The organism is Planomonospora sp. ID82291 (assembly GCF_015711645.1).
Classification (GTDB): domain Bacteria; phylum Actinomycetota; class Actinomycetes; order Streptosporangiales; family Streptosporangiaceae; genus Planomonospora.
In genome coordinates this window covers 1-108,896 of the sequence record NZ_JABTEX010000006.1, presented here as the reverse complement: position 1 = coordinate 108,896, position 108,896 = coordinate 1, and the positions used below count along the sequence as shown (strand labels likewise).

The 108,896-nt window shown below is 70.4% G+C and carries 136 protein-coding genes and 2 pseudogenes (1 of these 138 running past the window's edge); 65 read left to right on the top strand and 73 right to left on the bottom strand.

Going from position 1 to position 108,896, the window contains the following annotated elements:
* From HS045_RS36470 to HS045_RS29950, 7 genes and pseudogenes are all read right to left on the bottom strand, one after another.
* A pseudogene (locus HS045_RS36470) lies at positions 1-657 on the bottom strand (alanine racemase) (its annotated part extends 348 nt beyond the left edge of the window); the annotation flags it as partial.
* Positions 658-815: 158 nt separating this feature from the next.
* Positions 816-962 (bottom strand): hypothetical protein, encoded by a 147-nt coding sequence (locus HS045_RS36465; protein WP_374191427.1) that lies wholly within the window; start codon positions 960-962, stop codon positions 816-818.
* A 64-nt stretch (positions 963-1,026) separates the two neighbouring features.
* Positions 1,027-1,554 (bottom strand): annotated as a pseudogene (locus tag HS045_RS36460) (methyltransferase domain-containing protein); the annotation flags it as partial.
* A gap of 190 nt (positions 1,555-1,744) precedes the next feature.
* Complete coding sequence (locus tag HS045_RS29965; protein WP_196454971.1) at positions 1,745-2,647, bottom strand: hypothetical protein; 903 nt, start codon at positions 2,645-2,647, stop codon at positions 1,745-1,747.
* An 18-nt stretch (positions 2,648-2,665) separates the two neighbouring features.
* On the bottom strand, positions 2,666-3,136 hold the full coding sequence (locus HS045_RS29960) for a pyridoxamine 5'-phosphate oxidase family protein (protein ID WP_196454970.1): 471 nt from the start codon (positions 3,134-3,136) through the stop codon (positions 2,666-2,668).
* 111 nt (positions 3,137-3,247) lie between these two features.
* Positions 3,248-3,820: a GNAT family N-acetyltransferase gene (locus HS045_RS29955; RefSeq protein ID WP_196454969.1), complete on the bottom strand. Its 573-nt coding sequence runs from the start codon at positions 3,818-3,820 to the stop codon at positions 3,248-3,250.
* 31 nt (positions 3,821-3,851) lie between these two features.
* Entirely contained in the window at positions 3,852-5,204 is a 1,353-nt protein-coding gene (locus HS045_RS29950; RefSeq protein WP_196454968.1) for a hypothetical protein, read from the bottom strand.
* Between the two features lie 445 nt (positions 5,205-5,649).
* Here HS045_RS29950 and HS045_RS29945 point away from each other — a divergent pair, with 445 nt between their 5' ends.
* The 6 genes from HS045_RS29945 to HS045_RS29920 all read left to right on the top strand — a co-directional run bounded on the left by HS045_RS29945 (position 5,650) and on the right by HS045_RS29920 (position 10,696).
* On the top strand, positions 5,650-6,498 hold the full coding sequence (locus tag HS045_RS29945; protein WP_196454967.1) for an SAM-dependent methyltransferase: 849 nt from the start codon (positions 5,650-5,652) through the stop codon (positions 6,496-6,498).
* Positions 6,499-6,548: 50 nt separating this feature from the next.
* Entirely contained in the window at positions 6,549-6,875 is a 327-nt protein-coding gene (locus tag HS045_RS29940) for a hypothetical protein (protein ID WP_196454966.1), read from the top strand.
* Between the two features lie 29 nt (positions 6,876-6,904).
* Entirely contained in the window at positions 6,905-7,099 is a 195-nt protein-coding gene (locus HS045_RS29935) for a hypothetical protein (protein ID WP_196454965.1), read from the top strand.
* A gap of 414 nt (positions 7,100-7,513) precedes the next feature.
* Positions 7,514-8,269: an SAM-dependent methyltransferase gene (locus HS045_RS29930; RefSeq protein ID WP_196454964.1), complete on the top strand. Its 756-nt coding sequence runs from the start codon at positions 7,514-7,516 to the stop codon at positions 8,267-8,269.
* A 337-nt stretch (positions 8,270-8,606) separates the two neighbouring features.
* Positions 8,607-9,599: an ABC transporter substrate-binding protein gene (locus tag HS045_RS29925; RefSeq protein WP_374191425.1), complete on the top strand. Its 993-nt coding sequence runs from the start codon at positions 8,607-8,609 to the stop codon at positions 9,597-9,599.
* Positions 9,596-10,696: a methyltransferase gene (locus HS045_RS29920; protein WP_196454962.1), complete on the top strand. Its 1,101-nt coding sequence runs from the start codon at positions 9,596-9,598 to the stop codon at positions 10,694-10,696. The genes HS045_RS29925 and HS045_RS29920 overlap by 4 nt, the downstream gene beginning before the upstream one ends.
* Positions 10,697-10,742: 46 nt before the next feature.
* Here HS045_RS29920 and HS045_RS29915 read toward each other — a convergent pair whose 3' ends face one another.
* Entirely contained in the window at positions 10,743-11,591 is an 849-nt protein-coding gene (locus HS045_RS29915) for a helix-turn-helix transcriptional regulator (RefSeq protein ID WP_196454961.1), read from the bottom strand.
* A 574-nt stretch (positions 11,592-12,165) separates the two neighbouring features.
* Here HS045_RS29915 and HS045_RS29910 point away from each other — a divergent pair.
* The 6 genes from HS045_RS29910 to HS045_RS29885 all read left to right on the top strand — a co-directional run bounded on the left by HS045_RS29910 (position 12,166) and on the right by HS045_RS29885 (position 17,482).
* Entirely contained in the window at positions 12,166-12,972 is an 807-nt protein-coding gene (locus HS045_RS29910) for an SAM-dependent methyltransferase (protein ID WP_196454960.1), read from the top strand.
* 16 nt (positions 12,973-12,988) lie between these two features.
* A complete protein-coding gene (locus HS045_RS29905) occupies positions 12,989-13,741 on the top strand; it encodes a hypothetical protein (protein ID WP_196454959.1) in 753 nt (250 codons plus the stop codon).
* 369 nt (positions 13,742-14,110) lie between these two features.
* Positions 14,111-14,995 (top strand): radical SAM protein, encoded by an 885-nt coding sequence (locus HS045_RS29900; protein WP_307827796.1) that lies wholly within the window; start codon positions 14,111-14,113, stop codon positions 14,993-14,995.
* A gap of 14 nt (positions 14,996-15,009) precedes the next feature.
* Entirely contained in the window at positions 15,010-16,215 is a 1,206-nt protein-coding gene (locus tag HS045_RS29895; protein WP_196454957.1) for a methyltransferase domain-containing protein, read from the top strand.
* 275 nt (positions 16,216-16,490) lie between these two features.
* Positions 16,491-17,186, top strand: coding sequence for an HNH endonuclease family protein (locus HS045_RS29890; protein WP_196454956.1), 696 nt, complete (start codon positions 16,491-16,493; stop codon positions 17,184-17,186).
* A 59-nt stretch (positions 17,187-17,245) separates the two neighbouring features.
* Complete coding sequence (locus HS045_RS29885; protein WP_230885097.1) at positions 17,246-17,482, top strand: hypothetical protein; 237 nt, start codon at positions 17,246-17,248, stop codon at positions 17,480-17,482.
* 180 nt (positions 17,483-17,662) lie between these two features.
* On the opposite strand, the gene HS045_RS29880 is transcribed toward HS045_RS29885, so the two are convergent.
* From HS045_RS29880 to HS045_RS29860, 5 genes are all read right to left on the bottom strand, one after another.
* Entirely contained in the window at positions 17,663-18,133 is a 471-nt protein-coding gene (locus tag HS045_RS29880) for an NUDIX hydrolase (protein ID WP_196454954.1), read from the bottom strand.
* Between the two features lie 157 nt (positions 18,134-18,290).
* The gene (locus HS045_RS29875) at positions 18,291-18,803 is read right to left on the bottom strand and encodes an NUDIX hydrolase (RefSeq protein WP_230885096.1); all 513 of its coding nucleotides are present in this window, start codon (positions 18,801-18,803) and stop codon (positions 18,291-18,293) included.
* Between the two features lie 96 nt (positions 18,804-18,899).
* Positions 18,900-19,808 (bottom strand): DnaB-like helicase C-terminal domain-containing protein, encoded by a 909-nt coding sequence (locus HS045_RS29870; RefSeq protein WP_196454952.1) that lies wholly within the window; start codon positions 19,806-19,808, stop codon positions 18,900-18,902.
* A 353-nt stretch (positions 19,809-20,161) separates the two neighbouring features.
* Entirely contained in the window at positions 20,162-21,664 is a 1,503-nt protein-coding gene (locus HS045_RS29865) for a hypothetical protein (protein ID WP_196454951.1), read from the bottom strand.
* Positions 21,665-21,861: 197 nt separating this feature from the next.
* Positions 21,862-22,545 (bottom strand): hypothetical protein, encoded by a 684-nt coding sequence (locus tag HS045_RS29860; protein ID WP_196454950.1) that lies wholly within the window; start codon positions 22,543-22,545, stop codon positions 21,862-21,864.
* 178 nt (positions 22,546-22,723) lie between these two features.
* Here HS045_RS29860 and HS045_RS29855 point away from each other — a divergent pair, with 178 nt between their 5' ends.
* The 3 genes from HS045_RS29855 to HS045_RS29845 are packed head-to-tail and all read left to right on the top strand — an operon-like array spanning position 22,724 to position 24,820.
* Positions 22,724-23,215, top strand: coding sequence for an SPASM domain-containing protein (locus tag HS045_RS29855; RefSeq protein WP_196454949.1), 492 nt, complete (start codon positions 22,724-22,726; stop codon positions 23,213-23,215).
* An 11-nt stretch (positions 23,216-23,226) separates the two neighbouring features.
* On the top strand, positions 23,227-24,078 hold the full coding sequence (locus tag HS045_RS29850) for an aminoglycoside phosphotransferase (RefSeq protein ID WP_196454948.1): 852 nt from the start codon (positions 23,227-23,229) through the stop codon (positions 24,076-24,078).
* A 4-nt stretch (positions 24,079-24,082) separates the two neighbouring features.
* A complete protein-coding gene (locus tag HS045_RS29845) occupies positions 24,083-24,820 on the top strand; it encodes an AAA family ATPase (RefSeq protein ID WP_196454947.1) in 738 nt (245 codons plus the stop codon).
* Positions 24,821-24,857: 37 nt separating this feature from the next.
* Here the strand turns inward: HS045_RS29845 and HS045_RS29840 are convergent, their stop codons facing one another.
* Complete coding sequence (locus HS045_RS29840) at positions 24,858-25,793, bottom strand: hypothetical protein (protein ID WP_196454946.1); 936 nt, start codon at positions 25,791-25,793, stop codon at positions 24,858-24,860.
* A gap of 300 nt (positions 25,794-26,093) precedes the next feature.
* Positions 26,094-26,717 carry a helix-turn-helix domain-containing protein gene (locus tag HS045_RS29835; RefSeq protein ID WP_307827795.1) on the bottom strand — a complete coding sequence of 208 codons (624 nt, stop codon included), beginning with the start codon at positions 26,715-26,717 and terminating at the stop codon, positions 26,094-26,096.
* A gap of 180 nt (positions 26,718-26,897) precedes the next feature.
* Here HS045_RS29835 and HS045_RS29830 point away from each other — a divergent pair, with 180 nt between their 5' ends.
* Positions 26,898-27,287: a hypothetical protein gene (locus tag HS045_RS29830; protein ID WP_196454945.1), complete on the top strand. Its 390-nt coding sequence runs from the start codon at positions 26,898-26,900 to the stop codon at positions 27,285-27,287.
* A gap of 63 nt (positions 27,288-27,350) precedes the next feature.
* Here the strand turns inward: HS045_RS29830 and HS045_RS29825 are convergent, their stop codons facing one another.
* From HS045_RS29825 to HS045_RS29780, 10 genes are all read right to left on the bottom strand, one after another.
* Positions 27,351-28,181, bottom strand: a complete 831-nt coding sequence (locus tag HS045_RS29825; protein WP_196454944.1) for a hypothetical protein — start codon at positions 28,179-28,181, stop codon at positions 27,351-27,353.
* 219 nt (positions 28,182-28,400) lie between these two features.
* Positions 28,401-29,336: a hypothetical protein gene (locus HS045_RS29820; protein ID WP_196454943.1), complete on the bottom strand. Its 936-nt coding sequence runs from the start codon at positions 29,334-29,336 to the stop codon at positions 28,401-28,403.
* Positions 29,333-29,695 carry a hypothetical protein gene (locus HS045_RS29815; RefSeq protein ID WP_196454942.1) on the bottom strand — a complete coding sequence of 121 codons (363 nt, stop codon included), beginning with the start codon at positions 29,693-29,695 and terminating at the stop codon, positions 29,333-29,335. The genes HS045_RS29820 and HS045_RS29815 overlap by 4 nt, the downstream gene beginning before the upstream one ends.
* Before the next feature lie 45 nt (positions 29,696-29,740).
* On the bottom strand, positions 29,741-30,280 hold the full coding sequence (locus HS045_RS29810) for a hypothetical protein (RefSeq protein WP_196454941.1): 540 nt from the start codon (positions 30,278-30,280) through the stop codon (positions 29,741-29,743).
* Positions 30,277-30,567, bottom strand: a complete 291-nt coding sequence (locus HS045_RS29805) for a hypothetical protein (RefSeq protein WP_196454940.1) — start codon at positions 30,565-30,567, stop codon at positions 30,277-30,279. Before HS045_RS29805 ends, HS045_RS29810 begins: the two co-directional genes overlap by 4 nt.
* Positions 30,568-30,701: 134 nt before the next feature.
* Positions 30,702-31,016 (bottom strand): hypothetical protein, encoded by a 315-nt coding sequence (locus HS045_RS29800; RefSeq protein ID WP_196454939.1) that lies wholly within the window; start codon positions 31,014-31,016, stop codon positions 30,702-30,704.
* The gene (locus HS045_RS29795; RefSeq protein ID WP_196454938.1) at positions 31,013-31,285 is read right to left on the bottom strand and encodes a hypothetical protein; all 273 of its coding nucleotides are present in this window, start codon (positions 31,283-31,285) and stop codon (positions 31,013-31,015) included. Before HS045_RS29795 ends, HS045_RS29800 begins: the two co-directional genes overlap by 4 nt.
* A gap of 1 nt (position 31,286) precedes the next feature.
* Positions 31,287-32,027, bottom strand: a complete 741-nt coding sequence (locus tag HS045_RS29790) for a hypothetical protein (RefSeq protein ID WP_196454937.1) — start codon at positions 32,025-32,027, stop codon at positions 31,287-31,289.
* A complete protein-coding gene (locus HS045_RS29785) occupies positions 32,024-32,308 on the bottom strand; it encodes a hypothetical protein (protein WP_196454936.1) in 285 nt (94 codons plus the stop codon). The genes HS045_RS29790 and HS045_RS29785 overlap by 4 nt, the downstream gene beginning before the upstream one ends.
* Positions 32,309-32,429: 121 nt before the next feature.
* Complete coding sequence (locus HS045_RS29780) at positions 32,430-33,167, bottom strand: Sir2 family NAD-dependent protein deacetylase (RefSeq protein WP_307827794.1); 738 nt, start codon at positions 33,165-33,167, stop codon at positions 32,430-32,432.
* A 192-nt stretch (positions 33,168-33,359) separates the two neighbouring features.
* On the opposite strand from HS045_RS29780, the gene ligA reads away from it, so the two are divergent.
* Positions 33,360-35,438 carry an NAD-dependent DNA ligase LigA gene (gene ligA, locus HS045_RS29775; protein ID WP_196454935.1) on the top strand — a complete coding sequence of 693 codons (2,079 nt, stop codon included), beginning with the start codon at positions 33,360-33,362 and terminating at the stop codon, positions 35,436-35,438.
* A 304-nt stretch (positions 35,439-35,742) separates the two neighbouring features.
* Complete coding sequence (locus HS045_RS29770; protein ID WP_196454934.1) at positions 35,743-36,711, top strand: hypothetical protein; 969 nt, start codon at positions 35,743-35,745, stop codon at positions 36,709-36,711.
* A gap of 28 nt (positions 36,712-36,739) precedes the next feature.
* On the opposite strand, the gene HS045_RS29765 is transcribed toward HS045_RS29770, so the two are convergent.
* Entirely contained in the window at positions 36,740-37,423 is a 684-nt protein-coding gene (locus HS045_RS29765) for a hypothetical protein (protein ID WP_196454933.1), read from the bottom strand.
* A gap of 497 nt (positions 37,424-37,920) precedes the next feature.
* Here HS045_RS29765 and HS045_RS29760 point away from each other — a divergent pair, with 497 nt between their 5' ends.
* The 7 genes from HS045_RS29760 (at position 37,921) to HS045_RS29730 (ending at position 41,791) form a co-directional block, all read left to right on the top strand.
* Positions 37,921-39,342 carry a helix-turn-helix domain-containing protein gene (locus HS045_RS29760; protein ID WP_196454932.1) on the top strand — a complete coding sequence of 474 codons (1,422 nt, stop codon included), beginning with the start codon at positions 37,921-37,923 and terminating at the stop codon, positions 39,340-39,342.
* A 9-nt stretch (positions 39,343-39,351) separates the two neighbouring features.
* Positions 39,352-39,618, top strand: a complete 267-nt coding sequence (locus tag HS045_RS29755; protein ID WP_196454931.1) for a hypothetical protein — start codon at positions 39,352-39,354, stop codon at positions 39,616-39,618.
* A 414-nt stretch (positions 39,619-40,032) separates the two neighbouring features.
* Positions 40,033-40,299 (top strand): hypothetical protein, encoded by a 267-nt coding sequence (locus tag HS045_RS29750; RefSeq protein ID WP_196454930.1) that lies wholly within the window; start codon positions 40,033-40,035, stop codon positions 40,297-40,299.
* Between the two features lie 34 nt (positions 40,300-40,333).
* A complete protein-coding gene (locus tag HS045_RS29745) occupies positions 40,334-40,663 on the top strand; it encodes a hypothetical protein (protein WP_196454929.1) in 330 nt (109 codons plus the stop codon).
* A 17-nt stretch (positions 40,664-40,680) separates the two neighbouring features.
* Complete coding sequence (locus HS045_RS29740) at positions 40,681-40,998, top strand: hypothetical protein (RefSeq protein ID WP_196454928.1); 318 nt, start codon at positions 40,681-40,683, stop codon at positions 40,996-40,998.
* A 64-nt stretch (positions 40,999-41,062) separates the two neighbouring features.
* Positions 41,063-41,368 (top strand): hypothetical protein, encoded by a 306-nt coding sequence (locus tag HS045_RS29735; protein ID WP_196454927.1) that lies wholly within the window; start codon positions 41,063-41,065, stop codon positions 41,366-41,368.
* 15 nt (positions 41,369-41,383) lie between these two features.
* Positions 41,384-41,791 carry a DUF6283 family protein gene (locus tag HS045_RS29730; RefSeq protein ID WP_196454926.1) on the top strand — a complete coding sequence of 136 codons (408 nt, stop codon included), beginning with the start codon at positions 41,384-41,386 and terminating at the stop codon, positions 41,789-41,791.
* A 219-nt stretch (positions 41,792-42,010) separates the two neighbouring features.
* Here the strand turns inward: HS045_RS29730 and HS045_RS29725 are convergent, their stop codons facing one another.
* Positions 42,011-43,153, bottom strand: a complete 1,143-nt coding sequence (locus HS045_RS29725) for a hypothetical protein (RefSeq protein WP_196454925.1) — start codon at positions 43,151-43,153, stop codon at positions 42,011-42,013.
* Between the two features lie 238 nt (positions 43,154-43,391).
* Here HS045_RS29725 and HS045_RS29720 point away from each other — a divergent pair, with 238 nt between their 5' ends.
* The 5 genes from HS045_RS29720 (at position 43,392) to HS045_RS29700 (ending at position 46,757) form a co-directional block, all read left to right on the top strand.
* The gene (locus HS045_RS29720) at positions 43,392-43,682 is read left to right on the top strand and encodes a hypothetical protein (RefSeq protein ID WP_196454924.1); all 291 of its coding nucleotides are present in this window, start codon (positions 43,392-43,394) and stop codon (positions 43,680-43,682) included.
* Positions 43,683-43,781: 99 nt separating this feature from the next.
* A complete protein-coding gene (locus tag HS045_RS29715) occupies positions 43,782-44,906 on the top strand; it encodes a tyrosine-type recombinase/integrase (RefSeq protein WP_196454923.1) in 1,125 nt (374 codons plus the stop codon).
* Between the two features lie 158 nt (positions 44,907-45,064).
* Positions 45,065-45,547, top strand: coding sequence for a hypothetical protein (locus tag HS045_RS29710; RefSeq protein ID WP_196454922.1), 483 nt, complete (start codon positions 45,065-45,067; stop codon positions 45,545-45,547).
* Positions 45,548-45,666: 119 nt separating this feature from the next.
* Positions 45,667-46,236 (top strand): HAD domain-containing protein, encoded by a 570-nt coding sequence (locus HS045_RS29705; RefSeq protein WP_196454921.1) that lies wholly within the window; start codon positions 45,667-45,669, stop codon positions 46,234-46,236.
* A 230-nt stretch (positions 46,237-46,466) separates the two neighbouring features.
* The gene (locus HS045_RS29700; RefSeq protein WP_196454920.1) at positions 46,467-46,757 is read left to right on the top strand and encodes a hypothetical protein; all 291 of its coding nucleotides are present in this window, start codon (positions 46,467-46,469) and stop codon (positions 46,755-46,757) included.
* A gap of 95 nt (positions 46,758-46,852) precedes the next feature.
* On the opposite strand, the gene HS045_RS29695 is transcribed toward HS045_RS29700, so the two are convergent.
* Positions 46,853-48,523: a hypothetical protein gene (locus HS045_RS29695; RefSeq protein ID WP_196454919.1), complete on the bottom strand. Its 1,671-nt coding sequence runs from the start codon at positions 48,521-48,523 to the stop codon at positions 46,853-46,855.
* Between the two features lie 221 nt (positions 48,524-48,744).
* Between HS045_RS29695 and HS045_RS29690 the strand changes: the two genes are divergently transcribed.
* The 10 genes from HS045_RS29690 (at position 48,745) to HS045_RS35655 (ending at position 54,664) form a co-directional block, all read left to right on the top strand.
* A complete protein-coding gene (locus HS045_RS29690) occupies positions 48,745-49,203 on the top strand; it encodes a hypothetical protein (protein ID WP_196454918.1) in 459 nt (152 codons plus the stop codon).
* A gap of 54 nt (positions 49,204-49,257) precedes the next feature.
* Positions 49,258-49,773, top strand: a complete 516-nt coding sequence (locus tag HS045_RS29685; protein WP_196454917.1) for a hypothetical protein — start codon at positions 49,258-49,260, stop codon at positions 49,771-49,773.
* Entirely contained in the window at positions 49,773-50,834 is a 1,062-nt protein-coding gene (locus tag HS045_RS29680; RefSeq protein ID WP_196454916.1) for a DUF6545 domain-containing protein, read from the top strand. The genes HS045_RS29685 and HS045_RS29680 overlap by 1 nt, the downstream gene beginning before the upstream one ends.
* A 167-nt stretch (positions 50,835-51,001) precedes the next feature.
* The gene (locus HS045_RS29675; protein WP_196454915.1) at positions 51,002-51,409 is read left to right on the top strand and encodes a phosphatase PAP2 family protein; all 408 of its coding nucleotides are present in this window, start codon (positions 51,002-51,004) and stop codon (positions 51,407-51,409) included.
* Positions 51,410-51,420: 11 nt separating this feature from the next.
* On the top strand, positions 51,421-51,849 hold the full coding sequence (locus HS045_RS29670) for a hypothetical protein (RefSeq protein WP_196454914.1): 429 nt from the start codon (positions 51,421-51,423) through the stop codon (positions 51,847-51,849).
* A 101-nt stretch (positions 51,850-51,950) separates the two neighbouring features.
* Complete coding sequence (locus HS045_RS29665) at positions 51,951-52,481, top strand: hypothetical protein (protein ID WP_196454913.1); 531 nt, start codon at positions 51,951-51,953, stop codon at positions 52,479-52,481.
* Positions 52,474-53,535, top strand: coding sequence for an MAB_1171c family putative transporter (locus HS045_RS29660; protein WP_196454912.1), 1,062 nt, complete (start codon positions 52,474-52,476; stop codon positions 53,533-53,535). Before HS045_RS29665 ends, HS045_RS29660 begins: the two co-directional genes overlap by 8 nt.
* On the top strand, positions 53,532-54,143 hold the full coding sequence (locus tag HS045_RS29655) for a phosphatase PAP2 family protein (protein ID WP_196454911.1): 612 nt from the start codon (positions 53,532-53,534) through the stop codon (positions 54,141-54,143). The genes HS045_RS29660 and HS045_RS29655 overlap by 4 nt, the downstream gene beginning before the upstream one ends.
* A 140-nt stretch (positions 54,144-54,283) precedes the next feature.
* Positions 54,284-54,475, top strand: a complete 192-nt coding sequence (locus HS045_RS29650) for a Scr1 family TA system antitoxin-like transcriptional regulator (RefSeq protein ID WP_196454910.1) — start codon at positions 54,284-54,286, stop codon at positions 54,473-54,475.
* 54 nt (positions 54,476-54,529) lie between these two features.
* A complete protein-coding gene (locus HS045_RS35655; RefSeq protein WP_255531970.1) occupies positions 54,530-54,664 on the top strand; it encodes a hypothetical protein in 135 nt (44 codons plus the stop codon).
* A gap of 145 nt (positions 54,665-54,809) precedes the next feature.
* On the opposite strand, the gene HS045_RS29645 is transcribed toward HS045_RS35655, so the two are convergent.
* The 22 genes from HS045_RS29645 to HS045_RS29540 form a co-directional block, all read right to left on the bottom strand.
* A complete protein-coding gene (locus tag HS045_RS29645; RefSeq protein ID WP_196454909.1) occupies positions 54,810-55,583 on the bottom strand; it encodes an N-acetylmuramoyl-L-alanine amidase in 774 nt (257 codons plus the stop codon).
* A gap of 96 nt (positions 55,584-55,679) precedes the next feature.
* Positions 55,680-56,138 carry a hypothetical protein gene (locus HS045_RS29640; RefSeq protein WP_196454908.1) on the bottom strand — a complete coding sequence of 153 codons (459 nt, stop codon included), beginning with the start codon at positions 56,136-56,138 and terminating at the stop codon, positions 55,680-55,682.
* A 69-nt stretch (positions 56,139-56,207) separates the two neighbouring features.
* Complete coding sequence (locus tag HS045_RS29635) at positions 56,208-56,816, bottom strand: hypothetical protein (protein ID WP_196454907.1); 609 nt, start codon at positions 56,814-56,816, stop codon at positions 56,208-56,210.
* A gap of 122 nt (positions 56,817-56,938) precedes the next feature.
* Complete coding sequence (locus tag HS045_RS29630; RefSeq protein WP_196454906.1) at positions 56,939-57,226, bottom strand: hypothetical protein; 288 nt, start codon at positions 57,224-57,226, stop codon at positions 56,939-56,941.
* 537 nt (positions 57,227-57,763) lie between these two features.
* Positions 57,764-58,159, bottom strand: coding sequence for a hypothetical protein (locus HS045_RS29625; protein ID WP_196454905.1), 396 nt, complete (start codon positions 58,157-58,159; stop codon positions 57,764-57,766).
* Positions 58,160-58,475: 316 nt separating this feature from the next.
* Positions 58,476-59,102 carry a 3'-5' exoribonuclease domain-containing protein gene (locus HS045_RS29620; protein WP_196454904.1) on the bottom strand — a complete coding sequence of 209 codons (627 nt, stop codon included), beginning with the start codon at positions 59,100-59,102 and terminating at the stop codon, positions 58,476-58,478.
* Positions 59,103-59,164: 62 nt separating this feature from the next.
* The gene (locus HS045_RS29615) at positions 59,165-60,292 is read right to left on the bottom strand and encodes a hypothetical protein (RefSeq protein ID WP_196454903.1); all 1,128 of its coding nucleotides are present in this window, start codon (positions 60,290-60,292) and stop codon (positions 59,165-59,167) included.
* A gap of 75 nt (positions 60,293-60,367) precedes the next feature.
* A complete protein-coding gene (locus HS045_RS29610) occupies positions 60,368-60,601 on the bottom strand; it encodes a hypothetical protein (RefSeq protein ID WP_196454902.1) in 234 nt (77 codons plus the stop codon).
* A 65-nt stretch (positions 60,602-60,666) separates the two neighbouring features.
* Entirely contained in the window at positions 60,667-60,975 is a 309-nt protein-coding gene (locus HS045_RS29605) for a hypothetical protein (protein ID WP_196454901.1), read from the bottom strand.
* 142 nt (positions 60,976-61,117) lie between these two features.
* Positions 61,118-61,459 carry a hypothetical protein gene (locus HS045_RS29600; RefSeq protein ID WP_196454900.1) on the bottom strand — a complete coding sequence of 114 codons (342 nt, stop codon included), beginning with the start codon at positions 61,457-61,459 and terminating at the stop codon, positions 61,118-61,120.
* A 197-nt stretch (positions 61,460-61,656) separates the two neighbouring features.
* A complete protein-coding gene (locus tag HS045_RS29595) occupies positions 61,657-62,148 on the bottom strand; it encodes a hypothetical protein (RefSeq protein WP_196454899.1) in 492 nt (163 codons plus the stop codon).
* Positions 62,149-62,280: 132 nt separating this feature from the next.
* Entirely contained in the window at positions 62,281-63,054 is a 774-nt protein-coding gene (locus HS045_RS29590) for a hypothetical protein (RefSeq protein ID WP_196454898.1), read from the bottom strand.
* Between the two features lie 76 nt (positions 63,055-63,130).
* On the bottom strand, positions 63,131-63,382 hold the full coding sequence (locus HS045_RS29585; RefSeq protein ID WP_196454897.1) for a hypothetical protein: 252 nt from the start codon (positions 63,380-63,382) through the stop codon (positions 63,131-63,133).
* A gap of 82 nt (positions 63,383-63,464) precedes the next feature.
* Positions 63,465-63,665, bottom strand: coding sequence for a hypothetical protein (locus tag HS045_RS29580; RefSeq protein WP_196454896.1), 201 nt, complete (start codon positions 63,663-63,665; stop codon positions 63,465-63,467).
* Between the two features lie 127 nt (positions 63,666-63,792).
* The gene (locus tag HS045_RS29575) at positions 63,793-64,902 is read right to left on the bottom strand and encodes a hypothetical protein (protein ID WP_196454895.1); all 1,110 of its coding nucleotides are present in this window, start codon (positions 64,900-64,902) and stop codon (positions 63,793-63,795) included.
* A gap of 56 nt (positions 64,903-64,958) precedes the next feature.
* A complete protein-coding gene (locus HS045_RS29570) occupies positions 64,959-65,291 on the bottom strand; it encodes a hypothetical protein (protein ID WP_196454894.1) in 333 nt (110 codons plus the stop codon).
* 76 nt (positions 65,292-65,367) lie between these two features.
* Positions 65,368-65,685 carry a hypothetical protein gene (locus tag HS045_RS29565; protein WP_196454893.1) on the bottom strand — a complete coding sequence of 106 codons (318 nt, stop codon included), beginning with the start codon at positions 65,683-65,685 and terminating at the stop codon, positions 65,368-65,370.
* A 105-nt stretch (positions 65,686-65,790) separates the two neighbouring features.
* Positions 65,791-66,264 (bottom strand): hypothetical protein, encoded by a 474-nt coding sequence (locus HS045_RS29560; protein WP_196454892.1) that lies wholly within the window; start codon positions 66,262-66,264, stop codon positions 65,791-65,793.
* A 100-nt stretch (positions 66,265-66,364) separates the two neighbouring features.
* Positions 66,365-66,784: a hypothetical protein gene (locus tag HS045_RS29555; protein ID WP_196454891.1), complete on the bottom strand. Its 420-nt coding sequence runs from the start codon at positions 66,782-66,784 to the stop codon at positions 66,365-66,367.
* A gap of 63 nt (positions 66,785-66,847) precedes the next feature.
* Positions 66,848-67,084 carry a hypothetical protein gene (locus tag HS045_RS29550; RefSeq protein WP_196454890.1) on the bottom strand — a complete coding sequence of 79 codons (237 nt, stop codon included), beginning with the start codon at positions 67,082-67,084 and terminating at the stop codon, positions 66,848-66,850.
* A 168-nt stretch (positions 67,085-67,252) separates the two neighbouring features.
* The gene (locus HS045_RS29545) at positions 67,253-67,723 is read right to left on the bottom strand and encodes a hypothetical protein (protein WP_196454889.1); all 471 of its coding nucleotides are present in this window, start codon (positions 67,721-67,723) and stop codon (positions 67,253-67,255) included.
* 225 nt (positions 67,724-67,948) lie between these two features.
* Positions 67,949-68,245 (bottom strand): hypothetical protein, encoded by a 297-nt coding sequence (locus HS045_RS29540; protein WP_196454888.1) that lies wholly within the window; start codon positions 68,243-68,245, stop codon positions 67,949-67,951.
* 209 nt (positions 68,246-68,454) lie between these two features.
* Here HS045_RS29540 and HS045_RS29535 point away from each other — a divergent pair, with 209 nt between their 5' ends.
* The 7 genes from HS045_RS29535 to HS045_RS29505 all read left to right on the top strand — a co-directional run bounded on the left by HS045_RS29535 (position 68,455) and on the right by HS045_RS29505 (position 72,512).
* Positions 68,455-68,829, top strand: a complete 375-nt coding sequence (locus HS045_RS29535; RefSeq protein ID WP_196454887.1) for a hypothetical protein — start codon at positions 68,455-68,457, stop codon at positions 68,827-68,829.
* A 74-nt stretch (positions 68,830-68,903) separates the two neighbouring features.
* Positions 68,904-69,653 carry a hypothetical protein gene (locus tag HS045_RS29530; RefSeq protein WP_196454886.1) on the top strand — a complete coding sequence of 250 codons (750 nt, stop codon included), beginning with the start codon at positions 68,904-68,906 and terminating at the stop codon, positions 69,651-69,653.
* Between the two features lie 311 nt (positions 69,654-69,964).
* A complete protein-coding gene (locus HS045_RS29525; protein WP_196454885.1) occupies positions 69,965-70,330 on the top strand; it encodes a hypothetical protein in 366 nt (121 codons plus the stop codon).
* Positions 70,331-70,398: 68 nt separating this feature from the next.
* Positions 70,399-70,851 carry a hypothetical protein gene (locus HS045_RS29520; RefSeq protein WP_196454884.1) on the top strand — a complete coding sequence of 151 codons (453 nt, stop codon included), beginning with the start codon at positions 70,399-70,401 and terminating at the stop codon, positions 70,849-70,851.
* 71 nt (positions 70,852-70,922) lie between these two features.
* On the top strand, positions 70,923-71,270 hold the full coding sequence (locus HS045_RS29515) for a hypothetical protein (RefSeq protein WP_196454883.1): 348 nt from the start codon (positions 70,923-70,925) through the stop codon (positions 71,268-71,270).
* A 216-nt stretch (positions 71,271-71,486) separates the two neighbouring features.
* Positions 71,487-71,645 (top strand): hypothetical protein, encoded by a 159-nt coding sequence (locus HS045_RS29510; protein ID WP_196454882.1) that lies wholly within the window; start codon positions 71,487-71,489, stop codon positions 71,643-71,645.
* A 231-nt stretch (positions 71,646-71,876) separates the two neighbouring features.
* On the top strand, positions 71,877-72,512 hold the full coding sequence (locus HS045_RS29505) for a hypothetical protein (protein ID WP_196454881.1): 636 nt from the start codon (positions 71,877-71,879) through the stop codon (positions 72,510-72,512).
* A 68-nt stretch (positions 72,513-72,580) separates the two neighbouring features.
* Here HS045_RS29505 and HS045_RS29500 read toward each other — a convergent pair whose 3' ends face one another.
* Both HS045_RS29500 and HS045_RS29495 read right to left on the bottom strand, forming a co-directional pair.
* The gene (locus tag HS045_RS29500; protein ID WP_196454880.1) at positions 72,581-73,480 is read right to left on the bottom strand and encodes a hypothetical protein; all 900 of its coding nucleotides are present in this window, start codon (positions 73,478-73,480) and stop codon (positions 72,581-72,583) included.
* Positions 73,477-73,833, bottom strand: a complete 357-nt coding sequence (locus HS045_RS29495; RefSeq protein ID WP_196454879.1) for a PadR family transcriptional regulator — start codon at positions 73,831-73,833, stop codon at positions 73,477-73,479. The genes HS045_RS29500 and HS045_RS29495 overlap by 4 nt, the downstream gene beginning before the upstream one ends.
* A 149-nt stretch (positions 73,834-73,982) precedes the next feature.
* Between HS045_RS29495 and HS045_RS29490 the strand changes: the two genes are divergently transcribed.
* Positions 73,983-74,399 carry a hypothetical protein gene (locus tag HS045_RS29490; protein WP_196454878.1) on the top strand — a complete coding sequence of 139 codons (417 nt, stop codon included), beginning with the start codon at positions 73,983-73,985 and terminating at the stop codon, positions 74,397-74,399.
* A gap of 70 nt (positions 74,400-74,469) precedes the next feature.
* Here the strand turns inward: HS045_RS29490 and HS045_RS29485 are convergent, their stop codons facing one another.
* Positions 74,470-76,797: a hypothetical protein gene (locus HS045_RS29485; protein ID WP_196454877.1), complete on the bottom strand. Its 2,328-nt coding sequence runs from the start codon at positions 76,795-76,797 to the stop codon at positions 74,470-74,472.
* Positions 76,798-77,014: 217 nt separating this feature from the next.
* Between HS045_RS29485 and HS045_RS29480 the strand changes: the two genes are divergently transcribed.
* The 7 genes from HS045_RS29480 (at position 77,015) to HS045_RS29450 (ending at position 81,638) form a co-directional block, all read left to right on the top strand.
* On the top strand, positions 77,015-77,227 hold the full coding sequence (locus HS045_RS29480; RefSeq protein ID WP_196454876.1) for a hypothetical protein: 213 nt from the start codon (positions 77,015-77,017) through the stop codon (positions 77,225-77,227).
* 225 nt (positions 77,228-77,452) lie between these two features.
* Positions 77,453-78,412 (top strand): hypothetical protein, encoded by a 960-nt coding sequence (locus HS045_RS29475; RefSeq protein ID WP_196454875.1) that lies wholly within the window; start codon positions 77,453-77,455, stop codon positions 78,410-78,412.
* A 918-nt stretch (positions 78,413-79,330) separates the two neighbouring features.
* Positions 79,331-79,615, top strand: coding sequence for a hypothetical protein (locus HS045_RS29470; protein WP_196454874.1), 285 nt, complete (start codon positions 79,331-79,333; stop codon positions 79,613-79,615).
* Positions 79,616-79,741: 126 nt separating this feature from the next.
* The gene (locus HS045_RS29465) at positions 79,742-80,056 is read left to right on the top strand and encodes a hypothetical protein (RefSeq protein ID WP_196454873.1); all 315 of its coding nucleotides are present in this window, start codon (positions 79,742-79,744) and stop codon (positions 80,054-80,056) included.
* Positions 80,057-80,131: 75 nt separating this feature from the next.
* Positions 80,132-80,311, top strand: a complete 180-nt coding sequence (locus HS045_RS29460) for a hypothetical protein (protein ID WP_196454872.1) — start codon at positions 80,132-80,134, stop codon at positions 80,309-80,311.
* 69 nt (positions 80,312-80,380) lie between these two features.
* Positions 80,381-81,097: a hypothetical protein gene (locus HS045_RS29455; protein WP_196454871.1), complete on the top strand. Its 717-nt coding sequence runs from the start codon at positions 80,381-80,383 to the stop codon at positions 81,095-81,097.
* Between the two features lie 154 nt (positions 81,098-81,251).
* Positions 81,252-81,638, top strand: coding sequence for a hypothetical protein (locus tag HS045_RS29450; RefSeq protein ID WP_196454870.1), 387 nt, complete (start codon positions 81,252-81,254; stop codon positions 81,636-81,638).
* A 134-nt stretch (positions 81,639-81,772) separates the two neighbouring features.
* Here the strand turns inward: HS045_RS29450 and HS045_RS29445 are convergent, their stop codons facing one another.
* The 18 genes from HS045_RS29445 to HS045_RS29360 all read right to left on the bottom strand — a co-directional run bounded on the left by HS045_RS29445 (position 81,773) and on the right by HS045_RS29360 (position 93,013).
* A complete protein-coding gene (locus tag HS045_RS29445; protein WP_230885094.1) occupies positions 81,773-82,186 on the bottom strand; it encodes a hypothetical protein in 414 nt (137 codons plus the stop codon).
* A gap of 24 nt (positions 82,187-82,210) precedes the next feature.
* Positions 82,211-82,801, bottom strand: a complete 591-nt coding sequence (locus HS045_RS29440) for a helix-turn-helix domain-containing protein (RefSeq protein ID WP_196454868.1) — start codon at positions 82,799-82,801, stop codon at positions 82,211-82,213.
* Positions 82,798-83,415: a helix-turn-helix domain-containing protein gene (locus HS045_RS29435; RefSeq protein WP_196454867.1), complete on the bottom strand. Its 618-nt coding sequence runs from the start codon at positions 83,413-83,415 to the stop codon at positions 82,798-82,800. Before HS045_RS29435 ends, HS045_RS29440 begins: the two co-directional genes overlap by 4 nt.
* A gap of 30 nt (positions 83,416-83,445) precedes the next feature.
* Positions 83,446-83,946, bottom strand: a complete 501-nt coding sequence (locus tag HS045_RS29430) for a 6-carboxytetrahydropterin synthase (protein WP_196454866.1) — start codon at positions 83,944-83,946, stop codon at positions 83,446-83,448.
* Between the two features lie 171 nt (positions 83,947-84,117).
* Positions 84,118-84,813 (bottom strand): DNA methyltransferase, encoded by a 696-nt coding sequence (locus tag HS045_RS29425; protein ID WP_196454865.1) that lies wholly within the window; start codon positions 84,811-84,813, stop codon positions 84,118-84,120.
* Positions 84,810-85,751, bottom strand: a complete 942-nt coding sequence (locus HS045_RS29420) for a site-specific DNA-methyltransferase (protein WP_196454864.1) — start codon at positions 85,749-85,751, stop codon at positions 84,810-84,812. Before HS045_RS29420 ends, HS045_RS29425 begins: the two co-directional genes overlap by 4 nt.
* The gene (locus tag HS045_RS29415; RefSeq protein ID WP_196454863.1) at positions 85,748-85,957 is read right to left on the bottom strand and encodes a hypothetical protein; all 210 of its coding nucleotides are present in this window, start codon (positions 85,955-85,957) and stop codon (positions 85,748-85,750) included. Before HS045_RS29415 ends, HS045_RS29420 begins: the two co-directional genes overlap by 4 nt.
* Entirely contained in the window at positions 85,954-86,151 is a 198-nt protein-coding gene (locus HS045_RS29410; protein ID WP_196454862.1) for a hypothetical protein, read from the bottom strand. The genes HS045_RS29415 and HS045_RS29410 overlap by 4 nt, the downstream gene beginning before the upstream one ends.
* Before the next feature lie 27 nt (positions 86,152-86,178).
* Positions 86,179-86,439: a hypothetical protein gene (locus HS045_RS29405; RefSeq protein ID WP_196454861.1), complete on the bottom strand. Its 261-nt coding sequence runs from the start codon at positions 86,437-86,439 to the stop codon at positions 86,179-86,181.
* Between the two features lie 105 nt (positions 86,440-86,544).
* Entirely contained in the window at positions 86,545-87,111 is a 567-nt protein-coding gene (locus HS045_RS29400) for a hypothetical protein (RefSeq protein ID WP_196454860.1), read from the bottom strand.
* A gap of 492 nt (positions 87,112-87,603) precedes the next feature.
* The gene (locus tag HS045_RS29395; RefSeq protein ID WP_196454859.1) at positions 87,604-88,443 is read right to left on the bottom strand and encodes a tRNA(His) guanylyltransferase Thg1 family protein; all 840 of its coding nucleotides are present in this window, start codon (positions 88,441-88,443) and stop codon (positions 87,604-87,606) included.
* Positions 88,444-88,527: 84 nt separating this feature from the next.
* Positions 88,528-89,331: an RNA ligase family protein gene (locus HS045_RS29390; RefSeq protein WP_196454858.1), complete on the bottom strand. Its 804-nt coding sequence runs from the start codon at positions 89,329-89,331 to the stop codon at positions 88,528-88,530.
* A 67-nt stretch (positions 89,332-89,398) separates the two neighbouring features.
* Entirely contained in the window at positions 89,399-90,337 is a 939-nt protein-coding gene (locus tag HS045_RS29385; RefSeq protein WP_196454857.1) for an SPFH domain-containing protein, read from the bottom strand.
* On the bottom strand, positions 90,334-90,585 hold the full coding sequence (locus tag HS045_RS29380; protein WP_196454856.1) for a hypothetical protein: 252 nt from the start codon (positions 90,583-90,585) through the stop codon (positions 90,334-90,336). Before HS045_RS29380 ends, HS045_RS29385 begins: the two co-directional genes overlap by 4 nt.
* 259 nt (positions 90,586-90,844) lie before the next feature.
* On the bottom strand, positions 90,845-91,489 hold the full coding sequence (locus HS045_RS29375) for a hypothetical protein (protein ID WP_196454855.1): 645 nt from the start codon (positions 91,487-91,489) through the stop codon (positions 90,845-90,847).
* Positions 91,490-91,540: 51 nt separating this feature from the next.
* On the bottom strand, positions 91,541-92,119 hold the full coding sequence (locus HS045_RS29370) for a hypothetical protein (RefSeq protein WP_196454854.1): 579 nt from the start codon (positions 92,117-92,119) through the stop codon (positions 91,541-91,543).
* Positions 92,120-92,200: 81 nt separating this feature from the next.
* Entirely contained in the window at positions 92,201-92,566 is a 366-nt protein-coding gene (locus HS045_RS29365) for a hypothetical protein (RefSeq protein WP_196454853.1), read from the bottom strand.
* Positions 92,567-92,653: 87 nt separating this feature from the next.
* Positions 92,654-93,013: a hypothetical protein gene (locus tag HS045_RS29360; protein WP_196454852.1), complete on the bottom strand. Its 360-nt coding sequence runs from the start codon at positions 93,011-93,013 to the stop codon at positions 92,654-92,656.
* Positions 93,014-93,389: 376 nt separating this feature from the next.
* Here HS045_RS29360 and HS045_RS29355 point away from each other — a divergent pair, with 376 nt between their 5' ends.
* From HS045_RS29355 to HS045_RS29345, 3 genes are all read left to right on the top strand, one after another.
* Positions 93,390-93,974 carry a hypothetical protein gene (locus tag HS045_RS29355; RefSeq protein WP_196454851.1) on the top strand — a complete coding sequence of 195 codons (585 nt, stop codon included), beginning with the start codon at positions 93,390-93,392 and terminating at the stop codon, positions 93,972-93,974.
* Positions 93,975-94,111: 137 nt separating this feature from the next.
* Positions 94,112-94,660: a hypothetical protein gene (locus HS045_RS29350; RefSeq protein WP_196454850.1), complete on the top strand. Its 549-nt coding sequence runs from the start codon at positions 94,112-94,114 to the stop codon at positions 94,658-94,660.
* A gap of 92 nt (positions 94,661-94,752) precedes the next feature.
* The gene (locus HS045_RS29345; protein ID WP_196454849.1) at positions 94,753-94,920 is read left to right on the top strand and encodes a hypothetical protein; all 168 of its coding nucleotides are present in this window, start codon (positions 94,753-94,755) and stop codon (positions 94,918-94,920) included.
* A 187-nt stretch (positions 94,921-95,107) separates the two neighbouring features.
* Here HS045_RS29345 and HS045_RS29340 read toward each other — a convergent pair whose 3' ends face one another.
* Positions 95,108-96,337: a glycosyltransferase gene (locus HS045_RS29340; RefSeq protein ID WP_196454848.1), complete on the bottom strand. Its 1,230-nt coding sequence runs from the start codon at positions 96,335-96,337 to the stop codon at positions 95,108-95,110.
* A complete protein-coding gene (locus HS045_RS29335) occupies positions 96,330-96,479 on the bottom strand; it encodes a hypothetical protein (RefSeq protein WP_196454847.1) in 150 nt (49 codons plus the stop codon). The genes HS045_RS29340 and HS045_RS29335 overlap by 8 nt, the downstream gene beginning before the upstream one ends.
* A gap of 173 nt (positions 96,480-96,652) precedes the next feature.
* Between HS045_RS29335 and HS045_RS29330 the strand changes: the two genes are divergently transcribed.
* The 7 genes from HS045_RS29330 (at position 96,653) to HS045_RS29300 (ending at position 108,831) form a co-directional block, all read left to right on the top strand.
* Complete coding sequence (locus tag HS045_RS29330; protein ID WP_196454846.1) at positions 96,653-101,365, top strand: hypothetical protein; 4,713 nt, start codon at positions 96,653-96,655, stop codon at positions 101,363-101,365.
* A gap of 16 nt (positions 101,366-101,381) precedes the next feature.
* Complete coding sequence (locus tag HS045_RS29325) at positions 101,382-104,180, top strand: fibronectin type III domain-containing protein (protein ID WP_196454845.1); 2,799 nt, start codon at positions 101,382-101,384, stop codon at positions 104,178-104,180.
* Between the two features lie 109 nt (positions 104,181-104,289).
* Positions 104,290-104,772, top strand: coding sequence for a hypothetical protein (locus tag HS045_RS29320; RefSeq protein ID WP_196454844.1), 483 nt, complete (start codon positions 104,290-104,292; stop codon positions 104,770-104,772).
* A 140-nt stretch (positions 104,773-104,912) separates the two neighbouring features.
* Positions 104,913-105,611, top strand: a complete 699-nt coding sequence (locus HS045_RS29315) for a hypothetical protein (protein ID WP_196454843.1) — start codon at positions 104,913-104,915, stop codon at positions 105,609-105,611.
* An 8-nt stretch (positions 105,612-105,619) separates the two neighbouring features.
* Positions 105,620-106,081: a hypothetical protein gene (locus HS045_RS29310; RefSeq protein ID WP_196454842.1), complete on the top strand. Its 462-nt coding sequence runs from the start codon at positions 105,620-105,622 to the stop codon at positions 106,079-106,081.
* A gap of 55 nt (positions 106,082-106,136) precedes the next feature.
* Positions 106,137-108,149: a fibronectin type III domain-containing protein gene (locus HS045_RS29305; RefSeq protein WP_196454841.1), complete on the top strand. Its 2,013-nt coding sequence runs from the start codon at positions 106,137-106,139 to the stop codon at positions 108,147-108,149.
* Positions 108,150-108,222: 73 nt separating this feature from the next.
* Positions 108,223-108,831, top strand: coding sequence for a hypothetical protein (locus HS045_RS29300; RefSeq protein WP_196454840.1), 609 nt, complete (start codon positions 108,223-108,225; stop codon positions 108,829-108,831).
* Positions 108,832-108,896 lie beyond the last annotated feature (65 nt).

Here is a 108,896-nt window from a genome sequence, read left to right as displayed (position 1 = left end):
CTCGATGCGCAGGGTCTCCCCATCGCGGCGGAGCTTGGCCAGGCCCTGGCCGTAGGCGACCCAGTCGAAGCGGGCCTCGGGGTCGGCGTAGGAGACGGCCATGCCGCCGCCCAGGTTGATCTCGCTCAGGCCCAGGCCGCGGGCATAGTCCACAACGGCGGAGGCCAGCTGCAGGAGCTGCTCGGCGTGCAGGCCGCTGGCCAGGTGGGCGTGGATGCCGTGGACCCGCACCCGGTCTTGGCCCTGCACCAGGGCCAGGCATTCGGTGACGCCGTCGGGGTCCATGCCGAACGGGGTGGCGCCGCCGCCCATGGCCAGTGCCGCCCCGGTGATGGGGATGTCCAGGTTGACCCGCAGCAGGACATCGGCCGTGCGGCCGGAGGCCAGCAGGCGCCGCATCTCGCCGGGGCTTTCCACGTGCAGGCGGTAGACGTCGGAGGTGAGTTCGGCGTCGGTCTTGCCTGGACCGCCCAGCGCGATCGGTATGTCGGGGAACAGCGCCTGCACGTGCGCGAGCTCGCCGCCGGAGGCGACCTCGAAGCCGTCGACGTAGCGGGCCAGCACGCGCAGCAACTCGGGGTCGGGGTTGGCCTTGACCGCGTAGTGGAATTCGATGTCGCCCAGCGCTTCGCGGATCGCCGCGACGTGGGCGTCCAGCGCGTTCAGGTCGTAGACGAAGGCGGGCAGTTGCCCGGCGGCCGCGAGCTCGCACGCCTTGGCGGTCATGGCGTCGGTCATGACAGAGGTCATGGCGTCTCCGGTTCTCGGGGGTGCGGCCGGGCCCGGGGCAGGCCCGGCCGATCGACGGGGGCGGCTCAGGTCAGGGCAAGCGTGGATTCGATGACGAGGTAGTGAGCAGGCGTCACCGTGACGGTGACTTCCACGACCCGCCCGGCGCCGGTACGGCCGACACGGTGGATGTCGACGACGGTGCGCTCGGAGCTGATCTCCAGTGCCTCCACCTCCTGCGGGGTCGGCAGCCGCACCAGGGACCGCTCGATCGCCGCGGTCTGCCTTCCCTTCGGCGCTGCCGTCGCCGGTCGCGGTCGCTGTCAGCAGCAGGTTGGTGCCGGAGATGACAGTGACGAGCCGGCCGCCGGGCCGCAGCGCGGCCAGCCAGCTCGGCGGGATCGGCCGGACCGCGGTCATGGAGACGATCCGGTCGTAGGTGCCAGGCAGCGGGCCGGTGCCGTCAGCGCACAGCATCTGGACGTGCAGGCCGATCGCGGCCAGGCGCTCGGTGGCGGCATCGGTCAGGTAGGGGTCGACGTCGCTGCTGGTGACGCGAGTGTCGCCCAGCAGCCGGGCCGCCAGGGCGGTGCTGTAGCCGGAACCGGTGGCGACCAGCAGCAGGTCGTCACCCGGGTAGACCTGGCCGTGGCGCAGCATCCGCACCGCCAGGCTCGGCATCGCCGACGACGACGTCGGTGTCCCTGCCGTGATCGTGCCGGGTGGGGCGTGGTCGGCGTGGCGGCGGTTGACCTGGGTGACGAGGGAGGCGTTGCGGTAGGCCGCGGCCAGCCATGCCGCTTCATCGTCAGCGCCGACGCGCACCTGCCAGCGGCCCCAGGCGGCTCCGCCGGGGGTGGCCCACCAGCGCGGGATGAACCGGTGGCGCGCCACGGTGGCGAGGGGCTCGTGCCACCGGGATCCGGTGGGCACGATCTTCACTGCCAGACGTTCGGCATGCTGCTGCCACACCACAGGGTTTCCTCCTCCATCTGGGGGTCGCCGTCTGGGCAGGTCAGGTCATCTCCGCTACGGGTTCATCAGCGCCGGTGACGATCGGTAGCCGCGCGGCCGGGACGGCGAGCCCGTGAAGGGCGACCCGGACATACGTGCGGTCATCGAAACTGGACGCGCCGGGTGCGACCGGCTTGGTCGAGGGGTGATCACCGATCCGCAGCGGGTCCGCGGCCAGGGACTGGGCGAGCTGGTGTTCGGCGGCGGCCAGGTCCGGGGCGGCCGACAGGTAGCCGTCGGAGGCCAAGACGACCTCGGTGACCTCCTCCAAGGAGAACGTCTCGATGAAGGCGTCCGGTACCGGTCGGCCGTCCAGGACTCCGTACCCGTAGGGGCCCTCGCGCAGCGCCAGCCGGCTCTGCTTCGTCAGCAGCGGCAGCAGCATGTGCCGTCCGGGATCGTGCGCGGCCAGCTCGGCGGGGGAGTGCCCTTCGGCCAGCAGGCACTGCAGGTACGCCGCCCGCACGCCGGCCATCACCCGATCCAGCGGGGAATCGCCGGGGTGGTGCTCCCAGCCGCCGGAGCGTTTCACGGCCACGTGAACGTCACCGACCCGCCAAGCCAGGTTGTGCCGGGGCCACAGGACCGCCGTCACAGCCGCCGGCGCCACGGGGTCGTCATCGGCGACCCCCCACCTACGGCGCAGCCGCACCAGGTCCGAGGTGACCGCCGCCACGGCCCCGGCGGGAGCCCCGCCGGGGCCGAGCCGCTCCAGAGTCGCCGCGACGCATTCCGCGGCCTGGGCTCCTCCGGTCATCCCGTCGTAGCTGCGCCCCGACTTGTCGGTGACGCCGTCGATGACCGCGATGGTGTGGACGCCGTCCCGGTCTTCGACGACCAGGAGCCGGTCTTCGCCGTCACCGGCACCTTTGGGGGTGAACGCGTGTTCGATGACGATGCCCAAGGTCTCTCCTTCGAAAGGTCAGAGGGGGATTTCCTGGCGCGGCTGATCAGGGAAGTTCTCCTCGTCGAACAGCACCCACCCGGTGATCGTCACCTCATACAGGCGGGTCGGACTCTGGCGGGCTGCGAGCCTGGCCGGGTCCAGTGCGCCCGCCGCAGCCGGCCAGCGGGCGATGAACGCGCTGATCTGCTCCTCGATGCCGACCGCGGGAAGCTCACGCGCCCGGCCGGTGAACGACACGCCTCGCACCGTCTGCCCGAGCCCGTCCAGGTCGATGGCGACGATGGCTCCGGCAACGCGCGAGTCGGCGGCCAGGTTGCGGCTGTGGGCGCGGTCATGGCGGGAGATCCACCGCAGCATGTCAGGGGCGAAGTGCGGATGGTACCAGAGGCTGCACGCCAGCGGGGCCCCGTCAGCGCCCAATGTCGCCAGCTGCATCAGCGTCCCGCCGGTGACGTAGTCCTCCAGCAGGGCCCGCGGGGTGGTCATCGGTTCAGCTCCCGGAGACGGGAGGAGGCCGCAGGTGCGATCGCATCCGGGGTGGGGAGCGCACCGTACCGGTGAAGCCGAGCCGCTACGTCCCCCGCTCTGCCGTCCCTTTCAGGAACCATCGCTGCCCGGAGAAGCAACTGGTTCGCGGAGCATGACGCTGTAGCGCGGCGACTCCGGAGCGTGCTTGATCTCACCCAAGACCACGTATCCCCAGCGTAGGTAGGCACTGTGCGCAGGTTCGTTGCCGATGATGCACGTCAGCGCCGTCCACGACTCGGTCCTGCCGGCGAGGATCTCATCGTGCAAGCGGCGTCCGAGGCCTTGCCCGGCGTGGGCGTGCCGGACCATCAGCTCCCGCAGCCAGAAGATGTCCCCGGACGCGGCCGCAGCACGCGCCGTGAGCGGCTGGGCGTCCAGGACGGCCGCCCACCAGGCCCGCTCAGGGGTCAGGGTCGAGCCGTGAACGCATCCGAGGAGCTCCTCACCGCGGCGCGCGGTGACGCACTCGAAACCCGGCAGTTCCAGCGACTCACGGAGCCGGTCAGAGTAGGTCGCAGCGGAGAAGAACGGATCCCCTCCGTACGGGGGGACGCTGTAGACCTCAGCGTAGATGTCGACGAGTTCGTCGATGAACTCCTTGGCGGCGTGGGCATCGTGTCGGCGGAACTGAATCTGCGTCATAGGGGGATCGCCCTTTCCTCGGCTCCAGGCTTCAGGCACTGTAGCGGGCGAGTTGATCAGTGATCTCGCGTACGGGGGGGCTCGTCTGGTGGGCGGCGAGACCTTGGCGAACCAACCGCAGCCGCTGATGGATGCGGGTGGAGGAGATCCCGTCCTCGGCCAGCGCCAGTGACTCCCGGGTCGCGGCGACGCAGCGATCCAGGTCACCCCCGTCCAAGGCGGCGCCCGCCAGCCGGGCCAGGGACATGCCCCGGTTACGGGAGTACTCCACCGGCTGCAGCTCGGCCGCCCGCTCCAACAGCACAACCGAACGGCCGTGCTGGCCCAGATCGGCACGGCAGATGCCCTCCAGGCAGCGCAGTTCCGCCTCGTTGAGGAACGCGGTCCACTCCGGATCCCGATCGGTGACGCCATGGTCGAAAGCCGCCCACGCCTGGGAGAGCGCTGCCTCGAACGCGCGGACGTCCCCGGCTACGGCATGGCCGTGCGCTTCCCGGATCGCCAGCAGCGCCCATACGCGAGGCGGCGCATCCCATTGGCTTGCGTGGCCACGCGCCAGCTGAGCAAACCGGACGGCTTCCCGTGGTCTGCCGAGGTCCACTGCCTGGCGGGCCATGTTGGCCAATGTGCGCGCGGCGAGGACATCGTCGCCGTTGAGCATGGCGGTGTTGAGCGCTTCGGAGAAATGCGCGCGCGCTTCGGTTTGCTGGCCGGCGTCGTAGCAGAACCAGCCGATGGACGTTGTCAACTGCCCCGCGATCCCGTGCAACTGGTGGCCGATGGAATCGCTGTAGGTGCCCTGCTCGATCAGGTGCTGCACGAGCAGCAGTTGCACCCGGGCCGAACGCCACAGCCGGTCACCGCCGAACCGCTGGTCGATGATGTCCAGGTCCAGCGCGGTGGCCTGCAAGAGCGCCACCTCTTCGCTGCCGACCCGCGGGCCGTGCTTGTCGTGGGAGGAGGCGAACGCCGGCGCCATCCACGGCAGGGCCCCGACCGCTCCCATACCCAGCGCGGCGGCCCCGGCGATGACCTGCCGTCGATCAGGTACGCCCATGCTGTTCACCGGTTCGTCCTGCGTTTCGTCGCACGTGGCTCTGCGAGCAGACGATAACCCCTGTTTCGGTCGAAAGCCTAGGTCGTGGACGCTACGGCCGAAAAACCGCTCCAGCACACGGCGGTGATCGGTGTGCGGCCATGGCGGATCCGGGCTCTCCCAGCGCCGGTACTGCCGCGGGCTCACCGTCGCGGGCTGGGTGATCTCATGCTTTTGGAGCATCTTCCACGACAGCGCGCTGAGCTGCTCGGCGGCTTCTTCCTGGGTGAGGTTGGCCGCCTGGCGCACGCGCATCAAAGGCCGGTCTGCGGGCCGGCTCTCGTCCATGCGGTCCTCCTGGCCATGGGATCTGCTGTTTCACCGTAATGGAGCGGGTGGCGATGTCCAGGGTCGGCTGATGCGAAATCGGAAAACGGCCGGAAGATGACCGGTCAATGGCCGGTGGGCGTCCGCTTTTCGGCCGCGCAACGACCTGGAAAGGCCTGTCATCGAACCGCTTGACTTAAGGGCCTTGTTAAGCGACTTCATCCCCGACATGTGTCAATGAGGAGTTTCTCCCCTTACATGCTGACCATCCGGAAAGAAGCACCACCATTCTCCGCTGACAGCACCGGCCGGTAGCCCACCCCGTTCACCGGTCCGCCGCTGACAGCCCTCCCGTCCGGAGTCCCGGGATCACGCCTCGCCGGCCCCTCGCAGCACAGGCCGGCCGCGGAAGATCTCCCGGGGCTCCGGCCCACCCTCTGCCCGACCCGGCCCGAAGGTTTCCCAGATGAGCACCGGCGAGTCCACCCCGGCAGCACCCGCCGCGATCGACCACCCCCCTCTCATGCCCTACGACCCGAGCATCCCGAACGTCGCCCGCGTCTACGACTTCCTGCTGGGCGGCAAGAACAACTTCGCCGTCGACCGGACCGCGGCGGCCCGGCTGACCCAGCTCGTCCCTGGCCTGCAACGGCATGCCCTCTACAACCGAATGTTCCTGCAGCGCGTTGTCCACGACCTCGCCCTGGCCGGTGTCCGCCAGTTCGTCGACCTCGGCTCCGGCCTGCCCACGCAGGACAACGTCCATGAGGTCGTGCACCGGGTGGCCCCCGACGCCCGGATCGTCTACATCGACATCGATCAGATGGCCGCCGTCCATGCCCGGGCGCTGCTGGCCAGGCACCCCGACGGGCTGGTGCGGTTCGTCGAGGCCGACGTCCGCGAGATCACCGACCTGCTCGCCCGGCCCGAGCTGGCCGCGCTGGACAGGAGCCGGCCGATCGCCGTGACCGCGGTGGCCCTGTTCCACTTCATGCCTTCCACCCAGCCGAAGCAGATCGTCACCGCGCTGCGGGAATGGCTGCCGCGCGGCAGCTACCTGGCGATCAGCCACGCCACGCCCGGGACGATGAGCCCTCAGGACGTGAAGACGGCGCTGGCCGAATACCAGCGGGCGAACCTGCAGTTGCACCTGCGCTCCCCGCAGCAGGTCAGGGACTTGTTCAACGGCTTCCAGCTCCAAGACGACATCGCTCCGGTCCAGCTGTGGCGGCCGGAGTTCGCCGATGACGCGCAGGCCCCCGAAGGAGGCCACTTCATCGGAGGACTCGGCTGGCTGAAAGGCGACCGGCCGTGACGCCCCCCGCCGGACCATGCCCCGCGCCTACCGTGGCCGCGCTCCGGCGCTTGCGCATCGCGTTGCGCTCCCACCACCTGAGCGCGTACCTCCTCGAGGGCGACCTGCTGCCCCGCCTGCTGATCAACGACCTGCTGGTGGTCTTCACCGACCCGGACGGCACGCGCTACCGGTGGCCCATCGGCCACTCGGCCGGCCACCGGCCCGGGCACGAGCCGATCACCTACTGGCCGGCGGGTGATGTCAACGGCGCCGCCCAGCGGATCTGCGAGCAGATGACCCGGCTGTGCCTGGCCCGTCTGAACGCGCTGGCCACCGGCCTGCCGCCCCGCACGAGGCGCACCCTCACGGCTGCCGCAGCCTGCACGCTTCCCTGACCCGGTTTTCCTCCTCGCAAGGAGACGACATGAGCACGTGTTCCACCGGCCCGCTCCCGGCGGCACGGTCCGCCCCGGCCGCTGAGACCGCTCCCGCGCCCGAGCGCCCGCGGCGGTGGCCGGACGGATCCCCGGTCGCTGATGCGACCGAGGCGGCGCTCATCCGGATCAGCGACACCGTCAGACGGGTCCAGGCCAAGCACCGCGACGACCCGGCGCTGTGACAGCGCCCCTCACGCGCCGGTCCTTCCTCGGCCGCCTCCTGCCCGCCCGGGCCCGCCAGGCCGCGGCGCGATACGCGGCGGCCCTGCTCGACCGCTCCCGGCACCCTGAACCGGTGCGCGATGACCGCACGCCCGCCGGGTGCCCGTCGCGCTCCGGCCCGCCCCGCGCTTCCCGCACCAGCGCCTCCCGCTGAGGAGCCCGCTGCCCCCGGGCCTGCCTCGCACGCCGGCCCGCCCGGCAAGCGGCGGCACGAGAGCAGCGCGACGGTAGGCAGCCGCATGGCGCCTGGTGCGGCCGTCGCGCCACCCCTGCCCGCACGCTCGGCTTACCGGCTCTCCCGGGCGTGCGCCGCGGACCGGCCGGTCGCTTCCCACGGGGATCGGCCGGTCCGCTCCACTTGACGAAGGAGAACGATGATCAGCGGTGAGGCGCCTGCACCCACCCCGCCGCGCGGCGCCGTCCATTCCACCGATGGGCAGCGCCTTCGGCCGGTCTCCCGGCTGGCCACGCTGGTGGCCGCCAACAAGCGATTCCTGATGGCCGCCGCCGTCCACCTGGCCGGACTCGGCGTCGAGCAGTTCCTGCAGGTGCCCTCCGGCCTGCTGGCCAGCGGGGGCGTGCACGAGGCCGTGCAGCGCCGCCGGCCCGCCGCCCGGGTGGCCTACCTCGACGACGACCCGGTGGTTCTGAGCAAGGGCCGCGGCCGCCTGGACCCGGCGCAGGTGTCGTATGCGCTGCTGCTGGAAGGCCGGCTGAGCGACCCGCACGCGATGCTGGACCACGCCGGGGTGCGGACCCTGCTGGATCGGCGGCGGCCGATCGCGGTCGTGGTGAACGACGCGCTGCCGCAGGAGCGCCATCCGCAGGAGATCAGCGCGGTGCTGCGCGAACGGCTCGCGCCCGGCAGCTACCTGGTGGCCACGCGGCTGCACGCACCCGGTGCGCGGACCGTCGAGCCGGTCGCCTCCTCGGTCATCTCCCTTCCCGGCCGCCGCGCGCCCACCGCGGACGGCCTGTCGCATCTTCGGGCGCTGCTGGAGGGATGGACGCTGCTGGAGCCGGGCCTGTTCGACACCCGCCGCTGGCGGCCCGGCACCGTGCCCGCGCGCCTGACCGCCAGCGATGCGTCCCGCATCATCGGCGGCATCGGCCGCCTGGAGCGGTCATGACCCGCCTCCGCCGGCCGCCCTCCAGGGCCGCGGAGGCCTCCACAAGCTCGCGCGGTGCCCCGGCGGGGTGCCGGGGCCCGCGCGATGCGGTGCCAGCGGTGCTCCGGCGTACTCCATCCGCCGGAGCACCGGGCGCCGCCGCGTGCCGGCAGGCGCGCATCCGGCCGGGAAACCGGGTTCCCGGCCGGGCGGTGGGCGGGGCGGTCACCCGCCCTGCCCACCTGCTGCCGACGGCTGGGCGGTGATCGCCGCCCAGCCGCCCCACGCTTTCCCCAAGCGGCCCCGCGGTGACGGGACCGCCTGCCCCATCCGACCCCCTCCCTGGAAGGAACCCACCATGCCGCGATTACTGAAAGTGATGATCGCCATACTTGTTGTCGTTGCCGCTGGGTGCGGGCAATCACCTCCCTCCGCGCCGAAGGCCCACCCGGGCACTGATGCGCTGGAGAAGCCCCATCTCGTGGTCGGCTCGATGCTGATCCCCGACGCCGCGCCCCTGCACATCGCCCAGCGCAGCGGACTCTTCGCCGCCGAAGGGCTGACGGTCGAGATCGAGACCGTCCAGGGCGGCGGATACGCCATTCCGAAGCTCGTCGGCGGCAGCATGGACGTGGCGATCCTCAACTACATCACCGCGATCAAAGCCCACAGCCAGGACGTGAAGCTCGCGCTGATCGCTGACGGCTACCAGGCCGCCCCCGAGACGTTCCTGCTGATGGTCGCCAAGGACTCACCCGTCCGATCGCCGGCGGACCTGCGCGGCAAGACCATCGCGGTCGCCACCCTCCGCAGCATCGGCACCCTCACCGTCGAGGTCGCCCTGAAGGCCCACGGCCTGACCGCCGAGGACGTGACGATGGTGGAGATCCCGCTGCCGAACATGCCCGCGGCACTGAAGGCCGGCACCGTGGACGCGCTGTGGATGACCGAGCCGTTCATCACCGCCGCGGGAACCAGCCTCGGCGCCCGCAAGATCTACGACGTGATGAGCGGCCCGACCGCCGACTTCCCCATCGCGGGCTGGGGCACCAGCGCGACGTTCGCCGCCAAGAACCCCAAAACCGTCGCGGCCTTCCAGCGCGCCATGGCCAGAGCCCAGCACCTGGCGGCCTCCAACCGCGAAGCGGTCACCGCGATCCTGCCGACCTACACGAAGATCAACGAAGAGACCGCCAAGATCATCACCCTCGGCCGGTTCCCGACCACCTTGGAGCGACAGCGGCTGCAGCGCGTCGCCGACACCATGACCGAATACCGCTACCTGGACAAGCCCGTCGACGTGAGCGAAATGCTCGCGCCCGCCGCGACCACGACCGGAGGAACACCATGACCGACACCGCGACCACCACCGGGCCCGAGCTGCCGCAGCGCACCCGGACCGTCCCGAGCCAGATCGCCTCAGCGGTGCTCAGAATCGACCCCGCCGACGTCGTCCAGAAGATCCTGGACGGCGAGATGCTGCTGGCCGCGCTCGAGGTCTTCACCGACCTGGAGATCGCCGACCACCTCGCCCAGGGCCCGCTGCCGCTGAGCGAGCTCGCCGAGCGCTGCCAGGCCGAGGCCGCCGCGCTGGAGCGCATCCTGCGCACCCTCATCCCCGAGGGATTCATCCGCCGCGCCTCCACCGACGGCCGCTACCACCTGGCGGCCGTCGGGCAGACCCTGCGCAAGGACGCGCCCCGGTCGATGCGGCCCGCGGTCCTGACCCGCGGCATCCCCCTGTGGCGGGAGGCTGCCCGGACCCTGACCGCCACCGTGCGCACCGGCCGGCCCGCCATCACCACCAAACACGGCACGCCGTACGCGTACCTCGCCGAGCGGCCGGAGCGCCAGCAGGTGTTCCAGGAGTTCATGACGGCCCGCTCGACGGCCATGGGCGAGGCGCTCGCCGAAGAAGACCTGTCGGAGGTGCGGCAGGTCGTGGACGTCGGCGGCGGCCGGGGCACCATTCTGGCCGCGCTGCTGGAGCAGCATCCGCACTGCACCGGCGTGCTGCTGGAGCGCGAGACCGTCACCGAGCAGGCCCGCGCGTTCCTCACCGAACGGGACGTGAGCGACCGGTGCGAGATCGTGGCCGGGGACTTCTTCACCGGCGTCCCGGACGGCGGTGACCTGTACCTGCTGGCCAGCATCCTGCACAACTGGCCGGACGAGCAGGCGCACGCCATCTTGGTCAACGTCCGCGCCGCGATGAAGGCCACCTCTGGCAGCCACCTGTGGTGCGTGGACTGGCTCCTGCCCGACAGCGACATGGCCGACCCCGGGCTCGCCGCCGACATCAAGATGCTGAGCCTGTTCCCCGGCGGCCGCGAGCGCACCCTCAGCGCCTACACCGAACTGCTGAACGGCGCCGGATTCACCATCAGCGCGACCGTGCCGCTGTCCGCCGGCCCGAGCCTGGTCATGGCGGAACCCGCGCAGCAGTGACCGGGGTGCGGGCCGGGGCGCGGGCGGAGCGCCCAAGCCCGCACCCTCAGGTGTCCAGCGCGGCGATGGCCGCCGTGATCAGCGTCCGGGCCGCCGCGCCGTACACCGCCAGCTGCGCCAGCTCGGCGAACGCCTTGGCGTACAGGGCGATCTCCTGCGGCGGCGTGATCGTCAGCTCCGCCGAGAGCGTCTCGACCAGGACCCGCTCCTCGTCGAAGATCCAAAACCCGTTGGTCGGCCACATGACGCGGTCCCCGAGCGCCGGGATGACGCCGAGGCTGACGTTGGAGCGCGAGGCCGCGGCCAGCAGGTGGCCGAGCTGACCGGCCATCGTCTCCACCCCGCCGATCCGGGCGCGCAGCGCCGCCTCCTCTACGATGACCGCACACCGGCGCCCACCGGCGTGGAAGATCGCCTGCCGGTGCAGCCGCGCCTCCACCGCCTGGGCGCTGTCGTCGGGGATACCGCGGAAGGCCACCACCGCCTGCATCAGCGCCAGCGCGTACTCGCGGGTCTGAAACAGGCCCGGGACCAGCGACGGCTCGTAGATGCGCAGGTAGCTGGTGCGCTCATACAGCGGGATCGCGGCCTTTTGCAGGCGTTGCAGGCCGGTGCGCTGCAGGCGCCGCCACTCCACGTACATCTCGTCGATGGTGCGCAGCGACGCCACCAGGTCGGCGGCCTGCTCGCTCGCGCCGCAGTGGAAGCACCAGGCGGTGATGTCGGCCTCGGACGGCAGCTGGCGGCCGTGCTCGATCCGGGAGACCTTCGACGAATGCCAGCCCGCCCGGGCCGCGAGGTCCCGCCCGGTCAGGCCCGCGGCCTCACGGATGGCGCGCAGGCGGGCGCCGAGGGCCTGCTTGGCCTGGCTGACGGCGGGGGAGGGCGAGGACACCGAAGCACTCTTACTGGACGAGGCGGACGGGCGGGGGTCAGGCGGGCGTGTAGGCGTCGTGGTCGATTCCGGCCGCCCACACCGCCTCGAACGCCGCCGCGGTGTGCAGGTACGGTAGGCCCGGGTCGTCTCCGAGCCGGTGATGAGCGGCCCGCGCAGAAGAGGTAGGACGCGGCGCGCTCCATCACCATCGGGCCGCCGACCGGGACGCGGGTGCCGGGCGGCAGGAACGCCATCAGCTCCTTGGGCACCTCCACCAGCGTGTTGCCGACCGACAGGTCGAGCTGAGCGAGCACGACGGGACACCTCTACAGGACGTAGCGGTCACCGTCGTCGAACAGCATGAGGAGCCGCCGTCGACGGTGTCCTTGCCAAGGAAACGCAGCACCAGGAGCTTCTCCGATCGAGGGGAGCGGATGACTACCCGGCCGAGTTTGCGCGGTGTGTGCCACCGCCTCAAGGAGTTTGCGCGACTTTGCGCGAAGAAAACGGCGCGTTGCCACTGGCGAGCGGCGGCATGCAAAGCCGCGCAAACTCCTTGAGGCGCAGGTCAGCGCTCTCCTACCGTCACCGCATGCGCTCATCCTCCCCGGCGCACCCGGGTGCTTTGCACTGTCGAGCCCTCAACGGCCCGCGCATCTACGACGTCCTGCTCGGCGGCAAGGACAACGCGCTGCTGGACAAGGAAGCGGCCCTTCGCCTCGGGCGCGTGAGCCCCCGCATCGGCGAGGAGATGCGCGCCAACCGCGCCTTCCTGCGCATAGCCGTCCCCCATTTCGCCGCCGGCGGGATCGATCAGATCATCGAGCTCGGCTGCGGGTTCCCTGATGCCCCGCACGTCCACGAGGTCGTCCGCCAGGCCAGCCCGGGTGCGCGCGTCGTCTACATGGACATCGACGAGGTTGTCGCCCTGCACGCCCGCACGCACCTGCACGGCCCTGGCGTGCACGTCATCAGCGCCGACGTCGCCGACATCGGCGAGGTCCTGGAGCGCCTGGCCTTCGGCGGTGTGCTGGACCTGCGGCGCCGGACCGGGATCCTCGCCGCCCACGTGCTGGACTTCGTCCCTGACGGCACCGCGTGTGAGATCACCCAGGTCCTGGGGCGGATGCTCACCGCAGGCAGCGGCTTGGCCCTCTCCCACATCTGCACCAGCGACCTGCCGCCCGCCGCTATCAAGGCGCTGGTCCAGGCCTACGACGCGACTCCCACGCCGCTCCACCTGCGTGACCGCGCCGCCATCGAGGCGTTCTTCACCGGTTTCCGGCTCGACCGCTACGGCCTGGTCCCGGTCGCCGGCTGGGGCCCGGTCCCGCGCGCATTCCCGCCGTCCGGTGGCGTCCTGCTCGGCGGCGTCGGCTTCCTTCAGGAGCGGCCATGACCGCAGGAGCACTCCGGTGAGCGCCCCATCCCCGTCCTCGTTGCCGGGCCGGTCCCTGGCCGTCGGAGACACCGTCCTCATCCGCGGCCTGGAGCGCAGCCGCGTGGACAGCCGCCACTCCACCTGGCTGATCGGGCGCACCGGCCGGGTGAGCGCGCTGCTGGCCGCCGGCGGCCACGCCGAGATCACCATCGACGTGACCAGCCTGCCCGCGGCCGCCAGGCGCCGCACCACCTGGACACTGCACACCGGTGACCTGGAACGCACCGCATCACTGGCGGCCGCGCCCCGGACCGAACCCCGGCCCGGTGATCGCGTCACGGTCGCCCAGCTGCTGCTCAGCCACAGCGACACCTGCGCTCACCACAGTCTCGTCGGTCAAAGCGGCGTGATCGCCGCGGTTCACCGCGACGGCACCCACGCCCTGGTGCGCATGGACGAAGAGATCTACCTCCCCGGCGCCGGTCCGGTGCACCGGCTGGTTTTCCACCTGGGAGACCTGAAGATCCTCTGCGCTCCATGCGCTCCACGTCCTTCGGGCCGCCACGGCACCGGCCTGGACTCCGGCCGGCTTCGCCACGCCGTCGCCCTCACCGGCGAGGTGCGGCGCCGGCCCGTGCCCGCGGTGTGCGGGACCACCGCGACACCGGTTGTGATCGGCGACTGGACCGTGCCGTTCGAGCCTGATCTGGAGCGCACCTGCCCGGCCTGCGCCGCCACCGCCGCGGCCGTACCCCGCGACGGCGAACTCGCCGGGACCGCCGCGTGAGAACGGCCGAGCCGCTCGCCGCCATCGCCGCGGTGGTCGTCGACGAACGGGAAGCGGTTCACCGGTGCGTGAGGCCGGCCCGCAGCGCGGTGCCGGTCATGCGACCGGCCCGGTTCTCCGGGCCGCCGCGCCGTACACCGCCAGCTCGACACCGTGGGGCCACTCACCTGACTGCACGCATGCACCACCTCGACCGGCATTCCCGCGCGGAGATCTCGGCGATCACGTTGACGGACCCGAGCACCGTGGCGGATCGTCGCCGGTAGACGATGCTCGGGCTTCATCGGGAGAAAAGGACGAACGTTGACCGCCCTACAGCACGAACCTTCCCCCGCCGGCCACACTGAACTGCGGTTTCTGTGGCTAGAAGTGACAGAACGTTGCCAAGCGTCCTGTATGCACTGCTATGCCGGTTCTGGTCCGGACGGCACCGACGGCACCATGCGCCCCGACGACTGGATCGACGTCCTGGACCAGGCCGCCGACCTCGGCGTGACCATGGTCCAATTCATCGGCGGCGAGCCCACCCTGTACGCGGCGCTGCCCGACCTGATCGCGCACGCGATCGGGCGGGAGATGCAGGTGGAGGTGTACTCCAACCTCGTCCACGTCACCCCGGCCATGTGGGACGTACTCGCCCAGCCCGGCGTGCGGCTCGCGACGTCGTTCTACAGCGACGATCCCGCTCAGCACCGGCAGATCACCGGCCGCGGCACCCTGGCGCGCATCCAGGCCAACATCACCCATGCCCTTCGCCGGGACATCCCGCTGCGCGTGGGAGTCATCGACCTGGGCGGCGGCCAGCGCGTCGAAGCCGCCCGCGCCCTGCTGTCCGACCTCGGCGTGACGAGCATCGGCCTGGACCGGATGCGGCTGCTCGGCCGCCCCGCCACGATCCCCTGCGATGCCTCCCAGCTGTGCGGCCGCTGCGGCGACGGCATCGCCGCGGTGCTTCCCGACGGGACCCTCACCCCGTGCCCGATGGCCCGATGGCTGTCGGCCGGCAGCGTCCGCACCGATGCGCTGGCCGACCTGGCCACCGCCGCCCGGCGCATCGCCGAAACGCACATCACGCCCGCGCTCCCGCACTCCTGCCGGCCGCCGTGCGAACCGCAGTGCAATCCGGGCTGCAACCCCGGCGTCGACCAGCCCGGTGGCGGCGACGGCTGCCAGCCGAAGATGAACTGCAACCCCAACAGCGCGTGCAAGCCCCAAGAGCCATGTCGGCCGGACGTCTCCTGCAAGCCCCGGTAGCAGGACGCGAGCCGATGAGCGTCGATCTCTACCCGCCCCGTCACCGCGACGGCGTGCGCGCGCTGGCCGACTACCTCACCGCATCCGGGGTGCTCGGCCCTTGCACGCCGTCGGGCCGCGTCTGGGTACGCGCCCTGCAGGACGTGCCGCGGCACCTGTTCGTCCCCGCCCGGGCGTGGGCCCAGCCGATGGACGAACGGCCCGAACACCTCATCGACCACACCGCCGACCCCGCTGCCTGGTGGGAGGCGATCTACTCCAACACCTCGATCATCACCCAGCGGGGCGACGGCACCGCCGATGTCGCCGACCTCACCGCACCGGCCACCTCCTCCCTGTCGTGCCCGCACGTCGCCGCCGAGATGCTCTGCCTGCTCGACCTCGACAACCACCATCGGGTGCTGGAGATCGGCACCGGCACCGGCTGGAGCGCCGCGATGCTGTCCTGGCGGCTGCGCGATGACCAGGTGGTCACCGTCGAAATCGATCAGCAGGTCGCCGAACAGGCCGCGGCCAACCTCGCCGCCGCTGGGTGCAAGCCGACGCTGATCGTCGGCGATGGCGCTCTCGGCCACCCGGGTGCGGCACCCTACGATCGCGTTCACGTCACCTGCGGGGTACGCGACATCCCGCCGGCGTGGATCGAGCAGACCCGCCCGGGCGGGGTGATCGTCGCCCCGTGGATGCCCGCCCACGGCCAATGGGGAGAGCAGGTCCGCCTCGACGTCCTCGGCGACGGCCACGCCATCGGCCGCTTCCGCGGGGGCGCCACCTTCATGATGCTGCGCGCCCAGCGGCCCCCGCACCGCTGGCCCACCTACCCCGCCGACGGCGCCGTCCTCACCGACCGGCTCGACCCGCGCACCATCGCCGCATCCTGGGGGCAAGGTTTCGGCCTGTACCTAGCCGGAGCTGCCCCGCACCTGCTGATCACCTCAACCGGGTGGGAGCAACTTCCCGACTGGGGTTGGGCGTGGATCATGCGGCTGCGCGACCTGCACGGCAGCGGATGGGCGATTGCGACAACCGGCCCCAGTCAGGACGACATCGAGATCACCCAAGACTCAGAGCAGCCGTTGTGGTCGCAATTGCGGGCGGCCTTCCTGGCCTGGCTGCGCGCCGGCAGACCCGGCCGAGACCGAATCGGTCTCACGATCACCCCTGAAGGCCGCCGCATGTGGCTTGATGTACCCGGTCAGCAGGTGCCGCTGCTCGCCTGAACACCGCACTGCAAGCCCGCCGCGGAAGCGACCGCCCCCATCGGGAGACCCGCCGCCCGGCGAGCAGCTTCGTACCGAACTACGCGTGCGCGCCCAAGGCCAAAGATTCTGACCGCTGAAGCCAACCGGCTGGGTACGGATCTGCGGCTGCTGAAGCTACGTACCGGGACCGGGCGGCTTCCCGCAGTCCTGCCCCACGCTTTCACCGGGATCGACACCGTCGAGATTAGTGACTTTCCGTAGTCAGCGATGGGCGGAGAGGGTACAGCTGGAGCATGCTCATCCTGCTGCGGCGGCACACCGCCGTCCTACTCACCCTGCCTATGGTCGCGCTGGCCTCGACCGCCCTGCCGGCCACCGCGACCACGGCACTGCCACAGACCCAGCCAGTACCGGCCGATCTGCCGGAGCCGTCACCAGTGAACGTCGCACGCACCGAACTGGCCGGCCTGGTCGTGACCCCTGCGCGCCCGATGACCGGCTACAGCCGGGCGAAGTTCCCGCACTGGGCCGCTCAAGGTGACGGCTGCGACACCCGCGAGGTGGTTCTGGAGCGCGACGGCCAGGCGGTGCAGCGCGACGCCGACTGCCGCGCCACCTCCGGCACCTGGACCTCCCTGTACGATGACCGCATCCTGACCGTCGCCTCCCAGGTCGATATCGACCATGTTGTCCCACTGGCTGAGGGGTGGCGCTCGGGTGCCAGTGCCTGGACCACGACCCGGCGCAAGGCCTTCGCCAACGACCTGGCCCGCCCGCAGCTGATCGCGGTCTCGGCCGCCTCCAACCGAGCCAAGGGCGACCAGCCGCCGAACCTGTGGAAACCGCCGTCCCGCGCCTCATGGTGCATCTACGCCCGCGCCTGGGTAGACGTCAAACACCACTACGCGTTGACCGTCACCAGCCAGGAGAAGACCGCGTTGACCGAGATGCTCGACACCTGCCGCGCTCCGGCCCGGTCCCGTCCATGAGCACCCCTACCGGCACCGAACGGTACGTCGACCAAGTGGTTGCGGGGCCCGGCGGAGTGATGACCGACGAGGTCGGCGTCATCACTGGCGACCTCACGGTTGCCACCGAACTCGGCCCTCGCCAGGTGCGGGTATGGGTGCAGTACACCGGCGCCGAGGAATGGTACGAGGTCACTGGCAGCCCTCTGCCCGTCCCCGATGCCGCCGACACCGGCATGCGCTTACACCAGGCGATCGTGGCCGCCGCGGCCACAGGTCTGCCCACCGGCTTGACCTCGGCCGCCCTGCCGATCTGACCACCATCGAACGAGACCAGTTCCTGAAGGGCGCGCGTGACCGATATGGTTGCTTCCCCTTTCCCCATATCGGGAAAGCAGGGAGCCGCTCTTTGCTGTGCCGGGCGGGCGCTCTCGTGCTTGCACCGTCCACTCGAACAGATCGTGCGTCACGGTGGGTACCGCTGGCGGCCGACAGGTTCAGCCGGTGAGTTCGACCGGGCGGGCTGGGGCGCCGTCGGTGAGATACCCGGACACAAGGGCGGCGAGACCGATCGGGTAGACCTTCTGGTCGCTGGCGTGCACTTCGGCCAGCGTCCACCAGCGCCAGGCGCGAATCTCATCTGGCTGGGTCGCCGCCTCGGGCCGGACCTGCTCGGTGCGTACCCGGGCGATGTAGTACCGCTCGACCTGGCGCACCGGCTGGCCGGCGATTGAGTGATCCTTACGCCGGACGGCAAGGTGCGGGCCGAGCTTGACGTCGCTGACGCCGAGTTCTTCCCGCATCTCCCGGACGGCGGCGGCGGTGTGGTCTTCGCCGGGCTCCAGACAGCCGCCGGGGGTGGCCCAGAAGGAGGATCCGCTGTCTTCGTCGTAGCGCAACAGCAGGATGCGGTCGTGCTCATCGAGGGTGATGACGCGGGCGGCCTGGCGTAAGGTCGGTGCGGACATGGAGCCGATCGTCTCAGACTCACCTGCTGGGCGTGCGGTGATGATCGATGCGCAGCTCCACCCCCAGACATGACCAGCGGCACGAAAAGACCTCATCGGCCGCCACGTGCCCGCACCGGCAACCGCCCGCCCGCAGATACGCATGCAGGGTCGCCGGTCAGATCCAGGTGTAGGTGGCGTCCGTGATCGGTGCCACCCACGGGTTCCCAGCAGATGCCTCCGGGTGAGCCAGCGCCGACAGCACTCCACCGACCAGCGGGAACAGCGGCAGCTCGGCGGTCGTGCGGTAGTTGACCCATTCGATGGCACCAGGTTCGTGGCCACCGGGCACCTCGTCGTACTCGATGGTAGCGAGCGTGGCCCGTACGCCCAGGGAAAGGTGGCATCGGAAGATCAGGTGGATTTTCCGGGGCGGTGGGGTGGGGCCAGGCCGGGTGACCATCTGGTCCTGGATCCAGCACAGCTCGGGTTCGGTGGCCTGGCCCGCCTCCAGGTGCAGTTCTTCGGCGAGCTCACGCCGCAGCGCACCGAGCATGTCCTCCCCAGTCTCGACGTTGCCGCCGGGCAAGGTGTAGTGCGAACCGCTTGGCCGGTCGCGGCGGATCAGGGCGACGTCACCGCCGCAGAAGACCACGGCGCCGACGCGGGCCTTCACTCGGGAGAAGGGCATGAGGTCGCTCATGGTCGAGAGTCTTCCCCCACGCCATGGTGCGGCACCCAGGAGACAGAGGTTTCCCGAAAGTGCCGCACAAATGGCCGGACATGATCATGCCAGGTCGCGTACAGGTGTCCGGTAGGCCGGGGCCATGTCCACGAATCGGCCGTAGTGGCCCTGGAACGCCACGACCGCGGTGGCGGCTGGCCCGTGCCGGTGCTTGGCAACGATCAGGTCGGCCTCACCGGCACGGGGCGACTCCGGGTCGTAGACATCCTCGCGATGCAGCAGGATCACCAGGTCGGCGATATGCGCCACCGCGCCGGAGTCACGCAGATCGGTATACAGGCTAGGAATCTTATCGGGGCGGCTTTCCAGTTGGCGGTTGAACCGTGCCGCCACCACGACGGCGATTCCCAGGCGCATGGCGACCGCCTTCAACTCCTGGGCGATCTCGGTGACCTCCCGTTCACGGGTATCGGATCGGATGTCCGGCCGTACGGCGTGCAGGCCATCGACCGTCACCAGCCGTGTCCGGTACTCGGCGTGCATCCGGGTGATCTGCTCGCACAGCTGCGCGACGGTCCAGTCGGCCGGGGTCGCGATGTGCAGCGGCGCTTCCGCGGTCTTCTCCATGGCCTTCGCCACACGAGCCCATTCCTCGTCCGTCATCGCGCCGCGCCGCATGGCGTGCAGAGCGACACGCGCTTCCGCCGACGTCACCCGCAGGGTGATGTCGGCAAGCAGGGACTCGTAGCTGACCATGAAGGTCGGCAGGTTGTTCCGCAGGGCCGCGCTGCGGCAGAAGTCGTTGAGCAGCGTGGTCGTGCCGACCGCGGGCCGCGACGCCACCACGGTCAAGGTTCCCGGAGACAGTCCGCCGCCCAGCAGGACGTCGAGATCCTCAAATCCGGTAGGAATGCGCAGTGACCTGTCCTGGCGAGCGTTGAGGGCCTCCAGCAGATCCAGTCCTTTGCTCAACGCCTCATTCATTGACGTCGGCTCATCCACGTTGGGCATGCTCGTCATCGGGTACTGACTCCCTACCGGCTCCGGAGAAGTTCTTCTCGGGTAACTATGCGCGGTGGCTACGACAATTGACCTGTGAGACCTTCGCTCAGAGCTCCGTGGCCCGCCCAACGTGCTTCAAGAGCTTGCCGTGGGTTCGTGTGGATTCCGGCGAAGATGGGCGAGCCGATCAGGGCAAGGAGCCGAAGCCGGCTAGATCGGCCAGGAGGTCGTCGCCCGTGGTGAGGTCGGTCAGGGCGTGCACGCCGCTCGGTGGTGTAGAATCCAGAACGCGCCAGATTACCTGGGATCGCGGGCCAGGTGGCCACCTGAAGCATGGCGGGCTTCCCCTTGCGAGAAATCGGTCAGCTGGACTCGAGATACGGGCGGCCGTCCTGGGCTGCTTCCAACTGCGCCCGGGTCAAGACCGTGCCCTTGGCCCATGAGCGTTGCGCGAGTTCCAACAGGCCCTTGGGAACGGCAGCGGTGAGGCGGCCGGGGGCGGCGGCGTTGATGTCGTCCAGGAGCCGATTGACCAGCAACGCCAGCGTGGACGGACCCGCCCCGCGGTATCCCCACGCCGGCCCATACGGGGAGGTCTGAGGGGCCGGGTAGAGGGTCCCGTCACCAGTGCGCACCCAGACCGGCTCGTCGAGGATCAGCTCGGTCAGCGGGCTGGTGGCTGGCAGCCGCTGCGGAATGGCCGCCAGGAGTTCAATCCGCCGTCGGCGCTTCACGCGGATAGCCGGGGCGTCGGTCACCGGATCGAACAGCAGATCAGCCGCTTCCTGGCGCGGATCCAGCAGTTCGAAGACGGCACTTCGGGACGCCGGGACCAACCGCTGCGCCCACTGTCCGCCCAACGAGGTGGCCGGGTCGATAGCCTCGATCATGCTAAAGGGAAAGTCCTGCCCCCCGTTCCACCGCAGCACCTGGCGGACGCAGGCGATGGCCAAGGCATCAGTGCGGGCCAGGATCTCCAGCCACCCGGCCCGGCGGACGTCATCGGGCAAGTCGTCATGCTCAACTGCGGGAACCGCAAGCGGAGTGGCGGCCACCACCGTGGTGGCGGGCGTGGTCCACTCCCCGATGAGCTTCAGGTGGGATTCGGCGTGCTCGGCGACGCGATAATGCCAGGTCTGCACCAGGTTCATCAGCGTTTGCTGAGCCGGACCCCCATGATCGACGATGACGGCCAGACGGAGCAGCGGCGCCGGATCCAGGTCGGGGACGGCCGCGGCCACCACCGGCACGCTGCCCGGATGCCAGGAGGTCAGCAGCTCGCCGATGCGCAGCCCCGGAGGCCAAAACGGCATCGGCATACCGAGCACCTGCGACAGCGTCGACCACGCCACCTCATAGGTCTGCTCGAGATCGGCGGGAACGACACCGTAAACAGACGGGCCGTCAGCGCCGTAATCGCCGCCCACCATGACGATCGCGGCCGCATCCGCAAGATGCTCGGCTGCGCCGACCAGCTCGGCCGGATAGGTGAGGGCGTCGAAGAGCTCCGGCCACAGCACCCACACCGTCCCGGCACCGGTGTCCCAGCCCAGCGCCGTCACACCGCCCGGGATCGTCTCGGCGCCCAGGTAGTGGGCGGGGCGGGTGGCCTGAGGCCAGTACCTCACCGGGACCCGGTCTCGCAGGCCCGGATCGACGGCCGCCCAGGCGTACACCTGTGCCCGATGCCAGTACGGCCGGTTGCGGCTGTCCCGGCCGACCGGTGGTGTGAAAGCACCGCTTCTAATCGCGCGCCGTACCTGCCACGATGACCGGTGTAGCAGCCGCGCGCAGGCTGCCACGTCCATTGACTGGGGGTCGGTTTCACCGGCACCGCTCATGACATCAACGGTAAATCCGGTCATCGGCAAATCTCACCTCTGTGGCCAATACCGGTCACTCCGGCGGATGCTCTTTCCTGGTTCTCGCCCCGGCGTGATCAGCCGTCGCCGCCCAGTGGGCCCGCTGGCCGTTGCACCGTCCCCCAGGCGACTTCGATCTGCGACACGTGAAAGTGGCCGCTTTCCGAAGCCGGCACACCGCTGGGCGGCCCTGAAGGCTTTCAGACGCCCATGATGGGCATGCGCCACTGGACATCGGCGGCCAGCGCGTCGCGCACAGCCGTCTCGGAGATGTCGAGCCGCCGGGCGAGCTCGGCCGGGGCCCCGCTGCCGGAGGCGGCGTCACGGATCGTCCTCAGGTGCAGGGCGAGCATCATCTCCAGCCGGGTCACCCGGACGCGCGCTGCTCCCAGTTCCCAGGCGGCGGCGTGGTACACCTCACCGTCGAGGTCATCGGGGTCGTCCTCTTCGCCGCCTGCGCGCCCACGGGCGACCTCGGCGTGCAGCTGCGCCAGGCGGATCTGGTTGTATTCGTCGATCACAGCCAGGTCGTCGACGAAGGTCCGACTCGGCCGGGCCGGATCTCCCACAGGACCGAGCGGCAGGTAGCCGGACGGGTCGCACACCTTGATCAGCACAGCCTCCACCGTAGAGGAGAGCCGTTGCAGCATCTCCTCGGCCTCCATGGGGAAGCACATGTACGACGCGCCGTCACCGCCGTATGCGGGTCGCAACTCGAAGACTGTCGCAGTTATCGGGTTGAGGTACAGGGTGGCCTGCTCGCCGTCGCCCGTGCCGGTGGGCAGGTGCGGCAGCGGACGCAGCTGGGGGAACCGCCCCAGCAAGCCAGTACGGGCCGCATCGAGCGTCGGCCAGGTGTCAGGGCAGGAAGAGGTCTGGGTCACCTGCGCATGGTAGAAGCCCCGTCCCTGGCGGCAGGGGTGATATGCGGTATTCAGTGCGGCCAGGCGGAGGGGAGAAGTCACTGAACCATAGGGCCGGTTCATAGCTAAGGGCGGTAACCGTCCCGGGTAGGCCCGGAGGGACGGCCACCGCGGTCAGAGCATCCGGCTCCGCGCCGGCGTGATCGGGGTCCTGGAGCACCAGCGCGCCCAGCAGGGCATCACCGTCCTGGAACGGCTCGGCGTTCCCGAGATCGGCTACGACGACCTTCGAGAAGTCGGCCGCGGCGTCCGCGACAACGGCCCCGGTATCGACCAGCTGTGCGGCCACTGCGGGGATCAGCAGATCGCCATCTCCCCGACGGGCGAGGTGTGGCCGTGCGTGTTCTCCCGCTGGCTTCCGGCGGGGAACGTCCACCAGAAACCCCTGGCCGACATCCTCACCAGCCAGAGGTTCACCCAGATCACCGGTCAGCTCCGTGAGGAGTTCGGCGCCCGGGCCGCCAGACCGTGCCGGCCCGACCCGTGCAGCCCGTCCTGCCGTCCGGCGAACAACTGCCGTCCGGCGAACAGCTGCGCACCGAACTACGCGTGCGGGCTGTGCGCGCCCAGGGACAAAAACTGCAACCCTGGAATGAGCTGCAATCTCGACAAGTGCCGCCCCACCAGGTAAGGGACCGACACATGACCCGCCGACACCGCCATCCCGAGACCGGGCAGCGAGCCTTCCTGCGCCGCATCCTCACCGAAGGCGCCACCCGCCTCGGTGCGACCCTGACCGGGCAGGCGGTGTTCGGCTGGCGCGACCGCACGATCGGCTCAGCCGCCCTCCAGGGGAACAGCCGATTCTGGATGCGCGCGACCGCCGAGCACCACGACTGGGCGCACGGCGAAGCATGGACCGGCAACCGCGACGCCTGCGTGATCACCGGCGTGCCCAAGCCCGCACTGATCGACCGAACCGACTGGGACGAGCCACCCGTCGCCGTCTACGCCGAGCTGCTCACCTACGTGCCCGATCCCGCCTGCTCGGCCACCCCCGAACTGACCGCGCCCCTGCCCCTTCCTGCCTCCTGGTGGGATGACCTGCGCGCCGCACTCGCCGCTCTGGCCGTCCAGCCCACCCGGCGCGGGGAGCACGACGCGGCCGCTTTGGTCGGCCGCGTCGAAGCCTTCTACGGCCGGCCCCTCGACCTGCCCGGCACGCTGGTGCTGCGCACCGAGCACACCGACCTGCACTGGGCCAACCTCACCCGCCCCGGCCTGTGGCTGCTGGACTGGGAATACTGGGGTCGCACCCCGGCCGGCTACGGCGCGGCCATGCTGTACCTGCACAGCCTCCTGGTCCCCGCCACGGCGGCACACGTCCACGAGGTGTTCGCCGACGTGCTCGATGCACCCACCGGCCGTCTGGCCCAGTTGTCGGCCGCCGCTCACATCCTCGACCGCGCCCACCGCCTGGGCGACTATCCCGACCTGCAGCACCCCGTCTACGCTCACGCCATGAGGCTGCTTGAGCCCGCCCGGAGACCGTGACCCGATGCTGATCACCCGTCTTGCCATCCCCGGCCAGTCTTCCGGGGAATGGCCCTTCACCCTGCCCGCCGTCCGCGCCCTCACCGGCGGCGTCACCCTGACGGCACCGGTGACGTTCCTCGTCGGGGAGAACGGCTCCGGCAAGTCCACGATCATCGAAGCGATCGCCGACGTGTGCGGGATCAACTCCGCCGGCGGCAAAGCCGGCACCCGCTACGCCAGCACCGGCCCCGCAACCCCGCTCGGAGAAGTGCTCGACGCCGAGATGACCGCGGCTGGCCTGCGGCTGATTCGAGGACCCCGTCTCAAGCGGAGCGCGTTCTTCCTCCGCGCTGAAACCCTGTTCAACCTAGGGCAGAACGTCTCCGGCCGGTATGGCTTCTGGGATCAGGACCTCACCGAGCAATCCCACGGTGAGGGATTCTTCACCGTGCTGGACCGCATGGTGGCCGGGCCGGGCCTCTACCTGATGGACGAACCGGAAGCCGCCTTGTCGTTTCACTCCTGCCTGCGGCTGGTCGGTCTGATGGACCGGGTCGCCCGTGAGGGCGGGCAGATCATCTGCGCCACGCATTCACCGATCCTCACCAGTCTCCCCGGTGCGCACATCCTCGAACTCGGCGACGACGGCATCTGCGCCACCGAGTGGGACAAACTCCAGGTCGTCGACCACTGGCGCCGGTTCCTGGCCAAGCCGGACTTCTACCTGCGGTATCTCCTGGACGAGTCATCCAGCACCTGAATGCCGCTGGCACCACCCGCCAGCGTGAGGACTCCGGTCAGGCAGGGCAGCGTTTAGCGGCTGCGGCCAGGGCCGTGACGAGTTCGGCGATGCGCGGCGTCTCATCCAGGGCAAGCGGAATGCCCGGAATCTCGTCGAGCAGCATGACGGCTGGGCCGTCGGCGAGCGCGACGAGTGTCCAGTCAGCACCGCTGGCACGGACCACGGGAGTATCGCGCGGCCAGCTCTTGCGGACGCGGATGCGGCCGGGCCCCGGGGCCGGGTCCTCGCTCAAGGTCCAGGCCGTGGCCAGCGCCGCCTGCAGGGACGCGTAGGCGGGGTGGTCGTCGTCCATGAGCACGCGCATGTCGATGAGCCGCGGCGGCACTTCCAGTGGGTGATCACCCATGTTGTAGGCGTCGAACAGGATGTCGTCCTTGTACTCGCGTCTGCTGCGGCGGCCGCTCGTCGCAAGCTCCTCAGAGAGGATGTCGGCCAGGCTCCGCCTCCGGGCGGCGGGCAAGTCGTCGGCGGGCGGCGGGCGCAGCAGGTCCTGCGGCGCGACACCCGGCAGGTCGTGCGGTGCGGCCCGGTCGGCGAAGCCGTATCTGCACTCCAGCGGCCAGCCGGGGCGCACGGCGATCACGGTACCGGATGGCGGAACGTATCCCGTCTGAATGCCTGTCTGTTCGAGGGACAGGACTCCGGCGAAACCGGCCGTGTCCGTGGTGATCTGGCTCCAGCGGGCACCGTCTCCGTCCTGGCAGAGCAGAACCGCATAACCTGCGCTCTCCGGCCGGACCCGCAGCAGGGCGCAGACGGCCGAGTAGCTATCGCTGAGCTCACCGGGAAAGTCCTGCGGGGTCAGCAGGAATCCGGTCACCATGTCCAGGTCACGTCCGGCCTGGACGTCGACAGGCTGCCGCTGCTGACGCTGAGAAGAAGATGAAGATCCGCCTGTCGGCTTGCCCTGCTTGCCGCTTCGTCTGCTCATAACTCGCCAGCGTGGCACCGGCCCCAGGCCGCCGTCGCCTCCTGCCGTGGTGACACACCTGTGCCATCGAGGCGGCGTAGCGCCATCGGCGAATCCGCTTCAAGACAGGTTGATCACCGGCGGGCATCAGCGTCCGGATCGCGCCGGCTACGAACCGCTCGGTGGGCAGCGCGTCCGAGCTGCCGAACACGGCCTGGATCTCTTCTCGGCGGGTCACGGCGTGTGGTTCCTCGCGGTGCCGGAGCGCGACAAAGGCGGGCGGGGGTGCTGCCGCGCCGGCGCGGCAGCACCCTGGAGGCGTCACCGCGCAGGCGGGGCAGCGAGCTCCTCGCGTACGGTTTCCACCAGTTGCCGCCAGGGGCCGGGCAGGCTGTTGAGCAGCCGCTCGTTGGGCGCGCTGAACTCACGCTCGACCGTGCCGTCCGGCCGTACGGTCTCCTTGATCAGGGCACCGCCCAGGGCGTCTTCCACCACGGCCCAGATCAAGTCCGCCTCGGTTTCGGGTACGGCCTTGGCTGCGGCGACCGCGTCGTAGATCCTCCGGTAGTCCGGGGGAGCAGCATCGGCCTGGCCCTCAGCCAGGCAATGGTGGACGGTGGACTCGGCGACGCTGCTCGCCGCAGCGGCGGATCGCGGGGAAGTGTCGCCGCGGAGGTGGTCGTCCAGCCCGTCGCGGAGTTCGGGCGTCAGCTCCACTGGCTTCTCCTCGGAGACGGGGGAGGGGGCGGGGTCGGCGGCCGCCGGGACCGGTAACCCCAGCAGAGCGGCGAGCGCCGCGGTGGGCACCCGGATGAGCCGGCCGATGCGGATGTGCGGAATCTCGCCACGATGGACGGCGGCGTAGGCGGCGTCGCGATGCACGCCCAGGACGGCGGCAGCCTCCGCGACGCTCATGGTGGCCCGGTCGGGCAGGCAGAAAGTCACGGGGCGATGTCTACTCCGCGGCGGCGCTTAGGTCATCTTTGCCGTGCCGCGTCCATCTCCTCTCATCTGGCCTGGTGCGCTGGCGGATGCCGGGCAAGATCAACACCCCTTGCCTTATTAACTCTCCTATACTAAACTATAAGCATATAAGGGAATTTTGGCGACTGCAGATGGGGACCCATGTTGAACATCACCGACGACACCGGCACCACGACGTGCGACTTCGCCTCCACCAGCTCGACCTTCACCATCAGCCCGAGCCCGAAGGGCCGAGGCGTCTTCCTCGACCTCGGCGACTGGGGCGTCACCCTCAAGGGTCACAGGATGAAGCACCTCAAGCTCCTGCTGAGCAGCCCGCCCAGCACCGACGTCAACATGTACGTCGGCCTCGGGTTCGCCCTCACCGTCGGGCCCGACGGTGACGGCATCGCCATCGACCTGCAGAAGGTCTTCCTCTTCAACAACACCGCCAAGGTGCGCCCCGTCGGCTGCGGCATCACCATCCCCGCCGACGGCATCCCGCTCGTGATCGACGCATTAGACGCCGCGCTCGCCGCCGCCTCCCAGTGAGCCCCAGCACGGCGAAGGGCCCGCTCCCCACGGCACTCGGGGAGCGGGCCCTTCGCCGTGCTGTCAGCTCTTGGCCGTCGCGCCCTTCGCCTTCTTCCCCTGCTTCTTTTCCTTCTGCCGCCGCACAGGCACGAGGTGCTCAGGGGAGGGGAGCCCCATGTCCTTGGCCGCCTTCTCCAGCAGCGACCTCATCGGATCACCCTCAACCATCCGCGACAGGGCATGCCCCGCCTGGATGAGCGAGGCTGTCGTCCAGATGGCATCGACCGCCCCCAGCGAGCGGGCCATGTCGGTCAGGACGAACTTGCCGTCCCCCGTCGGCTTGGCGTACCTGCCCGCAGTGACCGCCCCGGCATGGGTGTAGTCCGACAGATGCCGGTAAACCACGTACATGTCCTCCGCCTTGAACGCGGTCGTGAGGTTCACGAACGTGGTGATCTCCCCCTTGAGCTTCCGGTACCGCTTGCGCTCGGCCGGGTCGGACGGCTCCACCGGGACCGGCGGCAGATCCGTCTCCGGCGGAGTCGTCCAGCCCGCCTTCTTGGCCTCCTCGTAGATGTGCCAGATCCCCTCAGCGCGGGCGTCCTCCAGGGCCACCAGCCCTTCCTCGCCGACGTCGGCCAGCCACACCATGGAGTACGTGTGGTCGACGATGTTGCGCATCAGCGCCGACACCTCAGCCGAGAAGCCGCTCTCGGTCGCCTGCCACAGCAGGCGCGCGCTGTGATTGATGAAGCGCCACCAGCCGTACATCGTGGGGAAGATCACCTGGTACGGCTCAAGCACCGTCACCCCTCCGGACGCGACGATCGCATCCCCGGCGGCGAGCAGTTCCTCACCGAAGACCTTGGCGCGGCGGTAAGCGGCCCGCGTGTTGCTCAGCGAGTACGCCATGAAGCTCTCCTGAAGTCGTAGGGCGCGGGCCGTCCAAGCTCCGGGTGAACTCCTTATGAGGCAGGACCGCAGAGGCCACGCGGCCTCTGTGATCAACGGTACGGGCTCAGCGTCCCGCGTTTGTAACCCGCAGTTCGACGCCGGGAAGGGCAGCCCGGGCAAGCGTGCGGCACGCCCCCTCGGAGCGCTTCCGCCGCCGCCGGCAGCGGGCACCGGCGCTCACAAGACGACTGGCACATCCAGCGCGGACGCCAGCCGCTCCCGCCAGTCGTCGGCCCCCAGGTCCAGCACCGACAGCCGGTGTCCGTAGCGGAAGGCATCCCATCCGTCCGGTGCCAGCTCCAGCACCTCGCGCTGCGAGCGGCGCCGCAGCCCGTCCATGGCGACCCGCCACTTCTCCACAGGATCAAGGTCGCCGAACAGCTCCTCGACGGTCGCCTCTCGATACTCCTCGCGGGCGACCTCGCCGAGGTTCTCCCACTCCGAGCTGCCGCGCCAGGACGGCGGCGTCAGGTCCGCACCGGCCAGCGGCCGCCAGCCGACCGCTGCGGCGGACGGGAAGAAGGTATCGCCCAACGTGGACGACAGCACGACGGGCTCGTCGTCCCGGGCGCGCAGCAGCTCCGTCACCGCCGCCCACCCGGTCTCCACCCACGCAGCAACGGGGCCGCGATCGATCCCGCTGCCGGGGCGGAAACCGCGCCGCAGCACCCCTTCGGCCAGGCCCTGGTCGATCACACCGGCCAGCCAGGCCCGGTTGGGGCCTTCGACGAAGGCGTGGATCTCGGCCTGGCCGTAGACGCGCGCCGCCAACTTCACCCCCGCCGAGCCGACCTGCAGCGCGGTGTTGAGCGCCAGCTCGAACGTGGACACCTTGCAGCCGCCGAACACGATGAGCCCTTCGGCATCGGTGAAGAACGACGACCGGTAGGCCGACGCCCACCCGTTCAGCCAGCCGGGCTCGCCGGTGCGGTAGCGGCGCGCGGTGTGGTTGGCCGGAGTCAGGTCCCACAGCCGATCACGGACCGGGCTACCGATCCCGTGCAGGTCGAGCAGGCCCAGCGCGATGCGCCGGCACAGCAGGCCCAGGTGGGCGTACTCGCTGCCGAGCAACTCCGCCTGCCCGCTGGGGGAGGTGAAGCGGATCCGGCTCACGGCCCGGCCACCATGATGTTGTCGATCACAGTCAGCGCAGCCGGTTTCGGTGCGCTCTCCACCCGCTGACGGCTACCGTCCGGCCCTTCGACGTAGGCGTCGCTGGCGCGGAAGAAGCCACGGCTTCCCCTGCCGGTCGGCGCCGCCCTCACCCGCCACTCCAGGTCGTTCTCGGTGATCGGGCCGACGGCGGCGGCCGCCGCGGCGTCGTAGCGTTTCCACGTCCACGTGTCCCGGTCACGGTAGGTCCGCCAGATGTCGCAGGTAACCGCCTCCTGCAGTTCGCAGGAGCGGCCCGACATGCGCGCGTACACGATGGTCGTGCCGACGGTGTAGGGGTTGCCGCGAAAGTCGGTCAACGATCGGCGTATCGTTCACGGTTCCTCGTTTTGCCGCGGCGGCGCTCATGCGGGCCGCCGCACTTCGTACACCTCGGCCACTCGGCCGTCGTGAATCTCGACTTCACCGGTGGGTTCGCCGACGCCGTGCTTAACGGGCGCGTCGGCTGCGGCGCCTGGCCGGCGTGCGGGCAGGATGGTCAGCGGCACCACCACTGGCCCGGCCGGCAGATCGGCGCGGGCGATGACCTTGCCCTCGGTGCCGGGCGGCATCCACCCGGGTGCAACGGCCGGACTTGAGCGCAGCACGACGAAGTCGGTCTGCCCGGGCACCGCCCGGTAGGTGAAGCCGAACACCACCTGCCAGTGGCCCAGGTCGTCGTCGGGAATGCCCAGCCGGGTCAGCTCTCGAGGCCGCTCGTCCACGGCCAGCGTGTCGGCCTGCACCGCGACGATCACGAACGCCTCTCCCAGGTCCTGGGCGAGACGGGTGCGCACGTCGCTGATCGACCGGCTCAGCAGTCCTGAGCGGATGACGATGGCGGCGAAGCGGTGCGGCCGGGTGCCTCGAGGCATCTGCGGCTGCGCCAACTCGATCAGGCTCATCGCGTCACCTCCGCCAGCCTCCACGCCAGCGGCGGCCCGACCGGCCCCCGTCCGCCGGTCCGGTCCGCGCCCAGCGTCACCACCAGCGCCTCGGGTGGCGCGAGCAGGCCAAGGCGCACCAGCAGCCGCGCCACGCTCATCTCCCAGGCGATGATCTCCCGCGCCTGCTGCCGGTGCGCGGCCGGATCGACGCCCCCTGGCGCCGACCGCAGCAGGTTCGCCGCCGGCGCGCTGACGTGCCCGCACCGGTACGTCGCGCGGCTCGGCGCGTTCAGCCGCCGGCGCACCTCGGCCAGCGTCCCGGCGCCGCAGCGCGGGCACCGTCGGGCAAAACCGCTGGCGTGCACACCGGACCGTCGCGGGTGCCCTGCCTCCGTGATCATCTCGGTCGTCGATGTATGCTCCCCCAGCACAGCTTCCTTCACCGTCTGCCGTTCCCCTCCTCGGTCAAAGGCCGCCGCGTGGAAACGACCACGCGGCCGTCCACCAGCCGGGCGTGGAAGGTGACCCACCCTCGGCCGTACGGCGTTTCCGATCCCAGATCCATCTGTCCGCCGTAACTGACCCACAGCTCGGTGACCGCCTTCTCCCAGGAGGGACGCGGCGGCGCGACCTGGCCGCGACGCCACTGGTCGGCCAGGCACTCCAGCCACTGCCGTACCTCATCCTCGGTGGGCCCCGCCGGGCGGTGAGCCTCCGCCGGCCGGACGAGTTCGGCCATCTCGGTGCCCGTCACGATCGGCCTCCCATCAGCGTCGGCAGCGACACCGACCGCGCGCTGGTGGCCACCTGACTGCCGTCCACCAGCCGGGCATGGAAGGTGACCGCCAGTTCACCCACGTGGCGGGCACGCTCACCTTCCGGCAGGTACACGCCCGCGGTGTAACTGATCCACAGATCATCAACATCGGGCCGTGCCGGGCACAGCGGTGCCGGGGTGCTCGCGTGCCAGTGCTCGGCGACCTGCTCCAGCCAGGCCATCACCGTCTCGCGTGAAGCGGCCACCTCACTCCTTTCTCATAACGGCAGTCTGGTCGGCGTCCCGGGCCGCGTGATACGGTTGTCCGCCCACCAGCCACAGCGACCCGATCGAGCCGCCGTCAGCGATCACCTGCCGCGCCGCGGCCTCCCGGTAGCCCTGCTCGCGCACCAGGTGGTCGACGAGCCCGTCGGCGGTGGCGAACACCGGCGTGGTCGGCGTCGGGTCACCCGAGGTCGACCACAACTGCCAGCCCGGCCCTTCCGGCGGCGGCACCGGCTGCCAGGCGGCCAACTGTGCGGCTTGCCCCGGGCATGCCTCGATGCGTCCCTCGCCGCTGCACCGGGCGCACACTCCCCAGGTCTGCGGGTCCAAGCCGGCGGCCGTGATGATCGCCTTGGTTGCGTTCCACCGGTCCAGCCCGTCGTGCATACCGTCGCGCGGCGGCCGCCCGGCCAGGCCGACGGTCAGCTCCTCGATGTCGTCACCCGGCCGGGTCGGCGGCTGGTCCAGCAGGTGCTGGAAGTAGGGGTGCATCGTCGTCGCCTGGCCGCGGGCGCGCTTGCGCCGCACTGCGGCCGTCGTCTCGTCGGCCAGCATCAGCAGCAGGTGGGTGAACGTCTCCAGCCATTCCCGGGCGGCGGTGTGGCCGTACCGGCAGGCCGGGCAAAGCGGCATCCGCAGCTCGGCCGGCGCCACATACCCCTGCCACACCTGGCCGAGCGGGGCGTCGAAGTCGAGCGGCACCCGCCGCACCTCGACGCTCACCGCGACCTCAGCATGAACAGCGCATCGCCCAGCGCCCCGCCGGTGCGGCGGGTGAACACCGCCGCGGCGTCACCGGACCCGCTCGCCGTGACGACGTGCATCCGATGCCACCTGCCGCCGTCATGGCCGTGCTCGACCGCCAGGCCGAGCAGGCGACCGAACAGCAGGATGCGGCGCAACTGACGGCGGGTGAGCGGTGTCGTCACCATCGCGCATGCCGCGCTCGTCACCGCCGCGCGGTCGATGAAGCTGATGCGGTGCGGCGCAACGGCGTTGATCATGAGCCTCTCCAGGATGGGGAGGCGAAGTAGAACATAATTTGGAGTTAACGTCGCCTCGGGGGCTGGCCGTCCCGGACGGGGATGTTTCCTTCCCCGCACCCGGGACGCCCCCCCCGGCTGGTCACCCGCTGATGAGCCGCTCGATCAGGAGGGGGACCGCGGTCCCGATCGGCTCGCGGATCACCTCCGCGGCGACTCCGTCGTACGGCGTCGACCCGCCGTTGACGATGATGAGGCGGGATCCGGACTCCAGCGCGATCTGCGCCAGCGAGGCGGCCGGCTGCACCTGCAACGAGGTACCGATGACGACGAACGTCTCGCAGCGCTCGGCCGCCTCGATCGCCTGCAGCCGCGTCTGCTCGTCGAGGTTCTCGCCGAACATGACGGTGGCCGTCTTCAGGATGGCGCCGCAGGCCTGGCACGCCGGGTCGGGGTCGCCGGCCTCGATGCGCTCGCGTGCCGCGGCCAGGGTGGAGCGGGCCGCGCACCCGGTGCACACGACGCCGAACATGTTGCCGTGCAACTCCAGCACGCGCGCCGGGTCCGAGCCCGCCTTCTGGTGCAGGCCGTCGACGTTCTGGGTGATCAGCCAGGCGAGCCTGCCGGAGCGCTCCAGCTTCACCAGCGCCGCGTGCGCGGGGTTCGGCTCGGCTGTCCAGGCGGGGCTGTCCATGCGGAAGCGCCAGGAGCGGCGGCGAATGTCGGCGTCGGCGAGGTAGTAGTCGATGGTGACGAGCTTTTGGTACTCGGGGTCGGTCCGCCACAGCCCGGCGGGCCCGCGATAGTCGGGGATGCCGGACTCGGTGGAGATGCCGGCGCCGGTCATGACGACGACCGGCGCGATGGAGGTGGGGTTCACCAGCGGTGGTTTCCGTTTCTTGCAGGGAAGGACATGAAGGGCTCCACATCATCACCCTTCATTACGTATAAAATAATACATGACTATTAGTTGCTAGGTCAAAGAATCACCCGTCGCCCTGCCTCACCAGCGGCAATAACGCCTCACCGTCACGAGTATCCGTTTGTCGGTCCGCCCCGGCACGATAACCCCATGACCGACGCACCCCACACCCACCTCGACGACCAGGTCGCCTACGTCGCCGCCGTGCAAACGGCCCTCGACGCCACCACCGCGTACTACGGAGCGGGTGACTCCAGCCTGGACGACGACGCCTATGACCGCCTGGTGCGCGGCATCGAGGCCTACGAGCGTGCCCACCCCGACCAGGTGCTACCCGACTCGCCCACCGGCAAGGTGGCCGGCGGCGCCGTCGAAGGCGACGTCCCGCACACCGTGCCGATGCTCAGCCTCGACAACGTCTTCTCCGCACCCGACCTGACCAAGTGGATCGCCGGACTGGAGCGCCGCCTGGCCCGCCCCGTCACCGCCTGGAGCGTGGAGCCGAAGCTCGACGGGCTGGCGATCGCGGCCCGCTACCGAGATGGCCGCTTGGTCCAGCTCGTCACCCGCGGAGACGGCACCCAGGGCGAGGACGTCACCCGAGCGACCGGCACCATCGTCGGCCTGCCCGACACCCTCACCGAACCCGTCACGATCGAAATTCGGGGGGAGGTGCTGATGACCAACGCCCAGTTCGAGGCAGCCTGCGAAAAGCGCCTCGCTCACGACGGCACCACGTTCGCCAACGCCCGCAACGCCGCCGCCGGCACCCTGCGGGCCAAAGACAGAAAGTACGTCTGCGAGCTGACCTTCTTCGGCTACAGCGCGATGCCGCTGCCAGCGAACGACCCCTCCGGCCTGGCCGAGCAGCTGCGCACACTGCCGCACAGCCAGATCATGGACCTGGTCGCCAAGCTCGGTGTGGCCACCACTGCCGGCACCACGGTCGCCGGCATCGTCGCCGGCACCGCCGAGGAGATCCAGGCCCGCATCGAGCAGATCGCCACGCTACGGTCGGAGTTGCCCTTTGCCATCGATGGAATCGTCATAAAGGCCGACCTGGCTACTGACCAAGCCGAGGCCGGGTTCGGCAGCCGGGTGCCGCGCTGGGCGATCGCCTACAAGCTGCCCGCCACCGAGAAGATCACCAAGCTGAAAGCGGTGACATGGGCGGTGGGCCGTACCGGTATCATCGCCCCGCGCGCCGAACTGGAGCCAGTCGAGATCGACGGAAGCACCATCACATTCGCCACCTTGCACAACCCGAGCGATATCACCCGCCGCGACCTGAAGATCGGTGATCATGTCACCGTTTACAAGGCCGGTGACGTGATCCCGAGGGTCCAGGCCCCGGTAGCCCACCTGCGGACCGGCGACGAACAAGACATCGTCTTCCCCACGGCGTGCCCCAATTGCCGCGGCGAGATCGACACCAGCCAGGAACGCTGGCGGTGCCTGCGCGGCCGGGCATGCCGCGCCATCACCTCCATCACCTACGCGACGGGCCGCGACCAGCTCGACATCGAGGGCATGGGGGAGACCCGCGTCGTCCAGCTCTTGAACGCGGGATACATCGCCGACTTCGGCGACCTGTTCACCCTCACCCGCGAGCAGCTCCTCAGCCTGGACCGCATGGGCGAGACCAACACCGACAAGCTGCTCGCCGCGATTGAGGCGGCCAAGTCCCAGCCCTTGAGCCGGGTCTTCGCCGCGCTCGGCGTCCGAGGGACCGGCCGCGCCATGAGTCGACGCATCGCCCGGCACTTCGGCACGATGGAGGCCATCCTCGCCGCCGACGCCGAGGCCATCCAGGCGGTGGAAGGCATGGGCATCGAGAAGGCCACGCTCATGCTGGCTGAGCTGACCGAACTGCGTCCGCTCATCGCCAAGTTGATCGCGGCCGGCGTGAATATGACCGAGCCCGGCGCCACCACGGCCACCGACGGCCAGAGCCAGAGCGACACCCCGGCGGCCGAACTGCCTCTGACGGGCAAGTCCGTGGTCGCCACGGGTTCGATGACCGGCCGGCTGGAAGCGCTGACGCGCAACCAGGTCAACGAGCTGATCGAGCGCGCGGGTGGCAGGTCGTCCTCGTCGGTCTCCGCCAGGACCGCCCTGCTCGTCGCGGGCGACAACGCGGGCTCCAAGCGGGCCAAGGCCGAGTCCCTCGGAGTGCCCATCGTCACCCCTGAGGAGTTCGCGGACCTGGTCAGCGACTTTCTGCTGTAACACCCTCACGCTTCTGGTGGGCAGCCCGCTCTGTGTCGCGGGCTGCCCACTCGGGCGCCCGCAGGGTCCTGGCGTGAGCAAGCTCTCCTACCGGATCGGCGACCTCACTCCACGCGAAGGCGAGCCGAAGGCCGTCGGACCCGTGTGAACAACACTGGCAGGTGGGCAGGCCTCGCCACGGCGATCCTCAGGAAGCCGGGCAGCACCCCGATTCCGGCCCCATCGGCGCACCTCGCCGATAGCCTTCCCCTGGCGGCCAGCAGGACCACAGCACAACCGACTGTTTCCGAACGAGGAGGCTGCGGTGACAACGCGCGACGTCCCAACACCCCCGGCCACAGCGGCGCAGGCGATGAGCGACGCGGAAATCGACCACATTCTGCAGGCACTCGCCGACGCCTGTGACTACCTGCTCGCCGCCCACGCCGAGGCCGAACGGTCGCTCGCGGCTCTCTCCGCTGAAGACGACCAGAGCCCCATGCACAGCTCACCGACCGGCACGGTGCGGCCCGACCCGTTGAGCTCGCTGCATAACCAACGGACGATATTCGCCGAGAACGCAGAAGAGGACTACCAGGCGGCGACCCAGAAGTTCACCGCGTGGTGGGCCGACGTCGCGACCTGCGCCGTGATGGCCGCACTCACCAGAACCCCGCTGACCCACGCCCGGGCCGCGGCCGCCGACCCAGGCGGCCGCATGGACAGCGAAGAACTCGCCCTGATCGCTCCCATCCCTGAGGCACAGCGCCAGCTTGCCGAACTCGCCGTGCGAATGGACCACGGGCTGTCGTTCACGCCAGAAAGCGGCTCGGGCCTGCCCTCGGTTAGCGGCCAGGAGTTCGCCGAACGACTCGGACTCGCCATCAAGGTCACCCCTGACGGCCAGCCGGTTCTGGTTGATGACGACACACCCGAAGCACGCCGTCGGCGTCTATGGGGAGAAGCCTGGCTCAGCCACAAGGCACCGCTGCTGCCCACCACCGAGGAGTTCGTACACGTCCTGACCTCAGCCGAAGCACCGTCTGAGACGGTGGATGCGATCACGGAAGCATCTCGCGCCGTGGAGGCGGCCGTGGCGGCCCACGTACGCGCCAACGAACTCACCGACCAACTGGAGCAGGAAGAAACTGGGACAGCCGAAGACGCGCAGGCCTGGGCGGAGGTCAACGCTCTGTGGCAGCGGTTCGACGCCCTCCCGCAGGTGCTTGCGGCCTACGCCCGTGTCCTGACCACGCAGTTGCCCGCCCTGCGCCGTAAACGACAGGCGAACTGAAACGCAGGCCTCACTTGGCCGCCCACGGCTACTGCGGCGCCACCGGCCAGTAGTGAGGGTGAGCAGTGATCATGGCCACCACGGCCGCGTGGCCGGCCGCCGCCTGCAACCCGTCGTTCCACCGGGCCGCCTCATCGACGCGGCCGTCGGCATGCTGGACGATCGTCTCGTACGGCTGCGGCTCCTCCCACGGATAGAGCGGCAGCAACACGGTGGACACCGCCGCGCCCCCGCACTCCTGGCAGCCCACCTCTTCTGCGGCCACCACCCGCTCGGGTGACCTCACCAGCGCCTCGGCCTGCGACCAGAGAATTGGCCGGTCCCCGGGGCCGACGCACAACCTCTCGCCCGGCCAGCCGGACACACGATCGGCGGGCGCCCGATGAGCCGGAATGTGCTCCAGCACCGAGACCGCCTGCGCCATCCATGCCGGCGGCTCCTGGGCCGGGCATCCGCACGACACCGCGGCGACGTACCGGAAGGCCTCACCCGTCCGGGAGGAGTGGACGTAGGCGAAGTCGACGACGATCGAGTCGCCGCATACGGGACAGCCGTCGGCCGGCAGATGCAGCAGCGGCGAGCCCGCCGCCGGCGCACTCGTCTCCTGCTCGGCTTGCTGCATGAGGTGGCGGCGAGCTACCACGTACGGCTCGCCGGTCTTCTGCATGCGCGCCCGGATCACCCGGCGCCGCTGCCGGTCTTCCCTGCTCACCGCTGACTCGCTTCCGCGCGAGGTCCCACGCTCTCGCGCACGACGAAGAACGGCACGAAGAAAGGTGCGCGAGTCGCAGACTCTTGTCCGTAGCTCCGATGACGGCGTGGGCGTCGGTCGGCCGGATGCTCAGGCAGGCGCATCTGCCGTCGCCACCCTACAAGGCGACCCAGCCCACCCAGTACGCGCGTCAGCTCTGCGAAGACATACAAGGCAGTTACCGACAAGCTCCAGGATGGCCGCAGCGGGCCGAACTCCGCCTACTGGGCAAGGCCCGTCGATCCCGGGAGCGGAAGACGCTCAGGCGCCCTCAGGGCTTTTGATCTTGCCGATAGAGGTTCCGCCCCCCGCGACGGCAGTCTGGACGGTCACGGCGGGGGAGGGGCGAGCCCGTCCGCCCCACACGACGAAAACGACCGGTTTCTCCAGAGAGACGACGCTGAGCCCATAGGCTGCTGACCGGTGGCGATACCGGCACCCATCCTGGAGGCATCGGCATGGTCTTCCGCTCGGCCCGGCTCAACGCGATCTTCGGAGCGCCTCCGGAGAAGGTCACCTACGAGCAGTTGTGCGCGCTCATCGGCAACCCCGCCGCTGCCGAGGCCGAGGACCTCGACTACAAGCGCCTGTATGAGCAGGGGGACAAGGGCAACGAAGACATCGCGACGGACATCGCCGCTTTCGCCAACCACCGCGGCGGCGTCATCGTCGTCGGCATGGACGAGGTCAGAGCCACGGCTGTACCGTCCAGGGCACCCGGGGTGGACCTGGGTGACCCGATCAAGCGTCGCATCCGGCAAGTGGCCGCCGACCGCATCTTCCCCACTCCGCTTTTCGAGCTGCGCGAGCTGCCCGACCCGAACAGCCCCGCCACCGCCCCCCGCGGGCTGCTGCTCATCATCGTGCCGCCCAGCACTTCTGCCCCCCACGCGCTGGTCAAGCCCGGCAGCAAGAACTCGGTGCTGTGCTACCCGCGGCGGCACGGCTCACAGAAGATCTACCTGTCGGAAAGCGAGATCGCCGCCGCCTACCGGCGCCGGTTCGTCGCCGCCGTTGACCAGACGACCCGGCTGGCGCAGGTCGAAACCGACATCGTCACCGGGCTCACCCGGGCGAACGGCGCCATCTCTCCATCAGGGCCGTTTCTGATCGTGTCCCTGGCGCCCGACGTTCCGGGGGACTTCCTGCTGGACCGCACCAGCTTCCGCGCTTTCCAGCAAGACATCCAGTGCGACGAAGTCCTCCTGGGCAGCGGCGAGCCGGGCCTGCTGAGCGCGGCCGCTGTCGGCCAGGGCCGCCTGATCTGTTCCGACCGGCGCAATGAACTGGAAGACGCTCGAGCCGAGTTGCACACCGACGGCGCCGGCGCCCTGGTCGTCGATGTCGGCGGATCCCGCGCTGACAGGATCACGCTCCAGCCCGAAGTCGGGACGGTTCACACCCTCCACGTTCACGACAGCGTGATCGTCTTGTGGATCGCTTCGGCGCTGCGCTACCTGGCCCGACACGCCCGGGACCGCACCGGTGCCGGCGGCCTGGCCGCCACGGCGGTGACCCTGCTCGCCGATGCGGCGTTGCACCCCTGCAACACCGCGCTACCTCAGCCGAACGCCACCGTGCGCATCACCACCGTCAGCCCGCACGGCGTCCCCGACCGCCCGTACGGGAGCAACGCCCAAGCCCACGCGACCGGCCACGCGGACTTCCTGCTCGACGACCTGGCCGACGACGGCCAAGAGCTGGCGGCCGCCGCCGCGCAGCTGGCCGGCGACCTGTTCCACGCCTACAACGCAATCGAGGCCCGGCAGATCACCCGTGACGGCATCCTGCGCCAGCAGACGTGGGGGCCGGAATGGGCCTACGCCCGCCGGTGGGCCGCGGCCGCCGCCATCCCCACTGACCCGCCCTTGGCCGATTAGAGTTCGGACATGGCATTTCAAGAGCGGACGGACCCGTCGTACTGGGCGAGTGCCTATGCGTTCGTCTCCGAGGGGTTCTGCCCCGACTGCGGTCAACCCCTCAGCGTCCGCGCTCAGGAGATCCGCCGCGACGGGCGCACCGAGCAGGCTGAGATTCCCGAGTGCGTTCCCTGCCAGGCCGAATGGCAGCCGCGCCGGCTGCTCGGTGTCGGCGAGGGGTGGATCCGCTTCCAGCGCACCGAGGACGTCCTGCGCCGGTTTCATGACGGAAAGTAATCTATCGCCCAGAAAGTCCCATACCAGACAGAATAAACTTTCTGTCTGGTATGGGACTTAAAGTCGCTGTCGAAGGAGATGTGCCGTGCCGTCCTCCCACCAGGTCACCATGCGGCTCAGCGACGTCCGCCTCGTCGAGGCCCCGCCACTGACGCCCTGACCACCGCCAAGGACCGACTGGACATGTGCCAGACGATCGGCTGCCGGACGGTCGGCCCCTGCTCCGAGCACCATCCCTACGCCTGACCATCCCACCCGGTCCTGCAGGATCAACCACAGGTCGGCCCCCGCGAAGGAGCCACCGATGCCCACCGACCGTTTACCCGACGCCTTCCCCGCCCCGGGGTACCGGAGTATCCGCGACGACCTTCTGTATCACCAGCCTTGACGACCCTCGAAGGAGAGGACGACCCGATGGATCTCCTGTTCCGCCTGCCGGACGATCCGGCGCCGCCCGCTGCGATCGGCACCCACCCGACCGGAGTCGTCCTGTACGCCGGCCAGCGGGTGCGCTTCACCTTCCCCGACCGGATCGGCGGAAGCGGCGTCGGCACCCTGACCGGGTCCGGCCCCGACAGCACCATGATCGTCGACTTCTACGGGAGCCGCTCCCTCATCGGCCCGACCGCGATCCGCGCGATCTGCATCGAGCACCCCGACGCCCCGGACGGCCCGCGATGACCGGCGCCCCCCTTCCCCGGGAAGGGATCCGCCCATGAGCGTCAACTACTACGCGATCACTCTCGGCACCGACCCTGCAGCCGAGGGCCTGCACATCGGCAAACACACCGGTGGCTGGGAGTTCCTGTTCCGCGCCCACCCCGACCTGGGTCTGACCACGGTCGCGGCATGGACGGCGTTCCTGACCGCGCCCGGCGTCGTCATCCGCGCCGAGCACGGCTGCACCATGAGCGCCGAGGAGTTCCTGGCCTGGGCCACCCGGCGGCCCGCCACCAGCCCCGAGCCGGTGCGCGCCCACGCCAGGCACCACATCTCCTTCCGCGCCGAGGGCGGCGTACCGTTCCTCGACCACGCATTCTGCTGACGGAAAGGCACCCGACCATGCCCCGTACCCGGCCTCCGCGCATCACCCGCACCCACGCCTGCGCCCTGCTCATGTTCGACGACACGCAGCTGTCCGCCGCCCACCGCAGCGTTCTGGCCGTCGACATCCACGGACGTGTCCGCCCAGTGGTCCCCGACGACGTCTTCACCGGCGACGTCCGGCATGTTGTGCTGACTCGCGGCGAACTGCTGGACGCGGGCGTGCGCGTGGTCGCCGACGCCGGCGGGCGGCTCAGCCCCGGTTCTGGCCCGCGCTTGGACGCGGTGCTGATCGGCGTCAACGAGCACCTGTCCGAGATATGGAATACGGCATGACCGTCTGGGAGGTTCCGCTCAGTGGGGGCGCGCTTCCCGCGTCCGTCCTTTCCTGGAGAAATCCGTGAATAAGCGGAAACACGCGTCGATGTACGCGCGGCACGTCGTTGCGGTGTTGGCCCCGCACTTCACCGATCTGCAGCAGGAGGCAACCGCGATGGTCGTCACCGCGGCGATAGAACGGCATCTGGCCGATCCCGATCCGGCGTGGGAGGTCATCCTCGACAGCGGATACACCGCCAACTGGCGGCTGCGACCTGCGGTCGCGCCCGGGCAGGTGCACGTCGCCTGCTACCGGCAGCCGTATACCAGCACCGACCGGGAACGCGAGGCCCAGCTCACTGCGCTGCTCCACCTGAAGACCTCGTGAGTGCCGGTGGTGGACGTGCCGACCTTTGATCACGGAGCTGATGCGATCCCCTACCGGCGGAGTCCGTGCCGGAGCTGCCCCTGGGCGGTGCGCAACGCCGAGCTCTACCGCTACGGCGCGATCAGCGCCTACCTGATTGGGATCGGCGAGCACACCGTGCTGGGCGCCGATGCGGTCGGCTGTCACGCCGGCGAGCGCACGCCGGTGGAGCTGTGCGCGGGCTGGTTGCAGGTCGAAGGCGCCGAGCACTCCAGCGTGCGAGAGGCCTTGGCCGACGGGCGGCTTCCGGCGGGTGCGCTGCGGCCGCGCGCCAGCGGGCCGCAGCTGTTTTCCTCCCGTCTGGAGATGCTCGACGCCCACGCCGCCACCAACCGGCGCGCGCTCGCCAACGAGGACGACCCCCGCGGGGAGGACGAGGATTGATGGGCGGCGGATGGAACGGCGGGCGGGCGCAGGCACCTTGGGTTGCTTGCCCTTGAGCTTGCCGTTCTTCTTCGCCAGGGCCATGCCCTTGCGGGTGCACCAAGGGCGGACGTCACTACCACCGCTGTGCTCCCACGCCATGACCAGCTCTCCATCAATGGCAGCGGCTCCCCGCCTCCGCCGAATGGTGACACCAAGAGCAGCGGAGCCGTGGCGAGCTTATGAGGTGCCGGCGTCGCCGTCTTCGGACAGGCGGCGCTCGAGCCGCTCTGTGCGTGCTTCGGTAGCGGCCAGCCGTATCTTCGCCTCATCGAGCTGTTCGCGCAGGCTCGCGGCCTGGGCTTCGGCGACCGCCGTCCGGGTCTGCGCCTGGGATGCCTCCCTCGTTGCGGCGGCGGCCCGCTCGCTGGCCTGATCCAGTTGGCCGCGCAGCTGGCCGAGCTCCTCGGCGTGGGTGCGGCGGAGCGAGGCGAGCTCTTCTCTCGCGGTCCCGGCCTCGGTGCGCGCCTGGAGGCTGTCGGCGTAGGCATGGTCGGCACGTGCGTCGGCGGCCGCCGTACGCTCGCGCTCTTGGCGGAGTTGCTCACGCAGATGGGCGGCGTCGGCCAGGGCTAGGGCCAGCGCCTGCTCGCGTTCGGTCAGGCGCTGGTCCTGCTGCATGGTGGTGAGCGTCAGCCGCTGTACCTCTTCTGCAGCGACCGCCGCGCGCTCTTCGGCTCGGAGGCGGGAGGCTTCGGCTGCGCGGGCCTCCGCCTCGGCCTGGCCGCGGGCGGCCTCATGCTCGGCGACCTTGCGCCAGGCCTCCCGCTCAGCCGCGTCGGCTTCGTGGGCGCGCCGCTTGGCAGTGCGCTCGGCTTCCTGCCGGGCCTCGCGTGCCGTCCGGGCTTCGGCCAGTGCCTCCCGGCGTGCGGCCTCGGCAGCTTCGGCGCGTTCTTCGGCCGCTGCGGCGGCGGCGAGTGCCTCGGTCGCGTCGGTGTCGGCGTCGGCCAGGCGCTGGGTTCCGGTGGTGGCGATGACCTCGAGTTGCTCGTTCAGCGTGGCCAGCAGGCTCGTCCAGCGTTCGGCGTGCGGGCCGATCTGCTCCTGCAGGGAGGTCGCGCGGCGGGTCGCTTCGGCCAGGGCGGCGTTCTGGACGGCTTGGCGGGCGGAACGGTACCTGCTGCGGCAGGTGGCCGAGCAGTACTTCGCGGTGCGGCCGCCGTGCCGGGTGCCGTCGGTACGGCGGGCGGGCGGCGGCAGTGGGTTGCCGCACGGGCACGCGCGTTGCGCGGCGGTCTCGGTGCTCGCCTCGTCGGTGTCGGTGGCGACCGCGTCGGAGGACGCGGTCCGGGTGAGCGATTGATCGTCTCGGCTGTCGGTCACGCGAGCACGCTAGCACTAACGTGCAGTGATGACACTAAATACGTTCGTGCCATGCAAGCACGTTTGAGGAAGCCATGCTCATTGGCTTCGCTTCCGATAACCTGCCTTATCGGCAGCGATGTCAAGATCATTTTTAGAGGAGCCGCAGCACGATCGAATGTCCTGTCTCCCCGGATCTGAGGCATCCTGCCGTCCGTCTCATTGACCTGATGCATGATCGTCCAACGGAAGGCCTCCCATGACATTCCGCGCCCACGAGTTCATGATCCTCACCCCCCAGCATCTCGGGGACAACTACCGGACGGCGTGCGCCGCACTGGGGCTCGACGCCCATGAGGACGGGTGGGGACTACTGCTCGCCGAAGACAGTGACGGCAACCCCGTCACTCTGCTCACAGCTGACGTGGCCTACACACAGATGTTGGCGGACGCTCCAGCGGAGACCCGAAGCGGCCTGACCGTCCCCGAAGGGCTCTTTCCGCTCATGCGGCCAGGTTGGCCAACGGTGAACGTGTCTCGTGATCAGTGAGACGGCTTCTGACCTGCGCGCCTCATCCAATCTGAGGCACCCAGGTCAAGTCCTTCCCGTACCTCAAGTTCAATGAGACAGGACATCGGAGATCCACCTATGACCGTCGACGGCCATGAATCCAGCCCGCCGCAGGCGTCCGGCGCCGAACCCGACGCTGCCGCACCCCCAGGCCTCCCGCACCCGCTGGCGGTGCCCGTGGTCCCGAACCCGGCCGACCGGCGGCTCACGCCCGAGACCATCGCCGCCATCCAGCGTGGCGTCCCGGAATCCACCCGCAACGCCTACTCCGGCGACTGGCAGCGCTTCACCACCTGGTGCGGCCGCGAGGGCCGCACCGCACTGCCGGCCACACCCGAGACCGTCGCCGAGTACGCCACTCACCTGACTTGGAAGGAGGGCAAGGCGATCTCCACCGTTGACAGGGCGCTGTCGTCCATCCGAGTCCGGCACGCCGCCGCCGGCCTGGCCAAGCCCGACCTGACCGGCGCCCGCAAAGTCCTCACCGGCTACGCCGACCACCTGGCCCGCATCGGTGACCCTCGGGCCCAACCGCGCCGCGCCGCCGCCGCCGACTTGCCGTCGCTGCGCGCCATGCTCACCGCGATGGACCGCACCACCCTGGTCGGCAAACGCAACGCCGCCCTGCTGCTGCTCGGCTTCATCACCGCCGCCCGCGAATCCGAGCTCATCGCCGTGGACCTGGAGCACATCACCATGCACCCCAAGGGCATGGAGGTGCGGCTGTACCGCGGCAAGAAGAAGCAACTGCAGCAGCTCGCCGTGAAGTCCGGCACACAGGGGACCGAGACTTGCCCCGTGCATGCCTACCGGGAGTGGGTACAGGCGCTGGCCGCCCACGGGCGCACCAGCGGGCCCGTCTTCGTGCGCATCGACCAGCACGGCAACCTCGGCGTCACCATGACCCGCCACGGCCGCCCCATCGGCGACCCCGCCGGGCGGCTGTCGGTGCGGGCCGTCGACGGCATCATCGCCGGCGCCGCCCGCGCCGCCGGCCTGACCCCGAAGGAGACCGAAGTCCTGCTCCCCCGCTGGTCGGGCCACTCCCTGCGGCGCGGTTTCGCCACCTCCGCCAGGCGCGCCGGCGGTGACCTACTGAAAATCGGGCGCACGGGCGGATGGGCTGACGGCTCCAAGTCCCTGCTCGGCTACATCGAGGAGGCCGACCGGTGGGACGACTCGCCGCTCGACCGCATGCTCTAACGCCCGTACCTTCCTTCGGAAGGGCGGAGATTGCCGGCCGGACGACAGCCAACCTCCTGCCGCACTCCTCGAATCTGCCTTCACCCAGGTGGCTTGCGCTGTGCGGCCTATGCCCAGCATCCCGCCGGAACCCAGTCAGAACTCAGGAAATAGTGATCATGAGCCGATACCTTGACCCCGACGCGCGGTTCCTGATGAGTCGGACCGTCGTCCGCATGCCGTACTTGCCTGACAGCCTCAACTCCCGGGACCCGTGGCCCCACGTCACCAATCGGTCTCCGATCCGCATGAGGCGCATCGCTGAACAACTCTGCGCCCAGTTCGACCGCGAAACCGACATGCAGGTCGGTTATCGTGCGGCTACGCCGCCAGGCGGCCATGTGACCGTGGTTCTCCTTCCCTCCACCTGGTACCTCATCGGCCGTGCCCGGCTCATCGCCGGTGCCGTTGGCGTCTCCACCAACTTCACCGAAGGGCCTGGCGCGACGTGGGTATACGTCCACCCGAACGAACGCGGCCGGGGTCTCATCCAGCAAGCATGGCCACACATCGCCGGAACCTGGCCGGGGGTGCAGCTAGTCGGGCCGTTCACGAAAGCCGGTGCTGCCCTACGTGATCGCCTGGCCGGCAACGCCTCGTGACCAGCGCGATGAGCTCCACCCCGCTTGACTGACATTAACCACCCTATACTATTTTATATAGAAATTAGGGTTGCCGTTGTGTCCCAGCACAGCGCTCTCACTCCCCGAAAGGCCCCCTCATGGCTTCCACTACCGGCACGCGCCCCATCCTCGCGCTGGACGTCGACGACGTCCTGAACCCCCGCAACACCCACGTCGCCTCCCGCGCCGAGGCGGCTGGCCTGCCGCCGTACAAGCACCACCTTTACACCGGCCCCACCCCCACGGGCGATGTCGTCAACGGCGAGGTGCTGCTCAACCCCGCCCACGGCGCCTGGCTGCGCGATGTCGCCGACGCCGGTGTGGAAATCGTATGGGCCACGTCCTGGGGGGCGACCGCGAACGCCTGCATCTGTCCCGTCTTCGGGCTGCCCGAACTTCCGGTCATCCCGATCAGCCTCTACGACAGCACCATCACCTGGGGTCGCGTCGGCAAGTTCGGCGCCGTCTGCAAGTACATCGGTGACCGGCCGCTGGTGTGGGTGGACAACGCCTTCGGCGGCAAGGACCTCATCTGGGCTGAAGACCGCACCGCCGGCGGCATCGCCACCCTGATCGTCCACGTCGACCCCGCCTACGCGCTCACCCTCGACGACATCGCCAGCGTGGACACCTGGCTCGATGCCCTTCGGGCGCGGGCGGCCTGGTGAGCTGTTCGACGTGTACCCGCTGCGGCGGGCCCTGCGACTACGGGCCCGGCCTATGCACGAGCTGCTCCTGCCGGTCCTGCCACGGGGCGGTCTTCTTCGGCGGCGACTGCGCCACCTGCCACGGAACCGGCCTGCGTCAGGCTGCACCCGCCGCTCCCCCGGCGGCTGAGACGCTGACCACTGAGGAGGTCGCGCGCGCCGTCGAACGTATCCAGGCGATGCAGCAGGTGATGGGGGGACAGCCTGGCGTGGCCGAGGCCGAACTGGCCGCCCACGGGCTTCACCCGGTCTCGATCGCGCACGGCGACGCCCAGGACGCCCAGGCCGCCCACCTCATCTACGAGTGGGTGCCCCAGTTGGCCGAGGAGACCGGTCCCGTGCACGCCCGGGTCGGCGGCAACGACTACACCACGGTCGTCTTCGCCACTGCCGAGGCTGCGGCGACGTTCACCGCAGCGGCCCGCGCGGCCGCACCCACCTGGTGGAAGATCACTCCTACAGCTCAGCCGGTGTGGCGCTGACCTCCGGTGACATGGTGAGGGCGGGTGGCCGTACGGCTACCCGCCCTCACCATCTGCCGCGCCCCTGCCGCCCACGTCAGGCAGGGGTGCGCGGTCTACACCATCACCGGCCGCTGGTGCGGCGCGCTTCCTCGCCTCCAGCTGCGGTTCTTCTCCTTGCAGGCGACCGGGCGGGACGCCACCTCCTCGACCGTGTCAGCGGGCGGGGTGCCGTCCGGCGGCGCCGAAGCCGACGGCTCCGCCTCGCTGGAACTGGTGGGGGCCGGTTCCTGCGTGGGGGCCGGCTGGTCGGTGCCCGTGGGCGTGGGGACCGGTTCCTGCGTAGGGGCGGGCGTGGGGGCCGGCTGGTCGGTCGGAGCAGGCTCCGCTGTAGCAGAAGGTGCGGGAATCGGCTCGGGCGTGGGAGCCACGGTCGGCGCGGCGCTGGGTTCCGTCTCAGGTGTCGAGGGCGACGACTCGGGATGCTGCGTCGGGGCTGAGGCCGAGGGCATAGACGCATCGGCGAGTGGCGATGGCGCTGCCGGGGTCGTGGCCTCCGCTGACGGCAGTTTGCTCTCCGGCGTGGGCGTGGGCGAGGGAGACGTTGCGGCGGTCAGCGCTGGCGCGGCCGTCGGCACAGCCGGTGCCGCCGTGGTGGGCGCCGCGGACACCAGCCCGTCCGATGGGCTGGCCGGTCCGCTCGTCGCTTTGACGGCGGGTACCTCGACCGGTGAGCCGTTCGGCACTGTGGGCGTGTCGCGGTTGGGTGTCGGTGACGGCTCTGCGGCCCCCGGCCGGACCGGATCGCCGCTCGGGCCGAGCAGGTCGTGGAAGCCGGTCGCGGCCTGCTCGACGACCGGAGCCGCGGCGACGATGGCCGGGACGGCGACCAGTGTCGTGGCCACCGGCGCGGAAACTCCCACCAGTGCCTCTACGCCCGCCACCACTCCCACCGTGAACTTGGTGACGGTGGTGGTGGCGGGTCCCGCGGTTGCGCTGGCCGAGGCTGAGGCGACTCCTGTGGTCGCCGGGACTGAGCCGGTCCAGGTGGTCAAGCCGCTCGCGCTCAGACCGCTGACCGAGTGGCCCAGCTGGACGGTGGCAGCCGGGTCGAACCCGGGGATGTTCGGTGCGCCGGTCAGCCTGCTGGAAGCGGCGGCCATCAGGAGGCTGGTGGCCGACAGTCCGGTGACGGTCTCGATATCCGTCGCCGTATGGGTGATCAGGAACAGGGCGAGGGCCAGCACGGCGGCCCCGGTGGCGCGTGCCCCGATCCACCGCATGAGCTGGCGCAGGTAGCCGCTGTTGCGCTGGGCGCCGGTGCGGGCTGCGGGGAAGGCTTCCGGGTCCACGGCGATGCGGGAGTAGTCGTGCTCCGCCCGGGAGAAGATGTCGACGATCTTGCCGTACTGGTCGGGGGTGAGCATGTGCTTGTCCACCCAGGCCCGGCTGACCGGCCGGCGGGGGTCGCCGTCCCAGGTCGTGCGTGACACGATCCGCTTGACCGTGACGCCTTCCTCATCGCGCAGGCGCCGCATGCCCATGCCGATGATGTGGCGTAGCACCGCCTGCTTCAGCTTGGTCTGCTCCTGCTCCCGGCGCAGCGCGGCCACTCCCGCGTCCAGGAAGGCACGGCCCTGGTGGGGTGCGTTCCGGGTGGCCAGCCACAACTCCACCGAGGTGGAGATGAGCAGTTCCTCGAACCCAGGCGGCTGGTCGGCGTCATTGCCGGACGGCCATCGGGCGGCGCCGCCGAACCCGGAATCTCGTTGATCTTGGGGGGACACGTGCAGGGCTCCTGAGGTGTTCAGGGTGGAACGAGGTACTGTTAACCAGCCATCAGCTCTTCTTGCAGGTTATGGGTGCCGCAGTTAATTTCCGGCGGTTAATCTGCCCGGTAGGAGATCATCTGTCAACCTGGAGGTCGCGCCGCGCGGGAACGACGGGTAACGTTTCCGCCGACCCACCCCGGACTACCCCGGTCCACCTCGTATTGGAAGGCAGCAGAGTGCCAACGTTCGCCGCCCGGCTTAACCAGCTCTGGGAGCAGGTGCCCCGTGAGGACGGCAAGCCGTACACCCTGCAAGAGGTGGCCGAGGCCGTCACGGCGGCAGGCGTACCCGTCACCCGCGAGTACCTGTCGATGCTCCGCAACGGCAAACGGGTCAACCCCTCCAATGACCTGAAGAAGGCGCTGGCAGAGTTCTTCGGCTTCGAGGCCACCTTCTTCGCCGACTCCCCCCGAGGGGAGCAGATGCGGCGCGAGCTCAACGAGCTGCGTGCCCTGAAAGATTCCGGGTTACTCGACGTCATGCGCAACGGCAAGGTCGCGGCCTTCGCCCGCACCGCCGCAGGACTGCCCGAATCTGACCTGGCCACCTTGCAGAACGTTGCCGATGCGATGCGCAGAGCGGCGGAACTGTGCTCCGGCTCCAGCCTCGACCCCGAAGGCAAACCTTCCGCCTGATTGCCGTACGTTTGGGCGCGTTCGTGCCCGTTCGATCTTCGAAGGTATGTCTGCGTGCCCCAGTTCGACCCCGCAACGACCCTGCAGACGATCGGGCTGCCTCGCCGGCTGACCGCGTCCACACTGGTCGCCCACTACGCCCAGGCGCTGAGCCGCGACATCCGGCTGGCCGCCTTGCCCGGCCTGGCCGCGACCACGGGCTGGTGCGGACTGTGGATCCGTGGTGACGACGAAGTCGACCACATCTTCGTCGATCAGGCCACGACGGCCGTCTCCACGCTGGAGACCCATGTCGTCGCCCACGAGATCGGCCACATCGCCGCCGGGCACGACCAGGGCGTCACCGCCGAGGCCGGGCTCATCGCCATGCTGAAGGAGCGCTTCCCGACGCTGCCGCCGCATGTGATCGTCCGGGCCGTCATGGCCCGCACCACCTATGAACTCCAAGCCGAGCACGAGGCGGAACGTTTCGCCACCCTCGTGATGGCGCGCGCCAGCCTCCAGTCCGGCACTTCCTTCGGACGTGCTGCTGCGCGGATGTTCATCAGCTGGAAGGAACCCACCTCCTGATGTCCGAACGCTCCCATCTGATCTTGATGGTGCTGATGTGGCTTGTCGTCGTATGGCGTGCCAGGACGCTGTCCACCCCGGGTATCCACCGTCAACGCTGGCTCATGTACGTGGGCATCACGATGACGTGGACGCTGTCGTCCCCTACCGCTCTCGAGCCGTGGTTTGACCAGGTGGACGCTTGGGCGGGGTGGCCACTCATCTCGGGTGTGAAGCGGACGGTGGCCATCTTGTCCGCCGCGGCCGTGTCCACCTTGTACTTCGGTATCACCCAGCGCTCCATCCGCTGGGTGTGGCCTTCGGCTCTAGGAACGCTCACCGTGATGGCAGGCGCACACATCGCCTCCGGTCACACGGTGGGAGCCATCGCCGACTGGGACGGCTCCATGGCGGGCCGCGTCTACTTCGTCGCCTACGAGGCGTTCCTGGCCATGACCTACGCCATCGCTGGCGGGGTCACGCTCATGCACGCCATTATCGATCATGGTGCCCGCAAGGACATCCGCATCGGCATGGGCATCCTCGGTGTCGGCACCATCGCGTGCTTCCCGGTTGCCCTCTACATCCTGTGGTGCCTGCTGGTGGCCGGGCCCGGCGTCTACGCGGACCAGCAGTTCCGCGGTGTTCAGGCGCTGATGCTGTTCGCATGCGTGGTCGGCTCGATGGTGCTGGAGATCGGCGCCGCCATGCACGCCCGGCGCACCCGCCGGCTCCTGGTCGGCCTGACGCCGTTGCACACCGCGGCGGCTGAACTGTTCCCCGAGCGGGTTCTGCCGATGCCCGTCGACCAAGAGCAGCTGATCCGGCACGTGGTAGAGATCCGCGACGCCCAGACGGCGCTGGCCGCCTACCACCCGGATCCCGCTCCGGAGTCCGACCCGGCCGCCGCGGCGCAGTGGTTCACGACCGCCATAGCCAACCACGCCGCCGGAAAGCACGCCGAGCGGGGCACGCTGGCCGTAGCCACCGCCGCCGTAACCCGGCAGAAGTTCATGGACGAGGCGAAGTGGCTCGCGGCCGTTTCCCGCGCGTACGGGCAGGCTGAGGCGGTGGGACGCTGACTTCGGGCACGCGCACGCCGAGCCGCGCTCACCGCATCGCGGCCGCGGTCTCGGCCGCCTTCAACCCTCGGCTGCTGCTGCCGCCGCTGCTTCCCCTTGCGGGGCTGATCGAAGCGGGCCGGACAGGGCTGCTGTGGGGACTGGCCGCGACCGTGGTGTGCACCGGCGTGCCCTTGGCCGTGTTCACCGTGATGGACGTGCGCGACGGCCACCGCAAGAAGGTGCTGCCGCTAGCCATCGCAGTCGGCGTCCTCGTCGCCTGTCTGGTGGCGTTCGCCGCGGCGGGCGCGCCACCGGTGCTGGTGTTCGTCGTGGCGTCGATGCTGACCGGCCTCGTCTCCAAGATCCCTGTGGCGCGCACCTGGGACGTGTCCTGGCATTCCTCGATCGTCGCCGGGTTCGCCGTGTGGATGGTCTACCTGTTCGGGCCGTGGGCGCTACCTCCGGCGATCGCCGCGGGTGCGGCGATCGCCTGGTCGCGAGTCCACCTCGGGGAGCACACTCCCGCGCAGGTGGTGGTCGGCCTGGCACAGGGGGCCACGACGCCGCTGATCATCCTCGCGATCTTCGGTTAGGAGCCGGGCAGATGCCGACGTTCAACGCATGGCTGCGCCAGCTATGGCAGACGGTTCACCACCCCGACGGCCGCGAGTACACCATCGGCGAAGTGCAGGCGGGGCTGGCGTCCGCCGGCATCCGGCTTGACCCGGTGACGCTGCAGGAACTGCTGGACGGCACCCGGTCGCGGCCCGACGAGGCCACCGTGGCGGCCATCGCGGCGTTCTTCGACTTCGACGCCACCTACTTCGCCGACTCGCCCGCCGGGGAGCAGATCCGGCGCGAACTCGCCGACTTCGCCGAGCTTCGCGCCTCGGGCGTGCTCAAGCTGCTGCGCGACGCCCAGGTCAAGCACTTGGGCTTTCGCGGCTGCGCGGTCAGTGGGGACCCGCGGCTGGCGATCGAGACCCTGGCGAAGGCGCTGCGAGCCGCCCAGGAGCCGCCCCAGCGACCGTAGCGGGGCACTCTCCTTCCGTCCCGAAGGGCAGCCGTCCGCTGTCCCGGAGCTTTTCCACGTCATACGACATCACCGACTTCTCACCCGAAAGGGGCTGATACGTGCAGCGTGACACGTTCGATCCTCGGCGGGTCCTGAAGCAGGTAGGGCTCCCCTACCCTGTGACCGCTGAGACGCTGGTCGACCACTTCAGCGTCGCGCTCGACAGGACAATCCAGCTCGACGTCATCACCGGCCTGTCCCGCGCCGGCTGGTGCGGCCTGTGGGTGCTGGGCGACGACAACATCGACTACTTGTTCATCGACGCCGGCTATGCCCGCATCCCGGCGCTCAAAGCGCAGGTCGCCGCCCACGAGCTGGGACACATCGTCGCCGGTCACGACCAGTCTGCCACCTCAGAAGGAAATGTGATCGCCCTGCTGCAGCAGACCTTCCCTCACCTGCCGCCCACGGTGATCGCCCGCGCGGCCGCGGCCCGTTCCACCTACGATACACCTGAAGAGAAGGAGGCCGAAGCGTTCGCCACCGCCGTGATGAGCATGGCGGCCGCCGAAGCGCGCCGGTCCTCGGGCGCCACCGGGCGCCGTGCCGAAGGCGTCCTGGGCCACCCGCTGGGCGGCGGCCGTGGCTGAGATCCGGCAGTACCTCGTGTTGGCCGTGCTGTGGGCCGTCGTCCTGTGGCGCGCCCCGGCCGTCCGCAGCTCCAACGGCGCCCGCTCGCTGTGGCTGACCTTCCTGTCGCTGGCGATCGGCTGGACGCTGACCCTGCCAGCCGTCTCCGGCTGGTTCAACGCGCTCGTCGGCTGGGAGTTCACGCCGCTGGCCAAACGGGTGGCCATCACAGTCGGCGCGGCTTCGGTCGCCGCGTTCACCATGGCCGTCACCGGCCGCAACACCCGCATCGTGTGGTTCGCGGCCGGCGTCACCGGCTGGGCGCTGGTCATCGCGCACGACGCCGCCGACCATCGGGTCGGCGAGATGGAGGACTGGGACGGCAGCGTCGCGGCCGGCTGGTACTTCGGCGTGTTCGACGGCTTCCTCGGGCTGGCCCTGGCCGTGTCCGGCTACGTCTCCCTGCGGTACGCGCTCGGCCGCGGCAGCGCCGACGACCCCGGCACCACCCGGCTCGGCATGGGTATCTTGGGCGCCGGCATGCTCATCGGCATCGGCTCCCCGCTGTACACGCTGTACGCCCTGCTCATCGCCGGTCCCGGTTTCCTGAAGCTGACCCAAGCCCGCTGGGTCATGGCGGCCTGCTTGCTGCTGTGCACGCTCGGCACCTGCATTCCGGCGGTCGCCACCGGGTGGCGGCGCCTACGGGTGCACCTGACGGTGCGGGCGCTGCAACCATTGCACTCCGAGCTGGCCGACCTGTTCCCCGACAGCGTCATGGACGCCGCCACCGTCGATGAGCAGTTGGTGCGCCGCACCGTGGAAATCCGCGAAGCGCTGGTGGCGTTGACGCCGTACGGGCCCGGCCCGCTGTCGGAAAGCGACACCCAGCAGGCCGCGCACTGGGTGGCGGCCGCGATCGCCGCCTACCGCGCGGGCGAGCCGTTCACTGCACCTGCGGGTGCGCTGGCCGTGGCTGAGCAGACCGTACCCGCTCGTACCGACATGATGGCCGAAGCGGCATGGCTGGCCCAGGTGTCGCGCGCCTACGTGAGTCTGACGAGGCCGCATTGACCGCCGCCGACACCCGCAGCCGCTCGACGGCGGCGTTGAAGACAGCCCACTGGCTCACCGAGGTGTTCGCGCCCGCTCACCTGGTGATCGCCTTGCCGCTCACCGTCGGCGCCGTCACCTCCGGGTGGCCCGGTGTGGGATGGGGGGCGCTGGCGGCGCTGCTGTGCGGCGGGGTGCCCGCCGTGGTGATCGTCGCCGGTGTGAAGTCAGGCCGTTTCGGCAACCGGCACCTCACCGACCGGGCGCAGCGGCCGTGGCTGATCGGGGTGATCGTCGCCCTGGTCCTCATCGCGCTGGCGCTGCTGGTCATGCTCGGTGCCCCGGCCGTGATGGTGGCGTGCGTGGCCATCATGCTGGCGACGCTGGCGGTCACGGGCCCGATCACGCTCTTGTGGAAGATCAGCTTCCACACGGCCGTCGCCGGGGGTTCGGTCGTGATGCTTGCGTGGCTCCTGCCACCGGCTCTGGTATATGCGGCCGGGGCCGTGGTGGTGGCGTTGGTCGCCTGGTCGCGGGTGATGATCCGGGACCACACGCTCGCGCAGACCGCTGCGGGAGCGGTGGCCGGGGCGGCGGCGACGTGGGTCACGCTCACGGTCCTGTTGTAGGGCAGGCGCCGGGTCCTGGCCGTCGCGAACCGGCCGGGATCCGGCGGAGAGCGGTCACCTGGGCTTCTATGCCTCCGCCGTCATCAAGCTGGCCTCCCCGTTCCCGAGATCTCCTCCGAAGTCGATGGATCAGGTCACCCGTGCGTATTCCGCGTCAGTGGCTGCTGCTCGGTACCGGTCACCTGATCCAGTTCGTCGTGGTGCTCGACGAGGCGGTCCTCCTGCGCCGGGTAGGCGGCCGCGAGGTGATGCGCGGGCAACTGGAGCGGTTGGTCGAGGTTGGTGAGCGGCCCGATGTGGAGATCCGGATGCTCCCGTTCCTCGTCCCGTAGGGCGTGGAGCAGGTCAGAGATCAGGCCGGTCTCTGCATTCGGAAGGGGTTACGCATGAGGAGAGGGCATCGGCGGCGCCTGGGCAGGGCACCGGACCAATCGCGGTGGCAGGTCGTGCAGGCGCTCGCGGCCGTGGGCCGGTTCGTGGTCGAGCTGGCCCGCTGGGTGTGGGGAGTGAGTCCGATATAGGGCGGCTGCACGGCGGAATCCCCCTGCCTGCACCGGCAGGAAGGCTGGCGCGGGCGAGCCGGTCCGTCGTGCTGTCGCCCGGCCGGTGAGGGACATGGTGAAGGCCCGGCACGATCGCGGTGCCGGGCCTTCACCGTGAGCGTCATCAAGCGGCCTTGGCGAAGGCTGCCTTCCACGTCGCCTTGTCCACCGTGCCGGTAACGATGAACCCGAGCCTCCTCTGCAGCGCGCTGGTGCCCTTGACGGTGGCCGGGCCGTACACACCGTCGACCTCGACGTCGATGCCGTGATCGGCCAGGCGCGCCTGGAACGCCTCGACGTCGGCGCCGCGCAGGAACGCCTTGCCCTTGGTGTAGACCAGGACGCGGGTGAACCGCGGCGGCGCGGCGGGCTTATCGCCGAGCTCAGCGCGGACCATGGACAGGAACACATCCCACGGGAAGTGCTTGCCCGGGTCGGTGTGGTCACCGGTGCCCGGGTAGGCGCGGGTGACGTCCACGTGCCCGCAGATTCCCTTCTTGCCAGCGGCGACCTCGCTCGGGGTGAGCTTACGCACCGGGATCTTGTACTTCTTGCACCAACGGGCGACGACCTTCGCGGCGTTGGCCAGCGTCGCGCGGGAGAAGGCGTCCAGCCACTCGGTGCGCGTCTGGCGGGCGTAGCCGGTGAGTTCGACGTGCAGGCCGTCGGCGTTCGCGTTGGGAGCGCACCAGGCGGTGTCCCCGTCGTCCACTGACCGGACCATGCTGTTGTTGTCGACGTTGACGTGCGTGGAGGTGCGCGGCGAGCTGGTGGCGAACCAGCGGGCGACGGCCTCGGCGGTGGTGGGCTTCTCGGGCGCCTCCATTGAGTGGCACACGATCAAGCGCACCGGTCGCACGCGGCCCTTGGTGTAGTACCTGGCCTGGATCTTCTGCACGGCAACTCCCCCGAGTCCGGAAATCGACGTCGGGAGAGTGCCGGGGCGGCGAGCTTACGTCGCATCGGCTGCTGGCCTGCCGCCCCGGGGGCGGGGTCAGAAGGACAGCGCCGGTTCGGGTGCTGCCACGGCCCGGTGCGTGGCGGCGATCGCGGTGTCGACGTCGGTGAACAGGAAGCGGGCCATGGCGCCGGTGCCGGGCGCCGACCAGCAGCCGCCGTGAGCGGGGTCGCCGTCCCGCAGGGGTCCGTCGGGGTCGTGCCGGCGGATCAGCCAGCCGCCGTCGTGGGGGACGCCGTGGACGCTGCGCAGCGGGTCGTGCTCGGGGCTGCCGGGTGGGGCGTTGTGAACGGTGTAGCGGGTGGCCAGGTGGGCATGCGGGTCGGTCAGGCCGGCGCAAATCTGGCCGAGCAGGGCGGTGAAGCGGCCGGTGGTGCCATCGACGACTTGGTCGCGGATGAGGTGGTCGAGGAACCAGGCGGTGGACTCGTCCAGCGCGATGCCGTCCAGCAGGGTGAGGATGTCGGCGCGGACGGTGTTGAAGGTGGGCTGCATGCGGACTCCATCAGCGTGGTGAGAGGACAGGGTGGGGTGGGCGCCGCGCAGGCACCCACCCGCGGGGAGTTAGGGCATGCCGAGGATGGCGTAGGCCGTCTTCCGCGCCTCCTCGAAAGGCCGCTCCCAGTCGTTGCGGTGGGTGGCGGGCCCGTCGGGGTTGTCGAGGTCCTTGACGTCGTAGTCGGCCAGGTCGCCGTTCTTGTCCAGTTCGGTCCACAGGCCGGTGGCGAAGTTGTAGATGGGCCCTGCGGGGGTGCTGTGGCGCACCGCCCACCCGTGAGGGCCGCGCTCGACGTAGACGCGCTGGTCGGGATTGTAGGCGAGGTCGGTGGGCGGCACCGGGTTGATGTCGATGGTGTAGCGCGAGCAGGTGTCGATGTGGGGGTCCAGCAGACGGTGGAAGTCGATCAGCAGCCGCTCAGCGGTGGCCTTGCCGTCGGCGGCGCTCTTGACCGGGTAGACGTTCGGCTGGCGGTCGCTGGCGGGCAGGTAGCTGGTGAGCGTCCACCCGCTGGCGACCACGGGCCCTGCGGGGGTGCCGTCAGCGTCGACCAGCTGGCTGGTCGCGCCCGTGGGCGGGTTGATGACGAACAGCAGCACATCGCCAAGGTGGCCGTGTTGGGAGGTGCGGGAGCGGCCGATGGTCTTCTTGGTCCAGACCAGGGGTGAGGTCACGAAGTGGTTCTCCTTGACGGGCGGGAGGGTGAAGCGCCACCCACCAGGGAAGCACTTTAAAAACACATGAACAGTATATGATAGTTAATAAATTGATGATTGATTGTACGCGGCGCTGAAGGCTACGGGCGTACGGGGTGCTCCTCGATGCCGAGGATGCGGTGGGCGGTCGTGATCGCGTCGTCGCGGTCCATCGTCAGCCGGTCCAGGTCGTCGTCGAACGCGTCCCAGTCGGCGAGCGCCTCATCCCACAGTCGGTCGTCGCGGCGGCCATGGACGATCAGCCACGGGTGCCGGGGCTCGACCGTGTAGAAACCGTCGTTATCGACGGCGCGCAGCTCGTCGCGGCGCACGACGTGGACGGTGTCTTCGGGGTGGTAGCCGGGGCTGCCGGGCGGGCGGCGGTGCACGCTGTAGCGGGTGGCCAGGTGCGCCCACGGATCGGTCGCCGCGGCGGTGTGGCCGGCGTGCGGGGAGGCGGGGGGTTTCGTCTCGCGTGCGGTGCCGGTACCGAAGTCGTCGGGGAAGTCCGGGTCGCCGGCGAAGACGGCGTGGCCGCCGACGGCGGTGATGGTGTTGACGTCGTCGGGGTCCTCACCGGTGAAGACGACGGTCCCGGTGAAGACGTAGTGGGGGTGGGCGTCGATGAGGGCCTGCCACTGGTCGGCCAGGTCGCCGAAGCGGCTGGGGTAGTCGCAGGCGGCGACGAGTCCCCGGGCTGCCCGTTCGCCGCCTGCGGGGTCTTCTGCGATGTCGAAGATCAGGTCGACGGGCGGATCGCCGTCGCTGGGGCGGTTTGCGGGCAGGTGGGGCTGCCGGGGGCGATGGCGCGGGCGGGCAGCGGCGGGCTGACGCCGATACGGCCGTCGGTCTTGAAGGTGGCTCCCACACGGGTCCTTTCGCAGGTGAGCGGAGTGCGCCGGGCGCGGGGCTGCGGCGTCCGGCGGTCAACGGAACAGGTGGCGCAAGTGGTCTGCGGCGTCGCGGGTAAAAGTGAAGGTGCGCACGGCGGCGGTGTCCTGGGCGGCGACGGCCGCCTTGGTCGCCTCGTCGTGCCCGGGGTCGCTGTGGTCGGGGAAGACGTCGAAGTGGGGCTCGCCGTGCGGGCACAGCGACACCAGCACGGTGGCGAACTCGCTGCCGTGGCCGCGTACGACGACCTCCGCCCAGCGGGCCGCGCGGTCACCGGGCGGAGGCGCACACGGCGGCGGGCACGGCAGCGGCCGCAACTGGTCGCGGATGGCGCTGTCGTTGTCGTAAAGCCGGGCGAGACTGTAGAAACCCGCCCGGTCCAGGTGGGTGCGCAGGGCGGTGAGTAGCGAGTCGGTGGTGACGGTGGCCATGGCGGGCCTTTCTTGGGAGGGGGCGGGGAGCCCTGTGCTCCGCGCGGTCGGCGCGGAGCACAGGGCGGAACTTCACCAGTCGGCGATGACTTGTCCGTCGCTTATGGTGATCACGGCGGGGCCGCCGTCAAGGGCTTCAAGGGTGACGCTAGCGCTGAAGGTGCGGCGGGGGTGACGGCGATCATTCAAGGGTGTCTTTCTGGGGTCCGGCTCGGGGACCGAACCGAAAGGGAAGCCCTTCATTGTGATAAAAATAATATAGGATCGTTAATAGGCTGGCAAGTCGAGCCCATAGTGCGGCGCGGCACCCCCGCGCTCACACACGATGGCCGTACACCGTCCACCGCTCCTCTCCCGCGAAGCCGTCGTTCCACTCAAAGGCGGCGACGTCGTACAGGCGCCCGTTGAGCGGGACTCGGCGCTCGGCCAGCTCGGCCAGGTACTCCCCCACCACCTGGTTGTGCCGGGCATCGGCTAGGGCGTAGTGCTCACCGGCCTCCTGTACCGGCAGCTTGGGGTTACCGAGCCGGGCGGCCTCCTGCTCCAGGTCGTTGGTCCGCCACGGCACCCCGCGGGGCAGCTGCACCATGGGCCGACCGGCCAGCCACGCCAGAGCGACGTGGTCGAAGGCGCTGTAGTACGCCCATAGCTCCGGCTCGGGGGCCGCCGCGATGAACGCATACACCTCCTCGGCGATCTGGGCGCGCGGTTTGACGTGCGGATGGTTCAGGTCGAGCCATGCGTCCGGCGCGGCCGGGCCGCTGGCCAGCGGCAGGTGCGGCATCACGTTGGCGCGCAGCCACTCGTGGCCGTACACCCGTTTCTGGTCGAAGTCGGCGCTGACGGCGTAGTACTCGCGTTCGCCGGCGACCAGGCCGATGGAGATGGTGTCGATGCTGCTGCCCGTGTCGTGGAATTCGGTGTCGTAGTAGATGCGGGTCAACAGGTGCTCCTGGGGAAGGCGGGCGCGGCCCAGGGGCGGCGCCGGGTGGAAGAGCGGGGCGGTCAGGCAGGGACGGGGATGACGGTGGTCTTGTCGGCCTCCTTGTCGAAGTTGACCGGGATCGGCGGCAGCCACGTGACCTTCCTCAGCTTTCGGCCCTTGCCGTGCCGGAAGGTGTGGAAGTGCGCCCGGCGCAGATGCGGGGGCACACTGCGGTCATCCGGTCCGCCCGCGGAAGCGCGGCGGGCGCTCGCGGCGCGGTAGGCGCGCAGCTTTGCGCCGATCCGGTAGCCGACGTTCATCACGCGCGGCGGTTTCGGCCGTGCCGCGCCCCGGCCCTTGCCCCTGCCTCGCGGTGCTGGCGCGGGCGGCGCGGCGTCGATCTCGGCGTTGACGGCGCACAGGTAGATCAGCAGGGACACGGCGCGGCGCAGCATCACCCCGACGCCTCGCCCACCGTTGGCACTGGGGAAGCGGGAGAGGCAGCCGTCGACGAGTTCGGCCACCGTCGCGTCGGCGTCCAAGCCGAAGCTGACGTGCGTCCAGACCAGGTCGGGAATGCCGCCCGGGGTGTGGGGGCGCCCGTCGCGGCGGTGCATGACGCCGACGAAGGTCAGCGCGATCACGTCGCGTTCGGGGTGGTGGGTGGAGCACTGGATGGTGATCGTCGTGCCCTTGGGAGGCACCAGGCCCAGGTCGCCGTAGGCGGCGACGGCGGCGTCGGGAACCGTCTCCGATCGGCGGCCCGACAGGAACACCCCGACGACCTTCTCCACCAGGTCGCCGCCGTCGTCGATCAGCAGCGGCTCGGGAAAGCAGATGAACGGGTCGGAGTGCGGGAGCTGGTCGAACAGGTTGGCGGGGATGATGTCACCCGGGTCGCTTTCCCCCAGCTCGTGCCACAGGGTGCGGTCGATCGCGTAGGTGATGCGGTAGCGCTTCCACAGGCGGCAGGCGGCGTGCTGCTGGGCGGTGAAGACGAGGTCCTGGCCGGCGCGCGGGTTGCGGTCCATCAGGGCGGCGAGGCCGTCGGGGATGGGCGGCAGAGCACCGGTGCGGGCCGCCTCGCCGACGGTCGCGATGTAGGGGGCGGCGAAGGGGAAGGCCTTCCAGCGCCGAACGGACTCCCGGTTGTTCGCAGTGATCATTTCGGCGAGATCGGCGGCGGGCGCGGCCTTGAGCGTGGTCAAAGGGGATGTTCCTACGGGGAGAGAGGGCGGCGCGGCCGGGTGCGTCGGCCGCGCCGCGAACGGGGCAGGGGAAGGTCAGGGGCAGCCGCAGGCGGCCACGTGGCGCTTCAGGTAGCGCAGGTCCTCTCCGGACAGGTGCGCGATGCTGTAGGTGCTGTCGAGGTGGGCGATGTGCAGGTAGGCCGACGTGCCGAGGTTGGTGAACAGCAGGCCGGGCCAGAAGGTTGCGCGGTCGGTCTCGACGAGGTGGAGCACGGCGGGACGCGGCGGGCAGGAGCACGGCGCGGGCGTGGCGGGCGGGCGCGTCATGGTGGCTGGTCTCCTCGGGGTGAGAGCGCCTCCCCGCCCGAGCGGGCGGGAAGGCAGGGAAAGGGTCAGATGCCGTTCTCGATGTAGCGGGCCAACTGGTGCAGGGCGGAGGCGCGCATCTCCTCGACGCCGCTCCAGCTGCTCACGGTGTGCTCGAACCTGACGGGGTTGTACGGGTCACCGGCGCGGCGGTAGGCGTGCCCCACGTAGTACGAGAAGGGGTGGACGGTGATCTTGACGCCGTCGCGGGTGCCTTTCACCTCGGGGGCGTGGAAGACGTGACCGCCGCCCCGCGGGTGGTAGGTCTCGGTGATGCCGCCGGGGTGCTCAACGGTCACGGGGGCGACGGCGGCGATGGTGGCAGTCGTGGTCACGGTGTCCTCCTGGGCTCATACGGCAAGGAATCGCTTCCCCTTGCTCACATGAAAAGAATATAAGAGAGTTAATAAAGGAGTCCACTTGCGCCTATCTGCCCGCTATCCGGCCAGGTCAGCCGCAAGCGGGCGGATGCGGGGGTCACACGTCGCAGCAGCCGAACGCCCGGCAGTCGGCGATCCGCTGGGCGGCGATCCGCTCGGCCTCCAGTTGGGCGTACCGGCGGGGACGCAGGTGCATGCTGCGAGCCAGGCGGAACGCCGTACGCCGGTCGACGCGGTAGTAGCGGTTGAAGCGGGCGAGCGCGTCCTCGCGTTCAGGCGAGCCCGGCGCGGCGGCGAACACCGCGTTGGCGCGGGCGGAGATGACGCCGGGCACGGGGTAGACGGTGGGCCGGTATACGCGGCCGTTCATCATGATCTCGTCAGCGCTCAGCCTGCGGCGGGCGCGGCTGTTCGTGACGGTCTCGTTCAGGCTCAGCATGTCGTCTCCAGCGGAGGCCTCCGCCCTGGGGGCAGCAGGGCGGGGTGGGGCTCGACAGCCGGCAAGGAGTGCTCGAAGCGGCACACCCGTCCGGCTTCGGCGTCGCAGATCGTGCAGGGAGGGAGGAGGTTCATGGACACCTCTCGGGAAGGGCTCTGCCCCGGCACGGCGTGCCGGGGCAGAGCGGAGGCGGATGGTCAGGCGGGCACGGAGGCGGAGGCGGCCGCGAGCACGGTCCCGTCCTCCACCAGGCCGGAGTACTTCTCGGCGTAGCGGCGGAGCGCGGCGGCCATCGGGTTGGTCTGGTTGGCGGCCTCGCCGTAGGCGGGGTTCAGCCAGGCGCGCAGCGAACCGGCGGAGACCATGAGCGCCAGGTGCGCGGGGAAGCCCTCCCCGATGGCCAGGGCGACGATCTCGGTGTCAGCCAGAGCGGCGAGCCACTTGTAGACCCGCTGACCGAGGATCGACATCTCGAGCACCTGCTCGGTGGTCGGCTCGGTACCGGCCTCAATGGTGCCGTTGGCGACGGCGGCGGCGATGTACGCCTGGCGGGCGCCCAGGACGTGGCGGGCGATGACGAACCAGTACGCGGCGTCGGTGTGCTCGTCCATCAGCTCCTCGGCGAGGCTGTGGTGGTAGCGAGCGGCGGCGTGGTGCGCGGCGATCTCGGTGACGTTGCGGCGCGGCATTCATGTCCTCCAGGGATGGGATCCAAGCAAGGGAATCGCTCCCCCTTACTCACATTTATATAGTATATGATAGTTAATTAAATGGGGAAGTCGAGGGTGGCCGGGAGCGTCGCCCCTGCGCTCCCGGTGACCTCACTGTGCGGCCGCCCGCTCCTGCTCGGCCAGCCACGCCACCCGCACCGGGTCTGTGTGCGAGCGCAGGTTCGACCACGGCGGCAACGGCGGCAGGCCCGCGATGACGCGGGGTGCGAAACGCGGATCCGGCTCGTAGCGCAGATCGACCGTGGTGACGTGCAGCCGGGCGGCGCGGTTCGACGGCCGCTCTGGGTGGGCGAGGGTGAGCAGCACCCGCGGCAGGCTCGCGTCGGCTGAGGGCAGGGGCTCCACCGCCACAATGGGCGCCTCCACGATGTAGCGGCTCGCCTGGAACACGCTCGGCAGGCTCACGTCGTCGGTCCAGCCGGTGTAGGTCCGGCGCGGCCGGTCCAGGCCGTAGGGGTCCAGCAGTTCGGCGATGGCGGCCACGTCGCCGGCCGGCACCAGCAGCCGGGTCGCCTCCTTCCGGTGGGCGCGGGCCAGGCCGCGCGCCAGCGCCCGGGTCACCTCGTGGCGCAGCCAGCCGCACCGGCACTCGGCAAACGACTCGTCGCCGTAGACGAGCGCGCCTCGCCGGTTGATCCTGCGTGACCGGTTCCACGAGTGGGTGGTGCGCGTGGTGTGCGCGGCGGGGGCCGAGTCGGCCAGCGCCTGGCGCAGCCGCGCCAGGACGCCGGCGTGCTCGTGGCCGGGGTCGTCCAGGCCGCGCCAGGAGCCATACCGCAGCAGCGTCTCCAGCTCGGCGCGGCGGCCGGTCAGCTCGGCCATCGCGCCGGCGGTCGGCACGGCGGGCGTGGGAGTGGAGGTCACGGCGGGGCCTTTCGTTCAGAGGGGGAAGGGGCGGCGCGCCTGGCCGTGCCGCTGCCCGCAGCGGCACGGCCAGGCGTCAGGAGAGGCCGGGCAGGGTGTAGGTGAGGACGACCGGGTCGGGTCCGTTCCAGGCGCCGAAGCTCTGCTCGGGGCAGGAGGTGCCGGTGCGGTCGGCGCGCTCCAGCAACTCAGTGGCCGACCAGCCGCGCCGGTCGAGCTCGGCTGCGGTTTCGTCGCGGGTGCCGGCGAACGTCTCGCCCATGACGACGGTCGAGAAGATGGCGTAGCAGTCGTCGTCGGGGGCGGCCTTGAGGACGTAGCTAGGCATGGCGGAAAACTCCAGAGAATGAAGGAAGGGGCAATGGCGGCGGCCGCCGCGCGTTCGCGCGGCGGCCGGGAGAGGGCGGCGATCAGCCGCCGAAGATCTTGCCGCAGGTCGCGTCGAGGTCTCCCGCCTCGCGCACCTTGCACAGGAGGCGAAGGAACACCTCCGCTTGCTCGCCGCGCAGGATGCCTTCCACGAGCGCCCATTCGGCGTCGGTGACGTCGAGGCCTTCCAGGTGGTCCTTCGCGGTTCCGAGGCGGTAGGCGAACTCGCCCTCGTCGAGCATGGCGATCTCCTTGTCTTCGGCGGCAAGAATCTTTCCCGTATCTACATAAAAAACAATATATGAGAGTTAATATAGTGTCCACTGGTGGCACGGCGCGGGCCGTACCACCAGGGACCCGCCACGCGTCTCAGGAACGAGCCGTCAACCGGTAGCGGCGCACCACCGCCTCGGCGACGGCCTCGGCCTCGCAGACGTCGCCGTCCTCATCCGGCGCCATCACCTCGGCGAGGAAGGCAGCCAGCTCGGTGTAGGTGTCCAGGTCGGGCATGCGCGCCTGGAACGCCTTCAGCGCGATGACCGCGGCGAACTCCTCCGCCTGCTCGGGAGTGAACGCCCACTCGCCCACGCGGACGCGCCCGGGCAGCTCGCCAACGAGGGGGAACACCGACGGCCGACCGGGCACCACGTCCGGCCAGGCGACGTTGCGGTCGACGTGGACGTACGGCAGCGCGATCGCCGCCGGGTGCCGGTCACCGGTGGCGTTCTCCCACGTCGGCGGCTCGGCGCGGCAGACGACCCATGCGGGGTGCTCCGGGGTGGTGATGAGGTAGCGGTCGCCGGGGTGATGCTGCATCCCCTTCGCCCAGTCGCCCGTCGCCACCAGGGCGGTGACCGTTTCCCATGCGGCCTCCAGGGTGCGCGGTGCCGACTTGTCGAGCACGCGCACGGCGGCCTGGCCGCCGATGCCGCTGCCGTCGTGCCAGAGCAGCGTCATGCTGCCGATGGAGCGCCAGACGATCTCCCATGCGGACGGCACGAAAGGCGGGGCTTCAGGGTCGTCGAGAGCCCAGGTGAAAGAACCGCCACGCGGGTGCGGCGTGAAGGTGACCTCGACGGCGCGGCCTGCGGGGGCGACGGCCTGGTCGCCGGTGATCCGCTGGACGTTCCAGCGGGATCTGGCCGGCAGGTGGACGGCGAAGCTGCCGCTCTCGCGGGTCAGGCCCGCGGTCCAGGCGCCGGATTCGACGAACGCCTCCACCACCTGCCAAGCACCGTCGAGCCGCTGCGGCAACGGCCTGTCATCCGGCATCCGCAGCGCGCGGACGGGCTCGGCGCCGACGAAGGGGCCCCAGCCGGGGGCGTCCCAGGCCACGTTCATGCTGCCGTGCGGCTGCCAGATGATCCGCCAGTTGCGAGGGCGGTCGTCGAGGTGAAGGGGGGCCGTCCAGGTGAAGACGCCTCCCCCGCCGGACGCGGGGGTGAAGGTGACGCCGATGGCGGGCGGAGTGTAGGTCATGATCGGTGTTTGCCTTTCGCGGCTGATCGGGCAGGAAGGGTGCGGCGGCGGGCGGGCTACAGAGGGCGGGGACGCAGGTGGTCGTAGCGGCCGCGGTCGGCCTGCTGGGCGGCGCGGTGAGCACGCAGGGTCTCCACGCTCATGTAGGCGCGCCAGTCCGCCCAGGCGTCGTGGACGCGTTCGTGTGCGCGGACGTCGCGGACGTGCTCGTCCATGTCGAGGGTGACCGGCCCGACGTAGGTCTCGCACTCGTCGCACACCACGCGGTAGACGGGCACGTCGGTGGCGTACACGCCGCGCACCACCGGCGATTCCTGGTCCCACCCGGGCAGCGGCTGCGCGGCGGTGCGGGACGCGGCCGCGTCGGCGGCCGGCTGGGGGGTGGGCATCGAGAAGACCTCCGTAAGCAGGGATGGGGAGAGGCGGGGCGCGAGGGCGGGGCGGGCGCCCTGCCCTCGCGGGATGTCAGAAGGCGACGCTGAGGAAGCGGTCGACCGTCGGGAGCGCGGGCTGGGTGAAGCAGTCGCCGGGCTTGATGTCGGGCAGGGTGACGGCGTAGCGCAGCATGACGTCGGCGTCTTCGACGGCCAGCGCTCCCCGGGACAGGGCGACGAGGTTGGCGACGGCCGCATCGGGGGTGATCCAGCCGTTGCGCAGGTCGGCGGCGTCGAGGGCGAGGAAGGTCACGGCGGCGGGGTTGGAGTCGCCGATACCGGCGTCGGTGTCGGCGCTCAGGAGGGCGCGCATCCGGGTCATGGTGGTGATAGGCCGCTTGCGGGACATGGGGACCTCCAGGGGGAAGGGCAAGGGGATCGCTCCCCCTTACTCACATAAAAAAAATATAGGAGAGTTAACAAAGAGTCCAGTCGAGGTCCGGGCGGGTGCCGGTCAGCGGATGCCGTCCGCTCTGTCGGCCGCCGCGGCCAGGGTGGGGAAAGTCGCGCGCAGGTAGTCGTAGGCGGCCTGCTCCGCCGGGTAGATGGTGCCGCCTGCGGGGCAGCCGCTCGCGCCGCCCGACGGCAGCGCGCCGGCGAACGCGGAGCGGGCCGGCAGCGGCTCGGCCCGCTCGCACCACGGGCAGGCGGACGGGGGCGAGGGATGGCTGCCGGGCGCCTCGCGCCGCTGCCAGGCGGTCGCGCCGGCCCGGCTCGTCTTCAGCTCGATCTCGACCGTGCCGTTCTCGGTGTAGGCGGTGATGTAGTAGCGGCACCCCCAGCAGTGGTCGGTGTGCTGGAACCTGACGCCGGACAGGACGGCGCGCTGGCCGTCGAAAGTGACGGTGGGGGCGGGCGCCGTACGGCTCGGCTCGGCATAGTCCCAGGCGGCTTTCTCGGTGTAGCGGGTCGGCTGGGTGCGGGCCACGGGGCAGCTCCTTGCTGGCGGGGACGCACGGGTGAGGAGACGAGGGGCGGCGCGCCGTTCTGGGGCAGGTGATCATGGTACGGGACGGCACGCCGCGAGGTCATGAGGCGGTGGCGAGCCGCACGAGGTGCCGCTTGGCCTGGGCGGCGAAGTCCCGCCCGCCAACGGTGTGGCCCCACCACTTCAGCGCCAGGTCCGTGTTGTCGAGGTAGGCGAGCAGGGCGGTGGCGTTGTCCTCCCAGTGGATGCCGTTCCACACGTTGTCACGCACCTCGGTGAGGTCGTCCAGGGTCTTGCAGCCCTTCAGGACGTCGCACTCCGAGCAGGACGCCCAGCCGAACACGGACAGGCCGTAGCGGCCGTCGTGGTGGCGCAGCAGGGCGAAGGTGTCGCCTTCGGCGGCGTCGCCGATGTGGGCCTTGAGCGCGATGGTGACCGGCATGGAGTTGACCAGGTCGCTCCAGTCGTACTGCTTGCTGGGGTCGAAGGTCAGGGGTGCGAGGGTGTAGGTGCCGGCCATGAGAGCCTCCGGGAGGGGAAAGGGCGGGGAGGGGAGGGTGCCCCTCCCCGCGGGGCGGGGAAGTTAGTGGGCGTCCCAGTCGACGAACTCGACCGAGATCAGCGCGGTGGACTTGCTTCCGTCGGGGTGGACGACCACGCACGTGAGGGCGGCGGGGTTGTCGTGCGGGCGGGCGGTCTCGACGTGCAGACCGTCCGCGGAGCGTCCGTTCTGGTCGGCCAGGGCTTCGACAACGAGGTTGCGCACGAGGCGGTTGACCTCTCCCATCTCGGCGATCTCGTCGCGGATCGGCATGCTCACGGGTTCCCTTCTGCCGGGCGAGCCAGGGGACCACTTCCCCTAAACCTACGAGAAAATAGTATATGAGAGTTAATAGCGATGTCGAATGGTCATCAACGACTGTGGGCCCCGCCCCCGGAAGGGGCGGGGCCCGCTGTTTCATCAGGTTCGCCGACGCCTGGCGGTCTCCTACCGTCCGGCCTCCGCGCCGGTCAGCGCATCGCACACCCGCCCGCAGGCCTCGCCCAGGATGGTGACGCGCGCCCCGGCGACCGCGGCATCCTCATATACCGTGAGCACAGCCCGGCCGCCACCGAAGGCGACATGCAGATACACCTGCTCCACGGCGTCGAGGTTGAGCACGCCGGCGGTCTCCGGGCCGTGCGCCAGCGCGAGCATGCCGGCCAGCCGGGCGCGGCCGTCCGGCGGCAGCGTGCACCTACGGCCGCCGATCTCCACGGTGACGGCCCCACGGCCAGGGGCGGGCGAGCTGACCGCCAGCGTTCCGCCGGAGGACTCGAGCCTGTAGTCAGCGCAGTCCCACCCGTACCCGGTGCAGAATCCGGCACTGTCGATCGTCCAGTCGGGCGACGTCGGGCACGCACCCGAGAATGCCGCCTCGATGCGCCCCTCGGCCGGATGCTCGATCTTGCTGCCCATAGCGGGTCCTTTCCAGGAGGAGGTCTGGCGGGTCACTCGTCGCCGTCGTGGTCACCGGGAACGGTGACGGCGGTTATGGAGACCTGCTGGCCGTCGATGAGGACTCAGCCGTCCTCGGTGATGACGGCAGGGCCTTCGTAGGTGGGCATGCGCTGTCCTTTCGACGCAGGTGGAGAGCGGAGCCGGCGGCGGGGGCGGAGTGCCGGTGCCCCGCCGCCGGCACGTTCACAGGCAGGTGCCGCAGTGCGGGCACCGCTCGGGCTGGTCGCCGTCGGGCGACAGGTAGGCGTGCACGTAGTACGTACCGCAGGTGAACGCCACAGGGTCGGCGCCGCAGCAACTGGTGAAGACGGGCCCCTCCTCGTCGGGGCCCTCGGCCAGCAGGCCCGGGTCGAGAGCCCCGCAGGCCGGGCAGGCCGGGTCGGCATGAGGGGCGAAGCGGCGCCTGGCTGTGCGCGCCGTCCCGGGGGACTGGACATGGCGCCGCGAGCGGGGGGCGGACTTGAGGGGGGTGGAGCTCACGGGCGGATCCTCCGGCGACGGCATGCAGGACCATTCCCTCATGCATATTACAGTACAAGATAGTTAATAGTGCATTGATGAAAGATCCGCCACCCTTCGCCCTGGAGTTGCCGCTTTATTAACTATCATATATCTTTTTATCAGAGCAACGGGGCGGGCGTGCTGCCGCCTCTGGCTTCTCGCTCACCGCCCCTGCCGAAAGGACCCTGATGGCCACGCCGCCCGCTCCGTTCTTCGTCCCCTCCCCGCCGCCGTTCGGTGTCGTGCTGGACGTACCGGCCGCACTCGCCGGCAAGTACGCCCAGGCGCAAGCCGAGCTGGCGCTCGCACTGTCGGAGGCCGGGCTGGAAGCCGAACGCCAGCCCGGTGGCGTCTACGTCACCATCACCCCGCCCCGGCCGGGCTGGTCGGCGGTGGCCTTCCCCCGGTTCGACCAGCTCGGGTACGTGCTGGAACTGCGCTTCGCCCTGACCGCCGCGCCGGGCGCACACGCATCGGTGTCGGACGGGTGGGGCCGGTTCGTCCCGTTCGCCCGCGCGGTCGCCTCCTGCCTGTCCGACCACGACCGACTGCTGCCCCGCTGACCCTCCCCCTGGCGGGCCGCCCGGCCTACCGGGGCGCTTCCCCGTTTCGCCTTCCCTCGGAAAGGACCTCTGTCGTGATCGCTTTCCCCGCCGTCGACGCTCCGCTCACCGCGCTCCCCCTGTCGGACCGGTGTCTCCCCATGAAGGAACCGACCCGCTGGTCTCGCGCGGCGCGGCGGCTGGCCGAGCACGGCCCCGCCCTTGAGGCCGGCATTCAGCAGATCCACGAGCAGGCCGCCGAGCTCGCCGGCCGCTTCGGCGCGGCACAGCTGCACAAGATGGTCGCGGCCACCGGCCCGCAACGGCGCCCCATCGCACCGGAGGACCTGCAGGCGGTGACGCTCGCTTACGCGCAGGCCAGCGCCGAGGCCAGCGGCGCCCCGGCCAAGCTGGCCGAACTCACCCGGGCGGCGGCGCGTGAGCGCGGCCTGGCCGCCGAGCTGAACCGGCTGCTGCTGGCTTCGGAGGACGCCGACCGGTCGATACGGTCGCTGGTGCGCGGCCGCGACGGGCACGAGATGGCGGCCGCGCTACTGGCCAGGCTGGATGAGGTGCTGGTGGCGCAGTGCGCGGGCGGCCACGCCGGCCGGGTGGCGGCCGCCTGCCAGGAGGAGGACGCCGACATCGCCGCGGCGGCCCTGGCCGAGTTGCCGGTGGCGGCGCGATGGCTGGCCGGGTTGGCTGAGGCGCCGCCCGAGACGGACGCGGGTCCGGTCCTGGCGCTGTCGGCGCGGGTGCGGGCGCGCGGCGCACGGGTGTTTTGCCGGGCGGTGCTGGGCGCGCTGGAACTGCGGTCGCTGCCAGTGGAGCCGTACGAGCTGTAGCGGGACAGGCGGCCCCACAGTTGCCCATTCATTAAGTCTCTTGTATTATTTTTTTGTGCAGTCGGGGAAGTTCTCTTGCTGCTTCCCCGGTGGCGTCACCTGACGCCATCGCCCCCTCGCACGGGGCGGACCCGCGGTCGAGGGCGGGGTCCGGTGATGGCATGTCCCGGTGATTCGCGTCGGCCACCCCAGGCTGACGCCCGGTGAGCGTCCACCTCCCCCGCCCCTCAACACCTCCACGCAATAAACATCAGGCACTTTTTCAATGTTCGCGAAGGGGGATTACCTTCGCCTGACTCCTTGGAGTTCCCATGACCGCTACGACCGCGATGGCCGACATCGTCGCCCGCATGGTCGCCCGCCGCATCGCCCGCGCGGCCGACGACTTCCGTAACAGCCGCACGACTCTCGCCGCGGTCCTCGCCGGCGAGTCCACGATCACCACCCTCAACCTGGCCCCGCTGCTGCGCGCCCAGGCCAGACACGAGATCTGGCAGTTCGTCGCCCAGGCCACCGAAGCGACGGGCGGCGACCTGCAGGCGGCTCTGGCCGAGGGGCGCAGGCACTTCCTGCAGCAGTTGCTGACCGGCAGGGGCCGCTCCACCTCCGGCCTGGACAACGAGATGGAGTGGGTCCGCAACGAGGAGATCCGCTCCTTCCTGAGTTCCACCGACTGATCCCGCCTACCGCGCTGGGCGACGGTGCGCCCGCCGCCCAGCGCTCCGCGAAGAAAGAAGGACACCCCATGGGAAGCGATGTCAGCGCCATCCTGTTCTACGGCTACGACCTGGGCTCGACCCCGTGGAAGATCGCCGAAGTCAACAAGCTCGGCGACCCGCTCCTGCCGTGGTACGACGCGGAGAGCGGCGAGGACTTCCTCGACTGTGCCTCCGAGCACCTGATGACGGTGCCGGGCCCGCCGCACCCGCCCGTCCTCGACGACGCCGACGTCGGCCCGGTCTTCCGCCGTCACGGCGTCGAGGTGGAGTCCTACTGCTACCGCGAGGACAACTCCTACTTCGTCGCCGCCCACGTGGTCACCGTCGGCGTGGAGGACATCCAGACCCTGGACTTGGTCGAGTTGGAGCAGATGCGCGCCGCCGGCAACTGGGACGCCACGCTGCGAGCGGCTCTGACGGCGCTCGGCATCACTCCGACGCAGAAGCGCCCGGCATGGAAGTTGTGCGCTTACGAGTGACCTCTACGGGGGCGGCGACGTACCCGCCGCCCCTCCCCCTTTCCCTGTCGCCCTTCACGCAAGGACCCGTGATGAACATTCCCGGAGTGAGCCGGCACCTGGACCGGCTCGGCATCCCCCGCTCGCTCCACTTCGCCGTGCTCACCAGCCGCTCCGCCGGCGCGCCGCGGCCGACCGCACCAGATACGGCGCCCGCTCAGCCGGCACCGGACGATGACGCCAACGCCCCGGGCGGCGCGGAGGCGGCGTTCATGCCACCGCCGGGCGGCTGCCGCTGGTGCGGCATCGACAAGGAGCGGCATTTCACCCAGTTAACGACCGGGCGAGGCTTTCACCAGTGGGAGCCTCGCTCGATTGAGCAGATTCGGGCGTGGGCGAAGGCGCGGCAGGCCGAGCGGCGCGCCCGCGACGCCACCTGACCGCGCCCGCGGCGTCCCCGCCTGCCGGGGCGCCGTGGGTGCGCACCGTCCGGCCTTCCAGCACCGGATGAACCGCAGGCACAGCTGACCGTTGCGGAAGCGCGCCCGGCCCCCGCCGGAACCGGGTGCCGCTACCCCTTTGTCACGCTATTAACTCTCCTGTATCTTTTATATGTGAGCGGGGAGCGATCCCGCTCCTATGTGACTGGAGTCCCGATGCCCGTTCTTACCGCTGTTGCCTGCGAGCCGCCCGTGTGCTTGTGGTGCCGGAAGCCGATCGCCAAGGACGACTACGGATGGTGGGTGGTCATCGCCACCGGCTCGATGTATTGCGTCATCGCCGCCGGCATGCACACCCCGCCCCCGCACCCGTGAACGGTGCGGCCGCCCTGCCGCGGGTGGCCGCATCCCTCCACCGCGTCCTGCTCCTTGCCTCTGCGCCGTCCCCGTCTGGAAGGACTTCCCGTGTCTGTGATTCCTCTGCGTTCCGCCCGCACGTCCCCCGCCTCGGCCCCGCATGCCGCCGGTGACCGCTTCGACCTGGAGGCGCGGGAGACCTGGTCGGAGGCCGCCCGCCGCTCCGCCGCGGAAGCGTCCACGGTCGCGATGATCGTCTCCGACGTTCACGCACAGGCCAACGCTGTCGCGGCGCACCGCACCGTCCCCGAGTTGCGCCGTCTCATCCGCTCCATCAACGACACCACGCCCATCCCGCGGCGCCCCACGCATGAGCAGATCACCAGCGTGTACCGCGACCTGCTGGTCTGCGTGAAGGGCGCGCATGAACTCCTCGCCGAGTTCGACCGCCGGGCCGGTCAGGACGCCGCGCTCGCCTCGGTGGTGAACAAGCTGCTCGAGGCGTCGGCGACGGCTGACGAAGCCGCGCGCGGGATCACCTTGACCGTCTCCGGTGCGGAGATGGCGGAGAAACTGGCGGCGCGATGGGGAAAGATCGCGATCATCCAGTACACGGCCGCTCACGCGCGCCGGGTCCTGGTGGCGGTGACGAACGCCGGTCCGGAGCACGGGTGCGTGCGCCACGCCGCGCTTATGGAGATCGCCGGCGCGGTCACGGTCGCGATCCGGCAGGGCGGAATCCTGGAGAACCCTCAGACGCCGGAAGAGCTGATCACGGCGACCGACAGGCTGCTGCGGGCGCAGGCGGGCGCGGCGTTTCTGCGTCTGGTGCTAGATGCGCTGGAGTTGGACGAGGACTCGTTGCCGGTCTCCCCGTGGGCGTGAGCCCGCGCTCCACACCGGACACGCTGACGGCCGCGAACCACCGGGTTCGCGGCCGTCGGCTGTTGCGGTCACTCCTCGGGGCGGCCCAGCTTCCGCTGGCAGGCCGGGCACCGATCGCGCGAACCGATGACCGCCTGGCGCTCGTACAGGTTCGCCGTGCCGGTCGGCGGGCGGAACAGATCAGCGAGTGCCGACTCCACGCCGAACGCGCCGGTCTCCAGAAGGCGCGGCGGTTGCCCGTCTTCGCTGATGCGCTCCTGGGCCGCAACGCTCCAGGAGCGGTCCCGGATCACCCTGTCCCGGATGACTCTGTCCCGGATCACCCTGTCCCGGATGACTCTGTCCCGGATCGCCCTGTCCCCGTAGTAGACCTTGGCCTGGACGGCCACGGGTCCGTTCGGCCCGTGTGCGATGAAGTCAGGCACTTTCACCGCCAGAGGCTGGGGCGGCCACACCGACACGTCCATGCAGAACGGGCAGCAGGAAACGGCGTCGACGGATTCCAGTTCATCAAAGACGAAGAGGACGAGCGCCTTCCGGGCGGTCTCACCTCCTGCCTGCCCATCGGCTTCACTCGCGTGCGGCGGAACGGGAACCGGTGCGACGGCGGGCGGCACGGCCGCACCGGGCTTGAGGATCTTGCCGACCGCGACCGCGGGGCCGCCCATGAGGCCGATGGCGAACCGGGCGCCCTTCCACACCCGGGTCAGCGGCATCCCGTCGGCGTCGCGGCAAACGTGCAGCAGGTCGGGGATCCACTGCTCGTCGAGGACCTCGTCGCGGATGTCGGCCGGCAGGTCGCGGGCGGCGCGGTGCAGCAGCCACAGCGGCAGGCGCTCCAGCCGGGTGGCGGCCTCCTGCTTGATGAGGTCGCTGCAGGTGGTGCACAGCACGGCGACCACGGTGGTGACGATGAACAGCAGGGCGCCGAGCACGTAGAGGAAGGCGGTGAGCAGGAGCTGGTTCACACGCGACCGCCGGGGCGAATGGCCGTGGGGCGCCCGGTCGGCGGCGCCGGGGGCCGGTAGCTGTCGGCGATGGCGTTGAGCCGGTCCATGGCCTGCAGGTAGCCGTCGGCGGTGAGGACGAAGGCGCGCCGGGCGGGACGGCCGGCGGCCTTGGGGTCGATGTCCTCGCGGCAGGCCTGGAGCCAGCCTTGCTTCTCCAGGAAGGCGAGGATGGGGTAGATGGTGCCGCTCGGCAGGCCGGTCGCGGTCATCAGCTCGTAGCCGTAGCGGAGTCGGGCGGGGTCTTCCAGGAAGATTTTGAGGATCTGCGCCATCCGCGGGGAGACGCTCACCTCTCTCCTCTCAGGTTCCATGTTGATGATCCTACATAGGGTGCGGCGTGGGTGAGCGGCTGAATCCCACCTGGGTTTCCCAGCACCAGGCAACCCGAACTAACCACGCTGTATTCTTTTATATGAGTTATCGGGGATGCGATCCCGGTGTTGACCCCCAGGAAGGACCCATGGAAGCCCTCGCAACCGAAGCGACCCGAGCGACCCAAGCGACCGTCGACCTGGTGTTCGCCCTCGAACCCGGCGGCGCCTCGTTCACCTGGACCGACCCGGCGACGGCCGGCGGACCCACGGACGATCACGGCACCGCCGACCACTACAAGATCGCCTGGGAGGAGGGGAGCGGCCGCCTGTCGCTGCACTACGCCGTGTACGGCGGGCAGGAGGACGGCTACCGGCTCGCGGGCCCCATCCGGCTGCACAACACCGGTGACCCGGTACGGCTCGGCCAGGCCTGGCCGCTCGTGGTGATGTTCGTCGCGGCCGGCGATTGGCGGCTGGCCCACCCCGGCAACCCGTTCAACCGGCTCGGCGGCCTCATCCCCGGCCCGGACGGCCCCCGCTGGGACGTCTGCCTGCTCGTGTGATCACGCGGGCGCCCGGCAGGGGCGTTCGCCTCGGGGCGGGCGCGGAAGCCCGTGATTCGGCAGCGAATCGCTACTCAGTGCGCATCTTGCCGCGAAAGGGCAGCACGGGGGCCGCGTCGGGCGATGTCGCGACGCTGGGCGGCCACGGTCGGCTGATCGATCCGTCGCCGTCCAGCCCGTAACGGAGAAGGTTCGTCCAGGGCTGGTGCTCGCCCTGCCTGCGTAAGGTGCGAGCCAGCCACAGCAGCCGATCCGGCCAGCCTCGACCTGCGTCAGCATGAGCACTTCGGATGGCGGCAGGCAAGAGCCCGGCACGGCGCAGCTGCTCGACTGCCTGGTCATCCTGCCTCAGCTTTCTTTCCGGGCGAGAGCGATCCCAGGAGGGGAACCGAGAGACGAACGCCCCTTCGACTACCGAACGCCGGGAAGGACGTCTCGCGGCGGATTCTCCATCGTTCAAAATGAGCGCTCGGAGCAACTTCTCCCGGTAGGCGCGCAGAAGCTCACCGAACTCCGGGCCCCGCTCGGCTTCCGTCACACGCGTGAGCCGTTCAACGGTCTGTGTCTTGCCGGCGAGCTCCCGGCACAGGATGAGCATGCACAGGCCGGACAAGCGTCCGTCGTCGGCGGCTTCGTTGGCGAGCCGCTCAGCTCGTTCGTGCTCTCCTGCCCGGTCTGCTTCAATGCTCAGCCGAAAGAGAGCGTCTGTGTGGCCGCGTCTCATTGCGGCGATCGCCAGCCGTTCGCCTTCCTCGACCTCACCTGTCTGCGCCCGCCATATGGCCAGTTCCTGCATGGCTTCGGCGCTGCCCGCGGCCATGGCCGCTTCGTGCAGTTCGATGGCATGCCGGTACCGCAGCCGGACTTGAGCCTGCATGCCGAGCACCACTTGGTCCACGGGGCTCGCGTGCAGGGTGGCCGCGTCCCACAGGCTCGCCGATGGGCAAAGGTGTGCGCGCTGCTCGGCGCCGTACTGTTCGAGGTAGTCGGCCAGCCGGTAGCGCACGTCGCCGCTCGCGCTGGGGTGCCGGCCGGAGTCGCCTGGCCGGGGCCGGTGGCGGGTGAGGGGGGCACGCGCTCCTCGGCAGGCGGTGTGGTTGGTGACGTAGGCGAACGCCTCTTCCAGCCAGTTGTCGTCGGCGGCCGTGGTCTCCCACTGCTCGTCGGTGAGATAGCCGGCGGCCGCATACTCCAGCAGTGCCCGTGGCAGCAGAAGGCTGTGGCCCAGGCGACGCGCGTCGACGGCGGCATCAAGTAGTGCCCTGGCGCCGGGACCGGCGTTGTCGTAGCGCTCCGCCAGCGCGAACCCTCCGGCGAGGTATTGGGTGAGCCGACCGTCGGACGCGTTGCGGAGTGCCTCGGCGAGGCGCGCGTCGCCGCTGTGCCCAGCGTGTGCGACGGCCGCTGTCAGGTCGTCGCCGGTGAAGGCTTCGGGTAGCCGCAAGGTGCGGCCCTTGAGTAGTTCCCCGGCTTGGTCGTACAGGTCGGGCGGGTCAGGGAAGGCGGCGGTGAGCTTGTCCCAGTGCGGAGGCCACAGGGTGCCGAGGACCAGGATCGGCCCCCGATCCGGATCGGTGATCAGGGCGCGCAGCTGGGTGGCCGCGCGCCGGCTGGTCTCGGGTTCGGGGGTGAGGAGGTACCTCTGGGTTTCGTTGAGCCACACCACCGTGTGCGGAGCTACGTTGCCGATGTCGGCGAGGAGCGCTTCGGCGGTGCGGGGGTGCCACAGCCTCCACGGGCTGGGGAGGTCGCGTACCGCTTCCCAGCAGGCGCGGGTCTTGCCGGTCGATGATCCGCCGACCAGGACCCGGAACCGGCTACGGCCCTGGGCGTGAACGTCGGCGAGCAGGTCGGCGAGCAGGCGGTCGTGGGTCCGCGGGATGTAGGCCGGCAGCGCCTCCCAGGTGTCGGCATCGGTGTCGGGGCGGATCGCCGGGTGCACCTCCAGATCGAGCGGGTCGAGTCCGGCGATCGCGCTGCCCGGCGGAACGGAACCGGTCTGGGGTTGCTCGCCGGCGGGGACGGCCTGCGGTGCGCGAACCGGCTGCTTTCGGGCCGCCTCCCACCACCGATCCCAGCGTTGAGGGTCGAGCAGTGCCGGTGCCACCTGGTCGGCCGTGACGTTGCGGCGGCGGAGATGCACGGCCAGGACGTGGACGACGGCGCGCAGAGAATCCGGGGAGGCGGGCAGGTGGTCGCCGTTGCGCCAGGCGCTGATCTTCTTGCCGGTCACCTGGGAGGCGGGGAGCTGCGAGGCACCTGCCGGGGTCGTTCTGGCGAGCTGGCGGAGCCGGTCGTTGGCCGCGCGGGCCACAGCGTCTTGGCCGAGTTCGGGAGCGGCGTCCAGGAGTTCGGCCAGCCGGGTGGCGAACTCGGCACGTGCGTCGCGCTGGACCATGACTTCCCACCATCCCCGTGCGCCGTGGAGCGGCTTCCGGCGTTCCTTCCGGTCCCGTCCGGTCCGGAGAATTTCACCGTAGGGAACCGGCCTGCGGCTATGCACCGGTTCGGGGCGGGTGTGGCTGAACCGGAATCGCGGTGCCGTGCCGGGTCGGGGCTCACTGGGCGTGCTGCCGCCGCGGCATCAGGCCGGGCGGGCGTGTCCAGGAGAGTGAGTGAAGTTGAGCGGTGTGCTGGAGGTAGTCGGGGCGGGCGTGACCGTCGCGGGTGCCGGTGGCCTGCTGTACGGGGGCACGGTCACGTGGCTGGTCCTGGTGTCGGTGCTGGCGCGTTCGGCGGTGCGGCGCAGGGACGCGCGCGCGACGCTGGGTCTGCTGCTTCGGCAGCGTGCGGCGCAGCCGGGGGCGAATGCCGGTCCGGTGGAGTGAGAGAACGGCGGTGCGCGGGGTGGCCACGGGCGCGTCGAGCGTCGGTGTGCCGCCCGCGTCGGCCGCTCGAGCGACGGTCGCAGGCGGGGCGCGTGCTTCCGTGCTGAGCTGGCACTTTCCCTGCATCCCGTAGATTTGCCGCCTTGCTAATACTCCTGTACTGTTTTTCTTGTTCGGGCGGGAGGGGTGCGATCCTCCCGCCACCCCCACCAGGAAGGGCCCACCATGGCTTTCCGTCTCCTGACCGCCGCGCTCCTCGCGGCGCTCGCGCTGCTCGGTCTCGCCCTGCCCGCCCACGCGGGCAACGGCACGCTCACCGCCCCCGCCTCCACCACCGAAGGCGGCGCGGTCACCGTCACCGCGACCACGGCGGGCACCTGCACCGCCGCCCTCACCGTCACCACCCCCGACGGCACCAGCGCCCCGATCGGCACCGCCCCCGCCGACCCCCTGTGCGGCGGCGGCTCCTTCTCCGCCTCCTTCACCGCCGAGAAGGCGGGCACCTACACCGTGACCCTGACCAGCGACGGCGCGACCCTCGACACCGCGACCGTCACCGCCACCGCCAAGCCCCAGCCCAAGCCCACCGAGCCCGCCCCGACCGCGACCGCGACCCCCAAGGCCACCGCGACCGCTGAGGCCACCCCTGAGGCCACCGCCACCGCGACCGCGACCGCCAAGCCCAAGGCCACGGTGACCGTCACCGCGACCCCCAAGCCCAAGACCACCCCCACCACCAAGGCGACCGCGACCGCGACCGCCAAGCCCAAGACCAGCACCGCCAAGGCCACCCCCACCGCGACCCCCGCGCCCGCCCCGACCGTCACCGTGACCAGCGACCCCGCGCCCGTCTACGTCGCCCCCGCCGACACCGCCGACACCGCCGACACCACCGCGACCGACAGCACGCCCACGCAGGAGGCCACCCCCACCGCCGACACCACCCCGAACACCGACCCGAGCACGGACACCGCGCCGAGCACCGACCCGAACGCGGGCGCGGTCAACCTCAACGCCGCCCACGTCGCCGACACCTCCGCCCTCGCCGCGCTCGCCCCGATCGGTAACGGCCTGATCTGGGCACTCGCGGGCGTCGCGGTCCTGATGATCGCCCAGAAGGCCACCACCGCCCGCACCACCCGCAAGAACGCCAAGCAGACGGGACGCCACCACCGCGCCGCCTGACCCCTGCCCGCCCGCCCCGCACACGGGGCGGGCACCCCACCCCGCACGAGGGGAACCCACCCCCAGCACCGCCCCAGCACCGCCCGAGCCCCCGCCCGACAACCACGGGCGGGGGCTCCCCCGTCCCCGCACCAACCCGCCCCGCCCCGCCGCCCACGCCGCCCCGCACAGCGGAACCCACCGCGCCGCCCCGCACCGTCCCCCCGAGTCCTCCGCCGCGCCGTACGGCAGGCACCACCCCGCCGCCCGAGATCCACCGCCCCGCCGCCCGAGATCCACCGCCCCGCCCCGTGCCGCGCCGCACGGCAGGCACCGCACCGTACGGCGGCGCGCTCGAGGCGGTCCTCTCCCGCCCCGCCTGCCGTACGGCAGGCACCGCACCGCCCCGCACGGCGGAGCCCACCGCACCGCCCCGCACGGCGGAGCCCACCGCGCCGCCCCGCACGGCAGGCACCACCCGCCCCGCCGCGCCGTACGGCAGCGCGCTCGAGGCACGGGTGCCCGCCGCGCCGTCCCCTCCCCCCGAGTCCTCCGCCGCGAGCGGCGCGCCCTCGAGGCGGCTCTCTCCCCACCCCACCACCCCGCCGCCGCGCCGTGCGGCAGGCACCGTGCTGCGCACGGCGGCGCGCTCGAGGCGGTCCTTCCGCACCGCCCAGCGCCCTGCCGCGACGCGGCGAACGCCGCCCAGCGCGGACCGTGCCGGCCGTACGTGCCGGGTGGCCGAGTTGCCCGGCGCGTCCCTCGAGGCGGTGCTGTGCCCGGCCCTCGTCCGGCTTCCGGGTGCGGTGATTTACCCCGGTGAGCTGCGCTTTCCCCGTGCTCTCGTAGATTTGCCTCTCTAATTAACTCCCCTGTACTATTTTAATTGTTCAGGCGGGAGGGGTGCGATCCTCCCGCCGCAACCAGGAAGGGCCCATCATGCTCATGCGAATCGTCACCGCCGCCGCACTCCTCGGCCTTCTCGCCGTCGGCGCGCTCACCATGCTCGCCTCCCGCCTCGTTGCGGGTGCGGTCACACCGACACAGGCACCGACGGGAGCCGCCACCACGGCGATGGCCACCGCGCCCGACACCATGGCGACCGCACTCGTCTCGGTCGCCGTTGTCCCCGCCGTCGTCATCGCCGCTTTCGCTGCGGTGTGGATCGTCGCCCGCCTGCTCACCCCCCGCGCCGGCGGGGCGCACGCCCGCGACGGCCTCTAGCCACCCCGCCCCCGCCCCACGCGGGCGGGGGCACCCCTACCACTCGACACACCATTAACTGTCTTATATTATTTTATGTAGAGCAAGGGGGACGCGATCCCCTTGCCCGGCACCCAGGAGGACCACATGACGCCCGACAGCCCCACCCTCAGCACCGCCCCCGCCATCGAGCGCATCTTCGGCGCCACCCTGGCCGCCACCCCCGGCGTGCAGCTCCTCGCCCGCCACGCCGCCGCCGTCGCCGACGGCCACACCGAGCACACCGACGCGATCCGCGCGCTCGTCGACGCCTGTGGCGGCCAGATCACCTGGAAGGAGGCCGACATCCTCATCGACTTCGTGCTCGTCGTGCCGACCCTGGCCGACGACGACGGATGGCACCGCCGCCCCACCCTTCTCACCATGAAGCGCATCGCCCAGGTCGTCCTCCCCCTGCCGTAGCAGCCCGTACGGCGGGCGGCCACCCGCGCCGCCCGCCGTACCTCTCCACCCCACCCCGGAAAGAAGGCACCGCCCGTGAACATCACCACCACCTCCGCCCCCATGTCCGGCCGCATGCGCGACCTCGCCTGGTGCTGCCCCGGCCACGACCCGATGTTCGGCGCCAGCCGCCGCTGCCGCCGCTACTGGGTCCGTATCCAGCGCCGACGCGGCAAGACCGACCTGGTCAACCTCATCCGCGAGGAGGCGTCCTAGCCCCGCGGGCGGCGACGCACCCGCCGCCCGCCCCGCCCTACCCGCCACCGCACCAGACGAAAGCGACCCATGTTCAACGACACCCGCCCCACCGTGCGGCACCTCGACTTCCGCCCCACCCAGGTCGCCCACGACGCCTACGACGCCGGTGCCACCCACGCTCAGATCAGCAACGCCGCCGCGTGGGCTGCCATCGTCACCTACCTCCTCCCCCACTACACCGTCCCCTCCTGGAGCAAAGCGATGACGGTGATCCGCCGCCGCATCCGCGCCGCCCGCGCCGCCTCCCCCGGCATCAGCCGCCTCGACTGGTGCGACAAGGCCGCCAAAGCCGCCACCGCCGCCGCCGCCCAACTCTCCGAGGAGATCGAGCAGGCGTTCGCCGAGGCGTTCGGCTTCGACACCCTCGCGACCATCCCCGTGCCGTACCCGCGGGAAGTCCACGCCGCAGCCACCGAAGCAGGCGCCTCAACCGAGTACCTCATCGACGCGCTCACCTACTCCTACGCCGCCCTGGGGCGCGGCCGCCCGCGCAGCACGTGGCGGGAAGCCTGCGCGTGGGCGACGACGGAGGTCGCGCACTTCATCAGCGCCGGAATGACCTTCTTCGAACCCGGTGGCGACGCCGAGCAGTTCCGGAACGCGCGGATCCGCCACGACCCGGCCTGGGCTGAGAAGGCCGGGCCGATCCCCGCCGTTGGCGACCCCGTCTTCCTGAAGCACCTGGCCGACATCCTCGACGACTTCTGCGAAGAGCCCGCCCTCACCGACGCAGCGACGCCCTGACCTCGCGGGCGGGCGGCGACGCACCCGCCGCCCGCCCCACCTGACCGATCAGCGTCCCGCCGGGCGAAAGCCGCCCCGCGCCGAGCACGCCCCCGCTGACCCCGGCACCACTGGATAATTCCCGAACAGACCCCCCCTCGCAGGAGCCCTTACCGTGACCAGCCGCGACGCCCGTAACGTCCTCGACGAGCTCTACCCTCCCCGCCCTCGCCGTGACGCGCCGCTCGACCCCGGCGGCATCGTGGACCCCGCCACCGGCCAGCCCCGCCTGTCCGCACGCAAGTGCAGCACCTGCATCTTCCGCCCCGGCAACCTGATGCATCTGGCGCCCGGCCGCCGCGACGAGATGGTCACCGAAGCCCTCGCCAACAACTCATGGATCATCTGCCACGCCACCCTCCCCTACGGCGCCCACCCCGAAGCAGCCCAAGCCGTCTGTCGCGGCTTCTACGACGTCCACGGCCGCGCCTCCGTCGGCGTCCGCCTCGTTCACGCCCTGGGCGGCTTCACCGATACCGAACCGCCCACCACCACCCCCTGACAGCGCAACGCCCTCACACGCACACAAGGGGCGGAACCCCGCCCGCGGGGTTTCCGCCCCTTGTGTATGGTCACCGGTTCGCCACAGACGCATACAGACGGCCCCGCAGCCATACACAGCGCCCAGCCGGATCTTCAGACGATCGGCGCCGCCAACGCATCAGCGGCCCGCGCCGCCAACTCCGCCACCACCGCATCAACACCGCCGCCGTCGTCACCGTCATCGCCCGGCGGAAACCCACCCAACGCCACCCGACGGCACCGCTCCACCATCCCGTTGCGCCCGCACTGCCAGCACAACGGCCGCGGCAACCACGACAACGGATGATCAGGGCACGCCCGCACCTGTTCCGCCAACTCCGCAGCCACCCGCCGGCGCACCCGCGCCTCGAGCGCCACCAGCACCCCAGCGACGAACTCCTCCGGCGACCGGCCCCCGAACGGCTCCCCCGTCACCGCCCGCGCAGCAGACGAAGCAGCCGCCCCGCCCACCAGCCACGGATGCGAACGCCCCACCACCCCAGAAAGATCACTCACCGTCACCCCCATGCCTCCAACACCGCAGGTCGCACATCACGCAACGTCATCACACCTGGACACAGCCTCAGCCGCCTTACGCGCCTTCACCGCCTCCACCCGAGACACCAGCCCCTCGAGGATCTCCACCTCATGAGCCACCTCAACCGGCCCTCCATCAGGCCCCGACAGCTCCACCGCCTTCACCCCACGCCAATCCGGATTCAGCCGCGACGCCACCTCCAACGCGACCTTCCCGTTCGGCGGCGTCACCTGCTCCTCCCGGATCACCGACCCATCCGGCAGCTCCCGCTCCACCTTCTTCACCACCGACCCACCCAACGCGTCCTGAATCGCCGCGTTCACCAACGATCCGATCACGTGCGCGTGCGCGCGCGTAAACCTGTCGCGAAAGTCGCGAAATACCTCCGGGGCGTCGTCGGCCTCCCCCTCTGCGAGCCAGCGCAGGAGAGTCGCTCGGTGCACTCCACACAGGTCGGCAGCCCCCGTGATGCTGTGTCCGTTCTGACGGGCTTGGCACAGGGCGTCGGCCATCTCAGGAGTGAGCTTGGTAGGACGGCCTACAGACTTAGCAGGAGCCGTATCGCTGGCGGTCGCGTCGGGCTGGGTGGTGGCGTCGATGCTCATAGGGCCTCCGTAGTTCCGATCTTGTTGATGTAGGCAGCGAGGGAGGCTCGGTGCACGACGGTGGCGTTCCCGACCCGCCGCGAGGTGAGCTGCTGGGCGTCGATGAGGGTGCGGACACTGCCGGGTCCCAGCCCGAGGACGTCGGCGGCTTCGACGGTGGTCAGGTCGTGCTCGGGCAGCTTGGCCATCAGGGAGGCGACGAACGGTTCCCGGTGCCGGGCGGCGTACCAGGTGATGAGGCCGATGCCGTGGCGGAAGATGCGCCCGTCCTTCTCCAGAACCGTCAGGGCGTAGGTGGCGCGGCCGTGGCTGGCATGGGTGACGAGGTTGCTGCTCTTCATGAGGTCGACGACGTCGGCGGTGGTCAGACCGACAACGCCGGCGCGGTCGAGCGCGGTGACGATGTGGTCGCGGATGGAGGCGGCGGTGGCGCGGTCGACGGCGTCGTACGGCTTGCGCTGGCTGGTGAGCGGCAGCGCGGTCTGCGGCGCAGGCGACAGGACGACCTGGTCGCTGACGGCCCGGTCCAGGAGGGCGGCGACCTTCAAGAGGGCGTCGGCCTGGTCGCGGGGCAGGGTGACGGTGACGACGTCGGCAGCGGTGGCGGTGGTCATGGTGGGGATCTCCTTGAAAGGCGGGGTGGGTCAGGCGGCCAGAGCGGAGGCTGGGATCGGCCGGGGAGCGGGTACGAGGGCGTGGGCGGGGTTGTGCCACGTGGTGGGGTTGGCACCGGACGGGGCGATGGTCACCGAGGCCAGGTGAAGGTCTGCGCGGTCGGCTGTCTCGGTCAGCCAGCCGTGGGCGTGGTGGGCGAGCAGCAGCGCGACCGCGCCGGCGGTGGGCCAGGCGGCGCCGTCGTAGTCGCCGCCGAACAGGAACAGCTTCTTGCCGTGGCCGTCCATGATCGGGGCGAACGGGTCACGGTGTCCGAGGAGGGTGGCGTTGGCCAGGCGAGCGTCGATGAAGGTCGTCATCCGTGCGGCAAAGGCCGCTTCGTCAAGCAGGCGGCCGTGCTCGTCCAGGGAGCCGGCAACGACGGTGAACGCGGCCTGCCAGGTGTGCCCGTGCAGTCCGCCGCGCTCGCCGCGCAGGTAGGGCAGTTGGTGGCTGGCGTTGAAGCAGTGGGTGAAGACGGTTGTGAACACGGGCAGCGCTGTCCCCTTGTCGGCCGGGTCGGACGGTGCGGGCGGAGTGTGACACATTTGCGAGTTAACGTCGCTTCGGCTCACCTGCGGCCGTCTCCCCGCAGGGATCGGGCACCCGCGATGGGGATGGAAGGCGCCGGTGTGGCCCCGGGCTCAGGGGCCACCGGGCGGTTACGCGGGCGGCGGGGTGGCGGCCAGGCGGCGGGCGATCGTGTCGCACCAGGCGCTGTCGGCTTCGACGGCGATCACCTTGAGGCCGCGCCGCTTGGCGGCTTCTGCGGTCGTTCCCGAACCGGAGAACGGGTCGAGGATCACCTGCCCGGGTGCGGGCTGGATGAGGTCGATGATGCGGGCCGGGATGGCCAGGGGCTTTTCCGCGGGATGGCCGTGTGCCTTCTTCGTGCTGGTCTTGATGGTCCACACATCGCCGGCGGAGCGGTCGGAGATGCGGAAGGCGCTCTTGGCCATGATGGCGATGAGCTCGTGGTCGGAGCGCAGTCCGCGCGGGGAACCGGTGCGGATGGCGTCTTTGTGCCAGACCGCCACAGAGGTCACATCCAGGCGGGCGTCGTGGGCGGCGCGCTGCACGATCGGTAGGGTCCGCCAGTTGCAGCACGACCAGAAGCTGCCGTGCTCGGGCAGGATGCGGGTCACGTGCCGGTACCAGCTGGTGAACCAGTGCGCGGTGTTCATCGTGTCGGCCCAGGAGCTGGCCCTGGTCGCCCAGGAGGTGCCGGTCGTCTGGTACGGCGGGTCGGTGACGACGTGGTCGACGTCGCCGGGGGCGAGCTCGGCGAGAATCTCCAGCGCGTCGGCGTTGTAGAGCGTCACCAGCTCGTCGGCGTAGAACGGGGTGGGCAGGCTCACTGGCCGCTCCTGGGCGCCGGGACGAACAGGGCGGGCGGGTCGCCGGCGGTGCCGGGCGCGTCGTGGGCGGGCTCGGCGGGCGGCTGCTCGGGGTCGCTGGCGGCGCCGGCCGTATCGGGGGCGGTGGCGAGCGTGGGCCGCGACAGCCGGTCGGCGGCGACCTTGGCGTAGTGGTCGGTGATCTCGATGCCGATGAAGCGGCGGCCCTGCATCTGTGCGGCCACGCCGGTGGAGCCGGATCCGGTGAACGGGTCCAGGATGAGGCCGCCGGGTGGGGCGACGCGCACGAGCGTGGTCAGGAGCGGGTCGACGGGCTTTTCCGTCTGGTGGATGCGGTTGGCGCCGACGGGGGCGCGGGCTTCGATCGCGCCCGGCAGGTACACCTCGTAGTCCTTCTGGATGGAGCCGTTGACGCCCCAGACGGCGTACTCGGCCTGGTTCCAGAAGCCGCCGCGGATCGGCCGGGAGCGGCCTCGGGGCTTGACCCAGTTGACGACGCCGCGCCAGGTCCAGCCGGCGGCCTGCATGGCGTCGGTGGTGGAGGGCAGCTGGCGCCAGTCGGTGAACACCAGGATCGAACCGCCTGGCTTGGTCAGGCGCAGCGCCTCGGTCATCCACAGCGTGGACCAGAACGTCCACGAGCGCTGGTCGCGCTGGTCGCCGGGGAAGTCCGGGTTCTCATGTGCGATGTCGCCGGCCGAACCGGAGACGTACTTGGTGCGGGTGGAGCGCTTGCGTTCGGCGATGGACACGCCGCCGGAGGAGTACGGCGGGTCGGCGATGACGGCGTCGACGCTGCCGGTGGGCAGGGCGGGCAGAACGGACAGGATGTCGCCCTTGTAGATGGCGGCGCTGTCGCTGCTCCAGTACGGCTCGGCGGGCGTGGGGGTGACGGCGTCGGCGAAGGGGGTGGCGTTGTCGCGGGTGAGGTCGTTCATCGGCTGCTCCCTGCCAGATGCCGCGTCAGAGGGCTGACGATGAGGGCGAGAGTGAACAGGGCCGCCAGGGCCCAGGTGAGGATGGCCAGCCCCAGGTGAGGGGTGGTCAGCGCGCTCCAGCTGAGAGCGATCACGGCCAGGAGTCGAACGACCTGCTCGATGAGCAGGGCGCAGCCCTGGGCGGAGGGGGAGGGGCGGCCGCTCATGCGCTCACCGCTGCGGCGGGCACGTCAGCGGGCGGACCGGTGAACGGGTCAGCGGCACCGGCCGGGGATGCAGGGGTGAACCAGTCGCGAGGCGCGGCCGGGGTTCCCTGGGCGGCCTGTGGCGCTGGAGGGGCAGGAAGGGCGCAGTCGGCCGCGTACTCGGCGGCGAGCGCGTTGAAGATCGGCGTGGTCACGCCGGGAGGAGTATCAGGCGGGTGAGCTTAGGTCGCGTCGTCGCCTTCGAGGACGCCGGTCGCGGGGCGTTCCTTGTACGGGCGGCCGCCGCCTCCGCCGGGCGTATGCGTGCAGATGCTGCAGTCGCAGGGCAGGCTCGTGTCCTCTCCGGTGGCGGCCGGGTCGGGGTTGATGCGGTACCCCTTGCAGGTGCCGTGCTTGCCGGTGGCGCACGCCATCGACCAGGTCCTCAGGTCGTCGACGGTCAGCCCCGGTGGGACGACGAAAGTGACGTTGCGTACGGCCATACCACTATGGTCGCACGTCGCATCCGATGCACTCCTCTCCGTACATGTGTTCGATAATGGTGAAGGGGGTCCGCAGCGTCGCAGACCCCCTTCTTCGTCGGCGGCTCAGCCGGCGGCGGGCACCAGGTGAGCTCGCAGGCGCTCGCATACCCGGGCGGCGGCGTCGTCGCGGGCCCGCTCCCGCTCCATCGCCACGTCGGCGGGCGCGAACTCTTCCTGTGCTCGCGCGACGTCGGCACCGCAGGCGATCCACTGGCCGAGCTCCATGCCGATGTCGCCCAGCACCTGGTGCTCGAGGGCGCGGGCGCGGCGGATCAGTGTGGCCAGCACGGCGCCGTCGGCGTGGCGGGCCAGCCGGTAGAGCGCGGCCTTCTCCGGCGCGCTCATGTCCACGCCGTCCAGGGCGTCGAGCAGGTCGGCGGTCCAGGCGGGCGCGGGCGCTCCGCTGGCGGCCAGGACGCATTCGGCGTTGCCGTGGCTGGTGCCGCCTGCAGCGTGGATCTCGGGCCAGGCCAGGGCGACGGCCTGGACGGCGCTGCGGGCGCGGATCTGGCCGCTGACGGCGAACGGATCCAGGCCGCATCCGCAGTCCCGCAGGTGAAGGAACGCGCGCGTTCTCTCGCCTCCGGGCGGGCCGATCTCGTGCAGGCTCCAGACGTAGTCGGTGGTCATCAGGGTCCTTTTCGTGAAAGCACAGGAGACCGCTCCCCCCGTGTTTCAATGAATTTAGTACAGCGTGGTTACTTAAGGGAAATGGTGGGTGTTGCGCCTGCTCGCTTGAGTGAAGGCGCCGCCGCGCGTCCTTTCCCGTAGCGGCGCGGCCGCTCCCCCGGCGGGATCCACTGCTGGGCGGAGCGGTCCCACACCAGGTCGCCGGTGACCAGGCCGGCACGGGCGACACGGTTCAGGTCGGGCATGGCCCCGGGCTGGTCAGGTCCGCACTCCGCCCAGCCGTTGCCCTCAACGAAGTGCGCCCACCAGCCTTCCCGTTCGGCTTCTGCCTCTCCCGGCCAGCGGCCCGTCCAGATCGATGACCTGCGCGAGGAGGTGTGGTCTTCGCACTGGACGCGTTGGACGCCGCATTCGGGGCAGCGGGCCACGTCGCAGTTCGGCAGGTGGCCGAGACTGGGTGCGGCACGGCAGTCAGGGCAGCGGTCGCCGCGTTCAGTGCTCACCCGCGACCTCCGGCAGGAAGTGGCCCGTAGCCGCCGGCGCCGCGGGGGCCAGGGCGGCCTGGGCGGGGATGGTGGCGGCGAGCCAGCCGGACGGATCGGCGGTGAAGTGCGGCGCGTCCTGCGCGGTCCAGGCCGAGCGCAGGACCTGCGTGGTCGTCGTCTGGCTGGTGCGCCGGTCGGTGTAGGTGATGTCGCGTTCGGCGGTGTCGCGGACGATGACGCGGCCGCGTTTCATCCCGGCCGGGTAGTCGTTCCAGTTGATGCCGTGTCCTTGCCACAGCATCTCCTGCATCTGCTCAGTGGTGACGCCCTGGAGCTGGCGGTGGGAGAAGCGGGCCTGGGCGGCCATCGTGATCGAGTTGCGGACGCAGTCGCGCTGGCGCCACAGGAAGTAGTTGGCGACCTCCACGGCGTCGGGGAGGGTGAAGACACGGGCGTCGAAGACGGCGCAGGCGTCGTCGTAGTGGTAGCCGTAGGCCTGGTTGAAGGCGACAGAGGCGACGGCGGCGGAGATGCTGGCGATCTTCTGGATGACGCCGCCGAACCACGGCTGGGTGGTGCGGGAGGCGAAGTCGGTCAGCAGGAGGCTGCACTCGTCGGACTGGGTGTAGGCGAACACCGCACCCTGGGCTTGGCCGCACAGGGCGACGGCGACTGCGTTCATGGCCTCGACGACGGCCTCGTCGAAGGGGCGGTCGGCGTGGGCGAGGAAGGTGTGGAAGGCGCGGCCGTCCACGCGGATGATCGTGTAGGTGCGGCGGGGCAGCACGCCGCGGGTGACGTGCTCGTAGCCCTTCATCCGGTCGCCGAGGGCGGTCGTGTCACTCATGAGGGGGTGGGGGTCCTTTACTGGCGGGGGTGATGGTCCTCCCGCCGTTGCGGGCGGGAGGACCGGGTTACCGGGTGGCGGGGGTCAGCGGGTGGCGGCTGCGGCGCGGCGGGCCGCGCGGGATGCGTCGCGGGCCTCATCGGCGCGCAGGCGCAGCGTACGGTCGTAGTCCTGGAAACGCGCCTTGGTGATGGTACGGCGGTGAGGGTCGCGCAGCACGAGGCCCTCGCTGAGACCGGGACGGCCGGTGGCCGCCACGGTGGTGCGGTAGGGCTCCATGAAGGCGAGCATGTCCTGGATGCTGGCCGGCAGGTCGGCGCCGTCGATCTCCAGCAGGCGCGGTGTCACCTGTACGCCGATGCTCTGGGCCAGCTGCTGCAGGTCGTGCTCGGGCATGAACGGCTGGCCGCCGTGCTCCCGCCAGGAGGCGATCGTTTCGCGTTCCTGCTCCAGCAGGTCCAGGTCGAGGGTGAAGGCGTCGAACAGCTTCCAGGCGGGCTCGCCGTCGCCGTACTCCTTCCACGCGCCGAGGTTCTTGGTGCCGTACACCTCCAGGTACAGGGCGACGAGTTGGCCGGGACGCGGCGGGATCGTCTCGGCGAGGCCGGTGAGAGCGTCCACGATGCCGTGGGAGGGGTCGTTGACGAGGTCGCCGTCGGCGGCGAGCAGGTCCTTCCGGCTGCCGATCATCCACCTGCCGTCGGGGAACTTCAGGACGCGGGCGTTGGTGCCGTCGCACTTTTCGGTGGCGATGACGGGCCCGGTGAAGACGGTCGGTTCTTCGTGCAGGCGGCCGCGGGGGTCGATGCGGTGGTGGGTGGGGATGGACGGGTACTTCGTCGCCGTGTTGACCTTGGCGAGGTCGGCGGGGGTGCGCAGCGAGAACAACGCTGCTCCTTTCAGGGTGGGAGGGGATTGCCGGCCGCCGCCCGCAAGGCGGTGGCCGGCGGAAGGGTTACGGCTTGGGGGTGGTGATGTTGATGCCGCCGCTGCCCTGCGGCAGGGTGATCACCGGGTCGCCCTTGGCGACGGCCTCGCGCAGGATCTCGCGCAGCTGCTCGTTGTGCTTCCAGGCGACGGCCCCGTCGGGTCCGAGCAGGTCGACGAGGTCCTTGATGGACTCGGTTTCGGCCTTGACCTTCCGGTTGATCTGCTGCTGGGCGAGGGTCTGGGCCTTGGCGGCCTGCTCGGCGGTGAAGGCGTCGGCGAGCGCCTTGGGCGGTTCGGGCTGGTTGAGGGTGATGACGATGTCGCCGCAGCCGGGCGTGGTCGCGTGCGGCTGGCAGAAGAACTCGCCGCCGCTGGCTTCGGCGATGAACTTGCGGGCGAGCTCGCCGACGCGCTTTTCCCACTGCTCCTTGATGGTGGCGTCACCGACCAGGGGGCGGGCGTCGAATTCCTTGCTGGCCGCGTCCAGGGCGCGGTCCAGCGGAACCCTCAGGTAGGTGTTCAGGACGGTGTTCCAACCGGCCTCGTCGGGGTTGTCGGAGTCGCCGCTGGTGGTGCTGTAGAGGAAGGCGCGCTTGCGCAGGCCGATGGACTCGTGAAAGGTGCGCAGGACCGCGCAGTCGGGGTTGAGGCGGAAGGTGACGAGGCCGCCGACCGGCAGGACGACGAGGTCCTTGCTGGTGACGTTCATCGGCTTGGCCTGCGTGCCGGCCACGCCGGTGAAGTCGTAGGTGAGTTGCCCCGCGGGGTAGGTCCAGGAGTTTTCGCTGACGGAGACGCTCTCCCGCTTGGCCGAGCCGATGCACTTGGAGAACGTGGTGGCTGAGCCCATGGCCGCCTTGTAGACGATGGACATCTCGTCTGGCTCGGTGTTGACGCTGGCGCACGCGGTGGCGGTCACCAGCAGGAGGGACAGGCCGAGCAGGGTGGGGAGCTTGCGGGTCATGAACGGGACTCCTTGCGGATCTGGGCGGTGCGGAAGGTGCGGAGCTTGGCTTCGATGAGGTCGGCGGTGTTGTCGAGGGAGCGGGCCTCCAGCGCGATCTGGTAGACCTCCTCGACGACGGTCCGGTAGTCGGCCAGGGCGCGGCGGTCGGCGCGGGCGCCCTTGGCCCGGGTGGTGCTCCGGGCGAAGGCGATGACCGTCGCGGCGATGACCATGTCCAGGGCGAACAGCAGCAGGGATGGCTTCATCGCCTGCCGCCGGCGGTCAGGGGTCGCGGGAGGGGGCGCAGTGTGGGCAACGGGGTCCTTTCAGCGGTGAGTGGGGCGGCCGCCCGGTGGTGGCTGGTCCGCAGGTCGGGGTGAAGCCGGTGAAGGCGGTGACCGCGTCGGCGATCTCGCCGGCCAGGCCGTCGGCGCCAGCGGGCGGCTGATGCTCAGGCAACGGCGGGGAGCTTTCGGGGTTGAGGCGGGTGGGAGCCGTACGGCTCCCACCCGCAGGAGAAGGGGGTCAGGCGCAGACGGCGGGAGCGGGTACGGGCAGGTCGTCGGGCAGCAGGCCGTCGGGAGCGGGCGGCGGCGGCTCGAACGCCCGCTGTACCAGCGGCTCGACCAGCTCCAGCCAGTTGGTGCGGTGGACCTTCGGGGTGACGCCGTGACCTGCCGTCGCGCCGAGCCAGCCTTGGGTCTTGCCCGTGAGCTGGCATTCGGCCTCGACGGCGGCGTCCTCGGGGTTGGCGTAGCCAGCGGGGTTCTTGCAGCCGCCGAAGACCCAGCGGCGGTGTCCGCCGATCCAGATGGTCCAGAACGGGATGTCCCTGTCCTCGATCTTCTTGAAGGTCTCGCTGCTGTGACCGCCAAGGGCGTCACCGAGCGGTGTGTAGGCGATCCAGTCGGCGGGCCGCGCGGTCAGCCATGCCAGCGTGTCGGGCGTGCGGGGGATCCAGTCGCCGTCAGGCAAGTCGCTGGCGGACAGGGTGGTGACGTGCGCGGCCACGTGGGCGGCGAGCGCGGCGGCGTTGCGGTCCAGCCATAGGCGGGCGGCCCAGGCGTCGTCGGGGTGCAGATCGGTGATCGGTCGAGCGGTGCCGTGATGGTCGATCCACGTGTCGCGCTGCCCGAGCAGGTCGAAGTAGGTGATGGCGGTGCCTTTCAACGGTGGGGGTGCCCCGCCCGTGAGGGCGGGGCGGAGACGAAGAGGGAAGGGCTAGTCGGCGGGCCACAGGGCGACGCAGCGCACACCGCCCTGGCCGTTGCCGACGAGTTCGTTGTCGAAGTTGCGGGGGCCAGCGGCGAAGAAGGTGTCGATGGTGACCCGATGAACGGGATGCACGGTGTTGCCTTCGGCGTCGGAGAACACGACGACCTTGGCGTCGAGCGGCTGGTTGCGCAGGTACGTCAGCAGGTCGCGCACCGTCATGTCGACGCAGTAGCCGTTGGAGTCGTTCAGTTCGTAGGTGAGGTCGACGTCGCCGACGTAGTCGATGCGGCCTTTCAGCGCGCGGGCCAGCGGCGTGGAGGTGATCCACTCGCGCGGCTCGCGGCGGACGCGGCTGCGCTCCTTGGAAGTGCGCGGCCACCAGTCGCCGACCCCGTCGGGGGCGGGGTTGCGCATCGCGTACCTGGCCACGGCCGCAGCGGCCAGGCTGTCGTGGTTGAGGAGCACGCCGTACGCCCGTTCGGCGCTGTGGAGGGGCATCTCGGCGATGGCGACGCGCTCGTCGGGTCGGTACGGCTCGGCCCACAGGTCGCGCTGCAGGGCGGTGGGCCAGTCGATGGAGGGCATGAGGGTCCTTGATCAGAGGGCGGGCGGCCGCCTCACCCCGCGCGGGAAGGGGAGTGAGGCAGGCCATCGGGGTGAGGGCGGTCAGGCGGCTGTGAGGCTTGCGCGGTGCGCGGCCATGGAGTCGGCGCGGGCCAGGTGGCCGTGGTCGGCGCTGGTGGCGGTCGCAGCTGTGATCGCGGAGAGGATGACCTGCGGGTAGATCATGGGCTGGAAGGTGGCCTGGTCGTAGCCGTGCTCGTAGGTCGGGTCGTCCTCGCCGTACACGCGCAAGGTGACGTCGCCGTCCTGCTCGTTGACGGCGACCTCGATGTTGCGCAGGCGGTAGGTGACGACGGCCCGTGAGGCGTCGTCGCCGAACTTGTCGATGTCGCGGACGCCCGCGTCGAAGCCGTGATCGGCCAGTTCGGCTGCGAGGTAGCCCTCATACGGCAGGGGATCGAAGACCATCGCTAGTCCTTTCATGATGGCTGTGACCTGGGCGGACACCGAACCGGGATCGCCCCCCGATCCAACAATCATTAAAGTACAAGATGGTTAATCGACGTGTCCATTCGTCGGTGACGCAGGCGAGTTACGGAACACCTCCTCCAGCGCGACCAGCTGTTCTCCATCGGGGCCTTCGTGCTCGACCAGCAGCGCGAGCACCGCCAGGTCCTGACGGGCGATGAACGCGCCTCCGCGCCCGGCGCGCAGCGCCTGCGGCAGCGGAGCCAGCACCCGCGCGAACGTGCCCAGCCGGGCCTTCAGCCGCGCCACCTCGCGTGCGCTGTGCGCCCGCCCCACCTTCGCCCCCACCAGGAACGCCAGCGCGCCCACGGCCAGCATGACGGGCGAGATGACCACGGCCAGCCGCACCGCTGACAGCACCACGTTCCCGATCTCCGAGCCGCTCATGGCCGCGCCCAGTGCGTCGTGAGGTAGTGCCGCCGCGCAGCCGAAAGCGCCGCCTGCCGATGCGGCGCCTCCTGCCAGCGGCGCTCCAGCTCGCACGTCAGCATGCAGCGCCAGCGGGCCGAGCCGCCGGCGTACGGCTCAGCCGCAGATGTCGTCGTGACCATGACCGGACGTGTAGCCGAAACATGAGCTTACGTCGCATCGCGCAGGTCAGAGCATGTGCGCCTTTTCCGCGCCCGGCCGCCCACGGCCCCTTCCGTCCCGGCCGGCACCCGCCGCGACGTAAGCCGCCCGCTTACGTACTGTCCGCCCGGGTCCCCAACCCGACCACGCCGACCCCAACCGGCCGGCGTGATGAGTGGCTGGGAGGACCCCTGTGGGTGCCGAGAATGTGTTTACCGCGCAGGTGGCCAAGCTGTGGCTGGCCCCGGTCGGCACGACCGCGCCGGACGGACCGGCCGTGGCGATGCCGACGGGCTGGTACGACGTCGGAATGTTCACCCCCGACAGCTTGAACTGGGCCACCGACCCCCAGTTTGAGGAGACGAGGGCGCACCAGAGCAACTACCCGGTCAAGCGCTGGCAGACCGAGGACTCCGCGACCCTGGAAGTGGACTTGCTGGAGTGGACGCTGAAGTCGTTCCAGGCGGTCTACGGCGGCGGGTCGGTGGAGAAGGTCACCCCGTCCGGCGGCGGTACGGCCTACTACAAGTTCACCCCGCCCGCCATTGGGCAGCGCGTCGAGGTGGCCGCCTGCCTGGAGCTCGGCGACGGCCCGCTGCGCCGGATGCGGCGCATCATCCCGCGCGCTGAGCAGGCCGAAGGCGTCGAGCAGACCTTCGAGAAGACCAGTTCCTCCACGCTGCCGCTGCGCCTGTCGGTGCTCGGCTCTGACGTGGGTTCCGCCTACTACGACGTGATCGCCGAGTCCTGGGCCGCCTTCAACCCCGCCCCCGCCTGACCCGCACCGGCCGGGCGTGAGCCGCACACCCGCTCATGCCCGGCCGGTGCACTACGGCACCGGCGCGACGCAAACCGGGCGGCGGTCTACCGTCCAGCCCGCACCCGCCCGACACCACACGCAAGGAGCCCCTGGGAATGCTCGACCTGGACGCCGCCCGCGCGGATCGGATCGCCGAAGGCACACCGTTCCCGCTGAAGTTCCGCGGCCAGACCATCTGCCACCTTCCGCAGGAACTCCCGCTGGATGTGCTGGAGCCGCTGACGGAAATCGACGTCGACATCGCGCTCATCTTCCGCACCGCGATCGACTCCTTCAAGTCCCAGGACCCCGACGCGGCCACCGTGTCCGTCCTGGACACCCTCATCGACCTGCTGGTGATGAACAAGAACCTGCCCGACGAGGTCCTGGAGGCCGCCAAGAAGATCGGCCGGCGCCTGCTCACCGACGAAGGCTACGAGGCGTTCCTGGCCGCTCGCCCGTCGGTCTCGGACGTCATCGCCCTGGTCAAGGGCCTGATGAACATCTACGGGCTGCGCCTGGGGGAATCTCCGACGTCCTCCGCTACCTCCAGCGGTGGGACGACCTCGATGCCGACTTCGCCCACCACTACCCCCGAGTCGAACTCCGCGGACTCTGGCGACGCCCCGGCGACCGAGGCTTCCTCGGAGTCCGCCGCTTCCTAGCCCTGGTCCACCGGCTCCCCCATGACGCGCTGGTCCACCTCACGCCCGAGCAGCGCGCCGAACCGTGGGACCGCAAGGACGAACTGCTGGCCATGCTCGGCGACGAGATCGGCGTCATGGCCGCCGACCACCGCAGGAAGAAACCGCACACCTTCCGCCGGCCCGCCTGGGTCAAGAACGCCAGCGGTGCCGCGGGCGGCAGGAGCGGCATGGATCGCGCCTTCGCCATCATGGCGGCCAGCGCGAACGTCATCCAGTGAGCACGGCCCGGGTACGCATTGCGCCCCCGGGCCGTTGCCGCGACGTCAGGGCGTCCAGCGGGCGATGTCGTAGGAGCCCGCGGCCACGGTGATCGTCGAGCCGGAGACGCTGCTGGTGGGTTTTGTTTTTCCGCTGGTGGGAGGGTTGTGTGATGCTGCGGCCTGTACAAAGTAGATTCGGTTATGGTCAGCGGGTGGACCAGGCGCGGTCGCGGGCTTGAGCCAGGGCCTGCCACATGGCGGGCCGGATCACGAGAAGTTGCGCGGCCACCATGAGGGGGGTGCCGGCCAGCCAGATGGCGATGCGTCGGCGAAGCGGCAGCCCGGGGCGGCCCAGGTAGTGGGCGGCCATGATGTACATCCAGCCGGTCCAGTAGATCAGCCCTTGCCATGCGGGCTGCCCGGTGGTGAGGGGCGCCAGGAGGAAGGCGGCGGCCAGCGCGAGCGGGGTGACGGCGGCCAGGGTGAGGCTGTAGATACGCCAGGCGGCCGGAAGCGGCGGCAGGTGCCGCACCTCCCACAGGGCGTACAGCCAGTAGGAGCGATACCAGCGGACGCGTTGGCGCCACACTCCCCGCAGGGTCGTCGGCATGTCGGTGTGGACGACGGCGGCGTTGACCGCCACCGCTTTGCCGCGCTGCAGCGCGTAGTGGGTCAGGCGGCGGTCGTCGCCGGCGGTGCCGGAGGCGACATAGTCGGCGAGGTTGTCCAGCACGAGGTCGGCCCGGTACAGCGATAGGGCGCCCGAGCAGGGGGCGACGACGCCTAGGCGGGAGCGGGCGGCGCGCATCGTCAGGCAGGCCACCTGCATCTCCAGGTCGGTGATCGCCGCGATGAGCCCCGAGAGGTTGCGGACCATGATCAGGCCGGTGGCGGCCTGAACGCCCGGGTCGGACATGGCCTGCAGCAGGTGGCCGACGGCGTCGGGTCCGATCACGGAGTCGGAGTCCACGGTGAGGATGTAGTCGGCGCGCGGGGCTCCGGCGTCGCGGGCGGCGGCCAGTTCGGCGAGCACGACGGTCTGGGCGTGGCGTTTGCCGGCGTTGGGGTGGCGGTGCCAGCGGACCTGCGCATGCGGAGCGGCCGGCGGCATTGAACCGTCGTCGACGACGTGGATTTCGGCCAGCGGGACCGTTGAGGCCAGCAGGGCGGTGATGGTCGCCTGCAGTGCCGCCGGGTCTTCGTTGTAGGTCGGCACGATGGCCACGACCCGGCCCGGCACGATCGACCGGGTCCGGGCCCTGCTGGGCAGCGCGGCCAGGATCAGCATCGCGACCAGGGCCAGCGTAGTGACGCCGTACAGGCTGCCGGCCAGGGAGTCGGTGGCGGCCCGCCAGCCGAACGCCCACGCGGCGCCCGCGACTGCGACCGCCCACCCGATCCGGGAGACGTTCCGGGCCCGTCGTCTTCTAGTCACGGGTGCGGCGGATCCACCGGTAGCCCAGCAGGCCAACGCCGGTGAGTACGGCCAGCGCGGTGAGGGTGGTCGCTCCTCCCCCGGCGGCGGTGATCGCGCTGGCGCTTGCGGCTGTCGCCGTCCAGCAGTCGTCGTCGTACATGTCGGCCCCCTGGAGTCGGTTGCGCCGGGCGCCTGCGGTGCGTCCGGCTGCGGCCGCTGATGCTGCCGGGTTGCGGCGCTTATGTCGCCGTCGCCCGCCCCTGTCCCCGCCAGGACATAAGCCGCGATTTAGGCCACTGTCGCCCCGGCTTGTCGGGGGGCGGGGGTTTCGCGGTGGATGTGAACGGGGCCGGGGGGATCGACGGCGGCGTCATCAACATGGACGTCGTCGCCGACCCGTCCGCGATCAAGCCGGCCAAGCTGCAAAAGGCGATCGACGAGCGGCTGTCGAAGGTACGGGCCCGCGTCGAGGCCGAGCTCGACGCCAAGCGGCTGCTGGCGGAGATCGACGCCGCTCAGCAGACCGCCGGTCGCCTGTCAGAGATCCGCATGAAGGCGACGCTGGACTCGGCGACGCTCCGCGCCGACTTGGAGCGAACGCTGCGGGATGCGTCGGGGCGGGACATCCGGCTCGGTGTGACACCGAATGTGGATGCGTCCCGGATGCGCGCCGAGGTGGAAGCCGCGGCCCGGCAGGCGCAGGCGCGGGTCACCGTCGAGGTGGAAGCGCAGCTCGAGCAGGCGCGTGCGCAGATCACCGCCCTGCATACCGAGATCGAGAGCCTGCGCGAGAACGCCCGCCGCAACCCCATTCCGGTGACGGTCAAGGCCGACACCAGCGGCGCCAAGGCCGCGCTGTCGATCCTGACGTCGTTGTCCGGGATTGCCGCCAAGGGCGCTGGGCTCGGGCTGCTGGCGGCGGCTGCGGGCGCGGCCGGCGGCGGCCTGGTCGCGCTCGCGGCCGGAGCCGCGCAGGCGATCGGGCTGCTCGGCGTCCTGCCGGCGGCGGCGGCCGCCGCCGGCCAGGGCTTGGGCGCGATGCTGCTCGGGTTCTCCGGCATCGGGCAGGCCGTGACCGCGCTGGGAGCGGCGCAGTCGGCCGGCGGCGCCTCCGCGCAGGCGTATGCCGCCGCGCAGGAAGCGGCCGCCGAAAGGATCAAGAACGCGCGCCGGGCGGTGCGCGACGCCACCGAAGCCGAGGCCGCCTCCCAGGACCGCATCAAGCAGGCATCTGAGCAGCTCAGCGAGGCGCGCCGCCGCGTGGCAGAAATCGCCGAAGAGGCAGCCGAACGGCAGCGGGATGCGGCCCGGTCGGTGGAGCTGGCCGAGCGCCGCCTGGCCGAGGCGCACCGCTCCAGCCAGCGGGCTGTTGAAGCGCTGAGCGACGCGCGGCGCTCCGCCCAGGAGCGATTGGAAGACCTGGCGCTGGCGGCCAAGGGAGCGGCACTCGACGAAGAGGGCGCCGAGATCGCCGTCAAGCGCGCCAAAGAGCGGCTCGACCGGGTCATGGCCGAGGGCGACTTCAACAGCGACCTCGACAAGCAGGAAGCCGACCTCGCCTACCGGCAGGCGCTGCAACGGCTGGCTGAGGTCAAGGAGCGCAACGGCGATCTGGCGTCCGAGAAAGCCGAAGCCGACGCCAAGGGCGTCGAGGGCAGCGACGAAGTACAGGCCGCCCTGGAACGGATCAAGGACAGCCAGCAGGCCGTCCGCGACGCCGAGTACGCGCTCGGGGAGGCGCGCGAGGAGGCGGCCAAGGCGGCCGTCGCGGCGGCCAAGTCGGAGAAGGCCGCCCGCGACGCCGTACGCGACGCCGAGCGCGGCGTCATCGAAGCACGCCGGGAGGCACGCAACGCCGCCGAACGACTGGCCGACGCCCAGGCCGAGCTGATCAAGGCACAGAAAGCGGCCAAAGAGGCAGCAAAGCAGCAAAGTGGGGCAACGTCGGCGGCCGGGCAGGCGATGGCGAAGCTGACCAAGGAAGGCCGCGACTTCGCCCTGTTCGTCCATACCCAGCTCAAACCGGCTGGTGAGGCGATCCGCGACGCGGTGCAGCGGGAGATGCTGCCCGGCATCCAGGCCGGTCTGCGAGCCGCGCTCGGCCTGGCCAAGACCGTCGAGAAGGGGATGGGCAAGACCGGTGCGGCGATCGGCAAGGTCTTCCGTGAGGACTTCGCCGCCCTGGTGTCCGACCCCGCGTTCAAGCTCGACCTCACCGAGATCATGGACGGCAACGCGAAGGCGACCGGCGCGTTCGGCCGGGCGGCGGTGTCGGTCCTGGGCGGCTTCGTCAAGATCGTCAAGGCGGGGACGCCGTTCGTCGTCCGCCTGTCGGACAAGATCGCGGACTTCGCGCAGGCGTTCGAGGACTGGGCGTCCGGTGCGGCCGCCGGCGGCAAGAACAGCGGCCTGTATCGCTTCTTCGACGGCGCCTGGCAGGCGGCGTCGAAGCTGTGGCGCATCGTCAAGGACGTCGGAGGCGGCCTGTTCGGCATCCTCAAGCTCGCGGCCCCGTCCGGCGGCACCCTGCTGGAGGACCTGGCGGTCGCGGCCAAGAACTTCCACACCTGGGTCGACCAGCCCGAGACCCAGGCCCGTCTGACGGCGTTCTTCGACAACCTGGTGCCGCTGCTGCGCCAGGTCGGCACCCTGCTGGTCGGCGTGGTGAAGTTCTTCGGCAACCTCACCGAGAACGTCGTCAACAGCGGCGCCCTGAGCTGGTTCGTCGATGTCCTGCAGGCCATCGTCACCACGCTCGGCGAGTGGGCCGCCTCCCCGGTCATCGGCGAGGTGTTGAAGTGGACGCTGCTCATCGGCGGCCTGACCCTGGCGGTCGCCACCCTGGCGTCGAAGTTCGCGTTCCTGAAGGCCGGCGTCGGGCTTCTGCTCAAGCCGCTGCTGGCGACCGGCAAGGCCATCGGGAAGATCACCCAGTTGTCGAAGGTGTTCTCCCCCGGCAAGGGCGGCGGGGACGACGACTCGGGTTCCGCACCGGACAAGCGCCGCTCTCCCGGCGGCGGGCAGAGCGGCCACGGCGGCGGGTGCGGTTGCTGCGACGGCGGGTCCGGCTCGCGTGAGGGCCGCAGCAGCGACAAGAAGACCAGCAGGAAGAAGGGCCGCACGTCCGGCGGGGGCGACGGCGACCTCGACGCGCCCGACTCCGGCGGCCGCGACAACGCCCGCGGTAAGCACCGCAGGACGAGTCCGGCCAGCGAGGGCGGCAAGCACCGCAGGCCGGCCGCGTCCGGCAAGGGTGGCGCGGTCGGGAAGATCGCCGACGGAGCCAGCGGTGTGATCAGCAAGGTCGCGGGGGCGGCCAAGAGCGGCGTGGCCGCGCTCGGCCAGTACACCGCGGCCCTGGCCAAGGCCGGCGGGACCGCGCTGACCACCGGTATCTCCAAGGTGAGCGGCGTGCTGAAGACGGTCGGCAGCGCCGCCGTCAGCGGCGCGACCCAGATTGGGACGCTGGCGCTGTCGTACGGCCGGGTGGCGCTGCAGGCCGGGCTCGCGGCGACCAAGCAGATCGCCATGTCGGCCGCCACGGGCGTGATCAAGGCGGCAACGATGGCCTGGACGGGCGTGCAGTGGCTGCTGAACGCCGCCCTGAACGCCAACCCCATCTCCTTGATCGTTTTGGCGATCGCGGCCTTGGTCGCGGGGGTCGTCTACGCCTACAACAACATCGAGAGCTTCCGGAACTTCGTGGACGGGGCGTGGAAGGCGATTTCCGCGGCGTTCTCGGCCGCCTGGAACAACGTGATCAAGCCCGCCCTGACGGCCTTGTGGGGGTACATCAAGAACACCCTGTGGCCGACCGTGCAAGCGCTGTGGACGGCCGTGATCCAGCCGACATGGCAGAACATCTCCACGGCGATCAAGGCCGCGTGGGAGAACGTGATCAAGCCCGCTTTGACGGCTTTGTGGGGATTCATGAAGAACACCCTGGGGCCGGCGGTGTCATGGCTGTGGCAGAACGCGATCAAGCCCGCGTGGGACGGCATCGGCGGGGCCATCAAGGCGGTCTGGGAGAAGATCATCAAGCCGCCCCTGCAGAGCTTCTGGGACTTCATCAGCAAAACCCTGCCCGAAGGCTTCACCAAGGGCGTCGCGGCAGTGAAGAAGATCTGGGACGGCCTGCAGGAGATCGCCAAGGCGCCCGTCCGCTTCGTCGTCAACAGCGTGTACAACGGGGGCATTTTGCCCATGTGGAACTGGCTCGCCTCGAAGGTGAACCTTCCCACGCTGCCGAAGGTGACGCTCGGGTTCGCTCGCGGTGGCGTCGTCCCGGGCGGCGCCTACGGTGTTCTGCCCGGCTACTCCCCCGGACGCGACAGCCTGCTCGCCGAGGTGTCCCCCGGTGAGGCCTGGCTGCGCCCGGAGGCGGCCCGCTGGCTCGGGCGCGGCTGGATCGACTGGGTGAACCAGGCGGCGCGGCGCGGTCGGCTGCCGCGTTACGCCACGGGTGGCACGGTCCCGAAGAAGCAGGAGGACGAGGGCTCGAGCTGGACCGACTGGCTGAAGAAGGGCGCCGCGGCGCTGGCGCGCAAGGTACTGGGCCCGCTCAAGCAGCTCGCGATCAACACCATCGGCAACGGTGACGGATTCCGGCAGATCATCGGCCAGGTCCCGGGGTCGCTCATCGATGGCGCGATCGGCTGGCTGGACAGCAACCGCAAGCCGAACAACCAAAAGCACGCGCGGGGCGGCATCAGCTCCGCCGCCAGCACCTTGGCTGCGGTTTCGCCCGGTGAGGCTCGCCTCCGGCCGCAGGCGACGGCCTGGCTGGGCGCCGACTGGGTTGACTCGATCAACTCCGCGGCCCGCCGCGGCGCGCTACCCCGCTACGCCAGCGGAGGCGTCGTCGGCGGCGCCGGCGCGCTGCACGCCTCCGCCCGGCGCGCCTCCCGGCCGGTGCCGATCGGCCGGGAGACCGGGCGGACGGGCTCGGAGCGGCCGGTGGTCGTGAACGTCTACCCGCAGCGCGGCCAGTCAGAGCAGGAAATCGGCACCATCGCCGCCCGCAAGGTCGGCTCCTACATCCGGTGACTTGAGGGGGATCTTCATGGGTGTGGTCCAGACGGCCACGTACGCGCCGGCGAACTCCAGCACCGCCAGGACGCGCCATTACATCGAGACGAACTACTCGGTCGACATGGACAACCGGGTGATCGTGGTCGCGTCGGCCTACCCGACGGCGGCCGGATGGGATAGTTCGTGGCGGGCGCTGACCTACACCGAGCAGGATGGCCACTTCATCGGGGTCTTCGTCCCCGACGGTGTGGTGTTCCAGGGCATCGCGAGCTTCCACCTGGACCTGACGGCGTCGTCGCGGGTGTGCCACATGTGGATGGTCGAGCACACCGACTGCGAGAACATCATCGACTACTTCTCCACCGGCCATTCCGGCTCCCGGATGGTGACCTTCCCTACCCGCGGCTACATGGTGGGCGGGTTCCACTTCGGTGGCGGGGAAGTCCTCTACACCTCCAACTTCCAAGGCCTGTACGTCTCGCATCGGGCCACCAACGTCAACGCCTCCGGTGACTACCACTTCTCCTCCGACTTCGGGCACCGCGGCGTCGACGGCTACCAGAGCGTCTACATCGACGCCTACAACCTGTCGCCGTATGCCGGTTACACCTCGACGTGGGCGTTCTTCTCCCGGGATGCGACCCCGCCGACGACGCCGTACAGCCTGACCGTCACCTCCAAGACGGCGACCAGCGTGTCGGTGAGCTGGGGAGCGTCCAGCGATAACGAATCTCTGGCCGGATACGGCGTCTATGTCAACGGCAGCCGGGTCGCGACCACCGAGAGCAGGTACTACACGGCGACGGACCTGGCGCCCAACCGGTCGCACACGATCGAGGTGGACGCCTACGACTATGAGGGCAACCGCTCCTCCCGGGCATCCTTGACCGTCCACCTGGACGCGACGCCTCCGTCGCAGCCGGGACGGCTGCGGTTGACGGGGATGTCGGCCACGTCGGCGACAGTGGCGTGGGACGCCGCCAGCGACGCCGGTGGTGTCACCGGCTACGGCGTCTTCTTGGACGGTGCCCGCCTGGGCAGCGATCAGGCGGCCCGGTCGCGGACACTGACGGGTCTGTCGCTGGGCCGGCAGTACACGGTGGACGTGGACGCCACCGACGCCTCGGGCAACCGGTCGACGAAGGCGACGCTGACGTTCACCGTGGTGCCGGACATCGCGGCGCCGACGTCACCACCCGGCCTGAAGATCACCTCCACGGGTGCGGGCAGCTTCGCCATCGCCTGGCAGCCCGCCAGCGACGACAACGCCGTCGCCGGGTACGGCACCTATTTGAACGGCACCAAGCACGGCGGCGACATCGACGCGCTGACCAAGTCGTTCACCGGCCTGACCGCGGGGGCGACGTACACGGTGGCGGTCGATGCCGTCGATCTGCACGGCAACCGGTCGATCAAGGCGCAGCGGTCCGTCGAGGCCTCCCCCGACACCGCGCCGCCGACTGCGCCAGGCGACCTGCGAACCGTCAGCGTGTCCGGGGTGTCGATCGCGCTCGCGTGGGACGCCAGCAGCGACAACATCGACGTCGCCGGGTACGGCGTGTGGCTCGACGACGTCAAGCAGGCCGACATCCCCGGCCTGTACTACCGCTTCAACGGTCTGGCCGAGGGCACCACCTACACCTTCGCGGTGGACGCCTACGACGCGGCCGGTAACCGCTCGCCCAAGGCGGAGCTCAGTGTGCTGGCCGAGCGGGAGACGGTCCCGCCGACCGAGCCCGCTTTCGTCGCCCAGACCGAGTCCACCCACTCCAGCGTCACGATCTCGTGGGAGGAGTCCACCGACAACGACCAGGTGATCGGCTACGACGTGCTCGTCAACGGGGTGCGGCGCGGCCACACCGCGCAGACGACCTTCGTCATCGGTGACCTGGCGGCCGACACGACGTACCTGGTGGCGGTGCGCGCGGTGGACCGCTCGGGCAACACCTCGCAACTGGTGGAGATCGACGCGCTCACCGACCCGCCGCCGTACATGCCGGTCGCTTCGCCGGTGTACCTGCTGGGCTCCTGGGTGGGCAACGTCGTCGATGAGGACGGCGTGACGTGGACGGTGGAAGACGAGGACGGCTGGTCGTCGTCGCCGCCGGTGCGGCCGGTCGGTGGTGACAACGACGGCGATGACGGCGGGTTCGCCGGGTCGGGTCTGTACGGGCCGCGGGTCATCACGTTGACGGGCGTCGCTGTGGCGCGCAGCCACGAGTCGATGCTGGCGGCCAAGCAGCGCCTGGCCGGGTTGCTGCACCCGCGCCAGTCGGCCGAGCTGCGCGTGATCGAGCAGGTGCTGACGCGCCGCGCCCAGGTGCGGCTGTCCGATCAGGTGGAGGTCGCCGACATCGGGACGCATGCGTTCCGCTGGTCGATGGTGCTGACGGCCGCTGACCCGCGCCGCTACGGCCCGCCGATCACGAGCGAGGAGTCCGGGGAGGCACCGAATGCGGTCGAGGTGAGCGTGACGGTGGACGGCGACTGGCCGGAAGGCATCCCCGTGGTCGCCACGATCCGCAACCAGATCCGGGCGCCGAAGCTGCTGCATGTGGAGTCGGGCGTGGAGGTCGCGTTCAACGACAACGTGGAGCTGTCGGCTGGGCAGCATGTGATGGTCGACCTGCTCGGGCGGGACGTGATCGTGCACAACCCGCAACTGCCGGCGGGGCAGCAGACCGTGGCCGGGGCCCGATCGCTGGTCGCGTCGTCGACGTGGTTTCAGTTGCAGCCGGGGCCCAACACCATCCGGCTGACCGGGCTGCCGCACTCGACGGACCCGGCGCCGGTCACGCTGGCGATCGAAACCGCAGATGCGTGGATCTGAACCGCGCCGCCCCCGGTTGCGCCGCCTGCTGTAGACGCTGCGACGTTAGCGGCTTTTGTCGGCATCCTTCGCCTCGCACATGGGCAATCGAGGCCGGGGGGCTCACAGCATGGCCAAGGCGGGATACACGGCGTTGACGCCGTCCACGGTGTCGCTGACCGCGAACGGCACTAAAACGATCTTGGGCGCGTTCGTTCCGGCGGCGCTCGGGTTCGGTTTGGACTTGAAGAAGATCCGGATCGGGTTCGGCGGCACGTCGGGGGCGCCTGCGCTGGTCGGCTTGATGGTGGGGCCGTACACGACCAACCCGCCGCCTGAGACGGGAACGGCTCCGGCGACTCCGGTGACGCCGCAGCAGGTGTACGGCCGCACCATCGCGCCCGGGTTCCTGGCGGCGCACACGTGGACGGCCGAGCCCACCGGGATGACGTTGATCGACTCGTGGCTGCTGACGCCCAACGGCGGGCTCGTCATGTACGACATCCCGTTGGGTGACACCCCGGACTGTGCGCCCGGCAACGGGTTCTCCCTGCTGGTCAACTCACCTATCGCGGTAGGGGTGCGCGCCGGGTTCTGGCTCGAGCGCTGCTGATGACCCTGGTGGCCGCCTTGAGGCGGTACGAGGCGACTGGGTGGGCTGTGCGCTACCCGGGCGGGTCCAGCGGCGCGGTGCGAGAGTGCCCGCGCCTCGCATCAGCGCGTCGGTACGGCGTGGCGGGGTGACGGGGCCAAATGCCGATCGCAGTGCATTCCTCCTCTCCGACCATCGTGTCGGGCAGCGGCCCGTCGGTGACCACGGCGGCGTTCACTCCGCCTGCGGGTTCGCTGCTGGTGGCGTGCGCCCTGTCGAAGAACGACACGACGATGGCGCTCACCGGCAACGGGCAGACGCTGACGTGGACGCAGCGGAAACTAGCGGTCCACACCAACGGGTGCGCGGCGATCTACACCGCGCCGGCGGCAGGATCGCAGCTGATGTCCGTCACCGGCGCCTTGGATCAGACGGCGTCGCTGGCATTGAAGATCTTCGTGCTGACCGGGGTGCAGATGGGCTCCCCGGTCGGCGCCACCGGCAGCACGCAGAGCAGCGGCGTGGAGAACTGGTCGTTTTCCGCCTACACCTCGACGGAGGCGGGCTCGTGGGGCATCTGCGCGGCCTGCGACGACTACCAGACGGCGACCCCGACCTCGAATGACGTCTACGAGACGTTCAACGTCAGCTCCTCCCTCTATCTGTCGGGGCTGGCGATACGGAAGGCGAGCGCGACTGCGGCCGCCGGCACACCGGTGTCGTTCGACATCCGGACCGGCGGCCCTTCCGGAAGCACCCGGTGGGCGGCGGCCGCGGTGGAGATCCGGGCCGCGCCGGAAGGGCAGCCGGCGGTGCCGCGCATGAACCCGTTGGCTGCGCACCGCGCCGCGACCTGGTAGGAGCAGCGGTGGCAGCCATCGTCGAGGACTTCGAGGACAGCACCCTGCTGTTCGGGTTCAGCTCGGGAACGTGGGTTCGCTCAACGGCTCGCGTCTACCGGGGGTCGTACGCCTTCTCCAACTCCGACATCGGGGACTCCAACACGGTGTCCACGACGGCGACCGCGCCAGCAGGCGCGACCGGTCTGCAGTTCATGTACTCGGTGTCGTCGGAGCAGAACTACGACTTCCTGCGGGTCTACATCGACGGCGCGGAAAAGATCGCCGTCTCCGGAGAAGTCTCCTGGACCCAGTCCGCGCTGTTTCCGGTGAGCCCCGGCAGCACGATCACTTTCAACTACAGCAAGGACAGCTCCAGCAGCCCTGGACTGGATGCGGCGTTCATCGACGACGTCACCTTCATCGTGCCCGACGGGCCGCAGCGCGCGATCGCGGGGCCCGCTGCCGTGGTGCGGGCGGCGGTGTGGTGAGCACCCCAGGCAGATGAACGGCAGCAGGCAGCAGTAACGACAGAAAGGGGCCGGGATGGCTCGTCTGGGGCGCGGTACCCCGGCGCCGCGCATCATCGTGACGGCGCCGGTCGGCCGGCCGGACCCGCCGAGAGAGCTGCGGGTGAGCGCGACGTCTTCGACGTCGATCGCTGTGGCGTGGGACGCGCCCGAAGGCGGCGTCGGCCCGGTTGTCGGGTACGGCGTCTATCTGGACGCGGAGAAGGTCGGTGACGACGTCGCGGCGCTGTCGCATGTCTTCACCGGCCTGACCGATGGGACGCTGCACACCATCTGGGTGGATGCGGTCAACGACATCGGCAACCGGTCGGGGTATGCGGTGCTGGGGGCCGCCACGACGGACACGACGCCGCCGACGGCGCCGCTGAACCTGCGCGTCGGCGCCGTCACCGAGACGGCGGTGGAACTGGTGTGGGATGCCGCCGCCGACGGCGTGGCCGTGGCCGGGTACGGCGTGTACCGCGACGGCAGCAAGATTGGCGGCGATGAGCCCGCGCTGACCGCGTGGCTGGCCGGCCTGGAGCCGGGGGTGACCTACAGCTTCGGCGTGGACGCAGTGGACCTGACCGGCAACCGGTCGTCGGCCGCGATCGTCCTGACGACGACGCTGCCGTCCCCGCCGGCGGATCTGCACGTCATCGAGCTGTGGTCGTTGTCGGTGACGGTCGGCTGGAGCCCGGCGATCTCAGCCGCGGGAATCGCCGGGTATGGCGTCTACCTCGATGGCGTCCAGGTGGCCGATGACGTGCTCGGCCTGTCACATCTGGTGGACGAGCTGGAGCTGAGCTCGGCATACCGCGTGGAGGTGGACGCCAAGGACACCCTGGGACGCTGCTCTGCGAAGGTCGGCGTAGACGTCGAAACCCTGGGTGACCAGGCACCGGACGCCCCCGAGGTGACGGTGGAGGCGTTTGAGGAGTCGCTGCTGCTGACGTGGGAGCGGCCTCGGGAAGACGTCGAGGTGACGCGGTACAACATCTGGCTGGACGGCACCATCGTGGGCGCGGCCCGCGACATGCGGGTGCTCACCCCTGGCGGGGAGGGCCCAGGGTGGAATAGCGCCGCGTACACGATCACTGACCTGGTGGGTGACACCGACTACACCGTGGGCGTCTCGGCGATCGACAACCTCGGCCAGGAGAGCCCGATCGGAGAAGTGCCGGTGGCGACGCTTCCGCCGTCGTACACGCCGATCGCGACGCCGGTGTACCGCCTGGGCGCCTGGTCGGCCAATGTCCGCGACGTGTGGGGTGTGGAGTGGGCGGTCGAGACCGAGGAGGGCTGGTCGAGCTCACCGCAGGTGCGGGCCGCTTCCCGTGAGGCCGGAGGCCGCTCCGGCGGCATCGCAGGCCCGGGGTTGTTCTCCTCCCGGCTGGTGACGCTGTCCGGCACGGCGGTGGCGCCGTCACGGGTGGCGATGCTCCAGGCCAAGCAGCGGCTGCTGAGCGCGCTGCCGCCCACCCAGGTGGGCCTGTTGCGCGTGGTGGAAAATCACCTTCGCCGGCGTGCCCGGGTGCGGCTGCTGGAACAGGTGGAGATCACCGACACCGGTCCGCACGCGTTCGCGTGGACGATCCGGCTGCGTGCTGCGGACCCGCGCCGGTACGCGCTGACCCCCACGCGCGCCGACGCGATGATCGACACGCTGCCGGGTGTCGCGGAGGTGTCGATCCTGCTGGAAGGCGACTACCCGTACATTCCGGCGACGCTGCGCCTGTACGGGCCGATCCGGGACTGGCAGGTGCGGCATGTGGAGTCCGGTGGGCTGCTGCAGGCGGTGTCGGGCGGTTCGATTCCGGCCAACCCCGACTACAGCGTCGAGATCGACCTGGGGACGAGATCGGTGACGGCTCACGTGCCGGTGGAGATATGGCCGGAGCCGCGGCCGGGACGGGCGCTGCTGCGGCACCCGCCGGGCTGGTTCACCCTGCAGCCCGGCCTCAACACCCTCCAGTTCGAAGGGGCGGCCGTCGTCGGCGAAGTCGGCCGGCCGCGGCTGCTGGTGGAGACGCAGGACGCCTGGAACTGAACCGGGCGATGTCGTGAAGCGACACTAAGGCGCGTTTTCGGCACCCTCCACCACCGGATCTTCGGGGGGGCCGGTGGCGGACTGGGAGTACGTCTTTTATGACTGGTGGGACCACATGCCCATCGACGCTCTGCCGCTGCAAGAGGTGTCGATGTCGATCACGTTGTCGGGCGGTGGCCAGCTGACGGCGGCAGTCCCGCTGTACGACGAGCGGTACTCGGTGGGCCGTGTGGAGGCGGCGACGATCCCGGAGCGGACGATGCTGTGCGTCTTTCGCGATGGCCGCTTCGTGTGGGGCGGAAGGGTCGTCGACCCACACGATTACGACTCCTCAACGGGCGTGCTGTCGATCACCGCTGAGGAGGTCGTCGGCATCTACGCCGCCCGGTATGTGGCGTTCACCGGGCAGCGGACCGCCACCGGGTGGGCGGAGGTGAAGTGGCTGCTGGAACATACGGCGTCAGCGGCCGACAAGCGGTGGCTGAAGTCGTTTCAAGGAACCGGGGGGACGACGACGGCGACGCGCATCTACCGCACCGAGGACCTGTCGCCGCTGCTGGACCAGGTGGTGGAGGTGACGGGGGCACCCACCGGGTTCGACTGGTGGGTGCGGCCCGACTGGGACAGCGTGACCAGCCGCCCGTGTTTTGTCAAGCCCCGGGTTTCGTGGAGAGTGGGTTAGCTGGTTTTCAGGGGTGCTTGTGGTGCAGTGGTTGTCGCGTGGAGAGCTTCGAACTCGGCGGGTGG

What these genes read in the sequence shown, in the direction of transcription:
- HS045_RS29925 (WP_374191425.1), top strand. Translation starts at nt 8,607, where the DNA reads ATGCCGCGATTACTGAAAGTGATGATCGCCATACTTGTTGTCGTTGCC.
- HS045_RS29610 (WP_196454902.1), bottom strand. Translation starts at nt 60,601, where the DNA reads ATGACGCGCCCGCCCGCCACGCCCGCGCCGTGCTCCTGCCCGCCGCGT.
- HS045_RS29920 (WP_196454962.1), top strand. Translation starts at nt 9,596, where the DNA reads ATGACCGACACCGCGACCACCACCGGGCCCGAGCTGCCGCAGCGCACC.
- HS045_RS29700 (WP_196454920.1), top strand. Translation starts at nt 46,467, where the DNA reads ATGGGGGGACAGCCTGGCGTGGCCGAGGCCGAACTGGCCGCCCACGGG.
- HS045_RS29640 (WP_196454908.1), bottom strand. Translation starts at nt 56,138, where the DNA reads ATGCAGCCCACCTTCAACACCGTCCGCGCCGACATCCTCACCCTGCTG.
- HS045_RS29830 (WP_196454945.1), top strand. Translation starts at nt 26,898, where the DNA reads ATGTTGAACATCACCGACGACACCGGCACCACGACGTGCGACTTCGCC.
- HS045_RS29385 (WP_196454857.1), bottom strand. Translation starts at nt 90,337, where the DNA reads ATGACCCGCAAGCTCCCCACCCTGCTCGGCCTGTCCCTCCTGCTGGTG.
- HS045_RS29850 (WP_196454948.1), top strand. Translation starts at nt 23,227, where the DNA reads ATGACCCGCCGACACCGCCATCCCGAGACCGGGCAGCGAGCCTTCCTG.
- HS045_RS29350 (WP_196454850.1), top strand. Translation starts at nt 94,112, where the DNA reads ATGCTCGACCTGGACGCCGCCCGCGCGGATCGGATCGCCGAAGGCACA.
- HS045_RS29505 (WP_196454881.1), top strand. Translation starts at nt 71,877, where the DNA reads ATGATCGTCTCCGACGTTCACGCACAGGCCAACGCTGTCGCGGCGCAC.
- HS045_RS29870 (WP_196454952.1), bottom strand. Translation starts at nt 19,808, where the DNA reads ATGCCCAACGTGGATGAGCCGACGTCAATGAATGAGGCGTTGAGCAAA.
- HS045_RS29885 (WP_230885097.1), top strand. Translation starts at nt 17,246, where the DNA reads ATGACCGACGAGGTCGGCGTCATCACTGGCGACCTCACGGTTGCCACC.
- HS045_RS29705 (WP_196454921.1), top strand. Translation starts at nt 45,667, where the DNA reads ATGGCTTCCACTACCGGCACGCGCCCCATCCTCGCGCTGGACGTCGAC.
- HS045_RS29600 (WP_196454900.1), bottom strand. Translation starts at nt 61,459, where the DNA reads ATGCTGAGCCTGAACGAGACCGTCACGAACAGCCGCGCCCGCCGCAGG.
- HS045_RS29515 (WP_196454883.1), top strand. Translation starts at nt 70,923, where the DNA reads ATGAACATTCCCGGAGTGAGCCGGCACCTGGACCGGCTCGGCATCCCC.
- HS045_RS29595 (WP_196454899.1), bottom strand. Translation starts at nt 62,148, where the DNA reads ATGCCGCGCCGCAACGTCACCGAGATCGCCGCGCACCACGCCGCCGCT.
- HS045_RS29580 (WP_196454896.1), bottom strand. Translation starts at nt 63,665, where the DNA reads ATGCTCGACGAGGGCGAGTTCGCCTACCGCCTCGGAACCGCGAAGGAC.
- HS045_RS29785 (WP_196454936.1), bottom strand. Translation starts at nt 32,308, where the DNA reads ATGATCAACGCCGTTGCGCCGCACCGCATCAGCTTCATCGACCGCGCG.
- HS045_RS29930 (WP_196454964.1), top strand. Translation starts at nt 7,514, where the DNA reads ATGATCAGCGGTGAGGCGCCTGCACCCACCCCGCCGCGCGGCGCCGTC.
- HS045_RS35655 (WP_255531970.1), top strand. Translation starts at nt 54,530, where the DNA reads ATGAGGAGAGGGCATCGGCGGCGCCTGGGCAGGGCACCGGACCAATCG.
- HS045_RS29490 (WP_196454878.1), top strand. Translation starts at nt 73,983, where the DNA reads ATGGAAGCCCTCGCAACCGAAGCGACCCGAGCGACCCAAGCGACCGTC.
- HS045_RS29890 (WP_196454956.1), top strand. Translation starts at nt 16,491, where the DNA reads ATGCTCATCCTGCTGCGGCGGCACACCGCCGTCCTACTCACCCTGCCT.
- HS045_RS29720 (WP_196454924.1), top strand. Translation starts at nt 43,392, where the DNA reads ATGACATTCCGCGCCCACGAGTTCATGATCCTCACCCCCCAGCATCTC.
- HS045_RS29485 (WP_196454877.1), bottom strand. Translation starts at nt 76,797, where the DNA reads ATGGTCCAGCGCGACGCACGTGCCGAGTTCGCCACCCGGCTGGCCGAA.
- HS045_RS29400 (WP_196454860.1), bottom strand. Translation starts at nt 87,111, where the DNA reads ATGACCACCGACTACGTCTGGAGCCTGCACGAGATCGGCCCGCCCGGA.
- HS045_RS29845 (WP_196454947.1), top strand. Translation starts at nt 24,083, where the DNA reads ATGCTGATCACCCGTCTTGCCATCCCCGGCCAGTCTTCCGGGGAATGG.
- HS045_RS29555 (WP_196454891.1), bottom strand. Translation starts at nt 66,784, where the DNA reads ATGGCCGGCACCTACACCCTCGCACCCCTGACCTTCGACCCCAGCAAG.
- ligA (WP_196454935.1), top strand. Translation starts at nt 33,360, where the DNA reads ATGACCGACGCACCCCACACCCACCTCGACGACCAGGTCGCCTACGTC.
- HS045_RS29745 (WP_196454929.1), top strand. Translation starts at nt 40,334, where the DNA reads ATGAGCGTCAACTACTACGCGATCACTCTCGGCACCGACCCTGCAGCC.
- HS045_RS29475 (WP_196454875.1), top strand. Translation starts at nt 77,453, where the DNA reads ATGGCTTTCCGTCTCCTGACCGCCGCGCTCCTCGCGGCGCTCGCGCTG.
- HS045_RS29455 (WP_196454871.1), top strand. Translation starts at nt 80,381, where the DNA reads ATGTTCAACGACACCCGCCCCACCGTGCGGCACCTCGACTTCCGCCCC.
- HS045_RS29570 (WP_196454894.1), bottom strand. Translation starts at nt 65,291, where the DNA reads ATGCCCACCCCCCAGCCGGCCGCCGACGCGGCCGCGTCCCGCACCGCC.
- HS045_RS29545 (WP_196454889.1), bottom strand. Translation starts at nt 67,723, where the DNA reads ATGGGCAGCAAGATCGAGCATCCGGCCGAGGGGCGCATCGAGGCGGCA.
- HS045_RS29960 (WP_196454970.1), bottom strand. Translation starts at nt 3,136, where the DNA reads ATGACCACCCCGCGGGCCCTGCTGGAGGACTACGTCACCGGCGGGACG.
- HS045_RS29680 (WP_196454916.1), top strand. Translation starts at nt 49,773, where the DNA reads ATGTCCGAACGCTCCCATCTGATCTTGATGGTGCTGATGTGGCTTGTC.
- HS045_RS29585 (WP_196454897.1), bottom strand. Translation starts at nt 63,382, where the DNA reads ATGCCTAGCTACGTCCTCAAGGCCGCCCCCGACGACGACTGCTACGCC.
- HS045_RS29840 (WP_196454946.1), bottom strand. Translation starts at nt 25,793, where the DNA reads ATGAGCAGACGAAGCGGCAAGCAGGGCAAGCCGACAGGCGGATCTTCA.
- HS045_RS29945 (WP_196454967.1), top strand. Translation starts at nt 5,650, where the DNA reads ATGAGCACCGGCGAGTCCACCCCGGCAGCACCCGCCGCGATCGACCAC.
- HS045_RS29955 (WP_196454969.1), bottom strand. Translation starts at nt 3,820, where the DNA reads ATGACGCAGATTCAGTTCCGCCGACACGATGCCCACGCCGCCAAGGAG.
- HS045_RS29910 (WP_196454960.1), top strand. Translation starts at nt 12,166, where the DNA reads ATGCGCTCATCCTCCCCGGCGCACCCGGGTGCTTTGCACTGTCGAGCC.
- HS045_RS29395 (WP_196454859.1), bottom strand. Translation starts at nt 88,443, where the DNA reads ATGAGTGACACGACCGCCCTCGGCGACCGGATGAAGGGCTACGAGCAC.
- HS045_RS29710 (WP_196454922.1), top strand. Translation starts at nt 45,065, where the DNA reads ATGAGCCGATACCTTGACCCCGACGCGCGGTTCCTGATGAGTCGGACC.
- HS045_RS29420 (WP_196454864.1), bottom strand. Translation starts at nt 85,751, where the DNA reads ATGAACGACCTCACCCGCGACAACGCCACCCCCTTCGCCGACGCCGTC.
- HS045_RS29325 (WP_196454845.1), top strand. Translation starts at nt 101,382, where the DNA reads ATGGGTGTGGTCCAGACGGCCACGTACGCGCCGGCGAACTCCAGCACC.
- HS045_RS29535 (WP_196454887.1), top strand. Translation starts at nt 68,455, where the DNA reads ATGGCCACGCCGCCCGCTCCGTTCTTCGTCCCCTCCCCGCCGCCGTTC.
- HS045_RS29380 (WP_196454856.1), bottom strand. Translation starts at nt 90,585, where the DNA reads ATGAAGCCATCCCTGCTGCTGTTCGCCCTGGACATGGTCATCGCCGCG.
- HS045_RS29370 (WP_196454854.1), bottom strand. Translation starts at nt 92,119, where the DNA reads ATGCCCTCCATCGACTGGCCCACCGCCCTGCAGCGCGACCTGTGGGCC.
- HS045_RS29495 (WP_196454879.1), bottom strand. Translation starts at nt 73,833, where the DNA reads ATGGAACCTGAGAGGAGAGAGGTGAGCGTCTCCCCGCGGATGGCGCAG.
- HS045_RS29365 (WP_196454853.1), bottom strand. Translation starts at nt 92,566, where the DNA reads ATGGTCTTCGATCCCCTGCCGTATGAGGGCTACCTCGCAGCCGAACTG.
- HS045_RS29935 (WP_196454965.1), top strand. Translation starts at nt 6,905, where the DNA reads ATGAGCACGTGTTCCACCGGCCCGCTCCCGGCGGCACGGTCCGCCCCG.
- HS045_RS29875 (WP_230885096.1), bottom strand. Translation starts at nt 18,803, where the DNA reads ATGCCCTTCTCCCGAGTGAAGGCCCGCGTCGGCGCCGTGGTCTTCTGC.
- HS045_RS29520 (WP_196454884.1), top strand. Translation starts at nt 70,399, where the DNA reads ATGGGAAGCGATGTCAGCGCCATCCTGTTCTACGGCTACGACCTGGGC.
- HS045_RS29525 (WP_196454885.1), top strand. Translation starts at nt 69,965, where the DNA reads ATGACCGCTACGACCGCGATGGCCGACATCGTCGCCCGCATGGTCGCC.
- HS045_RS29670 (WP_196454914.1), top strand. Translation starts at nt 51,421, where the DNA reads ATGCCGACGTTCAACGCATGGCTGCGCCAGCTATGGCAGACGGTTCAC.
- HS045_RS29415 (WP_196454863.1), bottom strand. Translation starts at nt 85,957, where the DNA reads ATGAGCGGCCGCCCCTCCCCCTCCGCCCAGGGCTGCGCCCTGCTCATC.
- HS045_RS29565 (WP_196454893.1), bottom strand. Translation starts at nt 65,685, where the DNA reads ATGTCCCGCAAGCGGCCTATCACCACCATGACCCGGATGCGCGCCCTC.
- HS045_RS29360 (WP_196454852.1), bottom strand. Translation starts at nt 93,013, where the DNA reads ATGAGCGGCTCGGAGATCGGGAACGTGGTGCTGTCAGCGGTGCGGCTG.
- HS045_RS29715 (WP_196454923.1), top strand. Translation starts at nt 43,782, where the DNA reads ATGACCGTCGACGGCCATGAATCCAGCCCGCCGCAGGCGTCCGGCGCC.
- HS045_RS29315 (WP_196454843.1), top strand. Translation starts at nt 104,913, where the DNA reads ATGCCGATCGCAGTGCATTCCTCCTCTCCGACCATCGTGTCGGGCAGC.
- HS045_RS29510 (WP_196454882.1), top strand. Translation starts at nt 71,487, where the DNA reads ATGCCCGTTCTTACCGCTGTTGCCTGCGAGCCGCCCGTGTGCTTGTGG.
- HS045_RS29740 (WP_196454928.1), top strand. Translation starts at nt 40,681, where the DNA reads ATGCCCCGTACCCGGCCTCCGCGCATCACCCGCACCCACGCCTGCGCC.
- HS045_RS29320 (WP_196454844.1), top strand. Translation starts at nt 104,290, where the DNA reads ATGGCCAAGGCGGGATACACGGCGTTGACGCCGTCCACGGTGTCGCTG.
- HS045_RS29880 (WP_196454954.1), bottom strand. Translation starts at nt 18,133, where the DNA reads ATGTCCGCACCGACCTTACGCCAGGCCGCCCGCGTCATCACCCTCGAT.
- HS045_RS29345 (WP_196454849.1), top strand. Translation starts at nt 94,753, where the DNA reads ATGCTCGGCGACGAGATCGGCGTCATGGCCGCCGACCACCGCAGGAAG.
- HS045_RS29895 (WP_196454957.1), top strand. Translation starts at nt 15,010, where the DNA reads ATGAGCGTCGATCTCTACCCGCCCCGTCACCGCGACGGCGTGCGCGCG.
- HS045_RS29575 (WP_196454895.1), bottom strand. Translation starts at nt 64,902, where the DNA reads ATGACCTACACTCCGCCCGCCATCGGCGTCACCTTCACCCCCGCGTCC.
- HS045_RS29335 (WP_196454847.1), bottom strand. Translation starts at nt 96,479, where the DNA reads ATGTACGACGACGACTGCTGGACGGCGACAGCCGCAAGCGCCAGCGCG.
- HS045_RS29755 (WP_196454931.1), top strand. Translation starts at nt 39,352, where the DNA reads ATGGCATTTCAAGAGCGGACGGACCCGTCGTACTGGGCGAGTGCCTAT.
- HS045_RS29465 (WP_196454873.1), top strand. Translation starts at nt 79,742, where the DNA reads ATGACGCCCGACAGCCCCACCCTCAGCACCGCCCCCGCCATCGAGCGC.
- HS045_RS29750 (WP_196454930.1), top strand. Translation starts at nt 40,033, where the DNA reads ATGGATCTCCTGTTCCGCCTGCCGGACGATCCGGCGCCGCCCGCTGCG.
- HS045_RS29405 (WP_196454861.1), bottom strand. Translation starts at nt 86,439, where the DNA reads ATGGCCGTACGCAACGTCACTTTCGTCGTCCCACCGGGGCTGACCGTC.
- HS045_RS29810 (WP_196454941.1), bottom strand. Translation starts at nt 30,280, where the DNA reads ATGAGCCTGATCGAGTTGGCGCAGCCGCAGATGCCTCGAGGCACCCGG.
- HS045_RS29950 (WP_196454968.1), bottom strand. Translation starts at nt 5,204, where the DNA reads ATGGACGAGAGCCGGCCCGCAGACCGGCCTTTGATGCGCGTGCGCCAG.
- HS045_RS29440 (WP_196454868.1), bottom strand. Translation starts at nt 82,801, where the DNA reads ATGAGCATCGACGCCACCACCCAGCCCGACGCGACCGCCAGCGATACG.
- HS045_RS29825 (WP_196454944.1), bottom strand. Translation starts at nt 28,181, where the DNA reads ATGGCGTACTCGCTGAGCAACACGCGGGCCGCTTACCGCCGCGCCAAG.
- HS045_RS29305 (WP_196454841.1), top strand. Translation starts at nt 106,137, where the DNA reads ATGGCTCGTCTGGGGCGCGGTACCCCGGCGCCGCGCATCATCGTGACG.
- HS045_RS29435 (WP_196454867.1), bottom strand. Translation starts at nt 83,415, where the DNA reads ATGACCACCGCCACCGCTGCCGACGTCGTCACCGTCACCCTGCCCCGC.
- HS045_RS29760 (WP_196454932.1), top strand. Translation starts at nt 37,921, where the DNA reads ATGGTCTTCCGCTCGGCCCGGCTCAACGCGATCTTCGGAGCGCCTCCG.
- HS045_RS29865 (WP_196454951.1), bottom strand. Translation starts at nt 21,664, where the DNA reads ATGACCGGATTTACCGTTGATGTCATGAGCGGTGCCGGTGAAACCGAC.
- HS045_RS29470 (WP_196454874.1), top strand. Translation starts at nt 79,331, where the DNA reads ATGCTCATGCGAATCGTCACCGCCGCCGCACTCCTCGGCCTTCTCGCC.
- HS045_RS29445 (WP_230885094.1), bottom strand. Translation starts at nt 82,186, where the DNA reads ATGGGGGTGACGGTGAGTGATCTTTCTGGGGTGGTGGGGCGTTCGCAT.
- HS045_RS29625 (WP_196454905.1), bottom strand. Translation starts at nt 58,159, where the DNA reads ATGGCCACCGTCACCACCGACTCGCTACTCACCGCCCTGCGCACCCAC.